General features: G+C 72.7%; 100 protein-coding genes, 2 tRNA genes, 1 other RNA gene and 2 pseudogenes (2 of these 105 cut by a window edge). 74 read left to right on the top strand and 31 right to left on the bottom strand.

Going from position 1 to position 115,343, the window contains the following annotated elements; genetic code table 11:
• The 5 genes from G443_RS12805 to G443_RS12785 form a co-directional block, all read left to right on the top strand.
• Positions 1 to 894: the 3' portion of a leucyl aminopeptidase family protein gene (locus G443_RS12805; protein ID WP_026417297.1), read on the top strand. The gene continues 645 nt to the left of window position 1, outside the view; 894 of the gene's 1,539 nt are visible here — the last part of the coding sequence; its start codon lies beyond the left edge, outside the window; it ends in the stop codon at positions 892 to 894.
• Positions 895 to 1,129: 235 nt separating this feature from the next.
• A complete protein-coding gene (locus G443_RS12800) occupies positions 1,130 to 1,696 on the top strand; it encodes a hypothetical protein (protein WP_026417296.1) in 567 nt (188 codons plus the stop codon).
• A gap of 181 nt (positions 1,697 to 1,877) precedes the next feature.
• The gene (locus G443_RS12795) at positions 1,878 to 2,204 is read left to right on the top strand and encodes a hypothetical protein (protein ID WP_026417295.1); all 327 of its coding nucleotides are present in this window, start codon (positions 1,878 to 1,880) and stop codon (positions 2,202 to 2,204) included.
• A gap of 43 nt (positions 2,205 to 2,247) precedes the next feature.
• Positions 2,248 to 3,672: a hypothetical protein gene (locus tag G443_RS12790; RefSeq protein WP_026417294.1), complete on the top strand. Its 1,425-nt coding sequence runs from the start codon at positions 2,248 to 2,250 to the stop codon at positions 3,670 to 3,672.
• A gap of 56 nt (positions 3,673 to 3,728) precedes the next feature.
• Positions 3,729 to 4,163 (top strand): hypothetical protein, encoded by a 435-nt coding sequence (locus G443_RS12785; RefSeq protein ID WP_155886019.1) that lies wholly within the window; start codon positions 3,729 to 3,731, stop codon positions 4,161 to 4,163.
• Between the two features lie 64 nt (positions 4,164 to 4,227).
• Here G443_RS12785 and G443_RS12780 read toward each other — a convergent pair whose 3' ends face one another.
• On the bottom strand, positions 4,228 to 5,139 hold the full coding sequence (locus G443_RS12780; protein ID WP_026417293.1) for a LysR family transcriptional regulator: 912 nt from the start codon (positions 5,137 to 5,139) through the stop codon (positions 4,228 to 4,230).
• Between the two features lie 63 nt (positions 5,140 to 5,202).
• Here G443_RS12780 and G443_RS12775 point away from each other — a divergent pair, with 63 nt between their 5' ends.
• A complete protein-coding gene (locus tag G443_RS12775) occupies positions 5,203 to 6,498 on the top strand; it encodes an MFS transporter (protein WP_245588668.1) in 1,296 nt (431 codons plus the stop codon).
• On the opposite strand, the gene G443_RS12770 is transcribed toward G443_RS12775, so the two are convergent.
• On the bottom strand, positions 6,470 to 7,117 hold the full coding sequence (locus tag G443_RS12770; RefSeq protein WP_026417292.1) for an O-methyltransferase: 648 nt from the start codon (positions 7,115 to 7,117) through the stop codon (positions 6,470 to 6,472). The two genes, G443_RS12775 and G443_RS12770, sit on opposite strands and share 29 nt — an antisense overlap.
• A gap of 384 nt (positions 7,118 to 7,501) precedes the next feature.
• On the opposite strand from G443_RS12770, the gene sigE reads away from it, so the two are divergent.
• The 5 genes and pseudogenes from sigE (at position 7,502) to tatB (ending at position 15,308) form a co-directional block, all read left to right on the top strand.
• Entirely contained in the window at positions 7,502 to 8,086 is a 585-nt protein-coding gene (gene sigE / locus G443_RS12765) for an RNA polymerase sigma factor SigE (RefSeq protein WP_030104153.1), read from the top strand.
• Positions 8,083 to 8,904: a zf-HC2 domain-containing protein gene (locus G443_RS12760; protein ID WP_051313294.1), complete on the top strand. Its 822-nt coding sequence runs from the start codon at positions 8,083 to 8,085 to the stop codon at positions 8,902 to 8,904. Before sigE ends, G443_RS12760 begins: the two co-directional genes overlap by 4 nt.
• A gap of 111 nt (positions 8,905 to 9,015) precedes the next feature.
• Positions 9,016 to 12,930 carry an ATP-dependent RNA helicase HrpA gene (gene hrpA, locus G443_RS12755; RefSeq protein WP_026417290.1) on the top strand — a complete coding sequence of 1,305 codons (3,915 nt, stop codon included), beginning with the start codon at positions 9,016 to 9,018 and terminating at the stop codon, positions 12,928 to 12,930.
• Positions 12,931 to 13,594: 664 nt separating this feature from the next.
• Complete coding sequence (locus tag G443_RS12750; protein WP_211237451.1) at positions 13,595 to 14,821, top strand: S1C family serine protease; 1,227 nt, start codon at positions 13,595 to 13,597, stop codon at positions 14,819 to 14,821.
• Positions 14,822 to 14,904: 83 nt separating this feature from the next.
• A pseudogene (tatB, locus tag G443_RS12745) lies at positions 14,905 to 15,308 on the top strand (Sec-independent protein translocase protein TatB).
• Positions 15,309 to 15,404: 96 nt separating this feature from the next.
• On the opposite strand, the gene G443_RS12740 reads toward tatB, so the two are convergent.
• Positions 15,405 to 16,586: an Mrp/NBP35 family ATP-binding protein gene (locus G443_RS12740; RefSeq protein WP_051313292.1), complete on the bottom strand. Its 1,182-nt coding sequence runs from the start codon at positions 16,584 to 16,586 to the stop codon at positions 15,405 to 15,407.
• A 194-nt stretch (positions 16,587 to 16,780) separates the two neighbouring features.
• Here G443_RS12740 and G443_RS12735 point away from each other — a divergent pair, with 194 nt between their 5' ends.
• Positions 16,781 to 17,272 (top strand): MarR family winged helix-turn-helix transcriptional regulator, encoded by a 492-nt coding sequence (locus tag G443_RS12735; RefSeq protein ID WP_026417287.1) that lies wholly within the window; start codon positions 16,781 to 16,783, stop codon positions 17,270 to 17,272.
• A gap of 37 nt (positions 17,273 to 17,309) precedes the next feature.
• On the opposite strand, the gene G443_RS12730 is transcribed toward G443_RS12735, so the two are convergent.
• Positions 17,310 to 17,684: a hypothetical protein gene (locus tag G443_RS12730; RefSeq protein ID WP_051313290.1), complete on the bottom strand. Its 375-nt coding sequence runs from the start codon at positions 17,682 to 17,684 to the stop codon at positions 17,310 to 17,312.
• Between the two features lie 1,037 nt (positions 17,685 to 18,721).
• On the opposite strand from G443_RS12730, the gene G443_RS12725 reads away from it, so the two are divergent.
• The 6 genes from G443_RS12725 (at position 18,722) to G443_RS12700 (ending at position 24,926) form a co-directional block, all read left to right on the top strand.
• A complete protein-coding gene (locus G443_RS12725; RefSeq protein ID WP_026417286.1) occupies positions 18,722 to 19,579 on the top strand; it encodes an LLM class F420-dependent oxidoreductase in 858 nt (285 codons plus the stop codon).
• Between the two features lie 161 nt (positions 19,580 to 19,740).
• Complete coding sequence (locus tag G443_RS12720; protein WP_026065638.1) at positions 19,741 to 20,265, top strand: YflT domain-containing protein; 525 nt, start codon at positions 19,741 to 19,743, stop codon at positions 20,263 to 20,265.
• Between the two features lie 342 nt (positions 20,266 to 20,607).
• Positions 20,608 to 21,876 (top strand): ABC transporter substrate-binding protein, encoded by a 1,269-nt coding sequence (locus G443_RS12715; protein WP_026417285.1) that lies wholly within the window; start codon positions 20,608 to 20,610, stop codon positions 21,874 to 21,876.
• The gene (locus G443_RS12710; RefSeq protein WP_026417284.1) at positions 21,873 to 22,895 is read left to right on the top strand and encodes a carbohydrate ABC transporter permease; all 1,023 of its coding nucleotides are present in this window, start codon (positions 21,873 to 21,875) and stop codon (positions 22,893 to 22,895) included. The genes G443_RS12715 and G443_RS12710 overlap by 4 nt, the downstream gene beginning before the upstream one ends.
• Entirely contained in the window at positions 22,895 to 23,740 is an 846-nt protein-coding gene (locus G443_RS12705) for a carbohydrate ABC transporter permease (protein ID WP_026417283.1), read from the top strand. Before G443_RS12710 ends, G443_RS12705 begins: the two co-directional genes overlap by 1 nt.
• A 7-nt stretch (positions 23,741 to 23,747) precedes the next feature.
• Positions 23,748 to 24,926 (top strand): ABC transporter ATP-binding protein, encoded by a 1,179-nt coding sequence (locus tag G443_RS12700; protein ID WP_026417282.1) that lies wholly within the window; start codon positions 23,748 to 23,750, stop codon positions 24,924 to 24,926.
• Positions 24,927 to 24,960: 34 nt separating this feature from the next.
• Here the strand turns inward: G443_RS12700 and G443_RS12695 are convergent, their stop codons facing one another.
• The 4 genes from G443_RS12695 to G443_RS12680 all read right to left on the bottom strand — a co-directional run bounded on the left by G443_RS12695 (position 24,961) and on the right by G443_RS12680 (position 28,248).
• Complete coding sequence (locus G443_RS12695; protein ID WP_026417281.1) at positions 24,961 to 25,806, bottom strand: hypothetical protein; 846 nt, start codon at positions 25,804 to 25,806, stop codon at positions 24,961 to 24,963.
• A gap of 18 nt (positions 25,807 to 25,824) precedes the next feature.
• Entirely contained in the window at positions 25,825 to 26,484 is a 660-nt protein-coding gene (locus G443_RS12690; protein ID WP_026417280.1) for a metallophosphoesterase family protein, read from the bottom strand.
• A 94-nt stretch (positions 26,485 to 26,578) separates the two neighbouring features.
• A complete protein-coding gene (locus tag G443_RS12685; RefSeq protein WP_026417279.1) occupies positions 26,579 to 27,724 on the bottom strand; it encodes a hypothetical protein in 1,146 nt (381 codons plus the stop codon).
• Positions 27,724 to 28,248 carry a SigE family RNA polymerase sigma factor gene (locus G443_RS12680; RefSeq protein WP_026417278.1) on the bottom strand — a complete coding sequence of 175 codons (525 nt, stop codon included), beginning with the start codon at positions 28,246 to 28,248 and terminating at the stop codon, positions 27,724 to 27,726. The genes G443_RS12685 and G443_RS12680 overlap by 1 nt, the downstream gene beginning before the upstream one ends.
• 1,422 nt (positions 28,249 to 29,670) lie before the next feature.
• On the opposite strand from G443_RS12680, the gene G443_RS12675 reads away from it, so the two are divergent.
• The 6 genes from G443_RS12675 to G443_RS12650 all read left to right on the top strand — a co-directional run bounded on the left by G443_RS12675 (position 29,671) and on the right by G443_RS12650 (position 34,371).
• The gene (locus G443_RS12675) at positions 29,671 to 30,798 is read left to right on the top strand and encodes a DUF2332 family protein (protein WP_026417277.1); all 1,128 of its coding nucleotides are present in this window, start codon (positions 29,671 to 29,673) and stop codon (positions 30,796 to 30,798) included.
• Between the two features lie 527 nt (positions 30,799 to 31,325).
• Positions 31,326 to 31,484 (top strand): hypothetical protein, encoded by a 159-nt coding sequence (locus G443_RS12670; protein WP_169533952.1) that lies wholly within the window; start codon positions 31,326 to 31,328, stop codon positions 31,482 to 31,484.
• A gap of 127 nt (positions 31,485 to 31,611) precedes the next feature.
• On the top strand, positions 31,612 to 32,181 hold the full coding sequence (locus G443_RS12665) for a PH domain-containing protein (RefSeq protein WP_026417276.1): 570 nt from the start codon (positions 31,612 to 31,614) through the stop codon (positions 32,179 to 32,181).
• 21 nt (positions 32,182 to 32,202) lie between these two features.
• Positions 32,203 to 33,063: a PHP domain-containing protein gene (locus tag G443_RS12660; RefSeq protein ID WP_026417275.1), complete on the top strand. Its 861-nt coding sequence runs from the start codon at positions 32,203 to 32,205 to the stop codon at positions 33,061 to 33,063.
• Positions 33,064 to 33,169: 106 nt separating this feature from the next.
• Positions 33,170 to 34,003 (top strand): RecB family exonuclease, encoded by an 834-nt coding sequence (locus tag G443_RS12655; protein WP_026417274.1) that lies wholly within the window; start codon positions 33,170 to 33,172, stop codon positions 34,001 to 34,003.
• Complete coding sequence (locus tag G443_RS12650; RefSeq protein WP_211237450.1) at positions 34,000 to 34,371, top strand: hypothetical protein; 372 nt, start codon at positions 34,000 to 34,002, stop codon at positions 34,369 to 34,371. Before G443_RS12655 ends, G443_RS12650 begins: the two co-directional genes overlap by 4 nt.
• A 159-nt stretch (positions 34,372 to 34,530) precedes the next feature.
• Here the strand turns inward: G443_RS12650 and G443_RS12645 are convergent, their stop codons facing one another.
• The 3 genes from G443_RS12645 to G443_RS12635 form a co-directional block, all read right to left on the bottom strand.
• A complete protein-coding gene (locus tag G443_RS12645; RefSeq protein WP_030104332.1) occupies positions 34,531 to 35,385 on the bottom strand; it encodes an alpha/beta fold hydrolase in 855 nt (284 codons plus the stop codon).
• Positions 35,386 to 35,611: 226 nt separating this feature from the next.
• On the bottom strand, positions 35,612 to 36,823 hold the full coding sequence (locus G443_RS12640) for an Rv3212 family protein (protein ID WP_155886017.1): 1,212 nt from the start codon (positions 36,821 to 36,823) through the stop codon (positions 35,612 to 35,614).
• Positions 36,824 to 36,879: 56 nt separating this feature from the next.
• The gene (locus tag G443_RS12635) at positions 36,880 to 38,544 is read right to left on the bottom strand and encodes a DEAD/DEAH box helicase (protein WP_035291288.1); all 1,665 of its coding nucleotides are present in this window, start codon (positions 38,542 to 38,544) and stop codon (positions 36,880 to 36,882) included.
• Positions 38,545 to 39,002: 458 nt separating this feature from the next.
• On the opposite strand from G443_RS12635, the gene G443_RS12630 reads away from it, so the two are divergent.
• Positions 39,003 to 39,710 carry a ferritin-like fold-containing protein gene (locus tag G443_RS12630; protein WP_026417271.1) on the top strand — a complete coding sequence of 236 codons (708 nt, stop codon included), beginning with the start codon at positions 39,003 to 39,005 and terminating at the stop codon, positions 39,708 to 39,710.
• A 186-nt stretch (positions 39,711 to 39,896) separates the two neighbouring features.
• Positions 39,897 to 40,124, top strand: a complete 228-nt coding sequence (locus G443_RS12625; protein WP_026417270.1) for a DUF3107 domain-containing protein — start codon at positions 39,897 to 39,899, stop codon at positions 40,122 to 40,124.
• 79 nt (positions 40,125 to 40,203) lie between these two features.
• On the opposite strand, the gene G443_RS12620 is transcribed toward G443_RS12625, so the two are convergent.
• The gene (locus G443_RS12620; RefSeq protein WP_026417269.1) at positions 40,204 to 40,839 is read right to left on the bottom strand and encodes a TetR/AcrR family transcriptional regulator; all 636 of its coding nucleotides are present in this window, start codon (positions 40,837 to 40,839) and stop codon (positions 40,204 to 40,206) included.
• Between the two features lie 193 nt (positions 40,840 to 41,032).
• On the opposite strand from G443_RS12620, the gene G443_RS12615 reads away from it, so the two are divergent.
• The 4 genes from G443_RS12615 (at position 41,033) to G443_RS12600 (ending at position 45,579) form a co-directional block, all read left to right on the top strand.
• Positions 41,033 to 42,211 carry an alpha/beta fold hydrolase gene (locus tag G443_RS12615; protein ID WP_026417268.1) on the top strand — a complete coding sequence of 393 codons (1,179 nt, stop codon included), beginning with the start codon at positions 41,033 to 41,035 and terminating at the stop codon, positions 42,209 to 42,211.
• A gap of 27 nt (positions 42,212 to 42,238) precedes the next feature.
• Positions 42,239 to 43,342: a DUF3152 domain-containing protein gene (locus G443_RS12610; protein ID WP_051712631.1), complete on the top strand. Its 1,104-nt coding sequence runs from the start codon at positions 42,239 to 42,241 to the stop codon at positions 43,340 to 43,342.
• 179 nt (positions 43,343 to 43,521) lie between these two features.
• The gene (gene moeZ, locus G443_RS12605; RefSeq protein ID WP_026417267.1) at positions 43,522 to 44,691 is read left to right on the top strand and encodes an adenylyltransferase/sulfurtransferase MoeZ; all 1,170 of its coding nucleotides are present in this window, start codon (positions 43,522 to 43,524) and stop codon (positions 44,689 to 44,691) included.
• Between the two features lie 90 nt (positions 44,692 to 44,781).
• Positions 44,782 to 45,579: a TIGR02569 family protein gene (locus tag G443_RS12600; protein WP_211237449.1), complete on the top strand. Its 798-nt coding sequence runs from the start codon at positions 44,782 to 44,784 to the stop codon at positions 45,577 to 45,579.
• A 22-nt stretch (positions 45,580 to 45,601) separates the two neighbouring features.
• Here G443_RS12600 and G443_RS12595 read toward each other — a convergent pair whose 3' ends face one another.
• Positions 45,602 to 46,399, bottom strand: a complete 798-nt coding sequence (locus G443_RS12595) for an SAM-dependent methyltransferase (RefSeq protein WP_026417265.1) — start codon at positions 46,397 to 46,399, stop codon at positions 45,602 to 45,604.
• A gap of 177 nt (positions 46,400 to 46,576) precedes the next feature.
• On the opposite strand from G443_RS12595, the gene G443_RS12590 reads away from it, so the two are divergent.
• Positions 46,577 to 47,419: a uroporphyrinogen-III synthase gene (locus tag G443_RS12590; protein ID WP_026417264.1), complete on the top strand. Its 843-nt coding sequence runs from the start codon at positions 46,577 to 46,579 to the stop codon at positions 47,417 to 47,419.
• A 104-nt stretch (positions 47,420 to 47,523) separates the two neighbouring features.
• Here the strand turns inward: G443_RS12590 and G443_RS12585 are convergent, their stop codons facing one another.
• Complete coding sequence (locus G443_RS12585) at positions 47,524 to 47,841, bottom strand: MGMT family protein (protein WP_026417263.1); 318 nt, start codon at positions 47,839 to 47,841, stop codon at positions 47,524 to 47,526.
• 134 nt (positions 47,842 to 47,975) lie between these two features.
• Here G443_RS12585 and G443_RS12580 point away from each other — a divergent pair, with 134 nt between their 5' ends.
• The 3 genes and pseudogenes from G443_RS12580 to G443_RS12570 all read left to right on the top strand — a co-directional run bounded on the left by G443_RS12580 (position 47,976) and on the right by G443_RS12570 (position 55,618).
• Entirely contained in the window at positions 47,976 to 51,392 is a 3,417-nt protein-coding gene (locus tag G443_RS12580; RefSeq protein ID WP_026417262.1) for an ATP-dependent helicase, read from the top strand.
• An 85-nt stretch (positions 51,393 to 51,477) separates the two neighbouring features.
• A pseudogene (locus G443_RS12575) lies at positions 51,478 to 54,947 on the top strand (ATP-dependent helicase).
• Between the two features lie 50 nt (positions 54,948 to 54,997).
• Entirely contained in the window at positions 54,998 to 55,618 is a 621-nt protein-coding gene (locus tag G443_RS12570; RefSeq protein ID WP_026417260.1) for a hypothetical protein, read from the top strand.
• A gap of 629 nt (positions 55,619 to 56,247) precedes the next feature.
• Here the strand turns inward: G443_RS12570 and G443_RS12565 are convergent.
• A complete protein-coding gene (locus tag G443_RS12565) occupies positions 56,248 to 56,673 on the bottom strand; it encodes a hypothetical protein (RefSeq protein ID WP_248783754.1) in 426 nt (141 codons plus the stop codon).
• 424 nt (positions 56,674 to 57,097) lie between these two features.
• Between G443_RS12565 and G443_RS12560 the strand changes: the two genes are divergently transcribed.
• Positions 57,098 to 58,198 carry a potassium channel family protein gene (locus G443_RS12560; protein ID WP_026417257.1) on the top strand — a complete coding sequence of 367 codons (1,101 nt, stop codon included), beginning with the start codon at positions 57,098 to 57,100 and terminating at the stop codon, positions 58,196 to 58,198.
• A 69-nt stretch (positions 58,199 to 58,267) separates the two neighbouring features.
• Complete coding sequence (locus G443_RS12555; protein ID WP_155886015.1) at positions 58,268 to 59,176, top strand: hypothetical protein; 909 nt, start codon at positions 58,268 to 58,270, stop codon at positions 59,174 to 59,176.
• A 141-nt stretch (positions 59,177 to 59,317) separates the two neighbouring features.
• On the opposite strand, the gene G443_RS12550 is transcribed toward G443_RS12555, so the two are convergent.
• The gene (locus G443_RS12550) at positions 59,318 to 60,397 is read right to left on the bottom strand and encodes a neutral zinc metallopeptidase (RefSeq protein WP_051712629.1); all 1,080 of its coding nucleotides are present in this window, start codon (positions 60,395 to 60,397) and stop codon (positions 59,318 to 59,320) included.
• A gap of 448 nt (positions 60,398 to 60,845) precedes the next feature.
• On the opposite strand from G443_RS12550, the gene G443_RS12545 reads away from it, so the two are divergent.
• The 8 genes from G443_RS12545 (at position 60,846) to G443_RS12510 (ending at position 69,671) form a co-directional block, all read left to right on the top strand.
• Complete coding sequence (locus G443_RS12545) at positions 60,846 to 62,546, top strand: DUF2207 family protein (RefSeq protein ID WP_026417256.1); 1,701 nt, start codon at positions 60,846 to 60,848, stop codon at positions 62,544 to 62,546.
• A gap of 91 nt (positions 62,547 to 62,637) precedes the next feature.
• Complete coding sequence (locus G443_RS12540; RefSeq protein ID WP_026417255.1) at positions 62,638 to 63,945, top strand: M16 family metallopeptidase; 1,308 nt, start codon at positions 62,638 to 62,640, stop codon at positions 63,943 to 63,945.
• The gene (locus tag G443_RS12535; RefSeq protein ID WP_026417254.1) at positions 63,942 to 65,327 is read left to right on the top strand and encodes a M16 family metallopeptidase; all 1,386 of its coding nucleotides are present in this window, start codon (positions 63,942 to 63,944) and stop codon (positions 65,325 to 65,327) included. Before G443_RS12540 ends, G443_RS12535 begins: the two co-directional genes overlap by 4 nt.
• A complete protein-coding gene (gene nudC / locus G443_RS12530; RefSeq protein ID WP_245588667.1) occupies positions 65,324 to 66,304 on the top strand; it encodes an NAD(+) diphosphatase in 981 nt (326 codons plus the stop codon). Before G443_RS12535 ends, nudC begins: the two co-directional genes overlap by 4 nt.
• 142 nt (positions 66,305 to 66,446) lie before the next feature.
• Positions 66,447 to 68,558 carry an ATP-dependent DNA helicase UvrD2 gene (locus tag G443_RS12525; protein WP_026417252.1) on the top strand — a complete coding sequence of 704 codons (2,112 nt, stop codon included), beginning with the start codon at positions 66,447 to 66,449 and terminating at the stop codon, positions 68,556 to 68,558.
• Positions 68,559 to 68,698: 140 nt separating this feature from the next.
• Complete coding sequence (locus G443_RS12520) at positions 68,699 to 68,914, top strand: hypothetical protein (RefSeq protein WP_155886014.1); 216 nt, start codon at positions 68,699 to 68,701, stop codon at positions 68,912 to 68,914.
• A 113-nt stretch (positions 68,915 to 69,027) separates the two neighbouring features.
• Positions 69,028 to 69,435: a WhiB family transcriptional regulator gene (locus G443_RS12515; protein ID WP_030104122.1), complete on the top strand. Its 408-nt coding sequence runs from the start codon at positions 69,028 to 69,030 to the stop codon at positions 69,433 to 69,435.
• Complete coding sequence (locus tag G443_RS12510; protein ID WP_030104121.1) at positions 69,432 to 69,671, top strand: hypothetical protein; 240 nt, start codon at positions 69,432 to 69,434, stop codon at positions 69,669 to 69,671. The genes G443_RS12515 and G443_RS12510 overlap by 4 nt, the downstream gene beginning before the upstream one ends.
• A 439-nt stretch (positions 69,672 to 70,110) precedes the next feature.
• Here the strand turns inward: G443_RS12510 and G443_RS12505 are convergent, their stop codons facing one another.
• From G443_RS12505 to G443_RS12495, 3 genes are all read right to left on the bottom strand, one after another.
• Positions 70,111 to 71,424 (bottom strand): ABC1 kinase family protein, encoded by a 1,314-nt coding sequence (locus G443_RS12505; protein WP_026417250.1) that lies wholly within the window; start codon positions 71,422 to 71,424, stop codon positions 70,111 to 70,113.
• Positions 71,417 to 72,448, bottom strand: coding sequence for a ThiF family adenylyltransferase (locus G443_RS12500; protein ID WP_253860207.1), 1,032 nt, complete (start codon positions 72,446 to 72,448; stop codon positions 71,417 to 71,419). The genes G443_RS12505 and G443_RS12500 overlap by 8 nt, the downstream gene beginning before the upstream one ends.
• Positions 72,449 to 72,768: 320 nt before the next feature.
• Positions 72,769 to 72,921, bottom strand: a complete 153-nt coding sequence (locus tag G443_RS12495) for a DUF5679 domain-containing protein (RefSeq protein WP_016696985.1) — start codon at positions 72,919 to 72,921, stop codon at positions 72,769 to 72,771.
• A 469-nt stretch (positions 72,922 to 73,390) separates the two neighbouring features.
• Between G443_RS12495 and G443_RS12490 the strand changes: the two genes are divergently transcribed.
• Entirely contained in the window at positions 73,391 to 73,939 is a 549-nt protein-coding gene (locus G443_RS12490; protein ID WP_026417249.1) for a M48 metallopeptidase family protein, read from the top strand.
• Between the two features lie 72 nt (positions 73,940 to 74,011).
• Here G443_RS12490 and G443_RS12485 read toward each other — a convergent pair whose 3' ends face one another.
• Positions 74,012 to 75,421 carry a zinc-dependent metalloprotease gene (locus tag G443_RS12485; RefSeq protein WP_035291284.1) on the bottom strand — a complete coding sequence of 470 codons (1,410 nt, stop codon included), beginning with the start codon at positions 75,419 to 75,421 and terminating at the stop codon, positions 74,012 to 74,014.
• Between the two features lie 86 nt (positions 75,422 to 75,507).
• Here G443_RS12485 and G443_RS12480 point away from each other — a divergent pair, with 86 nt between their 5' ends.
• On the top strand, positions 75,508 to 76,569 hold the full coding sequence (locus G443_RS12480; RefSeq protein ID WP_051313277.1) for a YlbL family protein: 1,062 nt from the start codon (positions 75,508 to 75,510) through the stop codon (positions 76,567 to 76,569).
• A gap of 18 nt (positions 76,570 to 76,587) precedes the next feature.
• On the opposite strand, the gene G443_RS12475 is transcribed toward G443_RS12480, so the two are convergent.
• Positions 76,588 to 77,118, bottom strand: a complete 531-nt coding sequence (locus tag G443_RS12475) for a PPA1309 family protein (RefSeq protein WP_035273200.1) — start codon at positions 77,116 to 77,118, stop codon at positions 76,588 to 76,590.
• A gap of 160 nt (positions 77,119 to 77,278) precedes the next feature.
• Here G443_RS12475 and G443_RS12470 point away from each other — a divergent pair, with 160 nt between their 5' ends.
• From G443_RS12470 to G443_RS12455, 4 genes are all read left to right on the top strand, one after another.
• Positions 77,279 to 80,248, top strand: a complete 2,970-nt coding sequence (locus G443_RS12470) for a UPF0182 family protein (protein ID WP_026417246.1) — start codon at positions 77,279 to 77,281, stop codon at positions 80,246 to 80,248.
• Between the two features lie 233 nt (positions 80,249 to 80,481).
• A tRNA-Met gene (locus G443_RS12465) sits at positions 80,482 to 80,558 on the top strand.
• 462 nt (positions 80,559 to 81,020) lie between these two features.
• The gene (locus G443_RS12460) at positions 81,021 to 81,617 is read left to right on the top strand and encodes a GNAT family N-acetyltransferase (RefSeq protein WP_030146995.1); all 597 of its coding nucleotides are present in this window, start codon (positions 81,021 to 81,023) and stop codon (positions 81,615 to 81,617) included.
• 666 nt (positions 81,618 to 82,283) lie between these two features.
• Positions 82,284 to 82,357 (top strand) — tRNA-Met (locus G443_RS12455).
• 75 nt (positions 82,358 to 82,432) lie between these two features.
• On the opposite strand, the gene G443_RS12450 is transcribed toward G443_RS12455, so the two are convergent.
• Together G443_RS12450 and G443_RS12445 are read right to left on the bottom strand one after the other, a co-directional pair.
• On the bottom strand, positions 82,433 to 84,445 hold the full coding sequence (locus G443_RS12450) for an MFS transporter (RefSeq protein WP_211237447.1): 2,013 nt from the start codon (positions 84,443 to 84,445) through the stop codon (positions 82,433 to 82,435).
• A gap of 268 nt (positions 84,446 to 84,713) precedes the next feature.
• Complete coding sequence (locus G443_RS12445; RefSeq protein ID WP_051313276.1) at positions 84,714 to 85,052, bottom strand: hypothetical protein; 339 nt, start codon at positions 85,050 to 85,052, stop codon at positions 84,714 to 84,716.
• 393 nt (positions 85,053 to 85,445) lie between these two features.
• Here G443_RS12445 and G443_RS12440 point away from each other — a divergent pair, with 393 nt between their 5' ends.
• The 6 genes from G443_RS12440 to ssrA all read left to right on the top strand — a co-directional run bounded on the left by G443_RS12440 (position 85,446) and on the right by ssrA (position 90,118).
• Positions 85,446 to 85,946: a PadR family transcriptional regulator gene (locus tag G443_RS12440; protein ID WP_026417244.1), complete on the top strand. Its 501-nt coding sequence runs from the start codon at positions 85,446 to 85,448 to the stop codon at positions 85,944 to 85,946.
• 166 nt (positions 85,947 to 86,112) lie between these two features.
• A complete protein-coding gene (gene prfB, locus G443_RS12435) occupies positions 86,113 to 87,216 on the top strand; it encodes a peptide chain release factor 2 (protein WP_026417243.1) in 1,104 nt (367 codons plus the stop codon).
• Positions 87,217 to 87,361: 145 nt separating this feature from the next.
• Positions 87,362 to 88,051, top strand: a complete 690-nt coding sequence (gene ftsE, locus G443_RS12430; RefSeq protein ID WP_026066196.1) for a cell division ATP-binding protein FtsE — start codon at positions 87,362 to 87,364, stop codon at positions 88,049 to 88,051.
• Positions 88,052 to 88,113: 62 nt separating this feature from the next.
• Positions 88,114 to 89,016 carry a permease-like cell division protein FtsX gene (gene ftsX, locus G443_RS12425; RefSeq protein ID WP_026417242.1) on the top strand — a complete coding sequence of 301 codons (903 nt, stop codon included), beginning with the start codon at positions 88,114 to 88,116 and terminating at the stop codon, positions 89,014 to 89,016.
• Between the two features lie 57 nt (positions 89,017 to 89,073).
• Entirely contained in the window at positions 89,074 to 89,550 is a 477-nt protein-coding gene (gene smpB / locus G443_RS12420; RefSeq protein WP_026417241.1) for an SsrA-binding protein SmpB, read from the top strand.
• 194 nt (positions 89,551 to 89,744) lie between these two features.
• Positions 89,745 to 90,118: a transfer-messenger RNA gene (gene ssrA, locus G443_RS12415) on the top strand.
• Between the two features lie 97 nt (positions 90,119 to 90,215).
• On the opposite strand, the gene G443_RS12410 is transcribed toward ssrA, so the two are convergent.
• A complete protein-coding gene (locus G443_RS12410; protein ID WP_155886013.1) occupies positions 90,216 to 90,413 on the bottom strand; it encodes a hypothetical protein in 198 nt (65 codons plus the stop codon).
• On the opposite strand from G443_RS12410, the gene G443_RS12405 reads away from it, so the two are divergent.
• The 7 genes from G443_RS12405 to G443_RS12375 all read left to right on the top strand — a co-directional run bounded on the left by G443_RS12405 (position 90,412) and on the right by G443_RS12375 (position 99,530).
• Complete coding sequence (locus G443_RS12405) at positions 90,412 to 91,428, top strand: tryptophan--tRNA ligase (protein ID WP_026417240.1); 1,017 nt, start codon at positions 90,412 to 90,414, stop codon at positions 91,426 to 91,428. The genes G443_RS12410 and G443_RS12405 overlap by 2 nt on opposite strands.
• Before the next feature lie 270 nt (positions 91,429 to 91,698).
• Positions 91,699 to 93,564 carry a bifunctional metallophosphatase/5'-nucleotidase gene (locus tag G443_RS12400; protein WP_245588666.1) on the top strand — a complete coding sequence of 622 codons (1,866 nt, stop codon included), beginning with the start codon at positions 91,699 to 91,701 and terminating at the stop codon, positions 93,562 to 93,564.
• A gap of 333 nt (positions 93,565 to 93,897) precedes the next feature.
• Positions 93,898 to 95,229: an MFS transporter gene (locus G443_RS12395; protein ID WP_026417238.1), complete on the top strand. Its 1,332-nt coding sequence runs from the start codon at positions 93,898 to 93,900 to the stop codon at positions 95,227 to 95,229.
• Positions 95,230 to 95,475: 246 nt separating this feature from the next.
• Positions 95,476 to 96,261 carry a DsbA family protein gene (locus tag G443_RS12390; protein WP_026417237.1) on the top strand — a complete coding sequence of 262 codons (786 nt, stop codon included), beginning with the start codon at positions 95,476 to 95,478 and terminating at the stop codon, positions 96,259 to 96,261.
• A gap of 163 nt (positions 96,262 to 96,424) precedes the next feature.
• Positions 96,425 to 97,663: a sensor histidine kinase gene (locus G443_RS12385; protein WP_245588665.1), complete on the top strand. Its 1,239-nt coding sequence runs from the start codon at positions 96,425 to 96,427 to the stop codon at positions 97,661 to 97,663.
• On the top strand, positions 97,651 to 98,289 hold the full coding sequence (locus G443_RS12380; protein ID WP_026417235.1) for a response regulator: 639 nt from the start codon (positions 97,651 to 97,653) through the stop codon (positions 98,287 to 98,289). The genes G443_RS12385 and G443_RS12380 overlap by 13 nt, the downstream gene beginning before the upstream one ends.
• A gap of 383 nt (positions 98,290 to 98,672) precedes the next feature.
• Positions 98,673 to 99,530 carry an SGNH/GDSL hydrolase family protein gene (locus tag G443_RS12375; protein WP_155886012.1) on the top strand — a complete coding sequence of 286 codons (858 nt, stop codon included), beginning with the start codon at positions 98,673 to 98,675 and terminating at the stop codon, positions 99,528 to 99,530.
• Positions 99,531 to 99,585: 55 nt separating this feature from the next.
• Here G443_RS12375 and G443_RS12370 read toward each other — a convergent pair whose 3' ends face one another.
• The 3 genes from G443_RS12370 to G443_RS12360 all read right to left on the bottom strand — a co-directional run bounded on the left by G443_RS12370 (position 99,586) and on the right by G443_RS12360 (position 103,181).
• On the bottom strand, positions 99,586 to 100,350 hold the full coding sequence (locus G443_RS12370) for a nucleotidyltransferase domain-containing protein (protein ID WP_035291362.1): 765 nt from the start codon (positions 100,348 to 100,350) through the stop codon (positions 99,586 to 99,588).
• A 454-nt stretch (positions 100,351 to 100,804) separates the two neighbouring features.
• Positions 100,805 to 101,788, bottom strand: a complete 984-nt coding sequence (locus tag G443_RS12365) for a bile acid:sodium symporter family protein (protein ID WP_026417232.1) — start codon at positions 101,786 to 101,788, stop codon at positions 100,805 to 100,807.
• 169 nt (positions 101,789 to 101,957) lie between these two features.
• A complete protein-coding gene (locus G443_RS12360) occupies positions 101,958 to 103,181 on the bottom strand; it encodes an FAD-dependent oxidoreductase (RefSeq protein WP_016701168.1) in 1,224 nt (407 codons plus the stop codon).
• Positions 103,182 to 103,417: 236 nt separating this feature from the next.
• Between G443_RS12360 and G443_RS12355 the strand changes: the two genes are divergently transcribed.
• A complete protein-coding gene (locus G443_RS12355; RefSeq protein WP_026417231.1) occupies positions 103,418 to 104,218 on the top strand; it encodes a TetR/AcrR family transcriptional regulator in 801 nt (266 codons plus the stop codon).
• Between the two features lie 279 nt (positions 104,219 to 104,497).
• On the opposite strand, the gene G443_RS12350 is transcribed toward G443_RS12355, so the two are convergent.
• Entirely contained in the window at positions 104,498 to 105,406 is a 909-nt protein-coding gene (locus tag G443_RS12350) for an alpha/beta fold hydrolase (protein WP_026417230.1), read from the bottom strand.
• A complete protein-coding gene (locus tag G443_RS12345) occupies positions 105,403 to 106,098 on the bottom strand; it encodes a TetR/AcrR family transcriptional regulator (RefSeq protein WP_016701171.1) in 696 nt (231 codons plus the stop codon). Before G443_RS12345 ends, G443_RS12350 begins: the two co-directional genes overlap by 4 nt.
• 445 nt (positions 106,099 to 106,543) lie before the next feature.
• Here G443_RS12345 and G443_RS12340 point away from each other — a divergent pair, with 445 nt between their 5' ends.
• From G443_RS12340 to G443_RS12295, 10 genes are all read left to right on the top strand, one after another.
• The gene (locus G443_RS12340) at positions 106,544 to 106,864 is read left to right on the top strand and encodes a gas vesicle protein GvpO (RefSeq protein WP_016701351.1); all 321 of its coding nucleotides are present in this window, start codon (positions 106,544 to 106,546) and stop codon (positions 106,862 to 106,864) included.
• 142 nt (positions 106,865 to 107,006) lie between these two features.
• On the top strand, positions 107,007 to 107,447 hold the full coding sequence (locus tag G443_RS12335) for a gas vesicle structural protein GvpA (protein WP_016699674.1): 441 nt from the start codon (positions 107,007 to 107,009) through the stop codon (positions 107,445 to 107,447).
• Positions 107,447 to 108,184, top strand: a complete 738-nt coding sequence (locus G443_RS12330; protein ID WP_026417229.1) for a GvpL/GvpF family gas vesicle protein — start codon at positions 107,447 to 107,449, stop codon at positions 108,182 to 108,184. The genes G443_RS12335 and G443_RS12330 overlap by 1 nt, the downstream gene beginning before the upstream one ends.
• 14 nt (positions 108,185 to 108,198) lie before the next feature.
• Positions 108,199 to 108,444: a gas vesicle protein GvpG gene (locus G443_RS12325; RefSeq protein ID WP_016699676.1), complete on the top strand. Its 246-nt coding sequence runs from the start codon at positions 108,199 to 108,201 to the stop codon at positions 108,442 to 108,444.
• 7 nt (positions 108,445 to 108,451) lie between these two features.
• On the top strand, positions 108,452 to 109,198 hold the full coding sequence (locus G443_RS12320) for a hypothetical protein (RefSeq protein ID WP_051313275.1): 747 nt from the start codon (positions 108,452 to 108,454) through the stop codon (positions 109,196 to 109,198).
• A complete protein-coding gene (locus G443_RS12315) occupies positions 109,195 to 110,322 on the top strand; it encodes an SRPBCC family protein (RefSeq protein ID WP_051313273.1) in 1,128 nt (375 codons plus the stop codon). The genes G443_RS12320 and G443_RS12315 overlap by 4 nt, the downstream gene beginning before the upstream one ends.
• Positions 110,323 to 110,374: 52 nt before the next feature.
• Entirely contained in the window at positions 110,375 to 110,803 is a 429-nt protein-coding gene (locus G443_RS12310) for a gas vesicle protein (protein ID WP_026417228.1), read from the top strand.
• Entirely contained in the window at positions 110,800 to 111,657 is an 858-nt protein-coding gene (locus G443_RS12305; protein WP_051313271.1) for a GvpL/GvpF family gas vesicle protein, read from the top strand. Before G443_RS12310 ends, G443_RS12305 begins: the two co-directional genes overlap by 4 nt.
• A 5-nt stretch (positions 111,658 to 111,662) precedes the next feature.
• Positions 111,663 to 111,881 (top strand): gas vesicle protein, encoded by a 219-nt coding sequence (locus G443_RS12300; RefSeq protein ID WP_030104098.1) that lies wholly within the window; start codon positions 111,663 to 111,665, stop codon positions 111,879 to 111,881.
• A gap of 218 nt (positions 111,882 to 112,099) precedes the next feature.
• Positions 112,100 to 112,420, top strand: a complete 321-nt coding sequence (locus G443_RS12295; protein ID WP_026417226.1) for a gas vesicle protein K — start codon at positions 112,100 to 112,102, stop codon at positions 112,418 to 112,420.
• A gap of 147 nt (positions 112,421 to 112,567) precedes the next feature.
• Here the strand turns inward: G443_RS12295 and G443_RS12290 are convergent, their stop codons facing one another.
• Positions 112,568 to 114,532, bottom strand: a complete 1,965-nt coding sequence (locus G443_RS12290) for a DUF2264 domain-containing protein (protein WP_026417225.1) — start codon at positions 114,530 to 114,532, stop codon at positions 112,568 to 112,570.
• Positions 114,529 to 115,343, bottom strand: the 3' portion of a protein-coding gene (locus tag G443_RS12285) for a hydroxyacid dehydrogenase (protein WP_245588664.1). 262 nt of this gene lie beyond the right edge of the window; the window shows 815 of its 1,077 coding nt (coding positions 263–1,077); its start codon lies beyond the right edge, outside the window; the stop codon is at positions 114,529 to 114,531. The genes G443_RS12290 and G443_RS12285 overlap by 4 nt, the downstream gene beginning before the upstream one ends.

Here is a 115,343-nt window from a genome sequence, read left to right as displayed (position 1 = left end):
TCGGCCGCGCTGCTCGCCGAGGACGTCCCCGGTCTTGACGTGACCGTTCGGGACGAGACCTGGTTGCGCGACCGGGGCTTCGGCGGCGTGCTCGCCGTCGGCGGGGGGTCCCGACGCCCACCCAGGCTCGTCGAACTCTCCTGGCGGCCCTCGGACAGCGGCACCGGTCCGCACCTCGTGCTGGTGGGGAAGGGAATCACCTTCGACACCGGTGGGCTGTCCCTGAAACCGGCCGAGGGCATGCACCTCATGCGGACGGACATGGCCGGCGGTGGTGCCGTGATCGCGGCGGTGCGTGCCGTGGCCCGGCTCGGCCTCCCCATCCGGGTGACCGGGCTGGTGCCCTGCGCCGAGAACCACGTCTCGGGATCGTCGTACCGGCCGGGGGACGTGGTGCGCCACTACGGCGGCACCACCACCGAGATCACCAACACCGACGCCGAGGGCCGCCTGGTCCTGGCCGACGCCCTCGCCTACGCGGTTCGCGACCTCGGCGCCGACGTGCTGGTGGATGTCGCCACCCTGACCGGCGCGATGAAGGTCTCGCTCGGTCTGCGCACCGGCGGGGTCCTCACCGACGACGACGAACTCGCCCGCGAGCTGGTCTCCGCCGGCGAGGCCGTCGGCGAGGCGTGGTGGCGGATGCCGCTCCTCGACGAGTACGCCTCCGAGGTCACGGGGGAGATCGGGGACGTGCGCCAGTGCCCGCCGGGGCCCGGTGGCATCACCGCGGCCCTCTTCCTGCGGGAGTTCACCGGCGCGACGCGGTGGGCGCACCTCGACGTGGCCGGTCCCGCCCGGTCAGACCGCGACTACGCGGAGGTGACCACGGGAGCGAGCGGCTTCGCGGCGCGGACGCTGGTCGGCCTCGCCCGGGACCGCGCCCGGCGCTGATCGTCGACCTGACCGCTCCACCGATCACCCGGTGCCCGACGACCGGTTCCCCGTCATCCTGTTGTGGCGCTGGTCACTTAGCTCGGGTATCACCCGTGGTCGCCGTCCCGGGTGCCTAGAGTCACCCGGGACGTGAAAAGGGTTGCCCGGGTGCCACTGGTCCACTCAGGACGGCGTGGCCCCCGTTCGCCGGGGTCTCGGCGGCGGGCCGGGACGTGTGAGTGAGAGCGGTCAGGTGACGACGACGACCCCGCGCGCGAAGTACGCGATCTGGTTCACCCTGGCGATGGTCGCCGTCTCCGTCGGGGTGCTCGTGTACCAGCTGTTCCTCGTCTACGTCCCGACGGTGTTCGGGCGGGACACGCTGCGGGCCGTCCGCTCCCAGGAGAGCGTCGCCTACCAGGACACCGGCGAGGAACAGCGCTTCGGCATGGAGTTCCTGGACTGGGACGGCGGCGAACTGCTGCTCACCGCCGACAGGTCCGAGGCGGGGACCCTCACCCAGTGTTCCGTTCGGGGCGCCGACGGCGCCTGGGAGACGGTGCGCCTCACCTACGCCAGGGAGTACGGCGACCTCGCCTGGCGGGGGACGCCCCAGGTGGCCGCCCCGGGCGAACTGCACTGCTCGGACAACGAGCGGGCCCAGGTGCGGGTGTACTCGGAGGACGTCGAGCGGGCCGGTGAGGTGCTGTCCCGGGGCTGGACCTGGCGGGTCGGTCTCCTGGTGGTCCTCCCCCTGCTCGCGGCGGTGCTCGCGCACGTGGTGGCCGGGGCGCTGTCCCGGCGGCGCGGGGCGAACTGAGCCGACCCCCACCGCCGGGTCCGCGGCGGCACCGGGCGGAACGCGGCGCGGGTACCCGTGCCGCTCCGTCCGCTCCGGGGCACGGACCGGGTTCCGGGGTCCCCGCGCGATCTCCCGTGGAGGGCACCGCGGGGCGGCGCGGCGCGTCCGACCCAGACCGCCGAATTCGAGGAGGAATTGGATGAGCGAGCAGTTCCAGGTCGATGTCGACTCGCTGGAGGGCTACGCGCGGAGCCTGGACGACCTCCAGGGCGCCTTCGACGCGCTCCGCGAGTACGCCGTGCGGTACGGCTGCGACAAGTCCGGCTTCACCGGTCTGCTCGCGCTGCTGCACCCGGGCGTCGACCTGGTCGGCACCCTGTTCGGCGAGACGTTGAACTTCGGGCAGGACCGGCTCGGCGGCACCGCGGACGGAATCCGGAGGAACGCGGAGGTCTACGCCGCCGCTGACCAGGCCGTCCAGGACCGCATGGTCAAGATCATGGAACAGGCGAACCGGGTCATCTGACCGCCACTCGGAGCAGCTTTCGCACTACTGGGGGAATCGCACCATGAGCTACCAGGACGCCAGCGCGCTGGCCGCACTCTCGTCACCACCCGAGCCCGTCGACCCCGGCGAGTCGATCGAGCAGATGGTCCGGGACGCCGGCTGGCGCGTCTACGGCGTGGACTGGGCCTTCCAACAGGTGACCGGTCAGAGCATCGTCGAGGGCGTGATCATGCCGATCACGGGCGACTTCGGCAAGATCGCCACCAACGGCGAGGCGTGGAACAAGGTCGCCGACGGCGTCAGCGAGCTCCGCCAGGCGTTGAACGACAACGTGGAGGTCGTCCGGCAGGAGTGGGACGGCGAGGCCGCGGTCTCCCACGAGACGTTCATCAAGGTCGTCTGGGGCGGGGGACTGCTCGTCGAACAGGGCGTCGCCAAGCTGATCGGCATGGCGTTCACCCAGACCGCCGAGGGGTCGAAGGCGCTCGCCAAACAGGCCCTGCGCCTGCTGGACTGGTTGGTCCAGAAGCTGATCGACGCGATCGCCAAGATCTGGATCCCCGCCTACGGCTGGGTGAAGGCCGCCCAGCTGATCTGGGACGCCTACCAGCTCTACCAGAAGATCATCGCGATCGTCGACTCGATCCAGGCGATCATCGAGAGCGCGCAGGCGATCTTCGAGTCGGTCCAGACGATCGGCTCGAAGCTGGCCGAGATCAAGGACGTCCGGAGCGTGTCCGACGCCGTGGACCTGCTGACCGACATCAGCGACGAGGTGCGGGACATCTCCGGCGAGGTCGGCAACATCCGGGACAACGCCGCGTCGATCCGGGACAACGCCTCCTCGGCGACCAGGGACCTCCGGGACATGAGCCGGGACGCCCGCGACTTCCGGTCCGACTACGACGAGTACCGCGACCGCCGCATCGACGAGCGGGACGGGCGCAGCGGCCTCCAACACGCAGCCGACGACCTGCGCGCCGACCTGCGGCAGGACTACCAGAACGCCAGGGACACGGTCCGGGACGGCTACGAGTCGGGGCGTGACGCGGCCAGGAACGCCTGGGAGAACCCGGGGCAGACGGTGCGCGACGGTGCGTCCTCGGCCTACGGCGCCGCCCGGGACGGTGTCACGGGCTGGGCGCGGGACCAGTACCAGGAGCGGATCGGTCAGCACGTCGACGCCGCCCGCGACGTGGGCAACGCGGCCCGCGAGGGCTGGGACGGGGCGCGCGGCGCCTACGACGCGGTGCGGGACGGCTCGGCGTGGAACGCGGCGAGGGACGGCGCCTCCACGGCGTGGAACGCCACGCAGTCGGCGATCAGCGACCCGGGCGGCGCTGTGCGGTCGGCGGGCGAGCAGGCGTGGAACGCTGTGCCGGAGGGGGAACGCGCCAACCTCAGCGAGGCCGGGCGGAACTTCCGCGATCTCGGTCGCGACGAGTGGCAGCGGTTCCGGGGGCGCGACGAGCCCACTGGCTCCTGAACCTGGCCGGCCCGTGAGGTCGGGCCGGTGCCGAACCCATGACGAAGGACGGTGTGATGACGTCTCCTGGATTCGACCAGGACAGCTGGAAGACCCCGCAGGTTCGTGCCGCCGAGGCGCAGCTGGGCGAGGCGATGGCCAGGAGCCGGGAGCTGATCAGGGAGTTGGAGCGGCTCCAGCCACCGGCTCCGCCTCAGGTCACCGAGGCCGATGTCCGCCAGATGGAGGAGGCGGCGAAGCGGGTCGACGCCGATCCCGCGATGCGGGCGCTCCAGACCAGGGTGGAGGCCGGAACGCTGAGTTGGCGGGACGTCCTGGAGGGCCGGGCTTACGACGATCCGGACGTGCGCCTGGCGTTGGAGAGCCAGATGACCGAGATGCGGGACATCTTCCAGCAGTTCGAGGAGGGCCACACCCTCGACGACGTGATCGAGGCCCGCCGGCAGGCGGAGAGCGGTGGCGAGGACGGCGACGGGGGCTTCCTGCGCTGACCGGTGGACCGGCGGCCTCGTCTCGGCGGCACGAGCGGGGGGACCGTCCCCACCGGGACCCCCGTCACCGCGTCCCCCGGCTCAGGGCGAAGTCCCGGAACTCGCGGACGGCGGGGGACAGCGGGCGGCCCGCCGCCCAGACCAGCCCGACGGTACGTCGTGCCGCGGGGCTGAGCGGGACCTCGACGACCCCGGCGGGAGGCCCGCCGTCGGCCTGCGGGACCAGCGCGATCCCCAGTTCGGCCGCCACCAGGCCGAGCAGGGTCACCGTCTCCTGTCCCTCGAAGGCCAGCCGGGGGCGGAAGCCCGCGGCCGCGCACAACTCGTCGGTGATGGCCCGCAGCCCGAAACCGGGTTCCAGGCCGACGAAGTCCTCCCCGGCCAGCTCACCGATCCGCACCCGACGCCGCCCGGCCAGCGGGTGGCGCTCGGGGACGGCGGCGACCAACGGCTGGTGGAACAGCACGGACGACGTCAGGCCTGGGTCCCCGGTCGGCGTCGGCGAGGTCAGGCCGAGGTCCACGGCTCCCTCCCGCAGGCGGTCGAGGATGGTTTCGTGGGGCGCCTGGGCCAGGCTGAACCGCACTGAGGGGCGGCGAGCCCGGAACCCCCGCAACAGCTCGGGTACCGGGCGTCCACCGAACGTGTGCAGGAAGGCGAGCGCGACCAGCCCCCGCTCCTCGTCGGTGTCGGCCAGCGCGCGGCGGCAACCGGCCTCCAGGGCCGCCAGGGCGTGGCCCGCCGACTCGGCCAGCGCCTGCCCCGCCCTGCTGAGCCGGATCCCGCGCCCCGCCCGAACCACCACCGGGGTGCCCAGTTCCTCCCCGAGGCGGGCGAGCCACCGGCTCACCGTGGGTTGGGGGACACGCAACCGTTCAGCCACCCGGGTGATGTGTTGTTCCTCTGCCAGGGCGCGGAGCAGCGCCAGCCGGGGAGCCAGGCCGCTGGCCAGCCGTGCTGGCCCATCATCCACCATCGCATCAATGTAGGCCGTTCCAGTCATTGGACGAATGAGTGTTGGCTTCCTAGCGTCTCCGGGGTGGGCAGGACGCAGAACTCGTCGTCGGCAGCGGAGCCTCCGACCACGCGGTCCGACGAAGGAGAGCGACGACGGGTCGCGGTGGCGATGCTGGCGGCCGGCCTGGCGGTGTTCGCGTTGCTCTACAGCGCGCAACCGGTCCTTCCCCAGCTCGCCGAGGAGTACGGCCTGGGGCCGGGCGGGGCGTCGCTGGCGGTGTCCGCGGCGACCGCGGGCCTGGCCGTCGCCGTCCTCCCGCTGGCGCTGGCGTCGGAGCGGTTCGGTCGCCGACCGGTGATGGTCGCGGCGGTCGTCGCCGCCGTCGTGATCGGTTTCCTCGTGCCGCTGGCCCCCACCTTCGAGCTGCTGGTGGCGGCCAGGGCGGCGCAGGGGATGGCGATCGCCGGTCTCCCGGCCGCCGCCACCGCCTACCTCGCCGAGCGCGGCCGGGGACGGGGGCTCGGCGCGATGATCGGCCTCTACATCGCCGGCAACACCCTCGGGGGAATGGCCGGGCGGGTGGTGGCCGGCGTCCTGGCGGGGCTCAGCGACTGGCGGACCGGTGTCGCCGTGGTGACGCTGCTGGCCGCCGCCTGCGCGACCGTCTTCGTCCTGCTGCTTCCCCGCCAAGGTGTTCCCACCCGGCCGGCCGGGACCGGTGGGCGCGTGCTGGCGGCGGGGGTGGTCGCGGCGCTGGGAAGGCGGGAGCTGTACGGGCCCTACCTGGTGGCCGCCCTCGGGATGGGCGGCTTCGTCGCGCTGTACAACGTCGTCGGTTTCCGGCTGTCGGCGCCTCCGTTCCTGGTCGCCCCGGCGGTCGCCTCGCTGGTGTTCCTGGCCTACGCGGCCGGCAGCGTGAGTTCGCCCGTCGCCGGGCGCCTGGCCGACAGGTTCGGGCCGAGGAGGGTGCTCGGGGGCACGCTCGGGGTGACCGTGGCCGGAACCCTGCTCACCCTGTCCGGGCACCTGCTGGTGGTCGTCGTGGGCCTGGTGGTGCTGACCGCCGGGTTCTTCGCCTCCCACGCGACCGCGAACGGGTGGTTGGGTCGCCGGTCGGCGCACTGGGCGCGCGGCCAGGCCGCGGCCGTCTACTGGCTGTCGTACTACCTGGGCAGCAGCGTCGGCGGGACCCTCGGCGGTCTGGCCTACGGGGCCTGGGGCTGGCCCGGGACGGTGGCGGTGGTGTGCCCGTGGTTCCTCGTCGCGGCGCTGGGCGTGGCGGTCCTCGGCCGGGCGGGGGAGCCGCCGCCGGGGCCACCCCCGGCGGCACCGGGCAGCGGCGAGGACGCTACTGGACGTCCCGCTTCGCCGCGATGAGCAGGCCCTCGCCGAACGGCAGCAGGAACGGGACCAGACGGGGGTCAACCCGGATCACCTCGGTCAACTGCCGCAACCCGGCGTGTTCCTCCTGGGTGCCCCCCGCGGCGGCGATCCGCAGCAGGTTCCCGAAGGCGAGCACTCCCCCGTCACGCAGCAGCCGCAGCCCCTCCTCCAGGTAGCTCGCGTAGTCCACCCAGCCCGACTCGACGAAGACCAGGTCGTAGCCCCCGTCCGTCAGCCGGGGCAGCACGTCCAGGCCCCGCCCGGTGATCAGGCGGGCGCGCCCGGCGGCCACACCCGCCTCGGCCAGCGCCTTCCGCGCCGCCCGCTGGTTCTCCGGGTCGAAGTCGATCGAGGTGAGCACTCCCTCACCCAACATGCCCCGCAACAGCCACAGCCCGCTGACACCGGCCCCGGACCCCACCTCGACGACCGCCCTGGCACGCAGGGACGAGGCCAGGAACCGCAGCGCCGCCCCGCTCCCGGGGCTGATCGGCTCGCACCCGAGCGCCACCCCGCGAGCCCGCGCGGCCGCCAGCACCTCGTCCTCCGCGAGGTAGTCCGCGACGAAGTCCTGCACCACGCTGAGGTCGGCCGCCGGAGTTTCGGGTGTCACAAGCAAGGAGGTTAGCGCCGCACCGCCCTGGCGGAACCCGAAGCGCCCCCTTATTCTCAGTGCCTGACCCGATCGCCGAGCCGCGCTTTCCGCCCGACGGTCACGGACCGCCCGCGCGGAGTACACGCCGTCTCCGCCAGTCGCCGGGGCGCGCTCCGACCCGCGGTTCCCCCGGGACGGTGTCCCACCCGCCGACGCGGGTACCCCATTCTCAGGGTCCTCTCAGCCTGTTCTCACCACCGCCTCATCCCGGTTCGAGAGGGTGAAGCCGCCAGCGAAGACGGTGGTGTCCCGCGAGGCGCGGGAACAACACGGGACGCGTGAGCGTTCCCCTATGGCAGTTAGCCCGTAGGAGGTGTCCTGCACACGATGCCTACCCAGCCGATGACCGCAGTTCCCCATGACACGGCGAGCGCATCCTCCGACGGGGTGGAGTCCGCCGGTTGGACGCCGCCGAGCTGGGACGAAGTAGTGCGGCAACACGCCGATCGGGTGTATCGCCTGGCGTTCAGGCTCAGCGGTAACCCGCACGACGCGGAGGACCTGACCCAGGAGACCTTCATCCGGGTGTTCAGGTCGCTCGCCTCGTACAAGCCGGGCACCTTCGAGGGGTGGCTGCACCGCATCACCACGAACCTGTTCCTCGACATGGTCCGCCGTCGTGCCCGACTGCGGATGGAGGGCCTGCCCGAGGACACCGACCGGCTCCCGGGCAGCGGCCCCAGCCCCGAGGAGGTGTTTGCGAACACCCACCTCGATCCCGACCTCCAGGCGGCGCTCGACGAACTCCCCCCGGAGTTCAGGGCCGCCGTGGTGCTGTGTGACGTGGAAGGTCTTTCGTACGAGGAGATCGGCGCCACGCTCGGGGTGAAGCTGGGTACGGTTCGGAGCAGGATTCACCGTGGCCGGCAGGCGCTCAAGGCGGCACTCGAGCGTCGCCGAGCCGGCGCCCTGGAGGACTCGGCATGACTGAACGGCACGGTCTGCTGCCCGAACACTGCCTCGCCGTGGACGCGGTGGTCGCGCTGGTGGACGGCGAACTGACCCCCGGCGCGCACGACCGTGCCATGAGCCACCTCGCCGGGTGCGTGCGCTGCGCCCGCCAGGCGAGCGCGCAACGCCAGGCGAGGGCCGCGCTGCGTTCCGCCGCCGCTCCCACCATGCCGGCGGGCCTGCTGGAGAGCCTGCGCGCCATCCCGCAGAGCGCCCAGCTCCCGACCGGGCCCGACGAACTCGCGGTCACCGCCGACGGCCAGATGGTCGTCGCTCAGCCAGGCGGGCAGGGCGGCAGGTTCGGTGGTGTCCCTCCACTCGGCTCCGGTGCCCCGTTCGGGTCGGGTACCCCGCTCGGGCAGGGCGACACCGTCCTCGGCGCGGGAACCTTCAACGCCGCACCGCCCGGGGCCCAAGCGCCCCGGCGCGCCCGCTCGCCCCGCGGCGGCCGCCGGCTGCGCAACGGGGCCGGCGTCGTCGTCTCGGGTCTCATGCTCGGGGCGGTCATGCTGGCGACGCCGTCGGGAGCCCCCGGTGGTCAGGTGCCGGAGCAGGCCGGAGCCAGGGACGGGCGCGAACCGGTCAGCCAGCCCGCCGGTGCCGCCGGCGGCCGGCCACCCGCTCCCCTGGCGACCACCGTCACCGCCACCGGAGACGCGCCCGTGGTCGGGAGGTCGAGCCCGCCCAGCGCCGGGTCCCGGGCGCCGGGCGCGCACCTGACGCCTTCCGCGCGCGACCACTCCACCCCCTCCAACGTCGACGGGAGCACCACCCCCGCACCGGTCGGTCCCTGACCGCCCCGGGTGGCGCTGGTCACGTCGCCCGCTCCTCGACGCAGGCCAGGCAGCCCCGGACCGTTAATGGCTGGTGGCCGGCCGACGCGGTGTGCCTATCCTTGCCCCGGTATGGGAACGCCTCCAGTGACTTCGACGGCCGAGATCGCCGCCCGCCTCCCCGAGCTGACGCTCCGGGACGAGCAGCGGCTCGCGCGCCGGTTGGAAGGCTCGCGCAAGGCGCGTGGCGAACCCGCGCGGGAGCGCGCCCTGAGCCGGATCACGGCGGACCTGGCGGCCGCGGAGACGCGGGTCGCGCGCCGCAGGGCCGCCACTCCCGCGATCCGCTACCCGGACGCGCTGCCGGTCAGCCGGAAGAAGGACGACATCCTCGCCGCCGTCCGCGACCACCAGGTGGTCATCGTCGCGGGGGAGACCGGCTCCGGGAAGACGACGCAGCTCCCCAAGATCTGCCTCGAACTCGGACGTGGGGTTCGGGGTGCCATCGGGCACACCCAACCTCGTCGGCTCGCGGCCCGCACCGTCGCCGAGCGGGTGGCGGAGGAACTGGCCACGCCGCTGGGGGAGACGGTCGGCTTCAAGGTCCGCTTCACCGACCGCTCCACCGACGACACCCTGCTCAAGATCATGACCGACGGCATCCTGCTGGCGGAGATCCAGCAGGACCGCATGCTGTGGCAGTACGACACCATCATCATCGACGAGGCGCACGAACGCAGCCTGAACATCGACTTCCTGCTCGGCTACCTCAAGCAGCTGCTGCCCCGCCGACCCGATCTCAAGCTGATCATCACCTCGGCGACGATCGACCCCGAACGCTTCTCCCGCCACTTCGACGGCGCACCGATCATCGAGGTCTCCGGCCGCACCTACCCGGTGGAGGTGCGCTACCGCCCCCTCCTCGACGAGGACGACCCGGACCCCGACCGGGACCAGACCCAGGCGATCCGCGACGCCGTCGACGAGCTCAGCCAGGAGGGACCGGGTGACATCCTGGTCTTCCTCAGCGGTGAGCGGGAGATCCGGGACGCCGCCGACGCGCTCGAGAAGGCGAACCTCCGGAACACCGAGATCCTGCCGCTCTACGCCCGGCTGTCCGCGGCGGAGCAGCACCGGGTGTTCAGCCCGCACCCCGGCCGGCGGGTCGTCCTCGCCACCAACGTCGCCGAGACCTCGCTCACCGTGCCGGGCATCCGCTACGTGGTGGACACCGGGAACGCCCGCATCTCCCGGTACAGCCACCGGCTGAAGGTCCAACGCCTGCCGATCGAGCCGGTCTCCCAGGCCTCGGCCAACCAGCGCAAGGGCCGCTGCGGTCGGGTCGCCGAGGGGATCTGCGTCCGGCTGTACTCGGAGGAGGACTTCGACAACCGCCCCGAATTCACCGACCCCGAGATCCTCCGGACGAACCTGGCCTCGGTCATCCTCCAGATGACCGCGTTGGAGCTGGGGGACATCGCGGCCTTCCCCTTCGTCGAACCACCCGACGCCCGCAACATCCGGGACGGCGTCCAACTCCTGCACGAACTGGGAGCGCTGGAGGTGGACGAGGACGGTGGCCGCCGCCTCACCAGGCTGGGGCGGAAACTCGCCCAGCTCCCCGTCGACCCCCGGCTCGGCAGGATGGTGCTGGAGGCCGAGCGGAACGGTTGCGTGCAGGAGGTCCTGGTGATCGCCGCCGCGCTCTCCATCCAGGACCCGAGGGAACGCCCGGCCGAACGGCAACAGGCCGCCGCGGAGAAGCACGCCCGGTTCGCAGACCAGGAGTCCGACTTCCTCAGCTACCTGAACCTCTGGGACTACCTGCGGGAGCAGCAGCGGGAACTGACCTCGAACAGGTTCAGGAGGCTGTGCCGCAACGAGTTCCTGAACTACCTGCGGGTGCGCGAGTGGCAGGACGTGCACTCCCAGCTCCGGCAGATCGCCAAACAGCTCGACCTGCCGATGAGCACCGCGAGGGAGGAGCCGCAGCGCGTCCACCTCGCGCTGCTGGCCGGCCTGCTCTCGCACGTCGGGCTCAAGGAGGGGCCGAAGCAGGACTACCAGGGTGCCCGCAACGCCCGGTTCGCCGTCTTCCCCGGCTCGGCGTTGTTCAAGAAGCAGCCGAGGTGGGTGATGGCCGCCGAGCTCGTCGAGACCACCAGGCTGTGGGCGCGCGTCGTCGCCCGCATCGAACCCGAGTGGGTGGAACGCCTCGCGGGCCACCTCGTGAAACGCTTCCACAGCGAGCCGCACTGGGAGAAGCGGCGAGGAGCCGTGATGGCCCTCGAGCGGGTCACGCTCTACGGCATCCCGCTCGTCACCGGTCGCAAGGTCAACTACGGGCGGATCGATCCGGAGGTGAGCCGGGAACTGTTCATCCGCCACGCCCTGGTGGAGGGGGACTGGGAGACCCGGCACCGCTTCTTCCACGAGAACCGCCGGCTGCTGGCGGAGGTCGAGGAACTCGAGCACCGGGCGCGCCGCCGGGACATCGTCGTGGACGACGAGACGCTGTTCGAGTTCTACGACGCGAGGGTCGGGGCGGAGGTCGTCTCCGCACGGCACTTCGACACCTGGTGGAAGAAGACCAGGACCACCCAGCCCGACCTGCTGACCTTCGACCGGTCGATGCTGGTGAACGAGAACTCGGGGGGCGTCAGCCAGTCCGACTACCCGGACACGTGGCGGCAGCCGGGTCTGGAGATGCCGCTGTCCTACCACTTCGAGCCGGGTACCACCAGCGACGGCATCACCGTCGACGTCCCGCTGGCCGCCCTCAACCAGGTCACGCCGGAGCAGTTCACCTGGCAGGTGCCCGGCCTGCGGTCCGAGCTGGTCACCGCGCTGATCCGCACCCTGCCCAAGAACGTCCGGCGGAACTTCGTGCCCGTTCCGGACGTGGCCAGGACGGTGCTCTCCCGGATCAGCCCCGACTCGGAGCTGGCACTGCTGCCGGCGCTCGAACGGGAGCTCCACCGGCTGACCGGGGTCAGCGTTCCCCGCGACGCCTGGCGAACCGACCAGCTCCCCGACCACCTCAGGGTCACGTTCCGGGTGGTGGACGGCGACGGTGGGACCGTCGCGGAGGGCCGGGACCTCGGGGCGATCAAGGCGAGGTTGCGCGGCCGGGTGCGCGCCACCCTCTCCCACGCGGCCCGGTCACTGGAACGCACCGGGCTGACCAGCTGGAACGATCTGGGTGAACTGCCCACCGAGTACCGCCAGGACCAGGACGGGTTGACCGTCACCGCCTACCCCGCCCTCGTCGACGAGGGCGACACCGTCTCCGTCCGCATGTTCGAGACCCCAGGGGAGGCCCGGCGGGCCATGTGGCGCGGTTTCCGGCGCCTGGTCCTGCTCAACGTGCCCTCTCCCCTGCGGTCTCTCAAGAACAGCCTCAGCAACGCGCGGAAGCTCGCGCTGACCCGCAACCCGCACGGCGGCCTGCCGGCCCTGCTGGACGACTGCGTCGACTGCGCGGCCGACTCGATCCTGGTGGGAGCGGGGGCCCCGGGCAGGGACCCGGCCGCCTTCGACCGGCTGCGGGAGAAGCTCCGGAGCGAACTGCCCGCCCGGGTGCACACCGTCGTACGCCACGTGAGCGACACCCTCGCCGCGGCGACCTCCGTGGAGCGCGCGTTGGCCGCCTCCACCGCGCCCGCCCTCGCCGCTGGCCGGGAGGACGTCCGGCGGCAGCTGGCGGAACTCGTGTACCCGGGGTTCGTGACCGCGACGGGGGCGGCCCGGATCGCCCAACTCCCCCGGTACCTCCAGGCGATGGAACGCCGCCTGGAGAAGCTCCCGGAGAACCCCGCGAGGGACGCCCAGCTGACCGACCAGGTGGCGGCGGTACGCGAGGCCTACGACGACGCGCGTCAACGCCTGGCCGGGAGCGCGACCTCGGCCAGGGAACTGCGGAAGATCCGGTGGATGATCGAGGAACTTCGGGTCAGCTACTTCGCCCAGTCGCTCGGAACCGCCCACAGCGTGTCCGACGTGCGCGTCCTGCGGGCGATCGCGGATGTCGAGGACGCGCGGCGCTGACCGCCGCCGTCCGGACCCCCCGCGTCGTCGCTCCCCGTCCCCGGCCGACGGCCGGCCCGACCACGGGACGCCCTCCGGGGATACGCCCACTTCACCAGTGGTACCGCACCCTGGGAGCGCACGTGACGGACCTGGCTCGTGTTCGCCCTGGGACCGGGCGAACCCGGCCATCGCGGCCGTCACCGCACGGACCACCCGACCCCGGCCGGAGACGGTCGACGACGCCAACCGACGAAGAACGACAGTCCTCCCCGGCCCCGACGGCCTAAGCTGAGACCACCGTCGGCGCGTCGGACGTCGCCGGCTTCGGACCGACACGACCCCTACCGCTCGGGAAGCGATGAGTCAGCAGCTGCCGCCTTCCTCTCCTGGCCGAGACTCCGAGGGCACCGACCACGGTCGGAACGACGACCAGGCCGTCCGGCGGGACACCCCCGCGGGATCGGCCGCTCCGGTCAGCGCGCCGAGGGCGCCCCGGTCCGCCGAGGAGGCGGTGTTCGGCCGGCCCGACCATGTGACCGGCGCGTTCGACCGTCCCACCGGCTCGGCGGCCCCGCCGCCCATCCGGCTCCGGCCCCCCGAACACGCGGAGCTCGCGGCGGCGTTCGGACGTCCCACAGGTGGGGGAGAAGGTCCGCGGCGCCAGCCGGGTCCCTCCCGGCCGGTGACGCCCCCCGAGCCGACCATGTGGGCCGACGAACGGGACGCCTGGCGGGATCCGAGCGCGCCGGCCGTGCTGGGGCCGCCCGCTCTGGAGGCCGGGACCAGCGACGGTGACCCCGACGCCGAACCCCCGCGCGCGGCCGCGCGCTTGAGCGCCCGCGAGGTGCTCTTCGGGCAGCGGGTGAAGCCGACCGCGCTGGGCGCGTTGTTCGCGGCCGCCCTCCTCGTCGGGTTGGCCGGCGGTTTCCTCGGCCGGATCACCGCCGAGGGTGGCAGCGTGTTGAACCGTCCCGACGTGACGCTCGCCGAGGCCGACACCGCCGTGGAACGGGAGCCGGGTTCCCTCGCGGAGGTGGTCAGCCGGGTGCGGCCAGCCGTGGTCTCCGTCGACACCGGCGACGGTGCGGGTTCCGGCGTGGTCATCCACGAGGAGGGCTACGTGGTGACCAACGAACACGTGGTCGCCTCGGCCGCCGACGCCGACTCCCCCGACATCGACGTCGTCTTCTCCGACGGCAGCAGGGCGGAGGCCTCGCTGGTCGGCCGGGACCAGCGCACCGACCTCGCCGTGCTGAAGGTCGAGGTCGAGAACCTGACGGTGATCGAGCTGGGTGACAGCGACCAGCTCGCCGTGGGGGACACGGTCCTGGCCATCGGGAACCCGCTGAACCTCCCCAACACCGTGACCTCCGGCATCGTCAGCGCCCTGGACCGGCCGTCCCGGTTGCCAGCCGCGGAGACCTCGGTGATCAACGCCATCCAGACGGACGCGGCGATCAACCGGGGCAATTCGGGTGGGGCACTGGTCAACTCGTCCGGTGCCCTCGTCGGCATCAACACCGCGATCCGGGAGGCCACGCCGGGCGGCGGCTCCATCGGGATCGGGCTGGCCAACCCGGTCAACCAGGTGCGTCGGATCGCCGAGGACCTCATCCAGCACGGCCGGGTGGAACACCCGGACCTCGGGGTGAACCCGGTCACCAGGGTGTCGGGCAACCAGTACGGCGCCGAGGTGGCCAACGTGCGCGAGGGCGGGGCGGCGGAGCGGGCCGGTGTCCAGGAGGGCGACGTCATCACCAAGGTCGACGACCAGCCCGTGGGCGGCGCGGACGAACTGCTCCTCGCGGTCGGCCAGCGCCAGATCGGTGACGAGATCGAGCTGGAGATCGTGCGGGGCGACGGGGTCCTGGTGATCCCGGTCATCCTCGACTCGGACCAGAACCGCTGACCGGCCGGAACCGTCCCACCCGAGACCCTTTCGCATGACCGGGCAACCGTTAGGCTGTTCGCGGGTGCGGAGGAGGTGCCAGGGTGTTCGAGAACATTGGGTGGCCGGAGCTGTTCGTGCTGCTGCTCGTCGGTCTGTTCATCTTCGGCCCGGAACGGCTGCCCGCCGCTGCCGCCTGGTTGGGCAACACCATCCGCAAGGTCCGCGACTACGCGTCGGGAGCGCGTGAGCAGATCCGCTCGGAGATGGGCCCCGAGTTCGACGAACTGCGCAAACCGCTGGAGGACCTGCGTGGTCTCCGGAACCTGAACCCGAAGACGGCCATCACCGACCAGGCCAGGAAGCTGTTCGACGACGACCGGCCGCTGGCGGACGGCGCCCCGGAGAAGCCGAACGGCCATCCCACCGCCGGCTCGGGGCCCGCCCGCCCACCTGAGCCGTCCCTGCGGCCGGGGGAGCGCCCCCCATCGACCCCGACGCCACCTGAGCCCACGCCGGGGGAGGCCCGGAGGCGCGGGAGACCGGCCACGAACGCGATCGGGGCCGCCCGAGGGCGGCCCCGACCCAACTTCCCCCGATCGGCTCAGCCTGTGCTCCGCTCGGCTGGATTCGAACGGCGGACCGGCGTCACCGACAGCATCTGACCGGCGAGCCCGCGTGCGCGCACGGAGAGCCGCTTGGCGACGTCGAGCAGCACCTGGGCGGCGGGGGCGGTGGGCTCGGCGAGCACCAGCGGGGTGCCGGCGTCGCCGTTCTCCCGCAGGCGCTGGTCCAGCGGCACCTGACCCAGCAGCGGGACCTCGGCCCCCGCCGACCGGGAGAGCGAGTCCGCCACCAGCTGGCCCCCGCCACTGCCGAACAGCTCCATCCGCTGACCGTCCGGCAGTTCGAGCCACGACATGTTCTCGACCACACCCGCGATGCGCTGCCGCGTCTGCATGGCGATCGCCCCGGCCCGTTCGGCCACCTCGGCGGCGGCCTGCTGCGGCGTCGTCACGACCAGGATCTCGGCGTTGGGGATGAGCTGGGCGACCGAGATGGCGATGTCACCGGTGCCGGGGGGCAGGTCGAGCAGCAGGATGTCCAGGTCGCCCCAGAAGACGTCGGCCAGGAACTGCTGGAGGGCGCGGTGGAGCATGGGGCCACGCCACACCACGGGGGAGTTCCCGGGGGTGAACATGCCGATGGAGATGACCTTCACGCCGTGCGCCTGCGGCGGCATGATCATCGACTCGACCTTGGTGGGCTTGCCGGAGGCCCCCAGCATCCTCGGGACCGAGTGCCCGTAGATGTCGGCGTCGACGACGCCGACCGAGAGACCCCGCGCGGCCAACGCGGCGGCGAGGTTGACCGTCACGCTGGACTTCCCGACGCCTCCCTTGCCGGAGGCCACGCAGTACACCCTGGTGAGGGAGCCCGGTTCGGCGAAGGGGATCCTCGGTTCCGCCGAGTCACCGCGCAGCGTCCTGCGCAGTTCGGAACGCTGCTCGTCGCTCATCACGTCCAGTTCGACGCGCACGTCGGAGACGCCGGGCAGCGCCTCGACGGCTGCCTTGACGTCCCGGGTGATGCGGTCGCGCATGGGACATCCGGCGACCGTCAGGTAGATCCCGACATCCACCACTCCGCCCTCACCGACGGTGATGTCCTTGACCATCCCGATCTCGGTGATGGGCCGGTGGATCTCCGGGTCCTCGACCCGCGACAGCGCCTCGCGCACCGTCTCCGGCGAGAGTGCGGTGTCAGCCGGTTGGGCAGGAGTCACTTGCGAACACCGGGCCTTTCGTCGTTGATGAGGCTGCTGGACCTTGGTGCGGCCTCCATGCTACGGCGCGGGCACCCGCTGGTACCGGTCCCGCCCGCCGTTCCCCGGGTGGTCGTACCCGGGCGAACGCGGAGAGTCATCATTCCCGGGGGGCGCTGTGCGCACGGTCGCGCGCGTTCCGTAACATCGATCTCGTGTCGGATACCGTTCTCGGCCGATTACCCAACGGAGACGAGATCGCGGCTTGGCGCAGCTTCCTCCGGGCACACGCCCGCGTCACGCGGTGCCTGGAGGCCGACCTCATCGCCAAGCAGCGGCTCTCCCTGGCGGCCTACGACGTGCTCGTCCATCTCGCTGAGGCTCCCGAACAACGGCTCAGAATGACCGAACTGGCGGACGCGGTACTGCTGTCCAGGTCGGGTGTCACCCGACTCGTCGACAGGCTGGAGCGTGTCGGGCTGGTGCGCAGGGTCAGAGTCGACACGGACGGTCGCGGCGTGATGGCGGTACTCACGAAACAGGGCAAGGACCGCCTGCGCATGGCGGTCTCCACTCACCTGGCTGGTGTCAGCCAGTACTTCACCTCGGTGTTGCCAGGGGAGGAACTCGGGTCCCTGGCGGACACCTGCGCCAAGTTGGCCGACGGCCAGGTACCCAGGGCGGCCGGTCAGCGGGCTCAGGCCTGATTCGGGCGGCCCCGCCCGTCGAGGGCGGGGGGCGCCCTCATCCGGGGGCCTCCTCCGCCTCGCCCGGCTCCGGGACGAGGCGGTAGACCTCCGTCCAGGAGGGCGGCCGGTTGCGGCGGGCCGCCGTGAGCGCGGCGAGGGTGTCCTCGTCGGGTGTGACCAGCCGGGCACGCGTTCGCAACTCCAGCAGGTGCGAACGGGTGCTCGGCGACCGCACGGTCACCTGGCAGAGGGAGTCGTCGGCGAGGCCGGGCACCTGCTGTTCCCCCGGTCCGACCGCCACCCACAGCGCACCACCGCGCCACACGGTCCACACCAGCCTGGCCGGCCGGTTCCCGGGAGCCACCCACACCGCCCCGGCCTTGCGGAGGGCGAGGTCCAGCGTGCGGGTGGTGTCGGCGGTGCCAGCCATCCCCCCAGCATCCCAGGAGGGGGTGGACCGCGTGCGGGCGTGCCGGGCCCGCTGCCGTGCCGGCCCCGGATCCGAGGGGGAGCGAGAAGCCACCCGGGTCGGGTCAGGTCGGCCACGGCACGCGGGCGGCCGCTCCGCCTCGGTCGCCCGCAGGCGGTCCGGTCGTTCGTCGGCGCCCGCCACCCCTTCCACGACGTCCCGGTGAGCCCACTCGCCCGGCGCGGCACCGTGGAGTGGCCGCCCGGGTCCGCCCTGGCTCCCACCAGCAGCGTTCGAGGAACTCGACGGCGCGGGACCCGGCACCGCGACCGCGGCTGGCGGGCCTCGGCCTCCCCTCGGGCCGCGTCGATCCGAGCCGGACCGAGCGGTCCAGGGCCCCCGCCGGCCGGAGGTGGTCGCGGCCTCCGCTCCACGGTTCGAGCCGCTGGTCCTCGGGCCAGCGGACCTCACCGCGTCGGTGGGCACGCGTGCGCCGACGTCGGGGCGAGGGCTGGCGACCACGAGGACGTCGGTGTCTCCCGCCCGGTGCCGGCGCGGCTGCTGGTGGTGACGGTTCGGCGGGTACGGGCGGTCGGCGGTCCCCGCCTCCGCCTTCGCGAACAGGACGGACTCCGGCGGTCGCGCCCTTCGGGCCGGGTTCGACCTCGACGGCGGGTGGGACCCGCGCCCGGACCAGCGCGACGAGATCACTCCTTGTCCTTGCCAGGGGCAGCGGACGAGCACCACCGGCCTGGCCTCCGCGTGGCACACCGTCTCGGGGGTGGCGGCTCGGGCGCGCCATCGCCTGGCGCGGAGACGATCGACGAGGTGGCCCCGGGGCGGGCGTTGGTCGCGGCGGCCAGGGGGCCGCTGGTCACCCGGCGCGGGCGGCGCGGGACGCCACCCACCCACCCACCCACCGACCGACGTGCCCGGTCCGAGCTCCCCGGTTGGCTGTTCCCGGCCGCCTCGACTCGCCGTCGCCGGAACTTCGGGATGAGATGCGGAATGAGATCAGGGACCGGGAACGTTCGCACGGAGGACGGAAGGAGACGATCATGAGCCCACGACTCGGCCGTATCGGCATCTGGCGGCCCGCCCCGTTCCTGACCGGTGCGGTGGGGGCGGAGACCGCCGCGGAACTGGAGGAGCTCGGATACGGGACGCTCTGGGTGGGTGGTTCGCCCTCCGCCGACCTCGACGTCGTCGAGCACCTGCTCGCGGCGACGACGCGCTTGGTGGTGGCCACCGGCATCGTCAACATCTGGGACTCCCCGGCCGACACCGTCGCGGAGTCCTTCCACCGGATCGAGGCGCGGTACCCGAACCGGTTCCTGCTGGGGATCGGGGCCGGGCACCGCGAGGCGGTCGGCGCCGGGTACGTCCGCCCGTACACCCGGCTGGTGGAGTACCTCGACGAGCTGGACAGCGCCGCCCGCCCCGTTCCGCTGGACCGCCGCGTGCTGGCGGCGCTCGGTCCCCGCGCCCTGCGGCTGGCGGGTGAACGCACCGCCGGGGCACACCCCTACCTGACCACTCCCGAGCACACCAGGCGGGCGCGGGAGGTCCTGGGCGCCGGCGTCCTGCTGGCCCCGGAGCACAAGGTGGTGCTGGAGAGCGATCCGGCGACCGCCCGGGCCGTCGGTCGTCCCCCGGTCGCGAACCCCTACCTCAGGCTCGTGAACTACACGAACAACCTGTTGCGACTGGGGTACACCGAGCAGGACATCGCCGACGACGGCAGCGACGCCCTGATCGACGACCTGGTGGCCTGGGGGACCGACGAGTCGGTCGCGGCGAAGGTGACGGCCCACCTCGACGCCGGTGCCGACCACGTGTCGGTGCAGGTGCTGACGGCGGACGGAGCGGATCCGAGGCCGGCCTACCGGCGCCTCGCGACCGTGCTCCCGCTGTGAGGGTACGAGCGCGGTGACGGGGCGGGGTGGGTCGAGACCGGGACGGCCGCGCCTCCGTGGAACGAGACAGGGATCATGGTCGCCACGAACGATTCGCAGGAACTGCCAGTCGCCCTGATCGTTGGCAGGATGGAAGTTCCCGTTCACGGAGGTGAGAACCGGTGACCAGTCCCTTCGGCAGCTCGGGCAGAGACGCGCGCAGCGCGCCGAGACTGCCCACTCCGCCCACCGGGTGGCCGATCGGCTCGTACGGCACGTACGAGGAGGCGCAGCGCGCGGTCGACTACCTGGCCGAGAGCGACTTCCCGGTGCAGGAGGTGACGATCGTCGGTGTCGACCTGATGCTCGTGGAGCGGGTGACCGGCAAGCTCTCCTGGGGCAAGGTACTCGCGGGCGGGGCCGCCTCGGGCGCGTGGTTCGGCCTGTTCGTCGGAATCCTGCTCAGCCTGTTCAGCGGAACGGAGGGCGTCTTCATCGGGCCGGTGCTCGTCGGTCTCGGGACCGGCGTGCTCTTCGGGCTCCTCTTCGCGGCGGTCACCTACGGCTCGGCGCGGGGGCGGCGGGACTTCGTCTCCGCGAGCCAACTGGTCGCCGGGCGGTACGACGTCCTGTGCCATCCGCGCAACGCCGAACAGGGTAGGGATCTGCTCGCGAAGTTGGCGATGCGGCCACCGTCCGCGTCCTGAGGCTTCCACGAACGGGAATGACCCTAGTGGGGGTTGATTCCGGATTTGTCCGGTTAGGAGTCACCGACTGTGAGAACCTGGCCGAGTAACGGGCTGCTTGGAGACCCATTTTTATAACAGATCTCGCATCTTGCGCAGTACCTGTTGCGGAAGGTGATCAACGGCCTTAGGTTCGATGCGCCGTTCCCGGGGTGTGACGAGACGCACCCCGAGGCGGCCGGTCACCGCCAGGGCGGCGACCGGCGATCAGTGCGGGCACGACGTGGTGCCGGCTGTGGTCACCCGGGCGGTGTCGACGCGGTGCCGGGGTGTCGCCTCAGCCGTCGCCGGGAGGAGGCAGCGATGGGGCGCCCCGCGATGCGTGCGCGGCCGGGGCGGGCCGCGGCGGCTATGGGGGTCGCGTTGCTCGCGATACCGCTGGCGGCCTGCGGCGCCGACCAGCAGGGGATCACCGTCAACCTCTACTACGCGCCCGAGGACGGCCTGGAGACGGTTGTGGAGAACTGCAACCAGCGGGCCGCCGGGCGGTACCAGATCGTCTACAACAAACTGCCCCGAGGCGCCGACGACCAGCGGCTCCAGATGGTCCGGCGGCTGGCGGCCGAGGACCGTGACATGGACGTCCTCGGACTCGACCTCATGTGGACCCAGGAGTTCGCCGGTGCCGAGTGGATCCAGGAGTGGACCGGCGAGCACCGGGCCGAGGCGGAGGAAGGCACGCTGGAGGGGCCGCTCGAGTCCGCCAGGTACGAGGACCGGCTCTACGCGGCTCCGAAGAACACCAACGTCCAACTGCTCTGGTACCGGACCGACCTGGTCGACGAGCCGCCGGAGACCTGGGACGACATGATGGAGGCGGCCCAGGAGCTCAAGGACGCCGGGGACCCGCACACCATCCTCATCACGGGAGCGCAGTACGAGGGCCTGGTCGTCCACTACAACTCCATCACCGCGTCGGCCGGCGGGCACATGCTCTCCGAGGACGGCCTGCGCGCGGAGTTCGACGAGGGTGCCGTCCGCGCCCTCCAGGTGCTGCGCGACTTCGCCACCTCCGGTCTCGCGCACCCGGGCCTGACCAACGCGATGGAGGACGACGCCCGCCTGGCCTTCCAGACCGGCAACGCCGCCTTCCAGATCAACTGGCCCTTCGTCTACGCCGCCATGCAGGCGGAGACACCGGAGCTCGCCCAGAACGTCGGGTGGGCCCCCTACCCGGGGGTGGAGCCTGGCAGCCCCAGCCGGTCCACCATCGGCGGGTACAACCTGGCCGTCAGCACCTACTCCGAACACCCTGACGAGGCGTTCGACGCCGCGCTCTGCCTGCGCAACGCGGAGAACCAGAAGTTCTCGGCGATCAACAGCGGCGTGCCCCCCACGATCGAGAGCGTCTACGACGAGCCCGAGATGCTCGAGGCCTACCCGATGAAGGACGCGATCCTCGAGAGCGTCCAGAACGCGGCGAACCGGCCCTCGACCCCGGCCTACCAGAACGTCTCGACGGTGCTGTCGCACACGTTGTCCCCGCCCTCGGCGATCGATCCGGAACGAACCGCGGAGGAGCTGCGGGTGTCCGTGCAGAAGGCGCTGGAGTCGAAGGGGGTGCTGCCATGAGCGGGGAACGCCTCTCCGAGGACCAGGCGGCCCCCGGCTCCCCGGCGGACGGGACCGCCGAGCCGGGCCCGAGCCCGGCGGGCGGGTCGGGACGCGGTGGGCGGACCGGTGGCACCCGGTCGGGGCGCCGGACGCTCACCGAGGGACAGCGGTCGGAGCGCCGCCTGGCCCTGCTGCTGTGCGCTCCCGCCGCGCTCGTCATGATCGCGGTCACCGGCTGGCCGATCATCTACTCCGTCTGGCTGTCGCTCCAGCGCTACGACCTCCGGTTCCCGGCTGACCAGGAGTTCGTGGGCCTCGCCAACTACGTCGAGGTGCTCACCAGCAGCTACTGGTGGACTTCGTTCGGGGTGACCCTGCTGATCACCGTCGTCTCGGTCGCGATCGAGCTGGTGCTGGGCATGGCGCTCGCGCTGATCATGCACCGGACGATCGTGGGTCGAGGACTGGTGCGGACCTCGGCGCTGGTGCCCTACGGGATCGTCACCGTCGTCGCCGCCTTCTCCTGGCGGTACGCCTGGACCCCCGACACCGGGTACCTCGCCAACCTGTTCGCCCCCGGCTCCGCTCCGCTCACCGACCAGGCCAGCGCCCTGGCGATCATCACGCTGGCCGAGGTCTGGAAGACGACGCCCTTCATGGCCCTGCTGCTGATGGCCGGCCTGGCGCTCGTACCGGACGACCTGCTCAAGGCCGCGTCCATGGACGGGGCCGGCCCGTGGCAGCGGTTCATCAAGGTCATGGTCCCGGTGATGAAGCCGGCGATCCTGGTGGCCCTGCTGTTCCGGACGCTCGACGCGTTCCGCATCTTCGACAACATCTACGTGCTGACCTCGGGAGCACAGGACACCTCCTCGGTGTCGATCCTCGCGAACACGAACCTGATCCAGGCGCTCAACCTGGGGATCGGCTCCACCATGTCGGTGTTGATCTTCCTGTCGGTGGCCCTGATCGCGTTCGTCTTCGTGAAGCTCTTCGGCACCGCCGCACCGGGCAGTGACACCGAGGGGAGGCGCTGATGGCCGCGTTCGGAGGCACCGACACCCGGGCACGCAAGCTCAGGTGGAGCCTGCTGAACACCCTGGTGGTGGTCTACGCCCTCGTTCCGGTGCTGTGGATCATGTCGTTGTCGTTCAAGACACCCGCCACCCTCAACGACGGGAACTTCATCCCGAGGGAGTGGACGCTCGAGAACTACCGGTCGATCCTGTCGACCACCGAGTTCCTGCGGGCGTTGCTGAACTCGATCGGCATCGCCCTGATCGCGACCGCGATCGCCGTCGTCCTCGGCACGATGGCGGCCTACGCGATCGCCCGCCTCCAGTTCCCTGGGAAGCGGCTGCTCGTCGGGGTGTCCCTGCTCATCGCGATGTTCCCCCAGATCTCGCTGGTCTCGCCCCTGTTCGAGATCGAGCGGACCCTCGGCCTGTTCGACACCTGGCCGGGGCTGATCCTGCCCTACATCACCTTCTCGCTGCCGCTGGCGATCTACACGCTGTCGGCCTTCTTCCGGGAGATCCCCTGGGAGCTGGAGAAGGCGGCGAAGATGGACGGCGCCACGCCCGGCCAGGCCTTCCTGAAGGTCATCGCTCCGCTGGCCGCGCCCGGCGTCTTCACCACCGCGATCCTGGTGTTCATCTTCTGCTGGAACGACTTCCTGTTCGCGCTCACCCTGACCTCGACCGAGCGGTCACGCACCGTCCCGGTGGCGCTGTCGTTCTTCACCGGTGACTCGCAGTTCCAGGACCCGACCGGGTCCATCTCCGCGGCGGCCGTGGTCATCACGGTGCCGATCATCGTGGCCGTGTTGTTCTTCCAGCGCCGCATCGTCGCGGGCCTGACCTCCGGCGCTGTCAAGGGATGAGGTGACAATGTCAGACATCGTCTTGGACCGGGTGACCAAGCGCTACCCGGACGGCGCCCTCGCCGTCCAGGAGGTCAACATCGAGATCGCCGACGGCGAGTTCATCATCCTGGTGGGCCCGTCGGGCTGTGGGAAGTCCACCACGCTGAACATGATCGCCGGCCTGGAGGACATCACCTCCGGTGAGCTGCGCATCGACGGGACGGTGGTCAACGACCGGGCTCCCAAGGACCGCGACATCGCCATGGTGTTCCAGTCCTACGCGCTCTACCCGCACCTCAGCGTCCGGGAGAACATGGCCTTCCCCCTCCGGCTGGCCAAGCTGGACACCGCCACGATCGACCGCAAGGTGAACGAGGCCGCGAGGATCCTCGACCTCACCCAGCACCTGGACCGGCGGCCGTCGAACCTCTCCGGTGGTCAGCGGCAGCGGGTCGCGATGGGGCGGGCGATCGTGCGGAACCCGAAGGCCTTCCTCATGGACGAGCCGCTGTCGAACCTCGACGCCAAGCTGCGGGTCCAGATGCGCACCTCGGTGTCGCGGCTCCAGAAGCAGCTCGGCACCACCACGGTGTACGTCACCCACGACCAGACCGAGGCGATGACCCTCGGTGACCGGGTCGTGGTCATGCGCGGGGGAGTGGTCCAGCAGATCGGCGCTCCCCAGCACCTCTACGAGCACCCCGCGAACCTGTTCGTGGCCGGGTTCATCGGCTCGCCCGCGATGAACTTCGTCCCCGCCGCCGTCGCGGACGGCGGGCTCGCCACCGCGCTCGGCGAGATCCGGCTCACCGACCGGCTGCGGCGTGCGATGGAGCGGGCGGACGCGCCCCGCGAGGTCATCCTCGGCATCCGGCCCGAGCACTTCGAGGACGCCAGCCTGGTCGACGACCGGATGCGCGCCGAGGGAGACGTCTTCACCGGCCTGGTCGACGTGGTGGAGTCGATGGGGTCGGACAAGTACGTCTACTACGCGCTCGACGAGAAGGCCCGCTCCGCCGAACTGGAGGAACTCGCCGCCGACTCGGGCAGCTCGGACGTCCCCGCCAGTGAGGGCCAGCTGGTGACCCGGCTCTCGGCGGTCTCGCCGGTGCGCGAGGGCGACCACCACGAGGTGTGGTTCGACCTGGGCAAGGTCCAGCTCTTCGACCCCTCCACGGGCAGGAACCTGACCCTGGAGGCATGACGCACCCCGCCGGTCCCCGGCGCCGACCCCCTGGTCAGCGCCGGGGACCGCGTCGTACCGCTTCGATGATCTCGTCGTCCCAGCGGTGCGTCCGCATCAGCCGGTACCGCTCGCAACCCACGCGGAGGTACGCCTCCGCCTCGGTGCGGTCCGCGATCAACTCGGCCGAGCGGAGCAGCCGCACCACCGGGCGGAACTCCTCGTGGTACCAGCGCCGGGCGATCGTGGTGCGGTCCAGGAACGTGCCCTCGTCCTGCATGAGCCGGAAGCCCCAGGCCTCCACGGTCTCGCTGAGCTCCGTGTACTCCCAGGCGTCCGTCAGCACGACCGCCGCGCGCGCCTCCCCTGGCAGGGGGACCCGTTCCAGGAACAGCCGGCGGTCCGCCTTGACCATCAGGTCGCCCCGGAAACGGATCCCCGCCGCGTCGATCTTGGTGATGATCTCCGTGACGTAGGCGTCGATCGTGTCGTTGTGGTGCGCGATCGCCACCGAGACCCGGTGGTGGCCGTCCTGGACGAAGTGCAGGTCCCCGATCCGGTAGACGGCGATGGGCGGGACGGCCTCACCCCGCCGTTGCGCCCGCGCCAGCCGCTCCCACCGCTCCCGCACCCTGGTCGAGGTCGGGCGGAACCGGCGGTCGAAGTCCCTGGTCCGGTCCACGCTGCCGACCACGGTGTCCAAGCGGATGACGCGCAACCCCAGCCTCCGCTCGCCCACCTGGCCGAGGGCTTCGACGACCTCGGTGAACGGCAGCATGATGTTGACGTCGTCCGGCTCTCGTCGCAGCCAGGCCGAGAGCCGGGCCAGCACCTGTTGGCGCCGGGAGCGGAGGAAGTCGTTCTCGGCGTCCGCGTGGGGGAAGCCGGTGTCACGGCGCACGTTCCACCTCCGGGGTGGCTATGGAACGGGAATCTCGACTACACGGTGATAAGCGGCGTTGACCAGCAGAGTGTTACCCAGATGGCCCTCGCGCGCGCGGGGTCCGTACTCCGGATGGATATGGCCGTGGACCAGCAGCGGCGGCCGGAGGCGGCGCACCACGTCATGCAGGCAGCGGAAGCCGCGGTGGGGCGGGTCGTCGAGGTCGCCGCACCCGAACGGGGGCGCGTGCGTCAGCAGCACGTCCACCCCCCTGCCGTCCCGCCAGCGCCGCGCCGCCGCCCGGCGGCACACCCGCCGTCCCCGCCGGGCCTGCTCGCGTTCGGTCCACTGGTTCGCGCCCTCGCGGTAGCGGAGGCAGCCGCCGAGGCCCGCGATCCGGAGGCCCGCGACGTCGACCACCCGGCCGTCGGCGTTGACCGCTCCGGCGGGGCCGGGCCAGGAGACCGGCATGCCCCCTCTGGTCCACATCCCCCGCACCTTCGTGTAACCGCCGAGGTCCTGGTCGTGGTTGCCGGGGACGAAGACGCAGGGCACGCCGAGCTCGGTGCTCAGGTACTCGAGGTAGTCGAAGGGCAGGTCACCGGCGCCGAGGACCAGCGCGACGTCGTAGGCCCGGACCTGCTCGGTCCACAGCTTCTCCACGACCCCGTCGGCGACCGCCAGCACCCGCACCACCCCGCGAGCATAGGGGGGTGGCCGGGTGCCAGCAGCGACGACGGCCGCGCCTCGCGGCCCGGGCCGACGACCCCTCACCGCCGTCCCGGTGGGCTCAGGGACGAGTGCCCACCCACGACCGGTCGACGTCCGGGTGCACGACGAGGCTGTCGGCGACGTCGACCAGGTCGTCCATCGTCACCGAGCTCCCCTCGGTGGGCCGGCCGTCCCGCACGACCAGCCACCGCCCGTCGGCGGTCGGGACGACCAGCGACGCCGGTCGGCCACCGGAGGACCACGGGTGGTGCGGGGCGTAGAAGAACGCCGTCCCACCGAGGACGGGGGTCTCCACCGGGGGCGGCGCGCCGTCGGGCATCCAGGGCTGGTCCACCTCGGGGCGGTCCGGGAGGTACTCGACCTCCAGCTCCGCCTGGTAGTCCTCCTCGCCGGGCACGCCGGTGGACAGCAGGGCCGACCATGCCCGTTCGTCCCCGGGCTCGGCCCCCAGGGAGACCGAGCGCGCCGGGTTCGGTCCGTCGAGTTCCAGCGGCATCGGGAACTCGACGTGGACGTCGGCCCGGACCGACCGGGCGACGTCCGTCGCCACCCTGAAGGAATCCTCGATCGACGAGGCGGTGACCACGACGAGCACGTCCGGCGCGGGGAACCACGAGAGGCGACTGCGGTACCCCCGCTGGTCCTCGTTGACGTGAGCGGTGGTCGTGTCGTCCAGCTGGACCTCGGGCAGGTCGTCCAGGTTGTGGTTCGTCTGGGGGTTCTCGTACTTGAGCACCCACACGGTGACCGTCGGCGCCGTCACCGCCGCCTCCTCGACCGGCCCGCTGGTCCACGACCGGGTGTGGCTCCACTCGGTGGGCCCCTCGCCCTCCACCGGCTCGGGAGGGGGGGTGCTCTCGAAGGTCCGCCGGTACTCCAGGAACCCCTCCGGCACCCAGGTGGGTCCGTAACCGAGGGAGGCGGTCTCTCCCAAGAACTCCGTGTCGGGCGGTTCCTCGCTGGGAGGCGTGTCCGGCGCCGCGACCACCCCTGGTCCCCGTTCCCCGTCCGCCAGGGCGAGCACCGCGACCGGTACCGCGATGGTCGTGACGGTCGCGGCGGCGACGAGGAGCGTGCCGCGCCGCCGGCGCCGGCGGCGCTCCCCGGCCCGTTCGAGGCCGGCCAGTACCTCGGCCGGTTCCGGACCGGCGTCGGCCTGGCGCAGCAGCGCCTCCCTGATCAACCGTTCGTGGTCGGAGCTCATCACGCCTCCTTCAGGAGTGCTGGCCGGGTTCCGGGTGCTGGTGCCTCGGAGCGGAGGCCGTTCAGGGCGCGGGAGACGTGGCTGCGCACGGTGCCCACGCCGCAGCGCAGCAGCCGGGCGATCTCCCGGTCGGGCAGCTGCTCGTAGTAGCGCAGGACCAGGGCGGCGCGTTGCTTCCTCGGGAGCCGGGCGATGCGGCGGAGCATGGCGTCGCGCTCGTCGTACCGGGCGTGGGCGTCGTCGTGCTCGCGACTGGCCCGTTCGCGCAGGGTCCCGATCGCGTCGGGCGGCGTGACCACCTCCCCCGAGGCTCGTCTCCGCCGCCAGGACAGGAACTCGTTGGTGATCATCTTCCGCACGTAGCTCTCCGGTGCCTCGAGCCGTCCGATGCGTCTCCATCGGGACTGGGCTCGGAGCAGCACTTCCTGGACCACGTCCTCGGCCAGGTGCGCGTCGGAGGTGAGGACCGTCGCGTACCTCAGCAGACGTGGTAGTCGGAGGGCGACGAACTCGTCGAACGTCAAGGTGCGCCCCTTCGTGGTTGGCTACCCCTGGAACGCGCTCGCCGAGGTGTTCCGTCGCACCGGATGTCGTTTCCCGGTCACCTCGGGAGCGGCGGTCCTTCGCGGGTCCCCGGCACACGCCGGGCGCCCCGACATCCGGTGGTGCCGGTGCGGAACGCGTGGCCGATCGTTCCGTACCCGTTTCTCGAATCTGATGGCCTCACGTGAATCCCACACCGCCCGCTGTTCGGGCGAGCGCATTCATCCCTGCCGGCGAACAGTGGGGAAACGGTGCCGCGGGGTCACTGCGGAGCGCGAGTGGAGCTGTACACGGGAGAAAGATCATGACACGATCGCGGGAGTCCCACTCGGCGGTGCGGGATACCGGGATCGGATGGGTCCCCACCGAGGGAAACGGGGGCCGTCGCGGCGGTCCCCGCTCGGGTGGCCCGATTCCTCGTCCGCGAGGATCCGAGGGAGGGCTCCGTGGAAAGGAGGGACGTGACGTTCGACCGTCGCGCGTCGTGCTTTCCACCTGCTCCCACCCCGCTCGTCGCCCTGTCGGCCCCGCGGGCTCCCGCGCCCGTCCTGCCAGGGAGGATGTCGTCCGGCGCCTCGGCACACCACGATGTCCTCGGACCGGGTCACCATTTCGGTGAGTCCGAGTCCGAGTCCGAGTCCGAGTCCGAGTCCGAGTCCGAGTCCGAGTCCGACGCGGCGAACGGCGAAATCCCGAGGAGCGCGGCCGATCGCGCGCATCTCGGGTCGCCTGCTCCGAGTGCCGCCAAGCGTGCCGACCACCGCCCCCATTCCGCGGGCGCTGGTGGCCCGGAAGTGGGAACCGCCGCCCGCTCGCTTCCCGTCGACCGGGACGAGGCGGGATTCGTCATTCCGGGGGGAGTGGGAATCCGCGCATTCCCCCTGCGCTCCCGCCGTCCGGACACCGCTGCCCGCCCCGCTGGTCCGACATGCCGGCGAGAGCATCGCGGCCGAACCACCGCTCGTACGGTTTCCGCCCTTCTTTCCGCTGGGACCGCGTCACCCCACCTCCGGTGCCACACGTTCGTTCTCGGGGAGGGCGTTCCCTCCCGCTCCCGGTTCGCCGACGCGCGCGGAGGGCGCCCGGCCGGCCCCCGAACCCCACCGGGCCCTCGGCCCGGACCAGTCAGCGTCGTCCTCCCGGGCCGCCCCGAGGGGAACGATCCCGTGTCCGGCACCCCGACCCCCACCGGGACGTCTCGGACGACGGCCGGCCTCGACGCGGCGAGGCGGTCGGACGACCCGGTTCGACACCCTGGTACCGGTGGGGTCGCCCACACCGACCGGCGAGGGCGGGTCGGCACCCGGCAGACTCGGTGCCATCGGCGGCTGATCACGGCGACGCCGCCGGCGGCCGGTGACCCGATCGACGCCCCGGCCGCCCGACCGAGGTGGGGAGAGCAGATGGACGACGCCGGACTCGGGTCCGTGCGGGACAGCTTCCGCGACTTCGCGCACCGGCAGGCCGCGGGGGTGTCACCGCTCTACGCCGTTCTCGCCGAGAACGCCGCCAACGACGACGAGGTCCTCCGCACGGTGGCCGGGCTGCCCTCGGAACAGCCCCGTCCCGAGGCCCTGCTCGCGGCGGCGCACCGGCTGTTGACCGCCGAGCCGTGGTTGCCGCTGGCGGGTTACTACCCGGACCTCGGTGGGACCTCCGGCCCCGACGGCTCGACCTGGCCGCTCTTCCGGGAGTTCGTCCTGGCCCGGGCAGAGCGGATCGGCGCGCTGGCGGCCAGCCGCCCGGTGCGGCACAACGAGATCACCAGGTCCGCGCTGCTCTACCCGGCCCTGTCCGTGCTCGCCTCCGAGACCGGGAGGAAGCTGGGGCTGGTGCACCTCGGCGCCGAGGCGGGGCTGCTGCTCGGTGTCAACCACTACCACCACCGGTACCAGGGGGCGGAGGTCGGCGAGCTGTCCGCCGGTCCCGCCGCCGCACGGGTCCGGCTGCGGTGCGCGCTCGAACTGGCTCCCGGTGCCAGGTTCCCCACCCTGCCCAGGACGCTGCCGCTCGCCGCCACGATCGGGGTGGATTCGCGGCCGCCGGACCTCGACGATGACGAGGATGTCGCCTGGTTGGAGGCGTGCGTGTGGGCCGACCAACCCGACTGGTTGGCCAAGATGACCTTGGGTTTCGCCGCGCAGCGTAAGAACCCACCCGAAATGGTGAGTAGCGATCCGGTGGCGGGCATCGCGGCGGCGATCAACAGGGTTCCCCCGGACGCAGTTCCCGTGGTGCTGACCAGTGATCCCTGGTGGGCGGAACCAGCGACCGCGACCGTGCACCTGACCGCCCTGGCCACCGAGCTGGCGACCCTCGGCCGGCAGCGTCCACTGTGGTGGCTAAGCCATGACCCGGTTCAGGCGGGACTACTGACGGTGATCGACTCCGCCGAGGGTGCGGGTGCCGCCCGGGCCGCAGGTCAGGGCCACCTCCTCGGGCTCACCCGCTGGTCGGAGGGCCGCCCCGAGGCCAGGGTGCTCGCCGCGACGGATCGTGGCGGCCGCCGGATGCGGTGGCTGGCGGCCTGACCACCGGGCGACGTGCTCGCTGACCCTGGCCCGTCGACCCGTCCGGGCCGCCGCACCCGCCGTTCCACCGCTGCCCACTGTGGTGAAGCTCGCACCGGCCGGCGCCGGGAGCGCCGGGCCCGTGGTCCGGGAGCCGAGGGCCGCGCGGTCGGACGAGGCGCGTCGACCCGGGCGAGGAGCGCGTGAGCTCCGCGTGAGCCGTTGTCCAGCCAGAACTCCCCGACAGGGCCGACGGGACCCCGCCCCGTGCTCCGGCCGGCTGCCCGGAACGGATCAGCGTCCGGCGTTCGGCGGATGCGGGTGAAGCACGAGGAGTAGGCGGTCGGGCGCGTCCAGTAACACGGTGCCGGCGTGGCGCACGTATAGTTCACCCGGTTCGCCCATTGGCACAGAGCGTAATCGGGTTCAGGCTTGAGCGCGAAACGCTGACTCAAGCGCGCTAGGCGCTCTGCGGGACACCCGTGGAGTGCGGTACAACGGATCAGCAGGCACCAGCCAGGTGCGGCTAGCAGACGGGGATGGTCATCGTGAACCTCAAGAAGATCCTCACGTTCGCTGGGATCGCGTTGCTCTTGTTCTTCTTGATCAGCGATCCTGTCGGGTCAGGAGATGTCGTCAACAACATCCTGAACTCGCTCCGCCAGGCGGCCGAGGCCATCATCACCTTCGTCCGCAACCTGTTCTGAGACGTGTCGGGTGTCCGGCTGGTCGAGGTGATGACCAGCCAGGCGGTGCGCACCTCCTCCGGCGGTCGACCCATCGGCCGCTGACCAGGTCCGAGGCAGTTCTGAGAGTCAGGCGAGGGATGTAGCGGTGCTGGCACCACGAGATCCGGACGAGTACCTGCTCGACTCCGAGCGACGGGTGATCCGGGTTCGCAGGCACTGGGCGAGCATGATGTGGGACGTCTTCGAGGCCGGCGCGCTGCTCGTCGGCCTGATGCTCGTGTCCTACTTAGCCCCCCAGGACTCGGCTCTGATCCAGAACATGCTCTGGTACGCCGGGCTGGCGGTCGTGCTCCGCTTCTCCTACTACGTCCTCGAGTGGTGGGTGGAGCGGATCGTGATCACGGACAAGCGCTTCATGCTCACCACCGGCGTGTTCACCACCAAGGTCGCCATGATGCCCATCGGCAAGGTGACCGACCTGACCTTCCAACGCACCCTGGGCGGTCGACTCATGGGCTACGGGACCGTGGTCGTGGAGTCGGCGGGCCAGGTCCAGGGCCTGGACCGGATCGAGTACACGCCCAACCCCGAGGAGATCAACGACGCGATCTCCGAACTGGTCTTCGGTGAGAAGAAGACCGACAAGGACCGCTTCACCATGATGAAGGCCCGTCGCGCGGCGCTGGGCCGTCGGCGCGCGGTGAAGGCACGCTAGGTCCTCGGTCAGACTGGAGTGGTGCGCATCGACCTGCATACCCACTCCACCGCGTCCGACGGCAGCGACAGCCCAGAAGAGCTTGTCGCTGCCGCGGCACGCGCGGGACTCGACGTGGTGGCGCTCACCGACCACGACACCACCGTCGGGTGGGCGCCAGCCACCGCCGCCCTCCCGCCCGGCCTGCGACTCGTCCCCGGCGCCGAGCTGTCCTGCGTGTCCCCCGACGGCAACGGCCGCCACGTCACGGTCCACCTGCTGGCCTACCTGTTCGACGACACCTCGGGCGAGCTCGCGGACGAGCAGCTCCGGTTGCGCGCGGAACGCCGCGAGCGCCTCCTGCGGATGGCCGTGATGATGCGGGAGGACGGGTTCCCAGTCGATCCCGAGCTGCTGCTCGCCGAGCTCCCGGAGAGCTCGTCCGCAGGGCGGCCGCACCTGGCCGCCGCACTGGTCCGCGCGGGTGTCGTGTCCAGCGTGGACGAGGCCTTCGCCCGTTACCTCGGCGCTGGCAGCCCCTACCACCTCCGCCGGGCGGACACCCCGGTGCGCCGGGCGATCGAGATGATCAGGCGCGCGGGCGGCGTCACCGTGCTCGCCCACCCCTTCGCCAGGGCGAGGGGCCCGGTCGTCACGGCCGGGGTGATCACGGACCTCGCCGAGTGCGGCCTGGCGGGGCTGGAGGTCAACCACCCCGACCACGATCCGGAGACCCGCGCCGAGCTCGCCGGTATCGCCCGCGAACTCGGCCTCGTCACCACCGGCTCCAGCGACTACCACGGGGTCCACAAGTCGCTCCGCATCGGCCAGGAGACGACCGACCCGGAGCAGTTCGAACGGTTGATCTCCTCGGCGACCGGTAACCACGTCCGGGGTGGTTGACGGCTCGGGTCGGCCGGTCCGGCGGAGGGCTCCGCGCGTCCCGAACCAGGACCGAGGTCGGCGGGTCACCGCGAGCCGTTCCGGCGGGTGTGCGTACCGTGGCAGCGTGCAAGGGCAGTTGGGCTTGGAAGGCATGCCGAAGGAGCTGGTCCGGGTCACCCCGGCCAGGCTCCAACGCTGGGAGGACTGTCCACGTCGGTACCGCGCGACGTACCTGGACCGGCCCGCCCCGGCCCGGGGCGGCGCCTGGGCCCACAGCACCCTCGGGGCGGTGGTGCACAACGTCCTCCGCGCCTACTTCGAGAGCCCGCCGGACCAGCGGGACCCCGAGGACCTGCCGGTCCTGCTCCGCCGGTACTGGAAGGGCGACGGGTTCCGCGACCGGGAGCAGGCGGCCGAGTACCGGTCGCGGGCGGCGAAGTGGCTGGACGAGTACGCCCGTCGCCCGGAGGCGGCCGGGGAACCGGTCGCCCTCGAACGCTGGGTGTCCGCCCCGACCGGTGCGCTGATCGTCGAGGGCCGGGTGGACCGGATCGACGACCGGGACGGCCAGCTCGTGGTCGTCGACTACAAGACCGGGCGGCACGTGCTCACCACGGAGGACGCCCGCGACTCGCGGGCGCTGGCCCTCTACCTGATGGCGGCCCGGCGCACCCTGCGCCGACCCGGCAGCCGGGTGGAGCTGCACCACCTCCCGACCGGCCGGGTGGTGGCGTGGGACCACGACGCGGAAACGCTGGCCGAGCACCGGAGGCACGCCGAACGGATCGCGGAGGAACTCTCCGCCGCCGCGTCGGCCCTCGACCGGGGAGCTGACCCCGACGAGCACTTCCCGCCGCGTCCCGGGCGGGGCTGCTCGGTCTGCGAGTTCCGGCGCTCCTGTCCGGAGGGGAGGGCCGCCGCGCCCGACCTGGAACCGTGGGATCTGTTGGCACCGTGAGCGGAACTCACCGGCTACCCCGGCCCATCACCAACTCCACTGAGGACACCGACGTCCTCGGCCTTCGAGTGGTTCCCCCGTCGACCCGAGGCGGAGTGGCGAACCGGGGGTGGCGCGGGTTCAGCGGCGCCGTGGCCGCCGGGCTGGTGGTGCTCGCCCTCGTCGTGCTGGGCCTCCAGGTCCTCGCGCTGCACCGCGGCTACCCCGGGCCGGGGTACGGGTTCGTGGCACTTCACCTGGGGGCGAGCGTGGTCGCCGTCGGGCTGCAGGCGTACGCCGACCGCAGTGCCCGCTCCGCCCGGTGGTGGGCGCCGGTCCTGGTGGTGCTCGTCGCCGGGTGGCTGCTCTGGACCGGGTGGTGGCACTGACCCCCCACCCGGGGGCTGATCCCCGTCGCCGGGCGGTGCCGCGCCTCGATGGGCCGGGGCGGCGGAGCGGGGACGAGGCGACTCAAGGGCCGGCAGCGGGGCGGCCTCGGGGCGTGCCGCCCGGCCGGGGTCGCACGGGGCGTCGCCGGCCGCGGCCGCCTAGCTGAGCAGCCAGCGCTGCCAGGTGGGGACGAGCACGTCCAGCAGCCCCTGCGGGTTGTCCTTGTTGGGGTTGTGGCCCGAGTCCGGGACGGTGACGAAGTCGACGCCAAGCTTCTCGGCCATCTCGCGTTGGGTCTCCACCGACCACACGTCGTCCTGCTCGCCGCACACCACGAAGCCCCGGATGCGGTGTTCCTGGATCCGGGCGGCGAGTTCGGGAACGAGATCGGGTTCGGTGCGCAACGCGGTCGCCATCCCGAGCAGCCCGGCGGGCATGGACGAGACCAACCGGGCGCGCAGCAGGGTGCGCAGCTCACGCGGTCTGGCCGACCAGGCCGGGTCGTGCGCCTCGTAGATCTGGGCCGCCGCCTCCACGCCGTGCAGGCGCAGCGCCGGCTCGCACAACTCGATCAGGGAGAGCCTCGGGCCGGGGGGCAGGGCTGACGGCCCCGACGCGAGCAGGGTGAGACCCACGGGTTCGGCCCCGGAGAGCACGGCGGCCCGCGCGACCAGACCGCCGTAGGAGTGGCCGAGCAGCAGGACCCGGCGTCCCTCGGACCGGAGGCGGGAGACGAGGTTGGCGATCACCACCCCGAGCCGGGACGGTCGGTAGGCGTCCTCGTCGTCGGGCCCGTCCGACTGGTACTGGCCGGGAAGGTCGATGGTGAGCACGTCGAAACCCGCCTCCGTGAGCGGGTCGATCAGCGCGGCGAAGTCCTCCTTGGAGCCCGTGTACCCGGGCAGGAGCACGGCGGTGGCCAGCACGGTGCGGGCCTGTGACGTTCCGTGCAGACCTGACAGCTCGCCGTATTCGGTCGGGAGCTGGACCGGGATCGCACGGTGCGGACTCATCTCGGATCCACGCACAACAGTCACTGCATCAGTGTGCCCCATCCCGGGCCGATCACGCCTGCCCCGGGCGGGTTCGCCCACCACACTCCCGAGGCCGCCGGAGGTCCCCCGACCTGGTCGCGAACCCACCGCGTGCGGCCCGCGCGGGCGGGCCCCCCGCTTCGACGAGCGGTGCGGACTCGGGAGCGGACGCCCCGGCGGGCGCGGCCGGACCGAGGTGCGCGGGTCAGCCGAGCGCCACGACCTCGCTGGCACGTTGTTCCAGCAGCACCGGGCCGAGGACGGAGGTCCGCACCGGACCCGCGTGCCCGCCCCGGTCGACGGGCAGCGTCGCGACCCGTTCGCCGGTCACGGTGTCGACGACGGCGTGACCGCCGGGCTCGGGAACGAGCAACCGGCCCGCGAGCACCGCCCCGGACCCCAGGGTGTCCGGGACCGACCAGGACGGGCTCAGGTCGGACAGCGACAGGGCGACCGTGCTCCGACCCGTGTACCAGTAGACGTGGCTGGGAGACGCCGTGGTCTCGGGCACCTGGGACGACGCCCGGTCCAGGTCCTCGGCCGTGGTGTCGACCGGGTGCTCCGCCAGCCGGTCGCCCCGCTCGGTGTCGTACACGACGATCCGCGAGGGGTTCGGCAGCCAGAGGGCCAGGTGGTCGTCGGTGAGCGCGACGAGCCGAGCACCGACGTCGTCCAGGGTCTGGCTGTACGTCTCCTCCGGGCGGTCGCTGTCGTCCGGTTTCGCGGTCAACAGCGTCACCCGGTCGGTCACGTCCGTGGGGCACCGCTCGATGAGCGCCAGCCGGCCCTCGGCCAGCAGGGTGGACAGGTACCGGCAGTCGCTCCTCGGCTGCCGGTTCGGGTTCACCACGGCTGGCACGTCCCCGTACTCCAGGGTCATCACCATGTTGGAGCCGAAGATCTCCACGAACCGTTCGCCCGTCGTGGCGACGTAGCGGCCGTCGGTGACCAGTTCCGTGGCCGGTTCGGAGTCGCCGTGCCGTTGCCCGGCCCGGTCCCCGGTCGCCCCGTCCAGCGTGGTCACCTCCGAGCAGAAGTCGCCGCGCCGGTACACGGCGACGGCGCGTTCCCATGCCGCCGACACCGTGCACAGCTCCAGGTCACGCGCGTAACGCCAGCGGGGTTCCCCGGTGAGCGCGTCCCGGCCCACGACCTCGCCGCCCGAGGCGGTGGCGACGGCGGGCCCCGCGACCACCGGTGAACTCGTCGCCGGGCTGTCCGCCCGCCAGAGCTCCTGGAGCCCGGCGGGCAGCGCGACCGCCGGGTCAGGCGCCACGACGGGGAGCACGGACGGTTCAGCCGTCGTCCCGGCGAGGTCGCTGGTGCGCCAGAGCACCGCTCCCACCGCCAGCACGCCCACCATGAGCAGGCTGGCCACGACGACGTCCCCGCGTGTCCGCCGCTCAGGCTTCACCACGTCCCGCCCCTCCGCCCCGGGCACCAGCCGGCCGCTCGTGATCCCACGTCGCCGGATCAGCCGGCGTTCTCACCCTGCTGCCCGGAACCGCCGGCGGTGGTCGACTCCCCGGCCGAGCCCAGGCGCCGCCGCCTCCTGCGGCGCGGAGCGCCCCCACCCGAGGGTTGGTCGGCTGAGCCGGTCTCCTTCACGGCCTGCGACTCCTTGCTCTGCGGGCCGTTCTCACCGCCCACGGCGACGCCACCCCGGGTGCGCCGGCGCTTCCTGCGGCTCGGCGCGGGCCGGTCGGCAGAGCCCTCGGACGTCCGCTCGGCGTTGGCGGCCGCGCGGTCACCGCCGCGACCCCGGGTGGCGGTCCCACCCCGGCGCCGACGGTTCCGGCCGGCCCGCTCGTTGCGGTCGAGGTCCTCCACCGGCTCGGCGTCCAGACCCGGCCTCGTGCGGCGGCCCAGGGGGAGGCGACCGGAGGCGTCACGCGGGATGCCGATGTCCTCGAAGAGGTGGTCGGAGGTGGAGTAGGTCTCCACCGGTTCCGGGCGGCCCAGGTCGAGCGCGTCGTTGATCAGCTTCCAGCGGGGTTCCTCGTCCCAGTCGACGAGGGTGACGGCCACACCCTCGCGGCCGGCGCGGCCCGTCCGGCCGATGCGGTGCACGTAGGTCTTCTCGTCCTCCGGGCACTGGTAGTTGATGACGTGGGTGACACCCGCCACGTCGATTCCCCGGGCCGCGACGTCGGTGGCCACCAGGATGTCGACCTTGCCGGCCCGGAACGCGCGGAGGGCCTGCTCCCGCGCGCCCTGCCCCAGGTCGCCGTGCACGGCGGCGGAGGCGAACCCGCGCTCGGCGAGCTCGTCCGAGATCTTCTGCGCGGTGCGCTTCGTCCGCGTGAAGATCATGCTCAGCCCCCGGTCCTCGGCCTGGAGCACCCGGGCGATCAGCTCGGTCTTGTCGAGGGCGTGCGCCCGGTACACGAACTGCTTCGTCCGTTCGTGCACCGCACCCGCGTCGACCTCCTCGGCCCGGACGTGGGTCGGCTGGCGCAGGAACGTCCTGGCCAGGGTGACGATCGGACCGGGCATGGTCGCCGAGAACAGCATCGTCTGCCGCTCGCCCGGGACCATGCTGAGGATGCGTTCGACATCGGGCAGGAAGCCCAGGTCGAGCATCTCGTCGGCCTCGTCGAGGACCAGCCCTCGGATCTTGCCGAGGACGAGGTGGCGCTGTTCCGCGAGGTCCAGGAGCCGCCCGGGGGTGCCCACCACGATGTCGACGCCGGCCCGCAGCGCCGCGATCTGCGGCTCGTAGGGGCGGCCGCCGTACACGGCCAGCGTCCGCACCCCGAGGTGCTGGGCGGCGTCGGTGATGTCCCTGGTCACCTGGGTGCAGAGCTCCCGGGTGGGAACGACGATCAGCGCCTGCGGCGTCCCGTCACCGGGCAGCTCGGCCCGCTGGAGCATCGGCACGCCGAAGGCCAGGGTCTTCCCGGTCCCCGTCCTGGCCTGGCCGATGACGTCGTCGCCGGCCAGCGCCAGTGGCAGCGTGAGCTGCTGGATCGGGAAGGCGTGGGTGATGCCCGCCTCGTCGAGCGCCTGGGTGATCGCGGGCAGCACCCCCAGTTCGGCGAACGTGGGTGCCGCCGGCTCGGGTGGCGCCGACGCGTGCAGGGGGTGGGGCGCCGGCTGGGCGTTCTCGGCGCCGGTCTCGCTGTGGTCGATCCGCACCTCGTCGGGGGAACCGGTCTCAGCGGAGGCCGAGGGCCCCGGTGTGTCGGTGTCGTTGTTCGTTGTCAGAGTGATCGCCTCTCTCGTACCAGCGCGCACGGCTGTGGCAGGGCGCTCGACCACGGTCACGACACGTGAGCGACGTGCTCGTCGGTGTCCGGCGCGGGAGGGCCGAGGTTTCAGTGCGCGCACTCTGTGCACATGGCGGCGTGGCCGCCACAGTTCGGGTGTGCATCCGGTAGCACCGCCGCTCGTGAACGCCGCCGCGCGAGGGACCGGCTGGCTGGCGGTGCGCGATGACCGGCACATGCATCACCGTCAGGTTACCCCGAGAGGGCAACCAACCCCAGTACGCCGGACCCGAGTCCTGGTCGCGTCGCTCACAGGGCCGCCCTCCGGGGGCCGCGGACCGCCGCGCGGGTGGGAAAGCGGGGACCCCGCGACTAGGCTCCGCGACCATGACCACGTCTGATCGGCCCGCCCCCGAGCAGGGGGACGTCCGCACCGACCGAGGACCCGACGCCACCCCGGTAGCGGACGGGGTCGTCGACCTGCTGGGGGTGCTGGCCTACGGGGAACTGTCGGCCTTCGACCGGCTGGCCGAGGACGCCAGAACCGCGCCGACGTTGGCGGGACGGGCGGCGCTCGCGAACATGGCCGCCGCGGAGATGGGGCACTACCGGCGCCTGGAGGAGCACCTGGGGACGGTGGGCGTCCCCATCGAGGACGCGATGCGGCCCTTCGCGAAGCCCTTCGACGACTTCCACACCTCCACGGCCCCCCGGTCCTGGCTGGAGTCCCTGGTCAAGGCCTACGTGGGTGACGGCCTCGCCGCCGACTTCTACCGCGAGGTGGCGAACTGGCTCGACCCCCGCACCCGGGACCTCGTCCTGGAGGTGCTGGCCGACACCGGGTACTCGGCCTTCGCGGAACGCGAGGTCCGGGCGGCCTGCGAAGGGGACCGGTCGCTGCGCGACCGCCTCACCCTCTGGGCCCGCCGCCTGCTGGGGGAGGCCGTCACCCAGGCGCAGCGGGTGGCCGCCGAGCGGGACGGGCTCACGGAGCTGGTCATCCGGGGGTCGGGGGACCTGGCGGGCATCGGTGCGTTGCTGCGACGTCTCCAGACCACCCACACCAAGCGGATGGGAGCGTTGGGCCTGGGGTGAGGCCTGGCCGCGACGCCCGGCGCCAGCCGGGGTCCAGGGGGTGGTCGTGGCCCTGGCCGCGAGGCGGGAACAGCGGGGCCGCCGGCCCGACCCGGCCGCCCTCCCGACGAACGGGTGCGCGCCGGGCGGACCGCGAATTCCATTAGCCTGACCCGGTTGGTTCAGGATCGACGACCGGAGGTCGGCGTGGAGGTCAAGATCGGTGTGGCGGACAGCTCACGAGAGCTCGTCCTCACCAGCTCGCAGACACCGGACGAGGTGGAGACGGCGGTCAGCGACGCGCTGAGCGGCGAGCAGAAGCTGCTGAGCCTGGTCGATGACAAGGGGCGTCGCTTCGTCGTACCGACCGCGCGGGTCGCCTACGTCGAGATCGGCCCCGCGGACACCAGGCGGGTCGGGTTCGGCATCGCCTGATCTCGGCCGGGCCGCGTCCCAGCTCGGGGCGCGGCCCGCCCGCCGCCGGAGCGGATGAGCTGGCGACCCCCGGTGGATGTCAGGGGTGCTGGAGGGGGAAGCCGCTGATGCCGCGCCAGGCGAGGCTGGCGATCAGCTCGATCGCCTCCTCCTGGGGGACGAGCCGGTTCCTCGTCAGCCAGTAGCGCGCGGTCACCTGGCTCAGCCCCACCAGGCCCATCGCGACGAGGCTCGCGCGTTCCGGATCGAGACCGGCGTCGGCGGTGACGGCCTCGGCGATCAGCTCGACGCAGCGGGACATCGCGTGGTCGATGGTCTGCTCCACGGCCGCCTCGCCCCGGAGATCCGACTCGAAGACCAACCGGAACGACCCGTCCTCCGCGTTCACGAAGTCGAAGTACGCGGCCACGGCCGCGTGCACCCGGAGCTTGTTGTCCGTCGTCGACTCGATCGCCGTGTTCACACGGCTGACCATGTCCTCCACCTTCTGCTGGAGCAGGGCGAGGTAGAGCTCCAACTTGCCGGGGAAGTGCTGGTAGAGGACGGGTTTGCTGACGCCGGCCCTGTCGGCGATCTCGTCCATCGCCGCGGCGTGGTACCCGTTGGCGACGAACACGTCCTGCGCGGAGGCGAGGAGCTGCGCCCGCCTCTCCGTGCGGGGCAACCGGACCCCGCGGCCCGCCTGCTCCGCGGATTCGCGCGTGGTTTCCGTCATGTCTTCTCGCCTCCAGCATGTCCCGCACACCGTGCGGTGGTCCTGGCTCCGCCAGTTGCCTGACCTTACTCGCTGGTAGTCGCAGTTGTGCGGCACGGCTGCGGACGGGGCGTCACCTGTCCGAGTGGGCGGCACCCGTTCGGGCGGACTCGGTGGCGCTGCCGCCCCAGCGTTCCCTTGGCATCCTGGACGTATGACGGTGCCGACGTGGGGGGCGCTGAGCGCCCGGGTGCGGAGCCAGTTCACGGCGGCCTGGGCGCAGCTCGGCCGGTGGCAGGGTGACCGGCACCGGGAGGCGACCGCCGGTCGGGTCGACGGCCGCCGGCCCGACCCGAGGAGGTCACTGACCTGGGTGCCCATGTTCACCGGGGAGGTGCCCGCCATCGACCACCGGCGACCGCCCTGGCCAGGGCGGCAGGTCGAGGTGGGGCGCGGCCGCGTGCACGTGCGGGAGACCCCGAGCACCTCCACCGAGGAGGCGGCACCCGTCGTGTGCGTGCACGGGCTGGCCGGTTCCGCCACCAACTGGACCGATCTCGCCGGTGTGCTCGCCGTCCGGCACCCGACCCTCGCCGTGGACCTCCCCGGATTCGGCCGTTCGGAACCCCCGGCCCACTTCGGGTACGGCCTCGACGAGCACGCCGACTTCCTCGCCGAGAGCCTGCGGCGGCTCGCCGGCGGGCCGGCCCACCTCGTGGGCAACTCCTTCGGCGGACTGGTGTGCGCCGAGGTCGCCGCCCGCTGGCCCGAGCTGGTCAGCACCCTGACCCTGGTGTCACCGGCGGTGCCCGACCTGAGGCCGAACCCGGGGCGGCTCACCGAGCCCCGCTACCCCCTGACCTTCCTCCCGCTCCTCGGCCCGAGGGTGCGGCGCGCGCTGGCCAGGGTGCCCCCGGCGCGGCGCGCCGAGCAGCTGCGCCGGTTGTGCTTCGCCAGGCCGGAACTCGTGCCCACCCACCGGCTCGCCGAGCTCGCCGACGAGCTCGCGGAACTCGGCCGCAACCCCTGGGCCGGTGTCGCCATGGGGGAGACCTCGCTCAACATGGTCAGGAGCTGGTTGGCCTCGGGCGCGCGTTCGCCGTGGCGGGTGCTTCGCCGGGTGCCAGCCCCGGCGCTGGTGGTCTGGGGTGCGGAGGACCGCCTGGTCAGCGTCCGCAAGGCCACGCGTACGGCGTTGGCGCTCCCGAGGGCTCGGCTGCTCGTGCTCCCCAGGACCGGGCACGTCGCGCAGATGGAACAGCCGATGGCGGTGGGTCGAGCGGTCCTCGGGATGATCGACGCCCTGGCCGAGGACCAGTGGGAGCCCGACGGTGGGAATTCACCCACATCGACCGCCGACACCAGGGTAGGAGGAAATGTTCTCGGTGCCTGATGTGGCACGCTTTGCGGCGTGGCACCGATGAACCCCGACGCCGGTGGTCCCGGCCGCCCCCGGCCCACCTCCCGAGGATCGGACAATCGGAGGCCGGCGCGGCGGCGCCCCAGCGAGAAGCGCTACCAGCGGGACTCGAGGCGGACCACGGGAGAACCGCTTGCCGCCTCCTGGGCCCCGGAGGCCGGAGCGCGGGACGAGGACCAGGCGGACTCGCCGAGGACCGTCGACGGTGGCGAGGGGAGCTCCTCAGGTCGTACCCGGTCCCGCCGGGCACCGAGCTGGCGGGTGTACGCCCTGCCCGTGCTGCTCGTCCTGACCATCATCGTCGCGGTCGACGTGGCCAGGACCCCGGGTGAGGACGCCGAGCACACGGCGGAGGAGGCCCCGAACTCCGACGCCACCGGAGGAGCGGGCGGCACCCCGGGCACGGAACCGGCGGAGCCCAGCGTCAGCTTCGACGCCAACCCGTCCTTCGACCCGGACGTCATCTCGGCGGAACTCCCGAACGGCGGCCCCTTCCCGACGACGGGCGCGGGGACCTACGACATCGTGCCGGGGCGTTCCGAGCCGGTGGGGGAGGGGGACTCCCTCCACCGCTACACCGTGGAGTACGAGGTCGGCTTCGACGTCCCCCTCGACGTGGAGGCCTACGCCAACACGGTGGAGGCCACCCTCTCCGACCCCCGCAGTTGGATCGGCAGCGAAGCCATCTCGGTGCAACGGGTGGACACCGTCGAGGAGGCCGACTTCCGGGTCATCCTGATCTCCCAGGCGCACGCCAAGCTCAAGTGCGGGGGCGGCGTCGACTTCGAGGCGTCGTGCCGCCGCCCCGAGGGGGTGTTCCTCAACGCCGCCCGCTGGGTGCGCGGGGGCCGCGCCTTCGAGGGCGCGATGGCCCAGTACCAGGCGTACCTGATCAACCACGAGGTCGGCCACTACTTCGGACACGGCCACGTCCCGTGCGACATCGACGGCGGCCTCGCGCCGGTGATGATGCAGCAGAGCTGGAGCACGAGCAACGACGAGCTGCACGAGCTGATCGAGGGAACCGGGCAGGGCGGCCAGGCCATCCCGGCGGACGGCAAGGTGTGCAAGCCCAACGGCTGGCCGCACCCGACGGTCGAGTGACCACGGCCGCCGGTGTCCGTGGTGTCCCCCGGCGTCCGCATGGCATGGACGGAGGCGGAGCCACCGCCCGGTACCCCGGTGCCGTCCACTGGTTGGGACGGGAATTCCGGTGGCCTGTCCGCGCGTTCCCCGGGAGAGGCACACTGTGCCGGTCTCGCCGGTGACGAGGAGGACAGCCAATGCCAGGGGCGACGCTACCGCCGCTTGTCGAACCCGCCGAGGAACTGACCAGGGAGGAGGTCGCCCGCTACAGCAGGCACCTGATCATCCCGGACGTCGGGATGGAGGGGCAGAAGCGGCTCAAGAACGCCAGGGTGCTGGTGATCGGGGCCGGTGGCCTGGGTAGCCCAGCGCTGCTGTACCTGGCCGCGGCCGGGGTGGGCACGCTCGGCATCGTCGACTTCGACGAGGTCGACGAGTCCAATCTGCAACGGCAGATCATCCACGGCCAGTCCGACCTCGGCAAGCCCAAGGCCGAGTCGGCCCGCGAGTCGATCGCGGAGACCAACCCCTTCGTCACGGTGAACGTCCACCGCGTCCGCCTGGACTCCAGCAACGCGCTGGACATCTTCCGCGAGTACGACCTCATCCTGGACGGCACCGACAACTTCGCGACCCGCTACCTGGTCAACGACGCGGCCGTCCTGCTCGGCAAGCCCTACGTGTGGGGTTCGATCTTCCGGTTCGAGGGGCAGGTCAGCGTCTTCTGGGCGGAGCACGGACCCCAGTACCGCGATCTCTACCCGGAACCGCCGCCCCCCGGGATGGTCCCGTCCTGCGCCGAGGGCGGCGTCCTCGGCGTCCTGTGCGCCTCGATCGGCTCGGTGATGGTGACCGAGGCGATCAAGCTGATCACCGGGGTGGGCGAGACCCTGCTGGGACGCCTGATGGTGTACGACGCCCTGGAGATGAGCTACCGGACGATCCGGATCCGGCGCGACCCCAACGCCGAGCCGGTCACCGAGCTGATCGACTACGACTCCTTCTGCGGAGTCGTCCCGGAGGACGCCCAGCAGGCGGCGGCCGACCACACGATCACGCCCAGGGAGCTCAAGGAGAAGTTCGACCGGGGCGAGAAGTTCAGCCTCGTCGATGTCCGGGAGCCCCACGAGTACGAGATCGTCCGCATCCCCGGTTCGGTGCTGATCCCCAAGGACCGCATCCTGTCCGGCGAGGCCCTCTCGGAACTGCCGCAGGACCAGCCCATCGTCCTGCACTGCAAGTCCGGGATGCGGTCCGCGGAGGCACTGGCCGCGTTGCACCGGGCTGGTTTCTCCGACGCCAGCCACGTCGGGGGAGGCGTGCTCGGCTGGGCCAGGGACGTGGACCCCGGTCTGCCGACGTACTGACCACCCGGCCGGGGGCGACGACCGGCGCCCACGCCGGGCGGACCTGGGTTTCTACCGCGTCCCGGGCCACCCACGGTAGCGTGCCTACCCGTGAGTGTGACCCCCGAGCCGCCGCCGTTGCACGTGCGTGCGGCGTTCGGTGCCAGGGATGACGAGCCGGAACCACTGGATCCGGCCGGCGTGTGGCGGTGCGGTGAGATCGTCCTCAGACCGGTGTCCAACCCGGCCGAGGCGGCGTGGGCGGCCACCATCCTCGGGGCACTGCACCCGGACGACCTGCGGCTCTCCCGGTCCGTTCGGTCCTCGGACGGGCGGTGGGTCGTGTCCGGCTGGGCGGCGTCCCGGTTCCTGACCGGGCAGCCGGAGGCCCGCCACGACGAGGTCGTCGCCGTCTCCCTCCGGTTGCACGACGCCACCGCCGGGCTCGCTCGGCCCCGGTTCCTCGACGAACGCCGTGACGTCTTCTCGGTCGCGGACCGGATGGCGTGGGGCGAGGAGGAGACCACCCTCGACCCGGACCGGGGCGGGCGGCTGTTCGAGGTGCTGCTGGGGTCCCGACGCCATTCCCGGCTCCGGGCGCAGGTGGTGCACGGCGACCTGTTCGGCAACGTGCTGTTCAGCCGGGACTCCTCGCCGGGCGTCATCGACTTCACGCCCTACTGGCGGCCGGCCGAGTGGGCCGCCGCGGTCGTGGTGGTCGACGGGCTCGCCTGGGGAGGAGCGGATCCTGGCCTGATCCGCAGGTGGTCCCACCTGCCCGAGTGGGAGCAGTCCCTGTTGCACGCCCTGTTGTTCAGGCTCGCGGTCAACGCCCTGCACCCGAGGTCCACGCCTCAGTCGCTCGCCGGGCTGGAACGAGCCACCCAGCTGGTGCTCGAGGTCCTCTGAGGACGCGCGGCCGGAGCCGCGCTCAGACCCGGGGGCGCACGCGTCCCAGACCCGCCAGCACCGGCACCGGGCACTCCTGGCTCACCTCGTCGAGGGGTGTGTCCGGCCGCCAGTCCTGCACGGGCACCACTCCGGGCGGTACCAGGTCGAGCCGATCCCAGAGGGCGTGCACGTCGGCCGCCGTCCGCAGCACCACCGGCGCCCAGGCCCCACTCGACCGGCTCCCGTCTCCGGGCCATCCCTCGCTGGTGGGATGGGCCAGCGCCAGGTAGCTGCCGTCGACCATGCGGTCCAGGTAGCCGTCGAGCACCTCCCCGATCGGTTCCGGCACGGCGGGCAGCGCGTCGGACAACAGGACGCCCAGGGGTTCGTCCGGGTCGATCACCGCCCGTGACTCCGCGTGGTCGAGCACCAGGGCCGGCGACCGGAGGTCGGTGAGGATGGCGGCGGTGTGCGGCACGAGCCGGACCATGTGCCTGGCGTGCGCCACCGTCATCGGGTCGTTGTCCACGTAGACCACCCGTGCGGGCCGGCCGCTGGCGGCGGCGATCTCGTGCACGCTGCCCACGCCGGGCAGCCCCGCGCCGAGGTCGAGGAACTGGCGCACACCTCGGCGGAGGAGGTACCGCACCGCGCGTCCCAGGAAGGAGCGGGTCTGGTGGATCGCCTGCCGGATGCCCGGGATCTCCGACTCGAGCACGTCCGCGGCCTCCCGGTCGACGGCGAAGCTGTGCGCTCCCCCGAGCAGGTGGTCGACGACGCGGGCCAGACCTGGAGCACCGAGATCAACTCGTGCCAGGTCAGGGCCATCCGAGTCCATCCAACACCCCAGTCAGCCGAACGTTGACGACGCAACCGCCGAAATCCTAGGCGGCTCACCCGCTCAGGTGAAATTTTCGATCTTCACGTGAGCGGGGTGCGCGGCGGGGTGCGCCCAGGGGTCGGAACCGGGGACGACCCCCTGTTCAGCGGGCCGAGGAGAGACGAGGATGGGCCGATGGCGCAGGACCACCGCCCGCTGCTCGGGCTGACCGTGGGGGTGACGGCGGCCCGCCGGGCCGAGGAACTGGGCGGGCTGCTGGAGCGCCGAGGAGCCCGCGTGGTGTACGGGCCGGCGATCCGCAGCGTCGCCCTCGCCGACGACGACCGGCTCGCGGCCGCGACGGATGCGGTGCTCGCCGCCCCGGTGGACCTGGTGGTGGCGATCACCGGTGTGGGTTTCCGGGGCTGGCTGGACACCGCCGAGGGCCGAGGGCGGCGCGAGGGCCTGTTGGGCCGGCTCGGAGCCGCCGAGGTGCTGGCCCGCGGGCCGAAGGCACGCGGCGCCGTCCGGGGGGCCGGCCTGCCCGATCCGTGGACGGCCGGCTCCGAGACGGTCGCCGAGGTCCTCGACGAGCTCCTCCGCCGGGACCTCGACGGTCGGCGGATCGCCGTTCAGGAGCAGGGGGAGCCGATGACCGAGTTCTGCGAGGCACTCCGTCGTCGGGGCGCCGAGGTCATCCCGGTCGGTGTCTACCGGTGGACCGACCCGGAGGACGTCGGCCCCCTCGACTCGCTGATCGACGCGGTGGCCCGGGCCGAGGTCCACGCCCTGACCTTCACCAGTGCCCCGGCCGCCACCAACCTGCTCCGCCGGGCCGAGCGGACCGGCAGGGGCGAGCCGCTCCGCCGAGCGCTGCGCACCTCGTGCCTCGTGGCCTGCGTGGGTCCGGTCACCGCGGCACCCCTCGAACGGGAGGGGCTGCCCGTCCGCACCCCGGACCGGCCCAGGACCGGGGCGCTCGCGCGCCAGCTGGAACGGGAACTCCCGACGTTCGTCGCCGCGACGGGCGCCGGTTGATACCGCCGCGCGCCCGGCGGCCCGGCGCCTCGCCCGGACACGACACCGAACGGGTGGGGGAGAGCCCCGTCAGTCCCGGGGCCCCCGTCAGTCCCGGAGCCCGGTCAGTCCCAGAGCCCCGACTGGCCCGGGGGCGCCGGCCGCCACCGGTACTGGCGCATGTCCACCCGCCGGTCCCGGGCGGCGACGCCCTCGGCCCGCAGCCGCTCGAGCTGACGACCGGCGAGGTGGGAGGCGACGGTCCCGTCCGAACGCAGCACGCGGTGCCACGGCAGGTCCGCGCCGTCCTCGGCCAGGATCCGTCCCACCAGCCTCGGGGAGGGCGCACCCGCGAGCTCGGCCACATCGCCGTAACCGAGCACGCGTCCGGCGGGGATCGACCGGACCACCTCGCGGACCCGCTCCACCAGTTCGTCGTTCACCCGGTCTGCCTACCACAGGGGCCGGCGCCGCCATCGGGGCAGGAACTCCGGACGGCGGCGCCCGGACCACGTCACGCGCCCGACACGCCGACGCGGGTGTCACCGGCGTCGGGGTGTCGTGGTTGCATCGGGGTATGAGCGCGCCAGCAGCCTCCCTGGTCCGTGCCCGCCGGCACGACGGCACGCCGCACCGGTGGGACCAGGCGGCGCTGCGGGTCCTCCACCACGGATCCGGCCTGCTCCGCGTGCTGGGCGGACCGGGCACCGGGAAGACCACCTTGCTCGCCGAGGCCGCCGCCCACCGGATCCTGTCCGGGAGCGATCCGGAAAGCGTGCTGGTGCTGACCTCGGGGCGGCGGGCCGCCTCGGAGTTGCGGACCCGGATCACCGGCCTGGTCGCGTCCCGGTCCGGGCAGGCGGGTTCGCCGGTGACGGTGCGGGAGCCGATGGTGCGCACCGTCCACTCCTACGCCTTCGGCATCCTGCGTCGTGAGGCGCTCCTCGTCGGTGCCCCACCGCCTCGGTTGCTGTCGGGCCCCGACCAGGACGCGGTGATCCGTGACCTGCTCGCCGGCGATGTGGGCGCCGGAGCGACGAACTGGCCTGCGCACCTCCGGCCGGCGCTGCTGCTCCCCGGCTTCGCGGCCGAACTCCGCGACCTGCTGCTGCGCGCCGCCGAACGCGGCCTCGGCCCCGAGGACCTGGCCGAGCTGGGGGAACGGCACGGCGTTCGGGAGTGGGTCGCGGCCGGGCGGTTCGGGGAGCAGTACGAACAGGTGAACCTGCTGCGCGCCGCGTCGGGGAGCGCGTCGCCGCAGGCGGCACCGGCGATGGACGCGGCGGAACTCGTCTCCAGCGCCCTGGGCGCGCTGGGGGCGGACGAGGAACTCCTCGCGACCGAACGGGCCAGGGTTCACCACCTGTTCGTCGATGACGCCCAGCACCTGGACCCGCTCCAGTACCGCCTCGTCCGGGAGGTGGGTGACGGCGCGCGGGAGCTCGTGCTGGCCGGCGACCCCGACCAGACGGTCTTCTCGTTCCGAGGCGCCGATCCCCGCGGACTGCTGGACGCGGACCCGGACGGGCGACGCACCACCGTCCTCACCACCGACCACCGGATGGCTCCCGCCGTCCGGGAGGCGGTGCGCAGACTGGCGGCGAGGCTCCCCGGTACCGGGCCGCAGCGCGACCTGCGCGGGCCCGCCGAGGCGGACACCGACGGCGGGGGCGATCAGGAGGTCCCCGCCCGCGAGGCGACCGACGGTGCGCCGCGCGCGTCCCGCACCTCACCGGCGCCGTCGCGGGCACCCTCCGGGACCGGGACCGGGACCGGGACCGACGCCGACACCGACACCGACACCGACACCGACACCGACACCGACACCGACACCGGGAGCGTGCGGGTCCGGGTGCTGGGCACCGCCGCGCAGGAGGCCACCTGGATCGCGGACGAGTTCCGGCGGGCACACCTCCTTGACGGCGTCCCGTGGTCCAGCATGGCCGTCGTGGTGCGCTCGGCCACCCGAGCGCTGCCCGTGCTGCGGCGCTCACTCGCCGCCGCCGGGGTTCCGTTGGCCATGTCCGCCAGTGAGGTCCCCCTCGCCCAACAGCACGCGGTCCGCCCCCTCGTCGAGGTGCTGCGCTGCGCCGGTGACCCCGACGCGCTCACCGAGGACACGGCCACGTACCTGTTGGGATCGCAGCTGGGCGGAGCCGACCCGCTGACGATGAAGCGGGTCCGACGTGAACTGCGCCGGCTCGCCACCGCCGCCGGGGTGGAACGGCCCTCGGGCGAACTCCTCGTCGAGGCGCTTCTCGACCGGGACTCCCTGGTCGGGCTGGACGAGCGCACCTCGGCCCCGGTCCACGCCGTCGCCGAGGTGCTGGGCGCGGCCAGGACGGCGGTCGCCGACGGGGCCAACGTCGAGGAGGCGCTGTGGCGGGCCTGGGAGGCGAGCGGGCTGCAGGAACGGTGGCTCGCCTGGTCCCGCCGGTCCGGTCCGGTGGGGGCCCAGGCCGACCGGGACCTCGACGCCGTCCTGGCCCTCTTCGACGCCGCCGCGCGCTTCACCCACCGCAGCGTCGGCAAGGGGCCGGCCGCGTTCGCGGAGGAGCTGATCGACCAGCAGATCGTCGGCGACTCCCTCGCGCCCACCGCGCCGACGGGGGAGGCGGTGAGCGTGCTCACCGCGCACGCCGCAGCCGGGAGGGAGTGGACGGTGGTCGCCGTCCCCGGCGTGCAGGAGGGGACCTGGCCGGACCTCCGGCAGCGGGGCTCGCTCCTGCGCGTCGAACGGCTCGTCGACCTCCTGGCCGGGCTGCCCCTCGACGTCCCGGTGTCCCCCACCGCCCCCCTGTTGGCCGAGGAACGTCGGTTGCTGCTGCTGGCGGCGAGCCGGGCGACCCGCACCCTGCTCGTCAGCGCGGTGCGGGGGGAGGACCAACAACCCTCCCGGTTCCTCGACGAGGTGGACGGGACGGACACCGACGCGGACCAGGAGGGGAAGCGCCAGCTGTTCCGGCCTCCCCGCGGCCTCGGACTGGCCGAACTCGTCGCCGAACTCCGGAGCGTGGTCTGCGCTCCGGTAGCGGAGGACGAGGACCCGGACCGGCGTGACCGGGCGGCGGCCGCCCTCGCCGAACTCGCCGTGGCCGGGGTCCCCGGAGCGGACCCCGCCTCCTGGTACGGGCTCGGAGCACCCTCCACGGACGACCCGTTGTGGCCCGACGGCGAGGCGCTGCGCGTCTCCCCGTCCACCGTGGACGTCCTGACCCGGTGCCCGTTGCGCTGGGTGGTGGAACGCCACGGGGGGCAGGACGAGGCGCAGCTGGCCTCGGTGACGGGAACCCTGGTGCACGCCCTGGTCGAACGGGCGGCGACGGGGGCCACGCCGGACGAGTTGCGGGCGGAGCTGGACCGGGCCTGGGAGTCGGTCGACGCGGGCGCGCCCTGGTTCTCCCGACGTGAACGCCGCCGGGTCGAGGCGATGCTCGACTCGTTCCTGGCCTGGTTCACCAGCAGCCGCGCCGAACTCACGCAGGTGGCGGTGGAACACCCGATGGACCTCAAGATCCCCCCGGAACGACCGGGCGGGGCGTGGCTGCTCGTCCGGGGCCGGGTCGACCGGCTCGACGTCGACGCCGACGGCCGTCCCGTCGTGGTGGACATCAAGACCGCTCGGGCCGCCGTCACCGCGAAGGCGGCCGAGGAGCATCCGCAGTTGGCCGTCTACCAGCTCGCGGCGGCCCTGGGTGCCTTCAGCGAGTTCGGCGCGGCGGACGACGACGAGACCGGGGGACGCGTCGTCCCCCCCGGTGGCGCGCGCCTGCTCTACGTGGCCAAACCGGACGCCAGATCCGGCTCCGCGACGGAACGGACCCAGCGACCGCTGGACGACGAGGGCGTCCGCCAGTGGCTGGGCACCGTCCGCGCGGCCGGGGAGGCCAGCCGTGGCCCGCGCTACGACGTCAACGAGAGCGAGGACTGCGACCGGTGCCCCGCGCGGTTCAGCTGTCCCCTCCACCCCTCCGGCCGCCAGGTCGGGGAGTGACGGCACCCCGTCCCGCGCTGGGGCAGGTGCCCGCGAGACGGGGAGTCGGCGTGAGGAGCTCGCGCCCGGGGTCCAGAATCGGGCTATGACGGTCACGGCGGAACGCGGCAGCGACCTGATCGGACCGGTGGAGCTGGCCCGCGAACTCGGGCTGGCCGTTCCCACCCCCGAACAGGTCGCCGTCATCGCGGCCCCGGTCGAACCCGCCCTGGTGATCGCCGGTGCCGGGGCCGGGAAGACGGAGACGATGGCCGCGAGGGTGGTGTGGCTCGTCGCCAACGGCATCGTCGCCCCGGAGCGCGTCCTCGGGCTGACCTTCACCCGGAAGGCCGCCGGACAGCTGGGTGACCGGGTGCGGGCCCGGCTGCGGCGGTTGGCCGCCTCGCCGCTGCTGGACCGCCTCGACCCGGGCGGGCAACGCAGGGCCGCGCTCCTGGCCTGCGACCCGACGGTCCTCACCTACCACGCCTACGCCGGGAGGCTGGTCGCCGAGCACGGTCTGCGGGTCCCGGTCGAACCGGGAGCCCGTCCGCTCACCGAGACCGCGGCCTGGCAGCTCGCGCACCGGGTCGTCTCCACCTGGACGGAGGACATCGACACCGACAAGGTCCCCGCGACCATCACCAACCTGGTGCTGGACCTGTCGGGAGAACTCGCCGAGCACCTCGTGGACCCCGACGACCTCGTCCGCTGGACGACCCGCTTCCTGGACGCGGTGGAGAACGCCCCGCGCGCGGCGCGGCAACGCGCCGGACTGCCCAAGGACCTCCAGCGGATCCTGGCCACCCAACGGCTCCGGGTCGCCCTGCTGCCCCTGCTCGCCGACTACGCCCGCCGGAAGCGGCGGGCGGGTGCCGTCGACTTCGCCGACCAGATGTCGCTGGCGGCGCGCCTGGCCACCGACCACCCGGAGGTCGTCTCCGGCGAGCGGTCGAGGTTCGGCGCCGTCCTGCTCGACGAGTACCAGGACACCGGGCACGCCCAGCGCGTCCTGTTGCGAGCGCTGTTCGGCGGGGCGGCCCCGATGCCGGTGACCGCCGTGGGGGACCCGGTCCAGGCGATCTACGGGTGGCGGGGGGCGAGCGCCGCGAACCTGCCCAGGTTCGCCAGCGACTTCCCCCGCCTCGACCAGCACGGCGGGGCAGGCCCCGCGCGGCAGCACCACCTGCTCACCAGTTTCCGCAACCCGCCCGAGGTGCTCGACCTCGCCAACGCGATCTCCGAGCCCCTGCGGGGCGGCGCGTCGAGTGCCGGGCCCGGGAACGGGACCGACGCGGACGGGGCGGTCCCGGCGCTGCGGGTCCCCCGGCTGCGCCCCGCGCCGACGCCGGTCCCGGTGCCGTCAGCGTCGCCCTCACCGAGGACGTCCGGGCCGAACGGGAGTGGGTGGCCAACCGGATCGGCGAGGAGTGGGAACGGTCGGTCGCCGAGACGGGGGCGCCGCCGACCGCCGCGGTGTTGGTGCGGCGGCGGGCCGACATGGCCGGGATCGCAGCGGCGTTGCGCGCTCGGGGGCTTCCGGTCGAGGTGGTGGGCCTGGGCGGTCTGCTGGACGAACCCGAGGTGCGCGAACTGGTGAGCGCGCTGCGCGTCCTGGTCGACCCCCTCGCGGGGACCTCGGCGGCGCGGCTGCTCACCGGATCGCGGTGGCGGCTGGGCGCTGCCGACCTGGCCGCCCTGTGGCGGCGCGCGCGCTCCCTTGGTGGGGAACAGGCGACGGCCGGGACCGCGACGGCGTCCTCGGGCGCCGGGGCCGAGGACGGGTCCGACGGTTCCCGGCGGGAGGGGGACGCGGGGGACGGCGGCCCATCGCTGGTCGGCGCCGCGGAGTCGGCGGAGCGCACCGGGCTGGTGGACGCGGTCGACGATCCCGGACCGCCGGGTCAGTACTCGCGGGAGGGGTACCGGAGGATTCGCGGGTTCGGCTCGGAACTGGCGGCGCTGCGGCGCCGGCTGGACCAGCCGCTGCCCGACCTGGTCGCCGACGTGGAACGCACGTTGCTGCTCGACATCGAGGGGCTGGCCAGACTGGACCGGGCCGGCCGCGCCCACCTCGACGCCTTCGCCGGCGTGGTGGCCGAGTTCGCCTCCGCCAGCCCCTCGGCGACGCTCCCCTCGCTGATCGACTACCTCCGTACCGCCGAACACGCGGAGGACGGCCTGGAGCCAGGCGAGATCGAGGTCGCGGAGGACCGGGTGCAGGTCGTGACCGCGCACTCGGCCAAGGGGCTCGAGTGGGAGGTCGTCGCCGTGCCGCACCTCGTGCGCACGGTCTTCCCCGGCGCGAGGAGGTCCACGAGCTGGTTGGGTTCGGTGTCGGAGCTGCCCGCCGAGTTGCGCGGCGACGCGGCCGATCTCCCCCGGTTGGCGCTCGCGGGCTGTTCGGACCGCAAGCAGGTGGCTGAGGAGTTGGCGCGGCACGCGGAGGAGTTCGAGGAGCGCCGGCTCACCGAGGAACGCCGGCTCTGCTACGTCGCGCTGACGCGGTCGGAGCGGGTCCTGCTGGTGTCCGGGCACTGGTGGGGCGAGACCGGGGCTGCGCCCAGGGGCCCCTCGGAGTTCCTGGAGGAGGTGCTGGCCGCCGTCGTCGGTGACGGCCGGGCCGGCGGGGACTCGCCGGTGGGGGTGTACCCGGGCGGGCGCGTCGAGGGGTGGGCTCCCCCACCGGAGCGGGATGACGTCAACCCGCTCACCTCCGAGGGGCGGACCGACGTCTGGCCGAGTGACCCGCTCGGTGACCGCCGCCCGGTCGTGGCGGCGGGCGCGGAGCTGGTGCGCCGGAAGATGGGTTCGTTCAGGAGGGTGGGGCACGCCTCCACCGGGGAGGACGGGCGGGCCGGCCCTCCCGCGTCCCGGATCGACCCCGTCCACGACCCCGAGGGGTGGCACCGGGACGTCCGGGTGCTGCTCGCGGAGCGGGCCGCGGCCGGGACCCGCCGCGAGGAGGTGCGGCTGCCCGGGCAGTTGTCGGTCAGCCAGCTCGTCGAGCTGGCCGCCGACCCCGAGGAGCTGGCGGCCAGGCTGCGCCGACCGCTTCCCCGGAAGCCGGACCGGCACGCCCGGCGGGGCACGACCTTCCACGAGTGGTTGGAGCAGCGGTTCGGCGCGACCAGGCTGCTGGACGTGGACGACCTCCCGGGGGCCTCGGACGAGGAGCTGCTGGAGACGGGCCTGGAGGACCTCCAGGCGGCGTTCCTCGACAGCGACTGGGCCGCTCGTACGCCGGCCGAGGTCGAGGTCCCGTTCGAGACCACGGTCGACGGGGTGGTGGTGCGAGGGCGGATGGACGCCGTGTTCGCCGACGAGGATGGGGGGTGGACCGTCGTGGACTGGAAGACGGGGCGGGCGCCGGCTCCCGACCGGGTGCCGGCGCTGGCGGTCCAGCTCGCCGCGTACCGGCTCGCGTGGGCCGCGTTGACCGGTTCGCCACTGGATCGGGTTAGGGCGGCGTTCCACTTCGTACCCGAGAACAGGACCCTGCGACCTGCGGATCTGTTGGACGTTGACGGCCTCCGGGACCTGGTGCGCAAAATCCCTTCTTCGGGTGACACCTGATCGAGTGGCGGTCCTTGTACCCCGGGCGTTTCCTCGCGACGATGCCCGCGATGTCGGAAAATACGCACTGGAAGCTGGCCACGTCTCCCACGACGGAGGTCCAGGTCGCAGAGGATGTTGTGGCGCTCAAGGCGCCCCTGGTTCGTGTTGACCGGGACGAGGACGGCACCTGGTCGTTCTTCGGTCCCGGCAGTGACGAGACGTCCACCCGGTCCACCACCCTCGGCGGTGTGGTGGACGCGTGGCCGCACGTCGCAGGGCTCACTGATCTGAACAACGGCAGCTCGGCCGTGTGGCACTGGGCCCAGCACGGCTGGGCCGTGGGCGGCGGCTGCACCTGCGGTCAGTGCAGTGACCCGGTCGCGGCGGACCTCGACCGGCAGTCCTGGCCGGACGCGCTGCCGCCCAACCGGCCGGTGCTCGTCGAGCGCAGGGTGCTCTCCGGTGAGGTCCGGTTGTCCGATCTCCGGCAGGAGGACGGGAACCTGCTCGTCCTGGGGCCGGGTGAGCAACAGCGGACAGCGGAGGAGATGGTGGCCATCGCCATCGTCGATGTCGTCCGCCGGTGGCCGCACAGCATGCACGCGTTGCGCGCGCTCCAGGAGGGCCGGGGGATGGAGTGGAATCCCGAGGCGCTGAACTGGCAGGAGTACGAGCTGGTCCCGGCCTGATCGGCCTCGTGGCGGCGGTGGGGAGGACGGAGCGGGGGAGAGTTCCCCGCACCGACGTCCCCTTCCCTGTCGGGGGCTCCACCGCCCAGTTCCGTTACCCGTGCCGACGGTGTGGACGGGACGGACGCGGTATCCCTCCCGGGTTCCCGGGAGTGCCGAGGTGCCCGGGCCACGGCCCGGCGCACTGCCTGTCGATCCCACGACGGGCACCGTCAGGCACGGTCGACGAAGCCCGCGCCTCCCGGCGCCCCTCGGATCCCGAGAAGTGCCGCGCACCAGTGCCGACGGCCGGTGGTGGCCGCCCGCGCCCCAGCTCGGGTGACGTCGGCCGGTTGGCCCACCCAGGGCGGGCGACGGCGGTACCACTCGGCTTGCGCGTGGCCGGATCCGGTGGACGCCACCATCCCGTGGCGGTCGCCGCTCGACGGGACGGGCGCCTCGCCGCGGCAGGGGCCCGGATCCCAGGGCTGCTGACCGACACCGTGCGCCGCGTGGGCCGACGCGGCGAGCGGGACAGGTGGACGGCGTGCGACGCGGTCCCCGTTCCCATCACGGACCTGAGTTCGCCGGAAATCACCGCCGACCACCCGGGCGGAACACCGGGGATCCGGGAGGCGGGTGGGGGCTCCTCAGCGCGGGGGTGACAGCACGCTGGTCATGACCCGGTGGTAGAGCAGTTCGAGCAGCCAGCGTCCGAAGACCGAACCCCCGAACTCCTGGGACCTGTCCTCCGGGCTGATCGCGACGGAGGCGTCCCCCTCCTCGTCGATCGTGACGACGCCGATCCCGTAGAAGTCCAGCTCGACGAGCGGCCAGGGGTCGGAGGTCTGGCTGGACGGCAGCACGACGGCGCACGGGGCGAGCGTCATCAGCGTGCCGCAGGACCGCAACGCCCTGCCGGCCCGGGACTCCGTGACCAGGACCCCGACGAGGTCCACTGCGGGCACCGGGATCTGGTCGTGCAGTGTCGGCTCGAACCACGAACGGAACCAGGAAGGGTCGGGTTCCGGGGGCCAGCCGTTCTCCATCCGCCAGCGGTGCACGTCTTCGCGCACCCGTACCAGGGCGGAGACGCGCTGGCCGAGAACGGAAACCTCGGTGATGAGCTGACCGCGCCAACCGAGCGCAGTGGCAGCCTGCTGGAGTGACGGCACCCCTACATCTAATCACCTGTGCTGGCGATGTCGTTACAGCGCGTCTGAATCTTTATCCAACAGCGGCTCAACTCTTCATCGAACGAGGACAGGGAGCCACTCGAAATCGCTGGTACGCATTCTCCTCGACAGCGCTGCGCACATTCTCGACTACCCGGTAAATCCGTTCTTTCACCAGGTCGCGACGGGGTGTCCTGTCAGGACGGCGGCCGCGACCGCCCTACGGTGGTCGAGCGGAGATCCCGCCCGACGGCGCCGGTTCCCCGGCCGGCGCCCACTTCGGCGGGTCGACCACGACGGGATGCGAGAGGCCGTGAGGGCGAGCATGCGGGCCGCGTGGCGGGGAGTGAGGCGCCCGGAGCGGCTACTCGCCGCGAAACCGGACAATCTGGTCGGCATCATTCGAATGCCCCACGCCGGCGTGAGTCCGCTGCGGTCGATCGCTCGCCGCCTCGTCGTCGCACTCGCGGCACTGCTCGTCTCCGTGGCACTGGTCTACGTCGAGCGGGACGGCTACCTCGACTTCACCGGCGGTGGTCTGTCCCTGCTGGACTGCTTCTACTACGCGAGCGTGTCCCTGTCCACGACGGGGTACGGCGACATCGTGCCGGTCTCCCCAGGGGCGCGACTGGTGAACGTCGTCGTCATCACCCCGCTCCGCGTGCTCTTCCTCATCATTCTCGTCGGCACCACGCTGGAGGTCCTCACCGAGCGGTCCCGGCAGACCCTGAGAATCCAACGCTGGAGGTCGCGGGTGAAGGACCACGTCGTCATCATCGGATACGGGACCAAGGGCAGGTCCGCGATCGCGGCCCTGATGAACGACGGCGTCGACGTGTCGGAACTCGTCGTCGTCGACACCGACCCCCGGGTGCTGGAAAGCGCCGAGGCGCACGGGCTGGTGGCCGTGCACGGGTCCGGCACCCGGTCGGACGTGCTCCGCATGGCCGAGGTCCATCGAGCCCGGTCCGTCGTGATCGCGCCGGACCGCGACGACGCCGCCGTCCTGATGACCCTGACCACCCGCGAGCTCGCGCCCCACGCGCAGGTGGTGGTGGCGGTGCGCGAGTCCGAGAACGTCCACCTGCTCCGGCAGTCCGGTGCGGACTCCGTCGTGGTGTCCAGCGAGACCGCCGGCAGGCTGCTGGGCATGGCGACCCTGTCGCCCTCCCTGGTCGACCTCTTCGAGACGATCATCAGCTCCGACGCGGAGGTCGTGTTGGCCGAGAGAGCCCTCACCCCGGACGAGTACGGGCGGTCCCCCCGGGACATCACCGGACCGGTGCTCGCCGTCGTGCGCGACGCCGGACTGGTCCCCGTCGACTCGCCGGAGGCGGCGGTGCTCCGCCCCGCGGACCGGGTGATCTACCTGCGCGACGGCGGGTCGGGCCAGGCGCGGCCGCCCGGCGACGGCGGGCAGGGCTGAACACCGGGTCGACTCGGCCGACGGGACACACACCCGGCGCACACCGAGCGTCTGGAAGCATGGCACACCGTGGTGAGGCGTGGACCCGCTCGATGGGTGCTGGTGATGATCGCGATGGGCGTGCTCGGGCTTGCCGTCGTCTTCGCCGCCACGAGGATCCTCCCCCTCAACGCCGGGACCGGTGAACTCCGCGAGACGACCGCCACCGTCCTCGTCTCCGGGGAGTGCGCCGCCGACGAGAACGACAAGGTGATGTTCACCGTCGACGGCGAGCAGCACGTCGCGGACCTCGAAGCCTGCGGCCACCACGAGGAACGGGAACTCGACGTCGAGGTGGTGCGGCTCGGTTCCGGCCAGTACCGGGTCTGGCTCGCGGGGACCAGCCCCGCCGGAGTGGGGGAGACCAACGACCGGGTCTCGGCGGTCCTGCTCACCATCGCGGCGGTGGGCGGAGCCGGACTGGCCTTCCTGCTCCGGCAGACCACCCGCGACATCCGGCGGATGCGGGCCCGCCGCGCGGGCGGTGCCACCCCGGCGCCCGGCCCCACCGGTCGCGGGAAGCGCGGGCTGGGCGCCGCTGGACAGGTACCGACCGCCCGCGCCGGCACGCCGGACGCCACCCAGGACCCACCCGGCGAGGACTCCGCGTACCGGGAGGGATGGGGGCTCGGGTCGGGCGCGAGCGGCCAGGACCCGCCCCGGTCCGACACCGGCGGTGCGCGCGATCCGGAGACCCCGCCGGGCGGGCTGGACGACCACCGAGGACAGGCGCCGGCGGGAACCGCCTTCTTCGCACCCGTGGACCACGAGCCGACACCGGCGGGGCCCAGCACCGGAACCGCCTTCTTCCCGCCCGTGGGCGCCGGCGAGTCGGACACCGGTGCTCGTGGTCAGGAGGGGACCGCGTTCTTCCCACCAGCCGACGGCGCCCGCCCGGAGGGACCGCCACCGGAGCCGCCTCCCGGCACGCCGAGGTGACACCACGCCTCCGCGCGTCGCCCCCACCGGGTTGGCCGGCCAGGGTGGCCGCGCTGCGTGATCCGGCTTCCCTCGACGGGCGCCCCGAACCCCGCCGCGCCCGTTCCCGGTGGGAAGGGGGGCCGCGTCAGGGCGGTCGGATCAGCTGACCTGGCCGGACTCCACGGCCCACGTGTTGCACTCGAAGGTCAGGTTGATCTCGTAGCCGTGCCGCATCCACGCGCCGTTCCGCTCCGGGGCACCGTGGTCGCGGGACCCGTTCTGCGGCCAGTCCCCCCGGTTGGCGGCGTCGTTGAGCGCCGCCGTCGCGGTGTTGATGTCGACCACGCCGGTCCGGTTCATCGCCGCCATCAACATCCCGCCGAAGCAGGATGCCTGGAGTTCCATCCGTCGCGAGATCTCCAGCCCCGCCGCGGAGTCGACGCCCACCTCGTAGCGGTCGTCCCACGCGGCCTGCATGATCCCGGCCAACGCCTGGACGTGGTGGCCGTACTCGTGCGCGAAGACGCTCAGGTAGGGGCCGGGGGAGTCACCGAGCCGTTCCTGCTGCGCGTGCACCGCGGCGGCCATGTAGATGGTCTGGTTGCCGCTGCAGTAGTAGGAGGACTGCGCGGTGCCGCACGGCGTGTCCACGGGCCCGTTGATCACCACCAGCGCCGGTTCGGTGCTCGGGAGGTTCACGGCCTCCAGCGCGTGGGACCACGAGTCGACCGCGCAGGGCATGGCCGACCGGTAGTAGGTCTCCTGCCCCGCCGCGTCCGGGCTGAAGCCGGCCAGCTGGCAGGCGGTGGTGTCGGCGGCACGCAGACCGCCCGCGTGGATCGGGTTGTCGGCGAGCAGCAGCACCGGGTGAGGCGCGGGCGGGGGAGGCGGCGGCGCCTCCTCTGTCGGCTCGACCAGCGGGGTGTCCTCGGTCGGTTCGGGGCGTTCGGGGCGTTCGGGAGGGACCGGCAGGTCCCTCGGCGGCGGTGTCGGCGGTGGCGTGGGGACGACGAACTCGGTGCGGCGTTCCGAGGCCTCCTGGCCGGACCGGGGTCCGCTGCCGGACGAGGCGACGGCGACGACGGCGACGACGGTGGCACCCAGGCCGATGGCCAGCAGCCAGCCAGGCCACCCGTTACCTCCCCGGCCCGGGCGCTGGGGTAACGGGGCGTCGCTGTCGGCGAATCGGGCGCCGGTCGGCGGCGCCGGGCGGGCGCCGCGCAGGGGGTGGGTCGGCATCCGTGCCGCCGGCCTGGGTGGCGGCAGCGGCTGGCGTCCCGGCCCCGTCGGGCCGGCAACCGGCATCGCCCCCGCCCCACCAGCGGCGCGGCCCCCGTCCGCCGGTGGCCTCGCCACGCCCTGGGCCCGCTGGTCGGGCCGCGAGGGGTCCGCGCCCCGCTGCGCGGCGCGGGCCCCCCGGCCGGTCCCGGGACGGCCCAACGGTCGCGCCACCGGCGGGGGCGCGACGGGACGAGGCGGCGGCCAGGACCCGTCAGGCGGGTTCGGCTGCGACATATGACTGGTTCCCCCTGTACGCGCTCACGGTTGTCGGCGGTTGGCCACCGCCGACCGGTGCCGATCCACCACGGCTCCGGGACCGTCCACGCGTCCGCGGAACGCACTTCCTCGAGGAGCGCTCCGGTGAACCGGCCCAGAGCATAGGTCGGCTCCGCTATTCTCCGCTGCCGTGTTGACTAACTGGGGGCTCACCGCGTCCGCCCTGATGTTGGCCGGTGCCGCCGGTCTCGGCGCGCCGGCGCCCGCCCAGGCGCCACCCGGGCTGCCGGGCACGGTGAGCGCCCAGGTCGACCTCCGGCTGGAGCGGGACGGATCGCTGATGGTCGTCGAGCACGTCCTCGTCCCGGACGGGATGTCCGCATCGAGGGCGGTGCCGCTCCGACTGCCCTCGGGGGAGGGGCTGGACCGGGTCTTCGAGGTGCGTGACCCGGTGGCCGAGGGCGCGGCGACCCTGGTGCGGGAGGACGACGGGTTCGGCTACACGGCCGAACCGGGAGAGTCGACGGTGCGGTACACCGTGGACGGCGCCGTCGCCGACGCGGGGGCCGGTCAGGAGGCCTACTGGCGGCTCGGCGGGTGGGACGTCCCGGTCGACTCGGTCACGATCTCCTTCGTCTCCCCCACCCAGCCCCGCACCATCACCTGCCTGGCCGGGCCGCCAGGCACCAGCACGAACTGCACCGTGTCCCAACTGGACGTCGGGCAGCCCGCCAGCGCCCGGGAGATCGGGGTGGAGCCCGGTGACCGCATCGACCTCACCGTCGGCCTGGAACCCGGGACGACGCCGGCCACCGCGCGGTTCGAGGAGACCTTCGACCTGGCCAGGGCCTTCTCCCTCCACCCTGGCAGCGCCGCCGGCCTCGGTGTGGTGCTCGCCCTCACCCTCGGCGCGGTGGGGTGGCTGTTCCACGCGCGGCGCCGGGACGCCCTGGCCCTCGCGCGGGAGAGCGACCCGGTCGAGGTGCTGGTGGCCGAGGAGGGCGGTGGTGTCGGCTTCGCCAGCCCCGACGGGGTGCTGCCCGGGCAGGTGGGCACCGTCGTCGACGAGCACGTCGACGTCGTGGACGTCACCGCGACCGTGGTGGACCTCGCCGTCCGGAACTACCTGTGGATCGAGGAGCTGCACGTCGACGACGGCGTCCTCGACTGGCGGATCGTGCGCCGCAACGAGCCGGACGAGGCGCTGCACCCGTACGAGCTCGCCGTGTACGAGGCACTGCTCGGCGGTGGCGGTGACCGCGCACCCCTGCGGGAGGTCCGGCTCAGCGACTGGCGTCGGGGAGGTCAGCGCATCGACCTGGCCCGCGTGCGGGACGAGCTGTACGACGACGTCGTCCGCCAGCACTGGTTCTCCGTGCGGCCCGACCGGGCCCGCAACCGGTGGTGGTGGGCCGGTGCCGCCCTCTCCACCGCCGGGGTCGCCGCGACGGCGGTCCTGGTCTTCACCACCGACCTCGCGCTGGTCGGTTTGGGCGTGCTCGCCGCCGGCGTCGTGGTCACGGCGCTCTCCCGGTGGATCCCCTCCCGGACCCGGCGCGGTCGCGACCTGGTCGCGCAGGTCCGGGGGCTGCGGCAGTACCTGGACACCGTTCCGGTCAGCACCGTCCCACCCGAGGACCGCGAGGTGGTGTTCTCCCGTTCGCTGCCCTACGCGGTGGTGCTCGGCGAGACCGACCGGTGGCTCACCGAGTTCGCCTCGGTGGACGTCGACGCCGACGGCACCCCGGGCCTGTACTGGTACGGCGAGGACCTGGGGGAGGACCGCCACGTGACCCCGGAGCTCGACCGGTTCGCGACCCACTTCCCGAGCTTCCTCGCCGAGCTGGACGGGGTGCTCGCCGAGTCGGGGCACCTCAGGTCGCTGCGGTGAACGGACCGGCCACCGGTGCTGCGCCGCGACCGGTCGGCAACACGCCGTAGCGATTGTGGGCGGTCGCGCCCCGAGTCGTAGGCTGCGGGGCATGGTCGACCACCTGCTGCACCGGTTCACCCTGCCCAACGGGCTGCGTGTGGTCCTGGCACCCGACAGGGCGGCTCCCGTCGTCGGCGTCAGCGTCCACTACGACGTCGGTTTCCGTTCCGAACCGGAGGGGAGAACCGGTTTCGCGCACCTGTTCGAGCACCTGATGTTCCAGGGCAGCGAGAGCCTGGAGAAGCTCGCGCACTTCCGGCACATCCAGAGTTCCGGCGGCACCTTCAACGGGTCCACCCACCCCGACTACACCGACTACCACATCCTGCTGCCCTCGGCCGGCCTGGAACGGGCCCTGTTCCTCGAGGCCGACCGGATGCGCGCCCCCAGGATCACCGAGGAGAACCTGCGCAACCAGGTCGACGTGGTGAAGGAGGAGATCCGCCTCAACGTGCTGAACCGCCCCTACGGCGGGTTCCCGTGGATCACCCTCCCGCCGGTGCTGTACCGGACCTTCGCCAACGCCCACAACGGCTACGGGGACTTCACCGACCTCGAGCAGGCGACGGTGGAGGACTGCGCCGCGTTCTTCGACACCTACTACGCGCCGAGCAACGCGGTGCTGACCATCGCGGGAGACCTCGACGTCGACCACGCGCGGGAACTCGTCGAACGCCACTTCGGCGACGTGCCGGCCCGCCGGACCCCGGAACGGCCCTCCTTCGCGGAACCGGCGCCGACCGAGGAACGGCGTGGCGAGCACGACGACCCGCACGCGCCGCTGCCGGCGTTCGCCGCCGGGTACCGCCTGCCCGACCCGAACGCCGACCTCGACGCCTACCTGGCCCACCTGGTGCTGTCCGGGGTGCTCGCCGACGGCGACTCGTCCCGGCTCACCCAGCGGTTGGTGCACGCCGAACCGTTGGCGATCGAGGTCGGTTGCCGGTGCGGCCTGTTCGCGCCGCTCGACGCGCGCGACCCGGACACCTTCCTGATCACCGTGGTCCACGCGCAGGGGGTCGACCAGGAGAGGCTCCTGACCGCGATCGACGAGGAACTGGAGCGGCTGGCCGTCGAGGGTCCGACCGAGGAGGAGGTCACCAGGGTCGTCGCGCGGTGGGCGGCCTCCCTGCACCGGGAGCACGACAGGCTCATGTCCCGAACCCTGCAACTGGGCGCCTTCGAGCTGCTGTTCGGACGTGCCGAGCTCGCCGCCGAACTCCCCGAGCGGTTGGGCGTGGTCGGCCCCTCGGACGTCGCGGCGGCGGCCAAGGCCCTGCGGCCGGAGTCCCGGGCAGTGCTCACCGTGCGCCCCGGCTCCGCCGCCAACGACGACACCGACGGAGGTGGACAGTGACCGGCCAGAACGTCGAGAGCCCGCGGCGGCGCACCGCGGAGGAGATCGGGAGCACCGACCGAGGCCCCCGGCCGCTGCCCGCGCTGGGGACGGCTCGGTTCGCCGAGCAGCCACCGCGCATCGACACCATGCTGCCGAACGGGCTCCGGCTCGTCGCCGTCCGACAGCCCACGGTGCCCATGGTGGAGCTGCGGCTGCGACTGCCCTTCGCCGGCACCGAACGGGACCACGCCGCCCGCTCCGAACTGCTCGCCTCCACGCTGCTGACGGGGACCGAGCGCCGCGACCGGGTGGCGATGGACACCGACCTGGCGATGGTGGGCGCGGACCTCGGCGCCGGGGTCGACCCCGAGCGGCTCAGCATCGCGGGCAACGCCCTCGCCAGCGGCCTCGACGCGTTCCTCGACGTTTTCGCCGACGCGGTGACCGGTGCCGCCTACCGGGACCACGAGGTCGACAGGGAACGCGACCGGCTGGTCGAGCGCATCGGGGTCGCCCGCAGCCAGCCCGGGACCATCGCGCGGGAAGCCCTGCAACGGCGCCGCTTCGGCGACCACCCGCTGGCCAGGGAGCTGCCCTCCACGAACGCCGTGCGCGCGGTCGACGCCGACCAGGTGCGCGCGCTGCACGACCAGTTGGTGCGCCCCTCGGGCGGTGTGCTGGTGATGGTCGGTGACCTCGACCTGGACGCGGTGGCCGACCAGGTGGGTGACCGCCTCGCCGGGTGGCGCCCCGGGCCGGCGACCGGCGGTCTGCCGGAGGTGCCGCGCATCGAGGGCGGGGACGTCCTGCTCGTCGACCGGCCTGGTGCGGTCCAGTCGCAGATCAGGTTGTCGGGGCAGGCCATCCCCCGGCACCACCCGGACTACCCCGCGCTGCAACTGGCGAACCTCGTCTTCGGTGGCTACTTCTCGTCCCGCCTCGTCGAGAACATCAGGGAGGACAAGGGGTACACCTACAGCGCGCACTCCACCTTCGAGTTCACCGGGGACACCGCCGGCGTCCTGTGCGAGGCCGACACCGCCAGCGGTGTGACCGCCGCGGCGTTGATGGAGATCCGGTACGAGCTGGCCAGGATGGCCGTCGCGCCGATCGGTGAGGAGGAGGTGACCGCGGCGCGGGACTACCTGATCGGTCTGCTGCTGATCTCGACGTCCTCGCAGAGCGGGCTCGCCGCGAACCTCCAGAACCTGGCGACGGCCGGGGTGTCCCTGGACTGGCTCCGCGAGCACCCCGATCGCCTGCGCGCGGTCACCGTGGAGCAGGTGTCCGAGGCGGCCCGCCGGTACCTGGCGCCGCCGAACTTCACCGGGGTCGTCGTCGGGGACGCCGCCGTCCTCGGCGAACCGCTACGAGCACTGGGAGATGTCGTCCTGCCGTGAGGTCGTCACAACACTCGTCAGCGCGGCCCGGTGGTGAGGTCGACTTCCAGCTGACCGGTTCTCCAGCCCTGTCCCGCTCCACGGTGGACCGCAGGGAGCTCGTCCGAGGTGACCCCGGTCTGTTGCGGGCGCTCTGGGAGAACGGACGGATGCTGGCGGTCGACCCGCTCGGTCGGGCCCTGGTCACGAGGGAGGAGGCCGCTCCGCACCGTCGACGGCTGGTCGACCGGCCGGTGACCGACGCGGAACCGCCCGAGGAGGCGGTGCTGCTGGGCGCGGACGGCGAGACGGGGTACTGGGCGGTGCCGGTCTCGGAGGGCGAGGCCGACGCCTGGGCCGAACGGGTCCCGGAGTCCGAGCGGGAATGGCTGGACCTCAGGTTCACCGGAGCGCTGCTCGACGACACCGGCGCCGGCCTGCTCACCACGGCGGTCGGGCTGCTGTCCTGGCACCGGCGCGCCGCGTTCTGCGCGAACTGCGGAGCGCCCTCGGTGGCCTCCCAGGCCGGCTGGACCCGGCACTGCACGGGCTGCGGCCGGGAGGAGTACCCGCGCACCGACCCGGCGGTCATCTGCCTGGTGCACGACGGTGCGGGCAACGTGGTCCTGGCACGCCAGCCCACCTGGCCAGCCGACCGGTACTCCATCCTCGCCGGGTTCGTGGAGACCGGGGAGTCCCTGGAGCACTGCGTGGTCCGCGAGGTCGCGGAGGAGGTGGGCGTCCAGGTCGGCGAGGTGCGCTACCTCGGTAGCCAGCCCTGGCCGTTCCCCCGGTCGTTGATGATGGGTTTCACGGCGCTCGCCGAACCCTCGGCGCCGCTGCACCCGGCCGACGGGGAGATCGAACAGGCGCACTGGGTCCCCCGGGACCGGGTGCGCACCGCGCTGCGCGCGGGCGGGGGCGTCCCGGGCCTGATCCTGCCCGGCGCGTCCTCCATCGCCAGGGGCATGTTGGAGGCCTGGGCCTCGGCCGGCTGAGGCCGGCCCAGCTCGACCGCCGCGCGCCCCGGAGCGGGCGTTCACACGTGGCGTCGGGACCGCCGGGGCGGCAGGGACCGCGCACCCCCATCCGGGTGCCACCTGCCGCCGCCGGTCGACGAGCGGTTGAGAGGATGCCCGCATGGTGGGTGAGCGGCGACTCCTGGACGGCCTCGACCCCGAGCAGCGGACCGCGGTGCTCGCTCCCCGCGGCCCGGTCTGCGTTCTCGCCGGCGCGGGTACCGGCAAGACCAGGACCATCACCCGGCGGATCGCCGCGCTCGTCCACCAGGGCCACGTCGCGCCAGGACAGGTGCTGGCGGTCACCTTCACCGCCCGGGCCGCCGCCGAGCTCAGGACCCGGTTGCGGGACCTCGGAGTGGGCGGGGTCCAGGCCCGCACCTTCCACGCCGCGGCCCTCCGCCAGCTGCGGTACTTCTGGCCCAGGGTGGTGGGCGACGCGCCCTGGCAGCTGCTGGAGCGCAAACCCACCCTCGTCGCCCAGGCAGCCCACCGGCTGGGCGTCGACACCGAGCGGGAGACACTGCGGGACCTCATCGCCGAGATCGAGTGGGCCAAGGGGACGTTGGTGACACCCGGCGACTACCCCCGTGCCGCGGCGCGCCGCACCCCGCCGGTGGCGGCGGAGCTCACCGCCCGCGTCTACGACGGCTACGAGCGGCTGAAGAACGAGGCGCGTCTCCTCGACTTCGACGACCTGCTGCTGCACACCGCCGCTGCTCTGGAGGAGCACCAGGAGGTCGCCGGCGAGTTCCGGGACCGGTACCGGTGCTTCGTCGTCGACGAGTACCAGGACGTGACCCCCCTGCAACAGCGGGTGCTGGACGCCTGGCTCGGCGACCGGGACGACCTCACTGTGGTCGGCGACGCCAACCAGACCATCTACTCGTTCGCCGGGGCCTCGCCGCGTTGGCTGCTCGGCTTCTCCCGCCGCTACCAGGGGTCGACGGTGGTGCGGCTCGAACGGGACTACCGCTCGACCCCGCAGGTCGTCGCGCTGGCCAACGGGCTCATCGACCGGGCGAAGGAGCGCCCGGCCGGTAGCCGGCTCCGGTTGGTGGGACAGCGCCAGGACGGCCCCGAACCCACCTACGGGGAGTACGACGACGAGCCGGCCGAGGCGAGGGCCGTCGCACGTCGGATCCGGGAGCTCGTCGAGTCGGGGACCGCACCGAGCGAGATCGCCGTCCTGTACCGGATCAACGCCCAGTCCGAGGCGTACGAGCAGGCGCTGTCCGAGGTGGGGGTCGCCTACCAGGTGCGGGGCGGGGAACGGTTCTTCGCCCGGCAGGAGGTGCGGCAGGCCGTGCGCGCCCTCCGCGCCGCCGCGGGGGAGGAGGACCCCGGACGGGACCCGGGGGGCCGACCGGACGCCGACCTGCCGGCACGGGTGCGGGTGGTGCTGGCCCCGCTCGGGCTGACCGCCGAGGCTCCGCCTGGCCAGGCCGCCCGGGAACGGTGGGAGTCCCTGCGCGCCCTCGCCGACCTGGCCGTGGAACTGGCCAGGGCGGTGCCGGAGGCGGATCTGCGCCGGTTCTGCGCGGACCTCGACATGCGGGCGGAGGCCCAGTTCCCGCCCACCGTCCAGGGCGTCACCCTGGCCTCGCTGCACGCCGCGAAGGGACTGGAGTGGGACGCGGTCTTCCTGGTGGGTCTGGTGGACGGGACGCTGCCCATCCAGCACGCCGAGGGTGACGACGCCGCGATCGAGGAGGAACGGCGGCTGTTGTACGTCGGCGTGACGCGGGCACGGGACCGGCTCTGGTTGTCCTGGTCGTTGGCCAAGGTGGAGGGCGGCCGTCGCTACCGGAGGCGGAGCAGGTTCCTCCACGGCGTGATACCCGATGGGCACCCGGTCTCGCTGGCGAGCCGGACCCGCCGGCGGGAGGAGGGGAACGCGGTCGGGACCGCCCCGCGCCCCACGTGCCGGGTGTGCGGCCGCGCCCTGGTCGGGGCGTCCGAGGTGAAGCTGACCCGGTGCGCGGACTGCCCCTCCGACGTCGACCAGGACCTGCTCGAACGGCTCCGCCGGTGGCGCGCCGAACGCGCGACGTCGCTGCGGGTGCCGGCGTTCGTGGTCCTCAGCGACGCCACGTTGCTGGCGGTGGCCGAACAGCGTCCCTCGGACCGTGCCGGCCTGGTCGCGATTCCCGGGATCGGGGCCACCAAGCTCGACAGCTACGGCGCCGACCTGTTGGCGGTTGTCCGGGAAAAGACGCAGCTCAACGGCTAGGTACTCACTCGTCCGCATGAAGTCGGAAAATCAGTTGCGCGGCCGACGGGCCGCCCAATAACCTGCACATGCCCGGGTCGGAAGACCTGGAGCCACTGGTGAGCCCGGTGGCGCTGCGTAGTGGAGAGGTGGTGGTCCCGGTGACGACTTCGCTGATGAGCAATCGTGAGCCCGGCTGCCCGACCTCCTGGGCAGTGGGGCGCCTTCCCTTGGCAGCCCTCGGGGTGTTTCCCGCCTCGGTACGAGCACGCCTCGGCTTCCGCTACGACGCCATCGATCGCCAGACCTTCCCCAGCGCGTTCGCGCCGTCTCCCATCAATCCTGTCGACATCCGCACAGGAGTGCGCCTGACCTAGGTCAGGACTCTCAGGCTTACCGAGGCCGCGGACCCGTGTCGACGGATCCGCGGCCTTCGTGTTTTTTCCGCCACCCAACGGCCCCGACGTGGCCGACTACAAGAGGAGAACGCATGTCCACCGTGACCGTCCCACTGTCGGATGGTTCACCTGCCCACTCGTTGACCGGCCGGCCCACGTCGGTTCCCCTGCCGTCCGCCGGTGAGTCCCAGCTCGGGATCGGCGAGCTGTTCACCACCGTTCCCGAGGAGGCCAACCTGCCCTGCCAGACCGAGGACCCGGACCTCTGGTTCGCCGAGGGCCCCGCCGACCTCCAGCGCGCCAAGCAGTTCTGCGGCGGTTGTCCGGTGCGGGCAGCCTGCCTGGCCGGGGCGATCGCCCGGCGTGAGCCCTGGGGCGTCTGGGGAGGGGAGATCTTCGAACGCGGCGACATCATCGCCAGGAAGAGGCCGAGGGGCCGTCCCCGCAAGTCCGACACGACCACCACCGCACTGAACGGCGCGAAGGAGAAGGCAGCATGAACGGCTCGAACATCTGGCACGAGGACCAGCTGGTGCCCAGGGTCAGGCTCATCGGCGCCGACCAGGCTAGCGAGGCCATACTGCTCCACGAATCCCTGGCCAGAGCCCAGATACGGGGTCGACGGGAGTCCCAGTGGCGACATCAACGCGCGGCGGAGCGAGTCCGCCGCGCACGTCGCTGGCGGTGGCTCGCCGCGTTCGCCGTCCGGCGGGCGGACGCGGCCGACGCCGCCTGACGACACGAAGGGCCCTGGCCCCGGCACGTGTCGCCGGGGCCAGGGCCTGGCATGACCCCGGGGCTGCCACTAGAGATGGGGAGTCGGGTCGCACGGGACCCACCGGAGGTCGGGCGGCGCGTCGGCGACCCGCGTGCCTGACGCCTGCCCGCCCCGCTCGGTCGATGTCGGTTCCCTCGCACCCGCACAGGCCGCGGAGAACGCGAGGACGCCCACGACCACCGTCGCGGTCATGATGTGACCTTTCATGCTGACAACTCCTCCACCAGGGTGGGCGTGGTTGGTCAGCAGGCAGCGTGACCGGTCGCCAGGCGGGAACGGCAGTCCTCGGCGTCATCGGTTCTCGTGACAGGTGTCAGCACGGCGGCTCGCCGAATCCCGCTCATGGCCGACGCCGGGAGCGGCGAACGCGCCACCGTCCCGAGAGTGGCGAGCAGGGTCAATCGGTGCGGAAGCCGGGGAGCCAGTCACCGACGATGCGCCGGGCGGCAACGGTCGCGCCCAGCTGGCAGAGGATGGCGGTGGTACCCATCGTGGTCCGGTAGATCATCAGGTACTCGGGCGGCAGGTTCAGCGAGCGGCTGGTGCGGAAGTCGGTCCCCCGCAGGTTGCCCACGCGGTCGGCCTGCCCCTGCATCCAGCCCCTGGTGAAGGTGAACCGCTCGGTGCGCAGTGGCTCGACCAGGGGGGAGAGGAAGGCCAGGACGTCCTCGGCCGCGAGCTCCGTCCTCGGCCCCAGGAAGCGTTCGGCCCGCAGGAACCGCAGTAATTCGTCCGGGTCGTCGCCGAGGGCCAGCCGGAGCAGCACGCCGAAGGTCGGCGGCGGCCCACCGGGGAGGCGCGCGACCGCGCCGAAGTCGATCACGATGAGGCGCCCGTCGCCGTCGAGCATGAAGTTGCCGGGGTGCGGGTCGGCGTGGAGGAGACCCACCTGGTGCGGCGCGGAGAAGTTGAACAGCGACAGCAGCGTCCCCGCGTGGTCCCGGTCGTCCTGGGAGCCGTCGCGGATGATGCCGGCCAGTCCCGTTCCCTCGACCCACTCGGTGACCAGCGCCCGGGGCGCGCTCGCGAGCACGCGGGGGACGCGGACGTTCGGGTCGTCGGTGTAGGCCTTGACGAACCGGCGTTGGGCGTCGGCCTCCACCCGGTAGTCGAGTTCCTCGGACATCCGTTCCTGAAGTTCGGTGAGCAGCGGTTTCACCTCGGTGCCGGGCACGATGCCCTGGATGAGGCGGCTGAACCTCTGGAGCTGGCGCAGGTCGGACATCAGGGCCTCGCCGGCCCCCGGGTACTGGACCTTCACCGCGACCTCCCGACCGTCGTGCCAGGTCGCCCGGTGCACCTGACCGATGCTGGCCGCGGCGGTGGGGACGTCGTCGAATTCCGAGAACCGGCTTCGCCACGCGCTGCCGAGCTGCTCGGTGAGGACCTGGTGCACGTCCCGCGTCGGCATGGGAGGAGCGGCGGACTGGAGTTTGGTCAACGCCTCGCGGTAGGGCTCGGCGTACTCGTCCGGAACGGCGGCCTCGAAGACGCTCAGTGCCTGGCCGAACTTCATCGCCCCGCCCTTGAGCTGGCCGAGCACGGCGAACAACTGTTCGGCTGTCCTGGCCGAGATCTCCGCGTTCACCTCGTCGGCGTCCCGGCCGGTCAGCCTCTTGCCCCAGCCGGCGGCGAAACGCCCCGCCGCTCCCAGCGGCAGGCCAGCGAGTTTTGCGGTGCGCTGAACGGTCCGACGCGGGATCTCACTCACCTGGCGATTGTCCCCCGGAACGGCCACTCGGCGACACCCATTCGGCCGGCTTGTCGGAACGGGTGGTGCCGGCGCGGTCGACGGCGGGACGGCATCCGCACCGGGGGTGGGGCTCCCAGGCCCGCGCCTGGAGGGTCGCGAACCGCAGGTCCAGTTCCAAGGTCGTGTTCCACACCCGTGGGCGGTCGATCCGCGGCGACGCGCCCCGGTCGAGGGCGAGCAGGCACTGCGAAGCGGCGAGCGCGGCCGTCGCCGTACCGGTCGAGCCGTCCACCGGTACGGGTCGTTCGGCGAGTTGCGCGGCGAGCAGCGGCCAGCAGGGGTCGGCGTCGGTCCTGGTGAGGTCGGCACAGCGCAGGCAGCTCGTGCGGCCGGGGACGACGAGCGGGCCCACGACGCCGACGCCGTCCCACACGCGTGCGGGCAGGTGGGGCACCCCGTCCGCCATCAGTTCGCGGACGGCGACGGGGTCGGGGAGGGGGACGTCCGCCAGCACGACGAGATCAGGGGTGCCCGGAGCGAGGACACCGGTCCGCACCCCGGGCACCGCCTCGGCGACCAGGGCGTTCGCCGTGTTCGTGCGGTCACGCCCGACGTCGGCGAGCCGGTACCCCAGCGTGGTGTCCTCCGGGCGGACCGTGCCCTTCGCCGCCACCCGTACCCGGCCCACGCCGCCTCGCGCGAGTTCGACGGCGACGGCCGGCGCGAGCGGGCCGTCCCCCCGCACCAGCACGCGGGCGTCCCGGAGGGCCGGTGGGCGGCCAGGAGGCCCCGTCGCGTGGACGCGATCACCGGCGGGGTCGGGCGTGGCGGGGCCCGCGTCCTCCAGCACCCCGTGCCGCGCCAACCAGTCGAGGAAGGCCAGCGCGGCGGGTGGCTCGGCCCTCGGGGCGACGCCGGGGTGGGGGGTGGGGACCAGGCCTCCGCCGGAGGCGCGGGAGTCGAGGCGGAGGCACAGCGCGACCAACGCCGGGGAGAGCCCCTCGACGACGAGTGCCGCACCAGCGGTCAGGCCGAACTGCACGGAGGCCGTACCCCGGCGGAGCACCGGCAGGCCGGCCCGGACGCGGGGCAGGGTCGGAACGGGGAGCGGAGGGGGAGTGGCCGGGCTGGCCGCTCCGGTGGTGTGCTCACGGACGTGATGCTCTCGGGTGGGTCGGCGGCGGGCAAACCGGTGTCCACAGGCGCGGCCGGTGGGGGCCGACGATTTCCGGACCGGCGCCACCGCGCGGTCGCGCCGGGGCGAGTCCCCCGCGCGCACCGGTACCGAGCACCGCCGGCCGTGCGGGCGACCGGGGTCAGCGAGCGCCGGGCCCACGTGACCGTGGGCCCGGCGGGTCGCGATCAGGAGGCCTTGCCGAGGATCCGCGTCATCTTCGTGCCGCAGACCGGGCAGGTTCCCTTGGCCATCCGACGGCCGTTCGTCTCCTCGACGGTACCGGTGAAGTCCCGCTTCTCCCGGCACTTCACGCAGTACCCGTTGTAGCTGTCCGCCACGGTTGCCTCCCTACGCTCGACGTGCCCCGAATCCGCCTGACCTCGTTGGGCCGAATGGCCTATTCTGCTCACCCAGGCGACGTCAAGCCACGCTATATGTGGCCGCTTCCGTCATCGGGTATGCGGCGCGGAGCGTGTCCAGTATTGGCAGGTCACGGCGATTCCGCCCGCCAAGCGGGCCGACGATTTCCGGTACGTTGGGTGATCGGCGAACCCCTGGTCGGGGGTACGCGCTCGCACCTACGGCGGAAAGTGGTGCGTCAGCAGCTGGCCAATGCGACCACAGGTCACCTCGGACCACTCGCCGGCGGGGTTTCCCGGCCGTTGTTGGCCTGGTCGGGCCAGTCCCACGAGGTCCGGGCGCCCCCGGCCCGGGCGACGCGCGGGCAGGGCGGCGACCTACCGTGGTGCCGTGGTGAGCCCCCAGGACGGCCCGCTGGCGCGGGTCCCGGACATGCCGCCAGCGGGGATGGCCCCGCCCGAGGTGGAGGTCAGGAGGAGCGCGCGCCGGCGGCGCACCGTCACCGCGTTCCGCGAGGGTGGCAAGGTGGTCGTGCTGGTGCCGGCCCGGCTCTCCGCCGCCGACGAGCAACGCTGGGTGCGGGAGATGCTGCGGCGGCTGGAACGCGGCGAGAGCAGGCGGCGGTCACGCGCCCGGAAGTCCGACGCGTCGCTCGCGGTCCGCGCCCGGGACCTCCTCGGGCGCCACCTCCCCGAATGCCCCGAGCCCGCCAGCGTCCGCTGGGTCCCACCCATGCGCACCCGCTGGGCCTCCTGCACCCCGGCCGAGGGCACGATCAGGGTGAGCGAGCGACTCCGGGACATGCCCACCTGGGTGCTCGACTACGTCCTCGTGCACGAGCTGGCCCACCTGCTCGTGCCCGGCCACGGGGAGGACTTCTGGCGGTTGGTCCACCGCTACCCGAGGGCCGAACGCGCGATCGGTTTCCTGGAAGGGGTCAGCGCGGCGGCGGGGCTGGCCATCGAACCCGCCGACGACTCGGCGCCCGTCGACTGAGCGCGCTCCGGTCAGGAGTGGTCGCGCCCCGGGACGGCCCCGCCGGGCCGGGCGTCCCGGGGCCACCGGGTGTCAGGGCCGCTCGCCGCCGCCCCGCCCCTGGTCGTCCTGGTCGTCGTCGGTCCGCTCCTCGCCGCCGGAGGACGCGTCCCCCGCCGCCGCGCTCTCCTCCGCGCGGCGGAGCGCCGCGAGCGGGTCGTCCAACTCGGAGGAGGCACGACCGAAGTGCTCCACGAAGTCGACGGGATCGTCCAGGTCAGCCGAGGTGGGCATCAGATCGGGGTGGTTCCACACCGAGTCCCGCTGCTCGACGCCGTGCCGGTCGGTGAGCCCCCGCCACAGCGTGGCGGCCGCCCGCAGCTGCCGGGGACGCAGTTCCAGCCCCACGAGGGTCGCGAAGGCCTGCTCGGCGGGGCCTCCGCTCGCCCGGCGGCGACGCAGCGTCTCCCGGAGCGCGTCCGCCCCGGGCAGCCGATCGCCCAACGCCTCGCCGACCACCAGGTCGACCCAGCCCTCGATGAGCGCGAGCAGGGTCTCCAGCCTGGTCAGCGCCTGCTTCTGCTCCGGAGTGCTGCGCGGTTCCAGCAGGCCCGAGCGCATCGCCTCCTCCAGGGAGGCGGGGTTGCTGGGGTCGACCTTGCCCGCCAGCTCCTCCATGGCGTTCGGGTCGACCCTGATCCCGTGGGCGAACTCCTCGACGGTCGCCAGCAGCCGTTGGCGCAGCCACGGCACGTGGGAGAACAACCTGAGGTGAGCGGCCTCGCGGGCCGCGAGGAAGACGAGGACCTCGTTCGCCGGGCGGTCCAGGCCCTGGGTGAAGCGGTCGATGTTGCTCGGCAGGAGAGCGGCCGTCCTCGGCTCTCCCAGCGGCAGCCCGATGTCGGTCGAGGTGAGCACCTCGGAGGCGAACTGCCCCAGGGCGCTGCCCAGCTGGGAGCCGTAGGCCATGCCCCCCATCTGCCCGAGCATCGACAGCAGGGGGCCCGCGTTCTGCTTCGCCTCCGCCGGCAGCATGTCGGTCCAGGCCGAGGACACCTGGCGCGCCACCGGGTCGCACAGGCGCCGCCAGGTCGGGAGGGTGCTGTCGACCCAGTCCTTGGCTGACCAGGTGCGCACGCTCTGGGCGCCGACCGGGAAGGTGGTGACCGGGTCCAGCCACAGCTCGGCCAGCCGGAACGCCTCCGTCGTCGCGTCGTGCTGTCCGGCCGATGGCGGTTGGTCCCGACCCCCGCTGTTGATCTGCTGGAGGGCGAGCTGTTTGGCCAGGTCGTAGTTCACCGGCCCGCTGGAGTGCTGCGAGGCCTGGCTGAGCATCTGGCCGAGCTGGCTGAGCATCTGGCCCAACGAGCCCATGTCGAAGCCCGGCATCCCCCCGGGACCGACTCCGAAGGGCGACTCGCCTCCGGACCGGCCCGAGGGATCGTCGCGCTTCCCACGGTCATCGGGATCCTGCGAGTTGAACCCGAAGGGTAGATCGGTCATGCCGTCAACCGTACGCGGCATGGGCCGACCAGCGTGGGATCGGTCCGCCGGGGTCGGTGGTGACCCGTTCCGTAGGCTGGGCCCTCGTGAGCCGCCGTACTTGGTCCCTGTTGGTGAGTGTCGCGTTGGTCGGCGTCTTCGCCGCCTTCGGGGGTTTCGTCACCGTGCCCTACGTGGCCCTCGGCCCGGGCCACACCTACGACACCCTCGGTCTGGTGGCCACCAGCGGCGAGGTGGCTCCGCCGCCGCTGTTGGAGGAGGGGGACGCGCTCCCCGGTGAGACGGGCGCGGAACCCGACCCTGGCGAACTCCGGTTGACGACCGTGCAGCTCACGACGGACGTGACCCTGTTCGGCGCCCTGGGGCTGTGGGCCAGTGGCAACTACGCGCTCGCGCCCCGCGAGGAGTACTACCCGCCGGACCGCACCCGCGAGGAGATCGAGCAGGAGAACAGGCAGTCCTTCACCGCATCCCAGAGCAGCGCGGAGACCGCCGCGCTGCTCTACCTCGGCTACCCGAGGAAGGTCCTGGTCGGTGAGGTGTTCGGGGACGGCCCCAGCGACGGCGTCCTGGAACCCGGGGACGAACTGGTGACGGTGAACGGCGTCGACGCGGACTCGGCCGAGGCGGTGGTGGAGTCGCTGGCCGACACCGCGCCAGGGGACCGCGTGGACATCGTCATCAGCCGGGACGGCGTGGAGCGGGACCTCACCGTCGAACTCGGGGCCCGGGACGACCGGGAGAGCGGGTACCTCGGCGTCGCGCCCCTCGACCAGCCCGACGTGGACTTCGACGTGGACATCGAACTCGACGAGGTCGGTGGCCCCTCCGCCGGGCTGATGTTCGCCCTCGCGATCATCGACACCCTCAGCCCGGGGGAGATCACCGGCGGGACCCACGTGGCGGGCACCGGCGAGATCACCACCCAGGGCGCGGTCCGGCCGATCGGCGGCATCAGCTTCAAGATGCGCGCCGCGAAGGACATCGGGTCCACGGTCTTCCTGGTGCCGACGGGCAACTGCGCCGAGGCCGTCGCGAACGCGCCGGACGGCCTCCAGCTCGTGGAGGTCGAGACCCTGGAGGGGGCGGTGGACGCCCTGCGCCAGGTCCGCGCCGGGGAACAGCCACCGGACTGCTCCCCGAACTGACCGTCCGGCCGCCGCCGCTCAGGGGCGAAGCGTCGCCCGCAACGCCGTGACCAGGTTCGGGGCGAGCTCCGGGTGCTCGACGATCTCCTCGGGCACGAGGTCGTCCGCCCGAAGCCGCAGCACGCAGGCCGCCGAGCCGTCGCGCAGGACCGCCGCCACCAGGCGTGCCTCCCGGCGCTCCGGGTGGTTCGCGGCCTCCTCCGGGCTGACGGCGAGGCCCTCCTCGGACTCCGCGCCGTCCGCGCCGGGCGGCAGCACCACGATCTCCTGCGCCAACGCGCAGCCATCCACGGCGTCGGGCCACTCGATCCCGGACAGCGCCTCGGCGAGGTCACCGTCGGGCAGGGCGTCCTGCGCGATCGGCGTCAGTGTCGACCCGGGGTCAACCTGACCGACCAGGTTGGGTTCCCTCGCCAACAACGCACTGGTGCTGACCAGCGCGAACAGTTGGATGGGCTGGTCCCAGCCCCCGGAGGCCACGAACTCCTCCACCTCCCGAGCGGCGGCTGGCAGCGACCGGGGCAGTTCTGCGTCGTGTTCTGCGTCCACGGGTCCATCGTTCCGGTCGGGAGGGGACCCCACGACGGGGGGCTCCGAACGCGCGAGACGCCCACGTAGAGTTGGACATCGCAGGACGGACCGCACACCCCACCCCGGTGTGGTCACGTCCGGCCCCTGGTCCCTTGTCCTCAACCCGGGAGAGTGCGCTGTGGCGATGCGGAGTCCCGTCGGCATGCCCAAACTTTCCAGGCGAGCGCGGATCCTCATCGCTGTCGGTGCGGTGCTGCTGCTGTTGCTGTTGAGCGGATCGCGGCTGTTGAGCACCTATGTGGACTGGCTGTGGTTCGGGGAGGTCGGCTTCCGGTCGGTCTTCACCACGGTCCTGTTCACCCGAGCCGTGCTGTTCGTGGCGGTCGGTGTTCTGGTCGGAACCGTGCTCGCGCTCAGCCTGTGGCTCGCGTACCGGTCGCGTCCGGTGTTCGTGCCCGCCTCAGGTCCCGACGATCCCGTGGCGCGCTACCGCACGGCGGTGACGGCCAGGATCAAGCTGTTCGCCTTCGGTATCCCCGTCCTCGTGGGCATCGTGGCCGGTGTCGCTGGCCAGGGCAACTGGCAGGCGGTGCAGCTCTTCCTCAACGGCGGCGAGTTCGGGGTGACCGATCCCCAGTTCCAGCGGGACATCGGTTTCTACGCGTTCCAGCTGCCGTTCTTCCAGTGGCTGCTCGGTTGGGCGTTCGTCGCGGTGGCGGTGGCGTTCGTCGGCGCGCTGGTGGCGCACTACCTGTTCGGCGGCATCCGGCTCGCCGGGCGGGGTGGCGACCTGACCGGCGCCGCCAAGGTCCAGCTCGCGGTGCTGGCCGGCGTCTTCGTCCTGCTCAAGGCGGTCGCCTACTACTTCGACCGGTTCGCCCTGCTGACCTCGGAGCGCAACGACAACTTCGTCGGCGCCACCTACACCGATCTGCACGCGGTGATGCCGGCGAAGCTGATCCTGCTGTGCATCGCGGTCTTCTGCGCCGCGGCCTTCTTCGTGGGCGCGGTGCGCCGCAACCTCCAGTGGCCGGCCATCGCGACGGCCCTGCTCGTCGTGTCCAGCGTGCTGCTCGGCTCGCTGTGGCCCGCGGCGCTCGAGCAGTTCTCGGTCCGCCCGAACGCCAACCAGCGGGAGGCGCCCTCCATCGCGAACAACATGGAGGCGACGAGGGCCGCGTACGGCATCGACGACATCAACTACATCGACTACGAGGGGCAGAGCGACCTCGAACCGGCGGACCTGCGCGAGGACACCGCGACGATCCCGAACGTCCGGTTGCTCGACCCGAACATCCTGACCCAGACCTTCACGCAGCTCCAGCAGCGCCGGAACTTCTACGGCTTCCCGGACAAGCTCGACATCGACCGCTACACGATCGACGGTGAGACGCAGGACTACATCGTCGCCCTGCGGGAGATCAACACCGAGGGCCTGGCCGAGAACCAGCGGAACTGGATCAACCGGCACCTGGTCTACACCCACGGGAACGGGATCGTCGCCGCCCCGGCGAACGAGGTGAACTCGGCGCTGGCGGACACCGGCGGTGAGGGCGGCTACCCGAACTTCAAGGTCAGCGACCTGGCGACACCGGACGGTTTCGTCCCGGTCGAGAACCCGAGGACGTACTTCGGGGAGCTGGGCACCGCCTACGCGATCGTCGGGACCACCGACGACCAGGGCAACCCGTACGAGTACGACACCGACAACGACCGGTACACCTACACCGGTGAGGGTGGCGTCCCGATCGGGAACTGGTTCAACAGGCTGGTGTTCGCGGCCTACCACGCGGAACGCAACATCCTGTTCAACCAGGCGATCAGCCCCGACTCCAAGATCATCTACAACCAGAACCCCCGGGACCGGGTGGCCGACGTCGCGCCGTGGCTGACGGTGGACAGCGACCCCTACCCGGCGGTCGTGGACGGGAAGATCACCTGGATCGTCGACGCGTACACCACGCTCGACAACTACCCGTACGCGGAGAAGACGGAACTGGGTGAGGCGACCACCGACAGCCTCACGAACGCCCGGGGCGTGCCGGAACAGCTGGACGAGCGGATCAGCTACATCCGGAACTCGGTGAAGGCGACCGTCGACGCCTACGACGGCACCGTGACGCTCTACGCGGTCGACGAGGAGGACCCGGTCCTCCAGGCGTGGCAGAGCGTCTTCCCGGACACCGTGCAGCCGGAGAGCGAGATCAGCGACGACCTGCGGGCGCACTTCCGGTACCCGGAGGACCTGTTCAAGGTGCAGCGGGACCTGCTGACCCGCTACCACGTCGACAACCCGAGCGACTTCTACGCCAACGTCGGCTTCTGGAACGTGCCGTCGGACCCGACCGTGGGTGACGACCCGGGTGAGGCGAACACGCCGCAGCCGCCGTACTACATCCTGGCGGAGGACCCGGCCACCGGAGAGGCGACCTTCCAGCTCACCAGCGCCCAGGTGTTCCTCCAACGGCAGTTCCTCTCCGGCTTCATGTCGGTGAACTCCGATCCGGAGAACTACGGGGACATGACGGTCCTCAGGCTCCCCGTCGACAGCCAGACGCAGGGCCCGCAGCAGGTGCAGACGCAGTTCGTCTCCTCGACCGAGGTCAGCACGGAGCTGAACCTGTTGCGGCAGCAGGCCACCGACGTGCTCTTCGGGAACCTGCTGACCCTCCCGGTGGGAGGCGGTCTGCTCTACGTCGAACCCGTGTACATCGAGCGGAGGAACGAGGACTCCTCGTTCCCGCAGCTCGCCAAGGTGTTGGTGAGCTTCGAGGGCCGGGTCGGGTACGCGCCCACCCTCGCGGAGGCGCTCGACGAGGTGTTCGGCACCGGTGCCGGTGAGGGGGCCACCGACCCCACCGGGGAGGACGTGGAGGTCGCCGAGGGTGACGAGCCCTCGGGTACCGACGACACACCCACCCCACCGGAGACCGAGGAGCAGGGAGCGGGCGAGGACACGAGCACGCCGACCACTCCGCAGGCTCCGCCCGCCGACTCGGTCGACTCGGCGGTCCAGGGCATGGACTCGGCCCTCGAACGGCTCCAGTCGGCGCAGCGCTCCGGTGACTTCGCCGAGATCGGGCAGGCCTACCAGGATCTCGCCGAGGCCATCGAGCAGTACGAGTCCCTGCGGGGAGACGGTGGTTGACAGTCCAGCCGCCGGTTCCGGCCGGCGGCGCTGACTCCGTGAGCGACGCCCCGGGGGCACTCCCCCGGGGCGTCGTCCTCGTCCGGGCGCGGTGGGCCGAGCGGAGTGAGACGGGGGTCACGGCTGGATCTGGTCCCCGCGATTTGCGTTCGAGGTTGATCCGTTCTAAAGTAATTGAAGTCAGGGCGAGCGGAGGCCATCTCCGCAGTGGCCGGAGGCCAGGTCCTGAGCGACGCGGGGTGGAGCAGCTCGGTAGCTCGCTGGGCTCATAACCCAGAGGTCGCAGGTTCGAATCCTGCCCCCGCTACCACGAGGTCCCGCACACCGCGAGGTGTGCGGGATTTTTCGCATCCCGGGGTCGGTCCGGCCTGGTCGAGCGTCCGTGGGCGGCAGGCGCCGTCCTCCGCCGCGGCTGGCGGCTCGGCTGGTCGGGGGCCAAGGCTGGTGAGGGACCCGTATCCGCCGGTGATCCACGGCGGGCGCACCTGGACCCGGGCGCGCGGCGAGGGCCGAGAGCCGCCGGGACGGGCGGGGCGTGGCACCATCCAGCTCCCGGGCGGACCTCGTCGGCCCCGGGGGAGGGAGAAGCATCCCTGGTCGCGAGGGTGACGTCCCGGCGACGCCGTCACACGGCCCCTTCGGGAACGGTGGACGTCCACGCTGTCGGGAGTCCCACCGCTGGCGGCTCGGGCACGCCGCGGATGGTCACGAGTTGGTCTCCCGGTAGGGCACGCTCGGGGTGCGTGTCGGACCGGGCTGGGAGAGTGGCCGGATGGCGCTCGAGTTCCGTCGGACCCGGCACGACGACCTTCGGCTCATCCAGACCTGGCTCCGCCGCCCGCACGTGGCCCGTTACTGGGTGCACGACACCAGCGACGCGGGGGTGGAGCGCGACTTCGCGGGCAGCGTGCGGGGCACGGAGCCGTCCGAGGACTTCCTCGTGCTGTGGGGAGGCAGCCCCATCGGGTTCGCGCAGCGGTGCCGGATCCACGACTACCCGGAAGGGCATCGCGAACTGATCGAGCTCGTCGACGTCCCGTCCGACGCGCTCACCATCGACTACTTCATCGGCGAGCCGGAGCTGCTGGGGCGGGGTCTCGGCACGCTGTTGATCGAGGCCTTCACCGAGCTCTGCTGGCGGGACCACCCGGAGGCGAGCGCGATCATCGTCCCCGTCGCCACGTCCAACACGCCGTCCTGGTCGGCCCTGCGCCGCGCCGGGTACGCCGCCATCGGCACCGGGTACCTCACCCCGGACAACCCCCTCGACGACGGCAGCCACCACGTCCACCGGCTCGACCGGCCGACCCGCGGCCCGGAGGCGGACCCGCCAGCTCCGGGTGATCAGGGAGGACCTGGGCACCGCTGAGGCGGAGGGAGCGCCGCACGGGTGGCACACGACCTCCACCGGGACGGAACCAGTCGGTGCCCCTCCGCGTGTGTTCCGGGCTTCCGCCATCGGGGCCCGGGCGGTGGTGGGCCGCCGAGGTGGACGTCCCGTCGAGGAGCGCGGCCACGACCTCCGGTCCCGGGGTGGGGAGCGCAGGGGCCGCGCGGAGCGTGGTCCCGGGCCCCACAGCACCTCCGCCCTCCCCGCGACACCGTCGCGGGCCACCGGCTCGTCCGGTCCCTCGGGCCGGTGGCGCACTCACGGCTCAGGCGGCTCCCACGGCCGTCCGCGTCGCACCGGACGGAGCGCGCCGCGTGCCGCCCCGGGCGGAGCTGGCCGTCCACTCCGACCGGGCTCAGGGAGTCGGGGTCGTCGACCACGGCTCCCTGAGCCCTCCTCGCGCGGATTGGCGGCGGGGGTGGCGTCGGGCGGCTGACCGGACCCGTTCGCCGGTTCCCGGGGGCGGTGCGCGCCTGTCGGGCACATCGTGGGTGTCACCGCGGGTCAGAGCGTGCTTCGTGCGGGTGCGCCACCCTGGGGTACCCCCGGGTTTGCCGCCGTTTCGGGCATCCTCTAAGCTCTTCCATGTCGGGAGGAGCGGCGGTGGGAACCGCGGCGGCTGGCCCAAGGCCAGATCCCGAACGGCGCGGGGTGGAGCAGCTCGGTAGCTCGCTGGGCTCATAACCCAGAGGTCGCAGGTTCGAATCCTGCCCCCGCTACGAGTGGAACGGCCCCGGTCCAGTGGACCGGGGCCGTTCGGCGTTCCGGGGCGTCCCCTGACCGTGGACGGGAGATCAGTCCCTGTTGCCGGTGAACACCCGCCGGTCCGCGCGGTCCCCGAGCAACCGCCGCGACTCCTGTTCCAGCAGTTCTCGCAGTTCCGGGTGGAGGCGGGGCGACCAGTCCGCCAGGAACTCCTCCAACCCACGACGACGCGACCGGACGAACGCCGATGCGAGCCTCTTGCCCGCCGCCGTCAACATGAGGTAGCCGTCCCGCTCCCGCACCAGCCCCGCGTCGACCAGCTCGGACACGTACGGGGCACCCGTTCCCGGCTCCACCCCGGCCTGGTCCGCCAGCCACGCGCGGGTGCTCGGCCCCTCCCGCTCGAGGTTCGCCACGATCCAGCAGGACGCCGGGCTCAGGTCGACCTCGGCCGCCGCGGCGAGCCTGCGGTAGTAGTCGTGCCGCATGTCCCGGTCGGCGTAGCGGGAGATCGCCAGTCGCAGCTCCTCCCGCGAGTCCCGTGCGCTCGGCGCCGCCCCGAACCGGGTGCCCGGGTGACCGCCCCGCACCGAGTCGCGGAGCGGGACCTCCCGGAGGAACAGGCTCAGCAGGAACGCCACCGCCGCGACGGGGGCCGCCATCAGGAACACCGGGCTGAGCGCGTCGACGTAGATGTCGATGAAGGAGTTCGCCAGCTCGGGCGGCAGCTGCCGCACCGCCCTCGGGTCGTTCTCCAGCGTCGTCGCGTCGACACCGGGCGGCAGTGGCAGGTCACCTCCGCGCTCGGCCAGTCGGGTGTTGAGCCCGTTGGCGAACACCGCGCCGAACGTCGCGACCCCGAAGGACCCGCCGATCATGCGGAAGAACGTGTTGCCCGAGGTGGCGGTTCCGAGGTCCGCGTAGTCGACGCTGTTCTGCACGGCGGTCACCAGGACCTGGAGCACACAGCCGAGACCGGCGCCGAGCAGCGCGAAGTACAGCGACATCACGAGGGTCGATGTGCGCTGGTCCATCGTGCTGAGCAGCAGCATCGCCACCGTGATGAGGGCGGTGCCGACGATGGGGAACACCTTGTACCGGCCGGTCCGGCTGATCAGGTTCCCGCTGCCGACTGAGGTCACGAAGATCCCGAGGACCATCGGGAGCAGGTGCACCCCCGAGAGGGTGGGGGAGACGGAGTGCACGATCTGGAGGAACAGCGGCAGGTAGGTCACGGTGCCGAACAACGCGAAGCCGACGACGAAGGCCATCGCCGCGGCCACGGGGAACACCGGGTCGCGGAAGAGGCGCAACGGCAGCACCGGCTCGGCCGCCCGCCGGGCCGTGAGGCCCCACAGCACCAGGAGCACCACCGCCGCGACTCCCAGGCCAAGGACCACCGGGGAACCCCAGGGGTAGGTCGTCCCACCCCAGGTGGTGAGCAGGACCAGGGACACCGCCGCTCCCGCCAACAAGGTGGTGCCGAGGTAGTCGATCCGGTGCCGTCCGGCGTGGGCGGTCCTGGGCAGCACGACGGCGACGACGGCGAGCGCCAGCACGCCGAGCGGCAGGTTGATGTAGAAGACCCAGTGCCAGGAGAGGTGGTCCACGAACAGGCCGCCGAGGAGGGGGCCGGCCACCGAGGCGAGGCCGAACACGGCGCCGAAGACGCCCTGGTAGCGGCCTCGTTCCCGAGGGGGCACGACGTCCCCGATCAGGGCCTGCGCGAGCACGATGAGGCCGCCCCCGAAGAGGCCCTGGAAGGCTCGGGCCGCGATGAGCTGGGTCATGGTCTGGGCGATGCCGCAGAGCGCCGAGCCGACCAGGAACCCGATGATCGCGGCCTGGAACAGACCCTTGCGGCCGTACTGGTCCCCCATCTTGCCCCACAGCGGGGTGGAGGCGGTGGACGCGAGGATGTACGCCGTGACCACCCAGGAGAGGTGGTCCAGCCCGCCGAGGTCGCTGACGATCGTCGGGAGCGCCGTGGCCACGATGGTCTGGTCCAGGGCCGCCAACAGGACCGTCAACATCAGGGCGCTCAGGACCAGCGGCAGCGTGGTGTCGCCCGGCCGACCAGCGGCCGCGCGCGTTGCCGGCACCGACGCCATGCCACCTCCCGGGTCGCCCGGCCACGGGCCGACGGACCGTCCCGGCTCGTCGGTCCGCCAGTGTGGTCCGGGCGGCGGGTGGCGGCAATTCGATGGGGCTGGGCGCGCCCCCGCGACCGGGCACCCGCCGCCCCGGTGGTGGCCGAGGAGACGAACGGACGACCGGGACCGCCGTGCACCTCCGTCGGGACCCGATGACCCGCCGGAGGTGGGTGACCGGGCGGGTGGCCCGGCCGGTGGTGCTGAGGGCCGCCCCGCCTCAGGAGGAGGTCGGCCCCTCCGCCTCGGCCACCACCGCCCGCCACCGCTCCCAGGCGCGCCGCTCGGCGCGCTCGGTCTCCTCCTGCTCCGCCCGTTCCCGTTCGGCCTCCTCCACGCGTTCCGCCCACCGACGGGCACAGGCGGCCGAACAGGCCCGTTCGGTACCCGAGCGCCGGTGCTGTCCCCGCAGCGCGCGTCCACACACCCCGCACCGTTCGCCGTCGTCGGCCGGCGGGGGGAGGAACCGAGTCCTCAGGGTGCGGGCGCGTTCGGCGACCTGGTCCCGTACCTCGGCGCTCCGGGCGGCGGCCCTGTCTCGCAGCCAGCTGCGGTGCATTCGACGACTACCTCCGGTCGGGGGAATCTGTGCTCGGCCAGGGGGCCGGACCTCGTCATGCTCGACGGGGCGCCCGGAACGCGCGCGGCGAGTGCGCGATTTCCGCCCGATCGCATGGCCCTTCCCCGTCGGGCCGCGAAAGTGGGTGACGGGAGTCCCGGGCTTCCGGCTGGCGCGGACCGGCGATGTGCGGTAGGCGCCGCTGGCCGCCCCTGACCAGGCGATGTCCGGGGCCGGAAGGCCCGGAGGCGGGTGTGGAGGAAGGCGCGGCGTGCCACGGGCCGTACCGTCGCTGACCCTTTCGGGGCATCGTCGGGGGGACCAGCCAGGACAGGCCCCGGCCCGGCCTCGGCCACTGTGGACGAGCCGCGCGCGCCGTGGCACCGTGGAGCCGTGTCCGAGTTGAACTCAACGTCTGCCGCACTGCTCGGCCTGCTGCACGACGGTCCCATGACCGGCGGGCAGCTCGTCGCGGCGGTTGCCGAACGCTTTGGTGGGTTCTTCAGCGTCACCAGGAGCCAGGTCTACCGGGAACTTCCGGCTCTGGCGCAGAACGGCCTCTTGCGGCTGGGCAAACAGGGCCCACGCTCCAGCCAGCAGTACGTGATCACCGCCGCGGGCAAGCGGGCCTTCAAGGCATGGCTGAACACCGAACCGGGACCGGACAACCTCCGGAGTCCGCTGGTGCTCAGGCTCGCCTACGCCGGGTCTCTCACGGCTCGGCAGCGACGCGCCCTGGTGGAGGCGGCGCGACCGGACGCCGCCGCCAGGCTGGACGCCGCGAAGCAGGACGCGAAGGCGGCCGACGACCCCTTCACCAAGGCGGTCGCCGACTTCGCGGTCGCGCACAGCCGAGCCCTGCTGAAACTGCTCGACACCGTGCCGACGGACTGATCCCCACCACGAGTGGGAGGCGGGCCGGTTCGGGCGCGACCGTCCACCGGGCGGTCGAGCTCGACCGCCCGACCCGGGGCGGTGCCGACGCGCGGCCCACGGGCGTCCAGGCCTCCTGCTCCCCGGTTGAGCGCGGGCCCCCGCCGGACGCGTACGCTTCGTGTTCGTGAACCCCGACGTCGCCGCTGACCTGAAGGACCTGTCCACCACGCTGTCCAGCGTCGAGGCCGTCATGGACCTGGACGGCCTGCGCACCGAGATCGCCGAGCTGGAGAAGCAGGCCGAGTCCCCGAGCCTGTGGGACGACGTGGAGCACGCCCAGACCGTCACCAGCAAGCTCTCGCACAAGCAGAGCGAACTGCGTCGGGTCTCCGACCTGCGGCAGCGCCTCGACGACCTGGAGGTGCTCTACGAGCTCGCGGAGGAGGAAGCCGACGCCGGCTCGGCCTCCGAGGCCGACGACGAACGGGCGCGGCTGCGCAAGGACATCGCGTCGATGGAGGTCCGGACCCTGCTGTCCGGCGAGTACGACGACCGGGACGCCCTGGTCACCCTGCGCGCCGAGGCCGGCGGGGTCGACGCCGCGGACTTCGCCGAGATGCTGCTGCGCATGTACCTGCGCTGGGCGGAGCGCCACGGGTACAAGACCGACGTCTACGACACCTCCTACGCGGAGGAGGCCGGGCTGAAGTCCGCGACCTTCCGGGTCACCGCCCCCTTCGCCTACGGCACCCTCTCCGTCGAGCAGGGGACGCACCGCCTCGTCCGGATCTCGCCCTTCGACAACCAGGGGCGCCGGCAGACCTCGTTCGCGGGGGTGGAGGTCGTCCCGGTCGTCGAGCAGGCCGACCACGTCGAGATCGACGAGAAGGACCTCCGGATCGACGTCTACCGGTCCTCCGGGCCGGGCGGGCAGGGCGTGAACACCACCGACTCCGCCGTCCGGATCACCCACCTGCCCACCGGGATCGTCGTGTCCTGCCAGAACGAGCGGTCGCAGCTCCAGAACCGCGCCACGGCGATGGGCGTCCTTCAGGCCAAGCTGTTGGAGCGGCAGCGCCAGGAGGAGCGGGCCAAGCTCGACGCGCTCCGGGGTGACGGCGGCTCCAGCTGGGGCAACCAGATGCGTTCCTACGTGCTGCACCCCTACCAGATGGTCAAGGACCTCCGGACCGACTTCGAGGTGGGCAACCCGACGGCCGTGCTCGACGGCGACATCGACGGTTTCCTGGAGTCCGGCATCCGCTGGCGCCGGCAGTCCGAGAGCTGACCGGAGGTTCGACCGTCCTCGTCCCGCTCGCGCGGCACCGGTGGCCCGCTGACTCTTCGCGCATGTCAGACACCCTCGGTGACCGTCGTGAGCTGGGACGGGACGCGTCCGGGCCGCCGCACGGGCGTGAGTAGACTGGCCAGCCGTGATCCGGCTAGAGCACGTGACCAAGGTCTACAAGACCTCACCGCGCCCGGCCCTGGAGGACGTCTCGGTCAGCGTCGACAAGGGCGAGTTCGTGTTCCTCATCGGCCCGTCCGGGTCAGGGAAGTCGACCTTCCTGCGATTGCTGCTGCGTGAGGACGTACCGACCAAGGGCGAGATCCACGTCGCCGACTGGGATCTGACGAAGCTGCCCCGGCGCCGGGTGCCCCGGTTGCGGCAACGCATCGGCTGCGTCTTCCAGGACTTCCGGCTGCTCGTCAACAAGACGGTCGCCGAGAACGTCGCCTTCGCGCTCGAGGTCATCGGCAAGCCGAGGCACACCATCCGGAAGGTGGTGCCCGAGGTGCTCCAGCTGGTGGGGCTCGACGGCAAGGCCGAGCGGATGCCGAACGAGTTGTCGGGTGGCGAGCAGCAGCGCGTCGCCATCGCCCGTGCGTTCGTGAACCGGCCGCTCCTCCTGTTGGCCGACGAACCGACCGGTAACCTCGACCCCGACACGAGCCAGGACATCATGTTGCTGCTGGAGCGGATCAACCGCACCGGCACCACCGTCCTCATGGCCACCCACGACCACTCGATCGTCGACTCCATGCGTCGCCGGGTGGTCGAGCTGCAGTTCGGCAAGGTGACTCGTGACGACTCCCGGGGTGTCTACGGCGTTGGCCGTTAGCCCCGGCCCCGGCTGAACCACCCCGCCCTCCTCCCCCGAATTCGCAAGGATCGCTTCCCCCGATGCGCGCCAGTTTCGTGTTCAGCGAGGTCCTCACCGGCTTGCGCCGGAACGTCACGATGACCATCGCGATGATCCTCACGACCGCAATCTCGCTCGGCCTGCTGGGCGGCGGTCTGCTCGTCGTTCGCATGATCGACCGGATGGGCGAGAACTACCTCGACCACCTCGAGGTGTACGTGCACCTCACGGACGACGTCAGCCAGAGCGACGCGACCTGCTCGGACGAACCCTGTGCCGGCCTCCAGTCCTCCCTGCAGAACGCCGCGGGCGTCGAGTCGGTGGTGTTCGAGAGCAGGGAGGAGGCCTACGCCCGGTTCCAGCAGATCTTCGCCGGCCAGCCCGAGCTGGTCGACCTGACCCGCCCCGAGTCGCTGCCGGCGTCGTTCCGGGTGAAGCTGGAGAACCCGGAGCGGTTCGCGGCGCTGGAGGAGGAGTTCAGCGGCCAGGCGGGCGTGAACCGGGTGGTGGACCAGGCCGAGTTCCTCGACCGCCTGTTCGACCTGCTCGGTGGCGTCCGGAACGCGACGTTCGCCATCGCGCTCGTCCAGGCCATCGCCGCGCTCCTGCTGATCTCCAACACCATCCAGGTGTCGGCGTTCACGAGGCGGACGGAAGTGGGGATCATGCGGCTGGTCGGCGCGACGCGCTGGTACACGCAACTCCCGTTCCTCCTGGAAGCGGTGGTCGCCGGCCTGATCGGTGCCCTCCTGGCGGTCGGCGGCCTGGTCGTGGCGAAGCTGGGCTTCATCGACCGGGTGTTGCAGGGGCCGATCGAGGCGAACATCATCCCCGAGCTGTCGCTGGCCGACGTGCTGCTCATCTCACCGGTGCTGTTCGGGGTGGCGGCGGCCGTCTCGGCCGTGACGGGCTACGTCACGCTGCGGCTCTACGTGCGCAACTAGTGGTGGTGGCGCGGCGGTCCGGGGAAACGGTTTGCGAGGACCCGTAGAGTTCATCGCATGGCGAAGGAACGAGGCCAGAAGGTGATCGCGTCGAACAAGCGGGCGCGACACGACTACTCCGTGCTGGACAGCTACGAGGCCGGGATCGCCCTGATGGGCACCGAGGTGAAGAGCCTCCGGGCCGGACGCGCCTCGCTGGTGGACGCCTTCGCCACCGTCGACGACGGGGAGGTGTGGCTCCGGGGGCTGCACATCCCCGAGTACGCGCAGGGGACGTGGACCAACCACACCCCGAGGCGGACCAGGAAGCTGCTGCTGCACAAGGCCGAGATCCTGCGGCTGATCGGGAAGACGAAGGAGAGCGGGCTCAGCCTCGTGCCGCTCTCCCTCTACTTCAAGGACGGCAAGGTCAAGGTCGAACTGGCGCTGGCCAGGGGGCGGAAGGCCCACGACAAGCGGCAGGCCATCGCCAAACGGGACGCCGAGCGGGAGATGGAGCGGGCCGTGGGGCGGGCCCGCAAGGGCAAGTGGTGACCCGCGAGTGGAGTGGCGCGGGTCACGATCCGGGGTGGCGGGGCCGCTGACCTGCGCGGTCGCCGGTGGGGTCCTGTCCGGGCGCCGCCGGGTGCCGGCGCGCCACCCGGTGGGTACGGTCCCCGGGAGGGCCAGCTCCGGAAATGGGAATGAACCGGGTGGGCTCACGCGTTATGCTGGACGCGTCACGACAAGGGGGTGAACGGTTTCGACTCCGGACGGTGAGTCAGGGGAAGCGTGCAGGTGCAGGCGGGAGACCACCTAGAGCGTCGCCGCACAACAAATAAGCGCCGACAACAAGAGTCGCGCCGAGTTCGCCCTCGCCGCCTGAGCGAGGACTAACTCTGTCGGACCGGGAACGCCTTCGTCCCGGACCCCGGCATCATTGAGAAGGCTCAACTGCTAGGACTGGCTACGGGAACTGGCAGGACACCTCACAGTAGCTGGGCTCGTCACACCGGCAGGTTCGCGTGACCGGTGGAGTCAAGTAGAGGCTGAGCGGACTGCGCACGGAGAAGTCCTGAGGAAGCGTCGGAGGACCCGGGTTCAATTCCCGGCACCTCCACTCGAAACCCAGAGGGTGGCCCGCGACACGCGGGCCACCCTTCGTGCGTCCTGGCCCCTCGTCCCCGGGTGGGCCTCCGAGTGCGGTGAGGACGTCTCCCTCACCGCGCGGTGGCCAGGAGGACCCGGGCGAGCTCCTCGGGCTCGGTCAGCATCGGCCCGTGGTTGGTGGGCAGGTCGACGGAGGTGACGTCGAGCTCGGCGAATCGGTCGCGGGAGGTGGACCCCTCGCGGGGCCGGCCGGGCGGCGGGAAACCAGCGATGCCGTCCACGACCGCCCGGGTAACATGCCCTGTCATGGCAGCGCCCGCACGCAAGGTCTCCCTGACCGGAATCAAGCCGACCGGTGACCCCCACATCGGCAACCTGATCGGTGCGATCCGGCCCGCCCTGTCGCTGGTGGAGGAGCACGACTCGATCTACTTCATCGCCGACTACCACGCGCTCACCACGATCCGGGACCCGGAGAAGGTCCGTGAGTACACGCGGAGCGTCGCGGCGACGTGGATGGCGGCGGGGCTGGACACCGAGCGCACGATCTTCTACCGGCAGTCGGACGTGCCGGAGACCTTCGAGCTCGCGTGGGTGCTGTCCTGCCTGACCGGCAAGGGGCTGATGAACCGGGCGCACGCCTACAAGGCGATCCGGGACCGCAACGCCGAGGCCGGGCGTGACGACCTGGACTCCGGCGTCAACATGGGGCTGTACAACTACCCGATCCTGATGGCCGCCGACATCCTGCTGATGAACTCGGACCTGGTGCCGGTCGGTCGGGACCAGACACAGCACGTGGAGATCGCCGCCGACATCGCCGGCTCCTTCAACCACCACTACGGTGCGTCGTTCCGGTTCCACGTGCCCAAGGCCGTCGTACCCGAGGCGGAGGCGGGGCGGACGCTGCCCGGCACCGACGGTCGGAAGATGAGCAAGTCCTACGACAACACCATTCCGCTCTTCCTCCCGGAGCCGAAGCTGCGGAAGCTGATCAGGCGGATCCCGACCGACAGCGTTCCCGTCGAGGAGCCGAAGGACCCGGACTCGTCGCCCGTCTTCCGGATCCTGGAGCAGTTCGCCGACGCCGAGACCGTGGCGGAGACGCGGAAGCGGCTGGAGGCCGGCGGCGTCGGGTGGGGTGAGCTGAAGAACCAGCTCTTCGAGGTCCTCAACGAGCAACTGCGGGATCTCCGTGCCCGGTACGAGGAACTGATGGCGCCAGGGAGTGAACTCGACCGCGCGCTCGCGGAGGGTGCCGAGAAGGCGCGTCGCCGGGCGCGTCCGCTGCTCGACCAGGTCCGGGCCGCTGTCGGGATGTGAGCGGCCGTCAGCGGCCGTCAGCGGTGGCGGGGCGACCCGCCACCGTCCCGGGCGGGCCGGAGCGGCAGCCGGGTGATTCACCCAGGGCGGGCCGGGAGGGGGCCGCTGGCCGCACGCGTGGTAGCGGACGGGAGTCCCGTCATCACGGCGGTGCGAACATCATGACGAATTTCCCGTGAATCAAGCACGCGTTCTCGACACGGTTCACCGGGGTTGGTTCGATACCTCCGGGTTGTGACGTCCCGAACCCTCCGAACCGCAAGGAGAACCGTGCCCGCCCCCAGACCTGCCGGTCGCCGGCCCCGCGCCCTGGCCGCCCTCGCGCTCGGCGCGGTGACCCTGGCCGCGGTGGCCGCTCCCGCCGCCGCCACCGAGACGGTCGCCGCTGCCTCGGCCCCCGCCCCCCGTGACGGCTTCACGCTCACCCTGCTGTTCACCAACGACGGTGAGTCCGCCCTGCTCGGCGTGGACGCGGACATCGACGGTGACGGCCAGATCAGCCCGGAGGAGGAGCGCAGCTTCGGCGGTGTCGCACGAGCGAGGACACTCGTCGACCAACTGCGCGTGGAGGCGGCGACGGACCGCACCGGCTCTCCGCGCAGGGCCTCGCTGCTGCTGTCCGGTGGTGACAACTTCCTGCCCGGACCCGAGTTCGCGGCGAGCATCGACAAGGGCGCGCCGTACTACGACTCGTTGGCGATGAAGGCGATGGACTACGACGCCTCCATCATCGGCAACCACGAGTTCGACTTCGGCCCCGAGGTGCTCGCGGACTTCATCAACGGGTTCGACGGCACCCTCGACTTCGTCAGCTCGAACCTCGACTTCACGGCGGAACCCTCGTTGACCGCCCACACCGACGACGGCACGATCGTCTCCACGCGGGTGTTCCGCGAGGCCGGTGAGCAGATCGGCATCATCGGGCTCACCACCCCCGACCTGCCGGCGCTCTCCAGCCCGCGCGGTGTCCGGGTGCTGCCGGAGCTGGCGGAGATCACCAACGGCCTGGCCGAGGGCCTCGCCGAGCGGGGGGTGACCAAGGTCGTCCTGGTCTCGCACCTCCAGGACATCGACAACGAGCTGGCGCTCGTCCCGGAGCTCTCCGGGGTCGACGTCGTGGTCGGAGCCGGCGGTGGGGAGATCCTCGCCAACGACGGCGATCCGCTGGTGCCGGGCGACGTGGCCGAGCGGGAGTTCCCGCTGGTGGAGAAGGACAGGGACGGCCGGGTGGTGCCGGTCGTGACCACCACCGGCGACTACAAGTACATCGGTCGGATCGTGCTGAACTTCGACCGTGCCGGCGACCTGCTCGGGTGGGACGAGGAGAGGACCGGGCCGGTGCGGGTCGCCGGTGTCGGCGAGGACGCGGTGGAGCCCGATCCCTGGGTGCGGCGGCACGTCGAGGAGCCGGTGCTGGCCTACCTGGAGAACATGGCGGAGACGGTCGTCGCGACGAGCGAGGTCCCGCTCGACGGCGTCCGGGAGAACGTCCGGTCCCGGGAGACCAACCTGGGCAACCTGCTGGCCGACGCGGTGCGCTGGCAGGCGGCGGAGCAGGCCGACGAGTACGACGTCCCGGTGCCCGAGGTCGCCATCCAGAACGGGGGCGGCATCCGCAACGGCACGGTGATCCCGGCCGGCCCCGTCAGCGAGCTGAACACGTTCGAGGTCTCGCCGTTCGGCAACTTCGTGTCCGTGGTGCCCGACGTGCCCCGGGACCGGCTGCGCCAGCTGCTGGAGCGGGGCGTGGCGGCGCTGCCGGGGCAGGCGGGCCAGTTCATGCAGGTGTCGGGGATGAGGTTCACCTACGACGTGGAGGAGACGGCGCAGGTGGTCGAGGTGAACACCGGGGAGGTCCTGACACCGGGCGAGCGGGTTCGGGACGTCGTCCTCGACGACGGGACGGTGCTGGTGGCCGACGGTGAGGTCGTGGACGGCCCGGCGGTGTCGGTGGCGGTGAACGACTTCTCCGCTCGGGGCGGGGACGGTTACCCCTTCGTCGGCCTGGACTTCACCGTGGTCGGGCGCACCGACCAGCAGGCGCTCAGCGGCTACCTGCGGGAGGGGCTGGGCGGCACGGTCTCCTCGGAGCGGTACCCGTCCGGAGGAGAGGGCCGCATCGTCTCGGTGGGCTGACGGTCGTCCGGTCGCCCGACGAGGTGGCCGGTGGACGTGACCGGCGGGTCGATCCCCTCGTGGGGGTCGGCCCGCCGGCCTTCGTTCGGACGCGTCGCGGCTTCCGGCACCCAGGTGGCCGGGAGCGGACGTTCCCCTGGTCGGAGCCGGTCCCACCCGGACCACCGGTCCCGGCGCGGGCGCGGTCGGGAATGCGGGGAAGGGCCGTCGGCGTTGACCACGGCCGGTGGGCGGGGTCGGGTCGACGCTGGTACCCGACCGGATTGTCGGATTGGGGAAAGCACTTCCCCGTCTGTATTCTTAGCCAAGCTAAGAAGATTGAGGAGGCACACAGTGCGGTCGGCAGCCGGGGAACGACGGAAGAGACGGACTCCGGAGACCGGCGGCAGGCTACCCGTGGAGATCTGGGTCCTCTGCGTCGCGAACTTCGTGATCGCGGTCGGGTTCGGGATCGTCGCGCCCGCGCTGCCCACCTTCGCCGCGAGCTTCGACGTCGGCGTGACCGCGGTCTCCATGATCGTCAGCGCCTTCGCCGCGATGCGGTTGCTCTTCGCCCCCCTCGGTGGTCGCCTCGTCACACGGCTCGGTGAGCGCCCCGTCTACCTCGTGGGGCTCAGCATCACCGGCGTGGCCACCGGCGCCTGCGCCTTCGCGGCCGAGTACTGGCAGATGCTGCTCTTCCGGTCGCTCGGCGGCATCGGCTCCACCATGTTCACCGTGTCCGGGATCGCGCTGCTGATCCGACTCGCCCCGTCGACGATGCGTGGCCGCGCCTCCGGGCTGTGGGCGACCTCCTTCCTGCTGGGCAACATCGCGGGCCCCCTGATCGGCGGCGGTCTCGTCGAGACCTCGATCCGCGCGCCGTTCCTCATCTACGCCGGGATGACGCTGCTCGCCGTCCTCAGCACCTGGTTCTTCCTCCGGAACTCGGCGCTGGCCGCGCGGGAGGACAAGGACTCCAGCGACCCGATGAGCGTCCGGGACGCCCTGCGCAACGCCACCTACCGCGCCGCGCTCGTGTCGAACTTCGCCCACGGCTGGGCCGTCTTCGGCGTGCGGATCTCCCTCCTGCCCCTCTTCGTCGTCGAGGCGTTGCGGGTGGGGGAGAGCATGGCCGGGATCTCCCTGGCCGTGTTCGCCGCTGGCAACGCCGTGGTGCTCCTGTTCTCCGGTCGACTGGCCGACCAGATCGGGCGGAAACCCCTGGTGCTCGCCGGGCTGTTGGTCTCGGCCGGCGGCACGGCCTGGTTGGGGTTCACCACGACCGTCCCGGCCTTCCTGGCCGCGTCGCTGGTCGCCGGGCTCGGTGCCGGCCTGCTCAGCCCGCCCCAGGGTGCCGCCGTCGCGGACGTGATCGGCCGACGGGGAGGGGGCGGACCGGTGCTCGCCGGCTTCCAGATGGCCGCCGACGTCGGTGCCATCGTGGGCCCCCTGCTCGCGGGATTGCTCGTGGACGTCTCCTCCTACGGCCTGGCCTTCGGGGTGACCGGGGCCGTCGCCGTGGTCGCCTCCCTGTTCTGGGCCTTCGCCCCGGAGACCCTGCCCAAGGACGGCGGGGACCCGGCCGAGACCGGTTCGACGGTGGCCGCGGAGTCCGGGGCGCTCGACGAGGGGCCGGAACCGCCCAGCGGGGAACGGGTCGCCGAACCCACGCCGCCCCGCTGATCCGATCGCACCGGTGAGCCCAGTCGATCGGGTGAAATCGGACGCACCGGGGGCGGCCGGCCGGCGTGGAACGGGCGCCCAGGCGGGCGGCGGAACCCCTGGCACCTGCGCGGACGCCGTCAACCCTGCCCTCGACTGTCCTCAGCTCGCTCTCAGGACCGCTGAGTACCCTGCTGGGCGATCGGCTCGACGGCCCGCGCGGAGCGGACGGTCGCGGCCGCGGGTCGGCACGGAAGGGACGTGGACGTGGGAGGCGCGGAGCGCAACGCGCGGAAGAAGCGGCAGGCGAACCAGGGGGCGAAGGCGGTCAGCGCCGCCCGCGCGTCGAACCGCAACGCCAAACCCGTCGTGGTTGGCGTGGTGGTGGTGCTCGTGGTCGCCGCCGTGATCATCGGCGGGGTGCTGTTCACCAGGAACCAGGACCAGCAGCAGGCCGAACAGTCGATCCCCGCCGGCTCGGCCAGCGTCGACTTCGCCGCCCAGCGGGACGGCGCCGTGGTGGTGGCCGGCGAGGACACCGCACCGGTGACGATCGACCTCTACGAGGACTTCCTGTGCCCCGGCTGCGGGGCTTTCGAGGAGGCCTACGCCGAGCGCATCGAGTCCGAGATCGCCCAGGGCAACCTCCAGGTCCGGTACCACATGCTGCCGTTCCTCGACGCGGCCTCGGACCCCGCCGGCTACTCGGGCGACGCGGCCAACGCGACCCTGTGCGCCGCCGACGCCGGCCAGTTCCCCGACTACCACGCCAGCCTGTTCGCCGCCCAGCCCACCGAGGGCCGGCGCGGGTACGACGCCGACCAGTTCGTCGAGCTGGGCCGTGACCTGGGTATCGAGGGTGACGAGTTCGCGACCTGCGTGCGGGAGGGTGAGCACCGCGCCGAGGTGGACGCCGAGATGGAGGACATCCCCAACCGCGGCTACCTCCTGCAGGACGGGAGCTTCGGCACGCCGACCGTGGCCGTCGGGGAGCGGATGATCGACTGGGGTCAGCCCGACTGGCTGGACCAGGTGCTCGCCTCGGGGCGGTGACCACGGCTCGCGCTGGTCGCCGCACCCGCCGGTCGGCCCACCTCCGCACGCCGGTCGATGACCGCGTGCCCGGTGAGAGGGTGTAGCCCGCTCCACCGCGCTCCCGTCCCGCGCCGGGACAGAATCGGCGCGTGGAACGAGGACGAGACGAGGGGTGCGCCCGGTGAGTGACGAGTCGAGCTCCGGACTGGCACGGGTCCCCCGCGCCCTCCGGTTCTGCGCGGTGGGGGTGGGTCTCGGGGTGGCCAGCATGGCGCTGCTCCCGGTACTCCTCCTGCTGGCCGCGCTCTGCCTGCTGGGGGTGGGGTTGTTCCTGCTGCCGGTGGGGCTTCGGGTGCTCGCCCGGCTCGCGGACGTGGCGAGGCGGGAGACGGACCGGTTCACCGGCCGCCCCACCCCGGAGGTCCCGCGCGCGGCCGGCCAGCGGCTGGCCGAGTCGCTGGGCGACCCGGTGACCTGGCGCGACCTGCGGTGGCTCCCGACGTCGATGGTCGCGGGCACCACCTTGGGAGTCCTGGGGCTCGGCGTCGCGGTGACGCCGCTGGTGGCCTTGGTCGCGACCGGCTTCTGGTGGGTCTTCCCCGAGGACGAGCCGATGCGGATGCTGGCCGGGCAACCGGTGGACAGCTGGGGCAGCGCCGGGCTCCTCGGCGGCACGACCCTCGTGCTCGCCGTCGTGCTCGCCGTGGTGGTCCCCGTGGCCGCCGCCTCGCTGCTCGGGTGGATCAACCGGGTGCTGCTGCACCCCGGCGAGCGGGAACGCCTGGCGGCGAGGGTGGACACCCTCCGGGCGACGCGCAGCGGCGCGGTGAGCGCGCACGACGCCGAGCTGCGGCGGATCGAGCGGGACCTGCACGACGGAACCCAGGCCCGCCTGGTGTCCATCGCGATGCACCTCGGCCTGGCCGAGCGCCGGTTGGGCGACGACCCGCAGGCGGTGGGCGAACTGGTCGCGAAGGCGCGCGCCGGGGCCGAGGACGCCATGGTCGAACTGCGTGAGGTGCTGCGGCAGATGTACCCGCCGATCCTCTCCGACCGGGGACTGCCCGGTGCACTGGCCTCGGTCGCCTCGGACTGCGCGGTACCCACCGAACTGTCCGTCGGGGAGCTCGGTGAGGTGCCCGACCCGGTGGAGGCGGCGGTGTACTTCGTCGTCGTCGAGGCCCTCACCAACGCGGCCAAGCACAGCGGCGCGTCCCTGGTGACCGTCGCGGTCAGCAGGCAGGGCCGCTCGCTGCGCGCCGAGATCCGGGACGACGGCGCCGGTGGCGTCGTGGAGGGAGCGGGGACCGGGATCGTGGGGATGCGTCGCAGGGTCGAGGCGCTGGACGGCCGGTTGCGCATCGACAGCCCGCTGGGTGGACCCACCACGGTGCTCGTGGACTGCCCGTGCGAGTGGTGATCGCCGAGGACAACGTGCTGCTGGCCGAAGGGCTGTCGCTGGTGCTCACGAGTTCGGGGCACGAGGTGGTGTCCCGGGTCACCACCGGTGATGGCTTCGTCCGGGCCGTCGCCGAGCACCGGCCGGACGTCACCGTCGTCGACGTCCGGCTCCCGCCGTCGTTCCGGGACGAGGGCGTCCGGGCGGCGCTGCGAGCCCGTCGTGACCGGCCCGACCTCCCCGTGCTGGTGCTCTCCCAGTACGTGGAGGGGACCTACGCGCGGGAGCTGGTCGCGGACGGGGCGCGGGGAGTCGGCTACCTGCTCAAGGACCGGGTCGCGCGGATCGGGGAGTTCCTGGACGCGCTGGGCCGGGTCGCCGCCGGCGGCACCGCGCTGGACCCCGAGGTGGTCAAGCAGCTGCTGGCGCGGCGTGCGGGGCCGCTGGTCACGCTGACCCCACGCGAACGGGAGGTGCTGGGCCTGATGGCGCAGGGCTACGCCAACGGGGAGATCGCCGAACGCCTCGTCGTGACCGACCGCGCCGTGCACAAGCACGTCGGGAACATCTTCGCGAAACTGGACCTCCCGCCGGGGGACAGCGGGCACCGTCGCGTGCTGGCCGTGCTCGCCTACCTCGAGGGCTGACCCTCCCCCTGCCGCGAGAGCGGGCGGACGCCGAGGACGTCCAGGGCGTGGCGGTGGCGTCGGGGCCTCCCGCCGCCCGACGAGGGGGTCGCGACCGGGGACGGCTCGGCGAGCAGCCGGACGGCATCCGCGCCGTGCCCGTTCCCCACCCGTCGGGCCGGCTCGCGGCCGTCGATGCGGCTCCGCCAGCCCCCCGGCCCGACGTCCGGCGGCGGACGCCGGTCCATGCGACCCTCTGACCAGCCACCGCCGGCGGAGAGCCAGCGGCGGCGGAACGGCGCTGTGGCGGGAGCCATGAACCGGTTGGCGTGCGGCCGCTCGGGAAACCCGTGCGGAGGCCGTATGTCGACACGGCGGATCCGACCGTCGGCGGAGGTGTCGTGGTGCGAGAGGACGACTCGACCCGGACGAGCGCGGAGACGCGGAGTGGACCACCGAGCCCACGCCGGTCCCGCCCCGTCGCGAGCGCGCTCACCCTGTGCGCGCTGTTGATCGGGGTGGCCGGCCTCGGTGGGAAGGCGAGTTCGCCGCCGACCGACCCGAACGCGGCCAGGTGCGGCACGTCCGAGGACTACCTGGTGGTCACGGCCGGCGCGAGCATGACCCGGGGCTCGGTGAGCTCGGACTGGGTCGGCGCGCTCCGCGAGCGTCTCGGCCCGGCCGGGATCCGTTTCGTCAACGCCGGCGTGAACGGTGACACGAGCGCGGACCTGCTGGCCCGGGTGGACCGGGATGTCGTCGCCTGCGATCCGGATGCCGTCACCGTCCTGATCGGCACGAACGACGTCCGCACCGGCGTCCCCCTCGACCGTTACCGGGCCAACCTGGACGCCATCCTGGCACGGACCCGCGAGGGAACCGACGCGCGCCTCGCGGTGGGCACCCTCCCCCCGCTCGGGCCGGACCGGGACAGCGACGCGAACCGCCGCCTGCCCGGCTACAACGAGGTGATCAGGGACCTCGCGGAACAGCACGGCGTCACCCTGCTGCCGGTGGGCGCCGAGGTCCGGGAGATGCTGGGGTGGACGACCCCCCCACCGCCCTCCCCGGGCGAGCGGGCCGAGCGGGTCGGGGCGGTGCGCCCGACCCCACCGGAGGGTGCGGCGAGTCCGGCCGTCAGCACCGCCGCCCGCGTCTCGTCGTCGGCTGGCGGGGTGTACTCGGACAACCTGCACCTGACCGACCGGGGCGGCACGGTGCTCGTCCGCCTGGTCGGCGACTGGCTGCGCGGCGCGGGGTGACCTGGGCTCCACGACGGCTCCCGGTGCCCGCCCCGAGGACGCCGCGCACGCGCCCTCAGCCCGTCGCGTCGCGCACCAGGGCCTGACCCCGGACCCTGGTGTCCCGGACCAGGGCGCGCAGCGCGTCCGGCTCGCCCCGCGCGGCCAGCACCTCCCCGTGGAGGACGTCGAGACCCGCCCGGGAGAGCAGGTCCTTCTCGTTGGTCACCCATTCGCCCCGGGCGGCGAGGATGGCGTGCGCGTACTGGGTCGCGGCCACGGCGATGCCACCCAGGCACTGGGTGGCACGGGCGGCGCGGGCGTGGTTGTGCTCGGCGTAGTCGAGCGTGAGGTCCGCCCTGGCCGACCACACCGCCGGCGCCGAGCGGCGCAACGCCTCCGGGTAGTCCACGCGGGGGAGGGTCCCCCGTAGGACGCGGTGCAGGCCGAGTTCGCCGACCACCAGGTAGGTGGGGATACCGGCCAGGTGGAACATCAGGGGCTCGATGTCGAACTCGCCCCGGCTGGCGCGCGCCATCTGGGCGTCCACGACGTCGAGATCGCGGTAGTGCACGTCGACGGCCCTGCCCTCCACCCGGAGCCATGCGCCGCCGTTGAACACGCCGCCGCCCCAGGCGCCCAGCTCGGAGACCTCGCCCTCCCAGCCCACCGATCGCAGGTCCTCGGGGTCGAACGCCCCCCGGTAGTAGAGCGCCAGGTCCCAGTCGGAATCCGGGCGCTCCCTCCCCTGGGCGCGCGACCCGCCCAGGGAGACGGCGTGGACGCCGGGGAGGGCGTGCAGGGTGTCGGCGATCGCGGTGAGGAACGCGCTGTCGGTCACGGGGTACCCCTGTTCGAGATCGGGCCGGGTCGTCCGGACCGGGGACGGTCGCCGTGGGCGGGGCCACCGCTCCGCTGACCGTGCGAGGTCCCACGATCCCCGACCGGGTGGGCTGGTCCGGGCAGCGTGCCAGGCCTCGTCGGACCGGGGCCGATCGCCCCGGTGGTCCGTCCGCCACGGCCCGGCTCGGGCGGTCGCGGAGACCGACCCAGTGATGCCGAGCCCGGCCCCGGTTCCCGCTGGCACGGTGTCCTCGGCGGGTGGGTGGGCGCGTGCCGTGGCTGCTTCGGCGCGGAGGAGGAGCGGCCCGGTGCCGCCGCTCCGGGGAGCGGGCCAGGCCGGGGTGCCTCGGGCGCCCGAGCGGTACGTGCCCCGGTCAGGGGTGGTGGAGGGGAGAGGACTCGCCCTTCACCCGTTCGGCGCCGTGCGGGACGCGTACCCGACCTCGGTCACCTCAGCCGGTCCCGGTGGCGGGCGTCCTGTCGTCCCGGTCGTCCCTGGTCGGCCGGCGGGCCCAGAACGAGGCGATGGCCGCGCCGGAGATGTTGTGCCAGACCGAGAACAGCGCGGCCGGCAGGGCCGCGAGCGGGGTGAAGTGCACGGTCGCGAGGCTCGCCGCCAGGCCCGAGTTCTGCATGCCGATCTCCACGCTGACGGCGCGCCGGGAGGCCTCGTCCAGGCGGGCGGCCCGCGCGGCGAGGTAGCCCAGCAGGTAGCCGATGCCGTTGTGCAGGACCACGGCGAGCATCAGCAGCGCGCCACTGCTGATCACGGCGTCCGCGTTCGCCCCGACGACGCTGGCGACCACGAGGACCACACCGGTCACCGAGACCAGTGGGAGCACGGGCAGCATGTGGGCGACGAGGCGGCTGGCGAACACCCGCAGCAGGATGCCCGCGACCACCGGCACCAGCACCGTCTGAACGATCGAGAAGAGCAGCCCCGCCGTGTCCACCGGGAGGCTCGACCCGGCCAGCCACAGCACGAGCAGCGGGGTCATCACCGGAGCCAGCAGGGTGGAGACCGAGGTCATCGTGACCGAGAGCGCCACGTCCCCCTTGGCGAGGAACACGATGACGTTGGAGGAGGTGCCTCCCGGTGCCGAGCCGACCAGCACCATGCCGACCAGCAGGGCGCCGGTCAGCCCGAGCAGCGTGCCCACCAGCCAGCCGGCGACGGGCATGACCGCGAACTGGGCCACGATCCCGATCCCCACCGCCCACGGCCTCCGGAGCACCAGGGCGAAGTCGGCGGGCCGCAGGGTGAGGCCCATCCCGAACATGATCACGCCGAGCAGCAGCGGCACGGAGGGGGCGAGTGTCGCGGTGGGGCCGGGGAGGGCGAGCCCGACCGCCGCGCCGAGGATCACGAGGACACCGAACCAGCGACCGGCCAGCTCGGCGACGCGGGCGACCGCGCCCTGTGGTGGTGTCGACATCATCGTCCTCTCCGCCGGGTCCCCGTCCGCCAACCGGCACCGGGGCCGAGCCGAAGGGTATCCCCCGTTCGGGCGATAGCGAGACTGGTGGGACGGAAGAGCGCCCGGTGGCGGCGGTCATTTCCCAGTGGGTGGGAAGGGAGCTGTTCGCCCCCGTGTCCCGTCCCTCTCAACGTCGGGCGAACGCGGGCGCCCGCTCCGGGCGCGGGCCGAAGCCGATCAACGCTGCCAGCGCCCGCCGAGCGGCGGGGACGCGGCGCACCACCGCGACCAGCGGCCGGGGAGGGTTCGTCCGCCTCCCCGAGAACGCCGGCGCGATGACGGACCGGTGCAGCACCCGTTGCAACGCCTGGATCACGACCGTGGGCATCCGGCGTCGTCGCTGGACGCTCGCGAGGTCGCGGGGCGTGACGTGACCCCGTCGCAACGGGTCGGCCAGCAGGCGGGCGGTGGCCACGGCGTCCTGCACGGCGAGGTTGATGCCCACGCCGCCCGCCGGGGACATCGCGTGCGCGGCGTCGCCGATGCAGAGCAGGCCGGGGACCGACCACCGGCGGAGCCGGTTCAACTTGACGTCGAGCAGGTGCACGTCGTCCATGCTCCGCAGTGCCCCCGACTCCTCGGCGAGGTCGGGTCGGATCGCGGCGATCCGCCGCCGGAACGCCTCGACCCCTTCCGCCCGGAGCTCCGGATCCCGCCCCTTGGCCGCGAGGAAGGCGAGCTGCTGGAAACCCTCCCTGGCGAGGACGAGCAGCATCGCACCGTCCACGGACCTCGGGATGAGGGCCGGGACGGCCGTGCCGTCGTCGGTGCGGGGCAGGCGGAACCACCACGCGTCCAGCGGCACCGGGTACTCCACGGGTCGCAGCCCGGCCGCGCGTCGCAGCACCGAGGCGCGGCCGTCGCAGGCGACGGTGAGGTCGGCGTGGAGGACGCCCTCCTCGCCGTCGCTGGTCCGGTACCGCACTCCCGCGACCTTCCCGTGTGACCGGACCAGGTCGATCACCTCGGTGTTCCGGCGCAGGGTGAAGGTGCGTTCCTGGCTCGCCGCCTCCGCCAGCAGGTTCAGCAGGTCCCACTGCGGCACCATCCGCACCTCCCGGTGGGTCCCCCGGAGGAGCGTGAAGTCGGCGATCGTGACCGGGTCGCCACCCGGACCGGGGAGGAGGAGGTTCCCCAGCGGGGTCTGCGGCAGCGCCCGGAAGGCGTCTCCGAGACCCAACTCGTCGAGCAGGCGTTGGGTGGACGGATGAACCGTGTCGCCCCGGAAGTCCCGCAGGAAGTCGGCGTGCTTCTCCAGCACGGTGACCTGGATGCCCGCGCGGGCGAGGAGCAGGCCCAGCGTCATGCCGGCCGGTCCACCCCCCGCGATGAGAACCGTGCTCGTCGTCATCGTCGTCCCCTCACCGTCGTCGTCGGTGAAATCTGGAACGATGATATGTATATCGAAGTGCCACGTGTCAACCCCGAGGTTGTCGTGACCGCCCGACTCCGGCGAGGCCGCGGGGATGTCGTGCGGCGGCGAGCCGTGGTCGATCGCGCCGACGCGGTCCCCCCGTGCCCGGTCATCCGAGTCCGCTCGTGCCCGTGCGGCGAACGGTAGGGTCGCGGTGCGCCGAGGAGGGGACCATGTCGGAGCAGGTGGGTTCGGAACTCGTCCAGGCGGCGCTGGCCGCGAGCCGGGAGCGCGGGCAGGACGTCGCCGACGTACCCCTGACCGCCATCGCCGAGGCGGCCGGCATCTCCCGCAGCACGTTGCTGCGGCGGCTGGGCGGCACCCGCGCTCGCCTGGACGAGGCGGTCCGCGATGCGGGGATCGACCCCGGTGGTCGCCGACCAGTGCGGGAGCGGGCGGTGGAGGCGGCGGCCACCCTCATCGGCGAGCGGGGGCTCGGCGCGGTGACCCTGGACGCGGTGGCCGCGGAGGCGCGCTGCTCCCTGCCCAGCCTGCACACGGTGTTCGGGGGGCGGGACGGTCTGCTCGGGGCGGTGTTCGACAGGTACAGCCCGGTGCTGGCGCTCGACTCCCTCCGGCGTGACCCGCCCGCCACCACGGAGGACACCGTCCGCGCCATCTACCGCGCGGTGGTCGCGGCGTTCCAGCGGGAACCGCGCGTCATCCCGGCGATCTTCGGTGACATGCTCAGCCGGCCCGGCGGCCCGGCCGGCGAGTTCCTCCAGGAGAACTTCCCCCGCCTCTTCGGCAGCGTCGGGGAACTCGTGATGGGCGAGGTGCGAGCCGGGAGGGTGCGGCCACTGCCGATGCCGCTGCTCGTCCAACTGCTGGTCGGCCCCATGCTCATGCACCTGCTGCTGCGACCCGTGCTGGCCCCGTCGCTCGGTGACGAGCTGCCCTCCACCGACCGGGCGGTGGAGGAGTTCACGGCGGCCTTCCTGCGATCAACCCGCATGGCCGAACCCCCGGGGTGACGCGAGCGGCGGCCCGGCTCGCCGGCTGGTGGACTGCCCGGCCCCAGGCCGTCCGCCGCTCGTGCGGCACGCCGACCCGCCGAGCCCCTGCCTCCCGGCGCCGGGGTGGCACCGGGAGGGGTGCGGACGTCGAGCGGGAGCCCCGGCGAGGGGAGCCGCGCGCTCCGCGACGCGCGCACCGGCTCCCCGGCCAGCCCGCGAGAGGAACGCGGTGGCCGGTCCACGTGGCGTCCGTCGGTCACTCACCGCTCGCGCGGGTCAGCTGGTCCGAAGGGCGCGTCAGGCCCGGGGTGCGGTGTCCTCCGCGCGCTCCTCGGCGAGGAAGTCCAGCAGCAGGGTGGTCACCTCGGCGGGCTTGTCCAGCGGGGCCACGTGGCCGGCGTCGGTGAGCGTCACGAAGCGGGAGTCGGGGGCCAACTGGTGGGCGGTGGCCAGCTCCGAGTGGCCGACGAGCGGGTCCTCGTCACCCCGGATCCACAGGACCGGCATCCGGAGCCCCGGCAGCCGCGGGGTGTGGTCGAGCGCCATCCGCCACGGGCCGTAGGAGAGCACCTGCCAGTCGTCCAACGCCGGCTCGCGGTGCCGGTGCTTGGCCACCGACTCGGCGTGGGCGAGTTCGTGGAGGGTCTCGAAGTGCTGGGTGTCCTCACCGGCGGTGAGGAAACCACGCATCGACTTCCGGAGGTAGGTGGTGTCGCGGGCGAGGAACCAGCTCGTCGACCGCAGCATGCCCGGGGTGCGCAGCGTGAGCCAGGTCAGGAACTGCCAGGGGCGGCGCGCGCCGACACCGCCCGGCGCCAACGCCGCGACGCGCTCGACCCGGTCGGGGTTGTTCAACGCGTAGCCGAGCCCGACGCCGCCGCCCATGGACAGGCCGACCAACGTCACCTTCGCGATGCCCAGGTGGTCGAGCAGTTCGGTGATGATCTGTTCGAGGAGTTCCTGGGTGATGCGGCGACCTCGTTGCCAGGGGCGGCTGCCGCCGTGCCGGGGCCAGTCGATCGCGTGCACCCGGTGCGCCCTGGCCAGGCCCGGCAGGATCCCGCGCCAGGTGTACTCGGAGGTGTCCAGCATCGCGCCGTGCAGCAGCAGCACGGGGGGAGCGCCCTTGGGCCCGGCCTGGTGCAGCCGGATGGGTCCGCCGGCCAGGCTGAGGTCCGCCGACGACTCGAAGATGGACCGTGTCATGAGGGGTGCTCCTCTGTCGTGGTGGCGGGGTCGAGCTGGTGGGAGATCAGGTCGAGCTGTCCGAACTGGGCCTGGCGGGTCCGTTCCGGGTCGGGAGCGGTGTTCGCCTCGAGGCCGCGTTCGACGAGGGTGATGACCAGTTCGACCGCCCGGTCGAACTGCTCGGGGCTGATGGGCCCGACCACCGAGGACGCCGAGATGAGACCGATGCTGATGGAGCTGAGCACGATGGCCAGGGCGTCCGGATCGACCTCGGCGTCGAGGGCGCCCGCCCGCTGGATGGCCGTCAGGTACTCGACCAGCCACCGCCGCCGGGAGACGTACCGGTCGTCCTCGACGGAGCGGACGTAGGAGCCGAGCAGGTCGGTGTCACCGAGGTAGCAGCGCAGCATCAGCGGGTCGGCCCGCAACGCGTTCAGGCCGAGGCGCCACGCGAGGCTCAGCCCCACCGTCCCCTCGTGCTCGACGACCCGACGTCGCACGGTGGCGACGAGTCGTCGCATCGACCGGCGGAGCAGTGCGTCGAGCACGGCGGGCTTGCTGTCGTACTCCCGGTAGACGGCGCCCTTCCCGATCCCGGCGCGAGCGGCGATGCGGTCGATCGTCATGCGGTCGTAGCCGTGTTCCAGGACGAGGGCCTCGGCGGCGTCGAGGATCGCGTCCGGTCTGTTGGGGATCAGTGGTCGGGGCATCGCCTCTCCTGGGGACGTCGTAGTGACCACAATACATACTTTGGTCACTACGGGGGCGGGGTGTCTCGGGCGGAGGGGTGGGGGCGTCCTCGACGGCGGGGTGCGTGGGGCGGCGACGGGGTCGGCCGGTGGTGGCCGTGAGCCCGTGCCCAAGGTCTGGCGCGTCCCGCCTCCCCGCCCCGGCGGCGCCGCCCGGCCGCCCCACCCCCGGCGGCCGAGGGTCGCCGCTCCGGCCGACCCGGTGCTCGTCACCAGGGAGTTCCGCCACCGGAGAAGTCCTGTGAGGACTTCGCTGACCGGGCGTTCCCCACTCGCTCCCGTCCATCGCGTCGAGAGGAGGGCGCTTCCTCGGCCGTTTCGCCTCTCACTCGTTCGGGTAGACGACGGACCAGCGCAGCGACACGCACGGTGACACCGGGCGGTGGGTGGGAGGGAGGCAGCGGAGATGCCCGAGAAGGACGCGGACACGCCGAGGACCGCTGACGAGGAGGAGGCGCCCCGCGCCGGCCGGCGGCTGGGAGCAGCCCAGCGGGTGCGGGCGGCGCGGGACCAGTTCCAGGACATCACCGGACTCGTCCCGGAAAGCGTCTCCGGCCTGTCCCGCGCCGATGAGGGCTGGCAGGTGACCCTCGAGGTCGTCGAGCTCGCCAGGGTCCCCGACACCATGAGCCTGCTGGCCACCTACCGGGTCGAGGTGGACTCCGACGGGGAGCTCCTGGGCTACCAGCGGATCGCGCGCTACGCACGGGGGCAGGCCGACCGGTGACCCGGTGCGGGCGGCCCCGACCCGCCCCCGCCCGCCCACGCCACCGCCACTCCGCGCCGACCGGGCGCGGAGCCGACGGGAACGACATGCCGAGACGCTCCACGGCGCACGATCGCCGAGGCAGAAGAGGAGGCAGCGCACGATGACCGTCGCGACACAGCAGAACAGCCAGGCCAGCGGCTCGGGAGGCGGCCGGTCCGGCAGCCTGTACGACGTCCTGGAACTGATCCTGGACCGGGGACTGGTGATCGACGCCTTCGTCCGGGTGTCCCTGGTCGGCATCGAACTGCTGACCATCGACGTTCGGGTGGTGGTGGCCAGTGTGGACACCTACCTGCGTTTCGCCGAGGCCTGCAACCGGCTCGACCTGACGCACAACTCCAAGTCCGAGACCCTTCCGGAGATGATCGGGAGCATCACCGAGAAGGGCGCCAAGGGCAAGTCCAAGGGCGCGCTCTCCGGGGCGGTGGAGACGGTCGCGGAGTCCTTCCGGGACGGTCGCGAGGAGGCCTCCGGGAAGGGACGTGACGACGAGGAGCAGCCACGCCGTCGGAGCGCTCGCCGCAAGGAGGAGGCCAGCTGATGACGTTCTACCTGTACGGGATCATCCGAGGTGACCACCCCGCCGACCTGTCCTCCCACCACGGGGTGGGCCCGGACCGGCCGCCCCTGCGGGTCCTGCGCGACGGAGGACTGGCCGTCGTGGTCAGCGAGGCCCCCCGCGACCTGCGGGGGAAACGGCGCGACCTGATCGCGCACCAGCGGGTCCTGGACGCCCTCGGTGAGCAGGGCGCGGTGCTGCCCTTCGGTTTCGGGGTCGTCTCCCCCGACGAGGGCACCGTCCTCCGCGAGCTCGCGGCCGGTGCCGCCCACTTCTCCCATCTGCTCGACGAGGTCGACCAGATGGTGGAGATCAACGTCAAGGTGACCCACCGGGAGGACGTCGTCCTCCGCCAGATCCTCCTCGCCGACCCGGAGCTGCTGAGGCTCAACGAACGGACCAGGGAGGGGGCGGGCCACCAGGACCGGCTCCGGTTGGGAGAACTGGTCGCCGGTGCCCTGGACGTGCGCCGGCGGGAGGACGCCTCGGCCGTCCTCGACGTCCTGGGACCCGCGGCCCACCAGGTCAGCACGGTCCCGAGCGAGGTGGGCGGCCCGCTGCTCAACGCCTCGTTCCTGGTGCCCCGCGACGGCATGGAGTCCTTCCACGACCAGGTCGCCGTGGCCGAGAGGCGGTTCGGGGAATGGCTGGAGATCAGGGCCGTCGGCCCCCTCCCGCCCTACAGCTTCGTGGACCTCCGGGCGTCCACGGCGGCGTGACGAGCGGGTGACCCGTGGGTCTGCTGGGCATGGTGCTGGGACTTCCGCTCGCACCCGCCCGGGGGGTCGGCTGGACCCTCCGGCAGGTGCTGGCGGCGGCCGAGCGCGAGTACCACGCACCGGAGGCGGTGCGCCGGGAACTCGTCGAACTGGAACGGCAGCTGGAAGCCGGCCTGATCAGCGAGGACGAGTTCGACAGCCGGGAGGACGAGCTGCTGGACCGGCTGGCCGGACCCCGGCCGGGCGGAACGGAAGGGTGAGACGACGGTGAACACCGGAGCGAAGGTGGCGGTGGCCGTGGCGGGTGGATACCTGCTCGGTCGCCGCCGGAAGGCGAAACTCGCGATCGGCCTCGGGCTGTGGCTGGTCGGCAAGAAGCTCGACCTCGACCCCAAACGCATGCTGGTCACGGTGGCGAAGGAGATCGGCACCTCCGCCGACCTCAACGAGCTGCGGGAGCAGGCCAGGGAAAGCCTGTGGGAGGCCGGCAAGACCGCCGCCCAGGCCGCGCTGACCCACCGCGCCGACCGCCTCGCCGACACCCTCGGCGAGCGCACCCGCGCCCTCGCCGAACAGGGTCGGGACGCCACCGGCACCGCCGAGGAGGCGGCCACGAACGCCGGCGAGCGCGCCGAGGACACCGTGACGGACGTGGGGGAGTCGGCGCGCGACGCGGGCAGGTCGGTGCGACGGGCCTCCGGGAGCGGGGACGGCGAACCCGACGCGGAGGACGTCGACGGCGAGAGCGAGGACGCCCGGTCCGCCGAGGACGACGACGCGGCACCCACCAGGTCCAGCGGGCGAACGAGCACCCGGTCGCGCTCGAGCACGACCGGGGGTTCCCCAGGGAGGAAGTCGTCCTCGTCCGGTGAGGACTCGAAGTCCAGGGGCACCGGCGGGCCGACCGGCCGGACCACCAGGGCCGAGGGCGCGCGACGAGGCAGGACGACGAGCGGGACGACGACCGGCGGGTCGAGCGGCCGGAGCACGCGGACCAAGCGGGGTGGAGCATGACCAGGACCAGCGACGTCAAGGAGAGGACCGGGCGCGCGGACGAGCAGGGGCCACTGGCCAACCTCCGCGAACTCGCCAGCAGGAACGCCTCCGGCGAACGCCTCCTCCTGGAGGTGGAACGCCACCTCCAGGCACGGGCCAGGCACGCGCTGACCTGGGCGGGGCACCGGATGGGCGCCGCCACCCAGCGCCTGGCCGGCGGGGGCGACCGCTCGGTGTCGACCGACGACACCGGCGACGGGAAGGGCGGCCGAGGACCGCTCGGCGCGGTCCGCTCCGGCCTCTCCACGCTCGGCGGCCGCCTGCGCACCGCCACCCGGCGCGTGCTCGACCGCCGCGCCAGGAAGAAGGGCGGTGGCCGGTCCGTCACCATCGTCGAGGACCTCGACGTCGGCCTGCCGGTGCGGGACGTCTACGACCAGTGGACCCTGTTCCAGGACTTCGACCGGTTCGCCGAGGGTGTCCGCGAGGTGGACCAGGTCGACGACACCACCACCGACTGGTCGGCCAGGATCCTGTTCTCCCGGCGGACGTGGCGGGCGGAGATCCTCGAACAGGTGCCAGACGAACGCATCCGCTGGACCTCGGACGGGACCAAGGGCACCACGCGGGGCACGGTGACCTTCCACGACGTGACCCCCGACCTGACCCGGGTCCTGCTCGTGCTCGACCACCGGCCCCGAGGGCTGCTGGAGCGGCTCGGCAACGCCTTCGGCGCGCAGCGGCGCAGGGTGCGGCGGGACCTCGCCCACTTCCGGCGTTTCGTCTCCCTCCGGGAGGAACGGCCCGACGGGTGGCGTGGCGAGGTGCGCGACGGCGCGGTCGTCGACCGCGACGAGGAGGACCGTCCCGACGACGGGGCCACCCCGTCGGACGCGGACCGCTCCTCCGAACCGGACGACGCCACCGCCGGACGGCGGGACGAGTTCGACGCCGACGAGGACGACCACCGGGGTGAGGCGCGCGCCGAGGACGACGACGAGGACGACGACGAGGACGACGAGGAGGACGGACCCGAGTTCGAGGACGACGCCGACGAGGACGACCTGGGACCGGAGGACGAGGTCGACGACGCCGACGAGGACGAGGCCGCCGGGCGGCACCGGACCTCGGCGCGGCGCTGAGCGCGCACCGGCACCGGGAAGGTCTCGCGACGAGGAAGGAGGGGTCAGCGCGATGACAGAACCGATGGCCTGGTCCGGGGCGCCCTCCCGGGTCGCCGGCACCCAGTCCCAGTCGACGGGGGCGAACCTCGCCGACATCCTGGAACGGGTCCTGGACAAGGGTGTCGTCATCGCCGGCGACATCAAGATCAACCTGCTCGACATCGAGCTGCTCACCATCAAGCTCCGCCTGCTGGTCGCGTCCGTCGACAAGGCCAAGGAGATGGGCATCGACTGGTGGGAACACGACCCGACGCTGTCCTCCGGCGCCCGGCGAGGCGACCTGGCCGAGGAGAACGAACGCCTGCGGGACCGGATCCGGGCGCTGGAAGCCGGTGAACGCCCCACCCTCGCCCCCTCCGGTCGGACCGAGGCCGAACGGGACGGTCCCTCGGCTCCCCGGTCCGGTGCGGTGGCGGAGACAGAGGAGGATGCCCGATGACGGCCACGCTCGCCACCATCACCTACGTCTACGCCGTCACCACGAGCGAACCGGACAGCGGGCAGGGGCACACACCGCCCTCCGGTGGCATCGACGGCGCGTCGGTCCGGGCACTGCCGGTCGGCCCGCTGACGGCGGTGGTCAGCTCCCTGCCCCGCGACCACTTCAGCGAGGCTGCCCTCAAGGACAGCCTCAACGACCTCGGCCGGCTGGAAGCGGTCGCCAGGGGACACCACACGGTCGTGTCCGACATGGCGGCCCACCGACCGGTGCTGCCGTTGCGGCTGGCCACCATCTACGACGACGACGAACGGGTCCGCCAGATGGTGCGAGGTCGGGCGCGGGAGTTCCTCTCCGCCCTCGACCGGTTCGCCGGTCGGGCCGAATGGGGCGTCAAGGTCTTCACCGACGACACCCCGGCCCCGGCGGACGAGGGTGACCGGGCGGCACCAGCGCCCTCCCGCCCCACCACCCCGGGCGGTGGGGGCGCCGGACGCGCCTACCTGCGCCGCCGGATCCAGCGGCGCGAGGCGCGGGAACGGGCCTGGGAACGCGCGTCGGACCTCTCCACCCGGCTGGTCGACCGCCTCGACCAGCTGGCGGAGGCCCGGCGGAGGCACCGCGCGCAGGACAACCAGCTGTCCGGCGCCCGGGGCGGGAACGTGCTCAACGCGGCGTTCCTGGTGTCCGAGGAGAACACGCGGGCCTTCGCCGCGGAGGTGGAGCGGTGGTCGCGGGCCGAACCCGGGGTGCGGGTGGAGCTGACCGGCCCCTGGGTGCCCTACTCGTTCGTCCCCGATGGCCTGGACGAACGGACCTCGCCCGACCCCTCCCCGTCCACCGTGGAGCGGTGACCGGGATGGCGACCGAACTCGTGCCCGGCGACGAGGACGGTGACCTCCCGCTGGCCAACCGGGACGTCTCACTGGTGGACCTGCTGGACCGGCTGCTCGCCGGCGGGGTGGTGCTCACCGGTGACCTGACGCTGGCGATCGCGGACGTGGACCTCGTGCACATCTCGCTGCGGGCGCTGATCACCTCGGTGCGGCCGGACGTCCCCTCGCCGTGGGAGCGGTGAGGCGAACTGGACGGCACCCGAGGCCTGGTCGGGGCTCCTGGCCGGCGGCGCGGCGGCCCGACGACGGGCACCACCGGAGCGGTGGTGGAGTGGAAGGAGGCGGTGTGGCGGACACGGACGACGGCCCGACGACCGGCGGCGTGCCCTCGACGATCAGGATCGGTGGGACCCAGCCCGGCGGGCGGGCCGCGAACACCGCGGCCGGCGGGGGCGCGGACATGGACGGGGTGGGCGCCGGGGTCACGGCCGCGCTCACCGAGGCGGCCAGGGAACTCCCCAACCGCGTCGACGCCCACCCCGACACGGTGGAACGCGACCTGATGAAGCTCGTGCTGACCATCGTCGAGCTGCTGCGGCAGCTCGTCGAGCGGCAGGCGCTGCGCCGGGTCGACCAGGGCGACCTCACCGAGGAGCAGGAGGAACGCATGGGTCTCACGCTCATGCTGCTGGAGGACAGGATGACCGAGTTGCGTGAGCGCTACGGCCTGCGCGCCTCCGACCTGAACCTCGACCTGGGCCCCCTCGGTTCCCTGCTGTAGGTGGCGGCGTGGGCGCGCCCTCCCCATCGCCGGAACCGGTGGCCGGGTCGGCGGGCCGGTGCGGCGGGCACGCGGGTACCGGCCAACCCGCGCCCACCGGCACGGCGGCCCGTGCGGCCCCGAGAGGGAGGGCCAGGCGCGCGGGGATCAGTCCGCCCGCGCGGAGGACGCGGGCATGGCGACCTCGGTCCGGACGCCGTCCAGCCAGCGCACCGCCACCGACTCCGGCCCGACGTCGACCGTCGGGTCGGGCGGCGTCCCGCCGTGGCCACCGCCGGTGCCCCGCAGCTCCACCACCGCCGCGAACACCCCGTGCGGCGACTCACCCCGCGCGGCCAGCCACGGAACGGCCGTCCAGTCCGCGAGCGGGCCGGTGCCGCGCTCCACCACCACCCCGGCGTGCGGCAGGCCGACCAGCGGGCGGACCTCCGAGCTGAGCCGCGCGGTCGTCACCCGCGCACCGCACCCCGCCGTCGGCTGGTCGTCGTCCGCCACCGGCCAGCCGCCCAGGCGCACCGCCCGCCACCGCTGGCCGGGAGTGGGTGGCGCCACCCGGACGATCCGCACCTCCACGCCGTCCCGCACGACCGAGGCCACCGTCACCACCGGTCCCGCCGTCACCGGCCCGGTCCGGCCCGAACCGTGGTCGGGGGAGGCGTCGCCCGTCGAGTCGACCCAGCGAACCCGGCCGGAGGAGGCGGCGACCAGCACGTCGGGTGACCGGTGCTCGGCGAGGAGCGTCCCGAACCCCGTGCGGTGGGTGGCGCGTCCCCCGGCATCGAGCAGGACCACCGAGTTGTCCAGCGGGTCCGCCACCGTCGGACCCGTCAGCGGCGGGACCGTGGCCGTCGAGTACCCCAACCGGGCGTAGAGCGGGGAGTCGGCGACCTCAGCGCCGAGGACCGCGTGGTCGGTCCCGTGGTTGACGGCGGTGACGATGCCGTCGCGCCGCCGGGCGGTGACCAACCACCCGGGGGCGGTGACCACGGAGGACACGTCCGCCGTCTCCACCGGCAACGGCAGCTCCTGGTCCGTCCACACCGGGTGGTCGGCGGGCAGCGCCAGCCCGAGCATCCCCTTGGCCGCCCAGTACGGGGACGCCGGACCCGAGTAGGACTGCCGCATCCCCGGCCACCCGTGGTGCCAGCCCAGGGACAGCAGCCCGTCCCCGCCCAACGCCCCCCGGTCGACGAAGTGCCGCAGGACGCCACTCGCGGCCCGGCGGGCCTGGCCGGGGGCGACACCGCCGGTACCGGCGAGGGCCCCCACCCAGAACGGCGCCGAGGCGGCGAACCGGTAGACCAGGCTGCGCCCCTGGAGCAGCGGGGAACCGTCCGCGCCCACCAGCGAGACGGCGTCCCGCAGGTACCGGCGCAGGTCGCCGGCCCACGTCTCGCGCAACGCGGGCGGACACAGGGAACCGACGACGTCGAACCACTCGGCCCACAACAGCGGGTACAGGTGCAGCGCCCACCCGGTGTAGTGGTCGTAGGCGCGTTCCTCGGCGTGGTCGCTCAGCCACCCGTCGGGTCGTCGCAGCGACGCGTGCACCGCCAGGTCCGCCTCGACGTCCTCCCTGGACCAGGGGCCGCCGACCTCGCGGAGGAACGATTCCACCACGATCCGGAACCACACCCAGTTGATCGGCGGGTACGGCTGGCCGACGACGGTGCCCAGCCATTCGACGGTCCGCTGGCGCACCCCGTCGTCCAGCCGATCCCACAACCACGGTCGGGTGAGTTGGAGGATGAGCGCCACCGAGGCGGCCTCCACCTTCGCCTGCCCCAGCTCGTCCGGGCGGGGCCAGCGCTCCGGTGACGCCGGGTCGGTGCCGGCGGCCAGGCCCTCGGCGTACCTCTCCAACAGGCCCGTCGGGTCCGCGCCGCCCGCCCCCGCCACCCGGAACCCGGCCAGCAGGAAGGTCCTGGCGAAACCCTCCAACCCGTCGGAGAGCACGCCGTTGCGGCTCGCCGGCCCCGGCAGGTCGTACCGCGCGCCCAGCGGGGAGCGGTGGCGGGCGACGGCGGTGAGCATGTCGTCGGCGACCGCCTCCCAGTGCCGGCGGGTCCACCCCGTGCGCGGTGAGAGGTCCCTGTCCTCGGCGGGGATCACGCCTGCACCGCCAGCGACTCGCGGGTGACGGGAGCCAGCGGCGGCAACCCGGCCGCGTAGCGTTCGAGTTCGGTGAGCGCCGCCGCGCTCAGCTGCCGCGTCTCGGAGCCCAGCGAGCCCGCGACGTGGGGGGTGAGCACCACGTTGGGCAGGGTGTACAGCGGAGAACCCGAGGGCAGCGGTTCCGGGTCGGTGACGTCCAGGACGGCGTACAGGCGACCGCCCGCGCACGCCCGCTCCAACGCCTCGGTGTCCACCAGCGCACCGCGAGCGGTGTTGACCAGCACCGCGCCGTCCCGCAGCTCCGCCAGCTCGGCCGCGCCGACCAGGTGCCGGGTCTCCGGCAGGGAGGGGGCGTGCAGGCTGAGCACGTCGGCCAGGGGCAGCGCCTCCGCCAACGGCACGGGCTCCGCCCCCGCCGCCCGCACCGCCGCCGGGTCGGCCACCGGGTCCACCACCAGCACCCTGGCGAGGTCCAGCCGGGTCAGCAGTTCCGCCACCCGGCGGCCCACCCGGGAGAACCCGACCAGGACCACCACCCGACCCCGACCGGACAGTTCGCCGTGCCGTTCCCGGTAGCCCCAGTCGGCGCGGTGCACCCGCGCGTCCGCCGCCAGGAACGGGATCTTCTTGAAGGCCCACAACACGGCGGCCAGCGTGTACTGGGCCACCGGCTCCGCGTTCGCGTCGGCGGCGGTCGTGACCCGAACGCCCCGGTCGAACACGGCGTCGGTGACGTGCCCCCGAACACTGCCCGCGGCGTGCAACACCGCCCGCAGCCGGGGAGCCGCGTCCAGCACCTCGGCGGTCA

Source organism: Actinoalloteichus caeruleus DSM 43889, assembly GCF_000429185.2.
GTDB lineage: Bacteria > Actinomycetota > Actinomycetes > Mycobacteriales > Pseudonocardiaceae > Actinoalloteichus_B > Actinoalloteichus_B caeruleus.
The sequence above is the reverse complement of the archived record's forward strand: the minus strand, read 5'-3'. Positions and strand labels throughout refer to the sequence as shown.

What these genes read in the sequence shown, in the direction of transcription:
- G443_RS12780 (WP_026417293.1), bottom strand. Translation starts at nt 5,139, where the DNA reads ATGGTGGATGATGGGCCAGCACGGCTGGCCAGCGGCCTGGCTCCCCGG.
- G443_RS12620 (WP_026417269.1), bottom strand. Translation starts at nt 40,839, where the DNA reads ATGACGGAAACCACGCGCGAATCCGCGGAGCAGGCGGGCCGCGGGGTC.
- G443_RS12685 (WP_026417279.1), bottom strand. Translation starts at nt 27,724, where the DNA reads ATGAGCTCCGACCACGAACGGTTGATCAGGGAGGCGCTGCTGCGCCAG.
- moeZ (WP_026417267.1), top strand. Translation starts at nt 43,522, where the DNA reads ATGCCAGGGGCGACGCTACCGCCGCTTGTCGAACCCGCCGAGGAACTG.
- G443_RS12345 (WP_016701171.1), bottom strand. Translation starts at nt 106,098, where the DNA reads ATGCCCCGACCACTGATCCCCAACAGACCGGACGCGATCCTCGACGCC.
- G443_RS12295 (WP_026417226.1), top strand. Translation starts at nt 112,100, where the DNA reads ATGGACGGGGTGGGCGCCGGGGTCACGGCCGCGCTCACCGAGGCGGCC.
- G443_RS12675 (WP_026417277.1), top strand. Translation starts at nt 29,671, where the DNA reads ATGGACGACGCCGGACTCGGGTCCGTGCGGGACAGCTTCCGCGACTTC.
- G443_RS12705 (WP_026417283.1), top strand. Translation starts at nt 22,895, where the DNA reads ATGGCCGCGTTCGGAGGCACCGACACCCGGGCACGCAAGCTCAGGTGG.
- G443_RS12615 (WP_026417268.1), top strand. Translation starts at nt 41,033, where the DNA reads ATGACGGTGCCGACGTGGGGGGCGCTGAGCGCCCGGGTGCGGAGCCAG.
- G443_RS12410 (WP_155886013.1), bottom strand. Translation starts at nt 90,413, where the DNA reads ATGACAGGGCATGTTACCCGGGCGGTCGTGGACGGCATCGCTGGTTTC.
- G443_RS12310 (WP_026417228.1), top strand. Translation starts at nt 110,375, where the DNA reads ATGACAGAACCGATGGCCTGGTCCGGGGCGCCCTCCCGGGTCGCCGGC.
- G443_RS12760 (WP_051313294.1), top strand. Translation starts at nt 8,083, where the DNA reads ATGACTGAACGGCACGGTCTGCTGCCCGAACACTGCCTCGCCGTGGAC.
- G443_RS12595 (WP_026417265.1), bottom strand. Translation starts at nt 46,399, where the DNA reads ATGGACTCGGATGGCCCTGACCTGGCACGAGTTGATCTCGGTGCTCCA.
- G443_RS12365 (WP_026417232.1), bottom strand. Translation starts at nt 101,788, where the DNA reads ATGTCGACACCACCACAGGGCGCGGTCGCCCGCGTCGCCGAGCTGGCC.
- G443_RS12445 (WP_051313276.1), bottom strand. Translation starts at nt 85,052, where the DNA reads ATGCACCGCAGCTGGCTGCGAGACAGGGCCGCCGCCCGGAGCGCCGAG.
- G443_RS12490 (WP_026417249.1), top strand. Translation starts at nt 73,391, where the DNA reads ATGGCCCCGCCCGAGGTGGAGGTCAGGAGGAGCGCGCGCCGGCGGCGC.
- G443_RS12405 (WP_026417240.1), top strand. Translation starts at nt 90,412, where the DNA reads ATGGCAGCGCCCGCACGCAAGGTCTCCCTGACCGGAATCAAGCCGACC.
- G443_RS12360 (WP_016701168.1), bottom strand. Translation starts at nt 103,181, where the DNA reads ATGACGACGAGCACGGTTCTCATCGCGGGGGGTGGACCGGCCGGCATG.
- G443_RS12315 (WP_051313273.1), top strand. Translation starts at nt 109,195, where the DNA reads ATGACCAGGACCAGCGACGTCAAGGAGAGGACCGGGCGCGCGGACGAG.
- G443_RS12540 (WP_026417255.1), top strand. Translation starts at nt 62,638, where the DNA reads ATGGTCGACCACCTGCTGCACCGGTTCACCCTGCCCAACGGGCTGCGT.
- G443_RS12485 (WP_035291284.1), bottom strand. Translation starts at nt 75,421, where the DNA reads ATGACCGATCTACCCTTCGGGTTCAACTCGCAGGATCCCGATGACCGT.
- G443_RS12350 (WP_026417230.1), bottom strand. Translation starts at nt 105,406, where the DNA reads ATGACACGGTCCATCTTCGAGTCGTCGGCGGACCTCAGCCTGGCCGGC.
- sigE (WP_030104153.1), top strand. Translation starts at nt 7,502, where the DNA reads ATGACCGCAGTTCCCCATGACACGGCGAGCGCATCCTCCGACGGGGTG.
- G443_RS12330 (WP_026417229.1), top strand. Translation starts at nt 107,447, where the DNA reads ATGACGTTCTACCTGTACGGGATCATCCGAGGTGACCACCCCGCCGAC.
- G443_RS12610 (WP_051712631.1), top strand. Translation starts at nt 42,239, where the DNA reads ATGAACCCCGACGCCGGTGGTCCCGGCCGCCCCCGGCCCACCTCCCGA.
- G443_RS12560 (WP_026417257.1), top strand. Translation starts at nt 57,098, where the DNA reads ATGCGGGCCGCGTGGCGGGGAGTGAGGCGCCCGGAGCGGCTACTCGCC.
- ftsX (WP_026417242.1), top strand. Translation starts at nt 88,114, where the DNA reads ATGCGCGCCAGTTTCGTGTTCAGCGAGGTCCTCACCGGCTTGCGCCGG.
- G443_RS12550 (WP_051712629.1), bottom strand. Translation starts at nt 60,397, where the DNA reads ATGCCGACCCACCCCCTGCGCGGCGCCCGCCCGGCGCCGCCGACCGGC.
- G443_RS12335 (WP_016699674.1), top strand. Translation starts at nt 107,007, where the DNA reads ATGACCGTCGCGACACAGCAGAACAGCCAGGCCAGCGGCTCGGGAGGC.
- smpB (WP_026417241.1), top strand. Translation starts at nt 89,074, where the DNA reads ATGGCGAAGGAACGAGGCCAGAAGGTGATCGCGTCGAACAAGCGGGCG.
- G443_RS12795 (WP_026417295.1), top strand. Translation starts at nt 1,878, where the DNA reads ATGAGCGAGCAGTTCCAGGTCGATGTCGACTCGCTGGAGGGCTACGCG.
- G443_RS12785 (WP_155886019.1), top strand. Translation starts at nt 3,729, where the DNA reads ATGACGTCTCCTGGATTCGACCAGGACAGCTGGAAGACCCCGCAGGTT.
- G443_RS12510 (WP_030104121.1), top strand. Translation starts at nt 69,432, where the DNA reads ATGAACGGCTCGAACATCTGGCACGAGGACCAGCTGGTGCCCAGGGTC.
- G443_RS12525 (WP_026417252.1), top strand. Translation starts at nt 66,447, where the DNA reads ATGGTGGGTGAGCGGCGACTCCTGGACGGCCTCGACCCCGAGCAGCGG.
- G443_RS12790 (WP_026417294.1), top strand. Translation starts at nt 2,248, where the DNA reads ATGAGCTACCAGGACGCCAGCGCGCTGGCCGCACTCTCGTCACCACCC.
- G443_RS12460 (WP_030146995.1), top strand. Translation starts at nt 81,021, where the DNA reads ATGGCGCTCGAGTTCCGTCGGACCCGGCACGACGACCTTCGGCTCATC.
- G443_RS12300 (WP_030104098.1), top strand. Translation starts at nt 111,663, where the DNA reads ATGGCGACCGAACTCGTGCCCGGCGACGAGGACGGTGACCTCCCGCTG.
- G443_RS12590 (WP_026417264.1), top strand. Translation starts at nt 46,577, where the DNA reads ATGGCGCAGGACCACCGCCCGCTGCTCGGGCTGACCGTGGGGGTGACG.
- hrpA (WP_026417290.1), top strand. Translation starts at nt 9,016, where the DNA reads ATGGGAACGCCTCCAGTGACTTCGACGGCCGAGATCGCCGCCCGCCTC.
- G443_RS12630 (WP_026417271.1), top strand. Translation starts at nt 39,003, where the DNA reads ATGACCACGTCTGATCGGCCCGCCCCCGAGCAGGGGGACGTCCGCACC.
- G443_RS12715 (WP_026417285.1), top strand. Translation starts at nt 20,608, where the DNA reads ATGGGGCGCCCCGCGATGCGTGCGCGGCCGGGGCGGGCCGCGGCGGCT.
- G443_RS12340 (WP_016701351.1), top strand. Translation starts at nt 106,544, where the DNA reads ATGCCCGAGAAGGACGCGGACACGCCGAGGACCGCTGACGAGGAGGAG.
- G443_RS12710 (WP_026417284.1), top strand. Translation starts at nt 21,873, where the DNA reads ATGAGCGGGGAACGCCTCTCCGAGGACCAGGCGGCCCCCGGCTCCCCG.
- G443_RS12700 (WP_026417282.1), top strand. Translation starts at nt 23,748, where the DNA reads ATGTCAGACATCGTCTTGGACCGGGTGACCAAGCGCTACCCGGACGGC.
- G443_RS12725 (WP_026417286.1), top strand. Translation starts at nt 18,722, where the DNA reads ATGAGCCCACGACTCGGCCGTATCGGCATCTGGCGGCCCGCCCCGTTC.
- G443_RS12305 (WP_051313271.1), top strand. Translation starts at nt 110,800, where the DNA reads ATGACGGCCACGCTCGCCACCATCACCTACGTCTACGCCGTCACCACG.
- G443_RS12515 (WP_030104122.1), top strand. Translation starts at nt 69,028, where the DNA reads ATGTCCACCGTGACCGTCCCACTGTCGGATGGTTCACCTGCCCACTCG.
- G443_RS12730 (WP_051313290.1), bottom strand. Translation starts at nt 17,684, where the DNA reads ATGGCTGGCACCGCCGACACCACCCGCACGCTGGACCTCGCCCTCCGC.
- G443_RS12645 (WP_030104332.1), bottom strand. Translation starts at nt 35,385, where the DNA reads ATGAGTCCGCACCGTGCGATCCCGGTCCAGCTCCCGACCGAATACGGC.
- G443_RS12580 (WP_026417262.1), top strand. Translation starts at nt 47,976, where the DNA reads ATGAGCGCGCCAGCAGCCTCCCTGGTCCGTGCCCGCCGGCACGACGGC.
- G443_RS12355 (WP_026417231.1), top strand. Translation starts at nt 103,418, where the DNA reads ATGTCGGAGCAGGTGGGTTCGGAACTCGTCCAGGCGGCGCTGGCCGCG.
- G443_RS12570 (WP_026417260.1), top strand. Translation starts at nt 54,998, where the DNA reads ATGTCGGAAAATACGCACTGGAAGCTGGCCACGTCTCCCACGACGGAG.